Annotated in this window: 85 protein-coding genes and 4 pseudogenes (1 of these 89 cut by a window edge); 27 read left to right on the top strand and 62 right to left on the bottom strand. The window is 46.4% G+C overall.

Features of this window, described 5'->3' with window-relative positions:
* Nucleotides 1–107: 107 nt before the first annotated feature.
* Nucleotides 108–551, top strand: coding sequence for a YcxB family protein (locus tag AU387_RS01030; RefSeq protein ID WP_227534192.1), 444 nt, complete (start codon nucleotides 108–110; stop codon nucleotides 549–551).
* 88 nt (nucleotides 552–639) lie between these two features.
* On the opposite strand, the gene AU387_RS01025 is transcribed toward AU387_RS01030, so the two are convergent.
* From AU387_RS01025 to hxlR, 6 genes and pseudogenes are all read right to left on the bottom strand, one after another.
* Complete coding sequence (locus AU387_RS01025; protein ID WP_082687803.1) at nucleotides 640–1,884, bottom strand: MFS transporter; 1,245 nt, start codon at nucleotides 1,882–1,884, stop codon at nucleotides 640–642.
* A gap of 105 nt (nucleotides 1,885–1,989) precedes the next feature.
* On the bottom strand, nucleotides 1,990–2,718 hold the full coding sequence (srfAD, locus tag AU387_RS01020; RefSeq protein ID WP_059334477.1) for a surfactin biosynthesis thioesterase SrfAD: 729 nt from the start codon (nucleotides 2,716–2,718) through the stop codon (nucleotides 1,990–1,992).
* Nucleotides 2,719–2,745: 27 nt separating this feature from the next.
* Nucleotides 2,746–6,573 carry a surfactin non-ribosomal peptide synthetase SrfAC gene (gene srfAC / locus AU387_RS01015; RefSeq protein ID WP_059334476.1) on the bottom strand — a complete coding sequence of 1,276 codons (3,828 nt, stop codon included), beginning with the start codon at nucleotides 6,571–6,573 and terminating at the stop codon, nucleotides 2,746–2,748.
* A 36-nt stretch (nucleotides 6,574–6,609) separates the two neighbouring features.
* Nucleotides 6,610–17,364, bottom strand: coding sequence for a surfactin non-ribosomal peptide synthetase SrfAB (gene srfAB / locus AU387_RS21860; protein ID WP_059334475.1), 10,755 nt, complete (start codon nucleotides 17,362–17,364; stop codon nucleotides 6,610–6,612).
* Between the two features lie 12 nt (nucleotides 17,365–17,376).
* Nucleotides 17,377–28,097 (bottom strand): annotated as a pseudogene (gene srfAA / locus AU387_RS01005) (surfactin non-ribosomal peptide synthetase SrfAA).
* A 619-nt stretch (nucleotides 28,098–28,716) separates the two neighbouring features.
* The gene (gene hxlR / locus AU387_RS01000) at nucleotides 28,717–29,079 is read right to left on the bottom strand and encodes a transcriptional activator HxlR (protein ID WP_044161922.1); all 363 of its coding nucleotides are present in this window, start codon (nucleotides 29,077–29,079) and stop codon (nucleotides 28,717–28,719) included.
* Between the two features lie 231 nt (nucleotides 29,080–29,310).
* Between hxlR and hxlA the strand changes: the two genes are divergently transcribed.
* From hxlA to AU387_RS00975, 5 genes are all read left to right on the top strand, one after another.
* Entirely contained in the window at nucleotides 29,311–29,943 is a 633-nt protein-coding gene (hxlA, locus tag AU387_RS00995) for a 3-hexulose-6-phosphate synthase (protein ID WP_003224929.1), read from the top strand.
* A 5-nt stretch (nucleotides 29,944–29,948) separates the two neighbouring features.
* Nucleotides 29,949–30,506 carry a 6-phospho-3-hexuloisomerase gene (hxlB, locus tag AU387_RS00990; RefSeq protein ID WP_059334474.1) on the top strand — a complete coding sequence of 186 codons (558 nt, stop codon included), beginning with the start codon at nucleotides 29,949–29,951 and terminating at the stop codon, nucleotides 30,504–30,506.
* A gap of 108 nt (nucleotides 30,507–30,614) precedes the next feature.
* Nucleotides 30,615–32,339 carry a methyl-accepting chemotaxis protein TlpC gene (tlpC, locus tag AU387_RS00985; protein ID WP_059334473.1) on the top strand — a complete coding sequence of 575 codons (1,725 nt, stop codon included), beginning with the start codon at nucleotides 30,615–30,617 and terminating at the stop codon, nucleotides 32,337–32,339.
* 184 nt (nucleotides 32,340–32,523) lie between these two features.
* Nucleotides 32,524–32,961, top strand: a complete 438-nt coding sequence (gene nucA / locus AU387_RS00980; protein WP_024120178.1) for a DNA-entry nuclease — start codon at nucleotides 32,524–32,526, stop codon at nucleotides 32,959–32,961.
* Nucleotides 32,962–32,987: 26 nt separating this feature from the next.
* Entirely contained in the window at nucleotides 32,988–33,386 is a 399-nt protein-coding gene (locus AU387_RS00975; protein WP_024120177.1) for a competence protein ComJ, read from the top strand.
* A 35-nt stretch (nucleotides 33,387–33,421) separates the two neighbouring features.
* Here AU387_RS00975 and AU387_RS00970 read toward each other — a convergent pair whose 3' ends face one another.
* From AU387_RS00970 to AU387_RS00940, 7 genes are all read right to left on the bottom strand, one after another.
* Entirely contained in the window at nucleotides 33,422–34,855 is a 1,434-nt protein-coding gene (locus AU387_RS00970) for a glycoside hydrolase family 1 protein (RefSeq protein ID WP_044161931.1), read from the bottom strand.
* Between the two features lie 72 nt (nucleotides 34,856–34,927).
* On the bottom strand, nucleotides 34,928–35,656 hold the full coding sequence (locus tag AU387_RS00965; RefSeq protein WP_059334472.1) for an AAA family ATPase: 729 nt from the start codon (nucleotides 35,654–35,656) through the stop codon (nucleotides 34,928–34,930).
* 16 nt (nucleotides 35,657–35,672) lie between these two features.
* Nucleotides 35,673–36,011 (bottom strand): DUF3147 family protein, encoded by a 339-nt coding sequence (locus tag AU387_RS00960; protein ID WP_059334471.1) that lies wholly within the window; start codon nucleotides 36,009–36,011, stop codon nucleotides 35,673–35,675.
* A complete protein-coding gene (locus tag AU387_RS00955; RefSeq protein ID WP_059334470.1) occupies nucleotides 36,002–36,421 on the bottom strand; it encodes a MarR family winged helix-turn-helix transcriptional regulator in 420 nt (139 codons plus the stop codon). Before AU387_RS00955 ends, AU387_RS00960 begins: the two co-directional genes overlap by 10 nt.
* A gap of 139 nt (nucleotides 36,422–36,560) precedes the next feature.
* The gene (locus AU387_RS00950) at nucleotides 36,561–36,866 is read right to left on the bottom strand and encodes a YckD family protein (RefSeq protein ID WP_415868808.1); all 306 of its coding nucleotides are present in this window, start codon (nucleotides 36,864–36,866) and stop codon (nucleotides 36,561–36,563) included.
* Between the two features lie 112 nt (nucleotides 36,867–36,978).
* Entirely contained in the window at nucleotides 36,979–37,434 is a 456-nt protein-coding gene (locus tag AU387_RS00945; protein WP_059334468.1) for an RDD family protein, read from the bottom strand.
* A 12-nt stretch (nucleotides 37,435–37,446) separates the two neighbouring features.
* Entirely contained in the window at nucleotides 37,447–38,583 is a 1,137-nt protein-coding gene (locus AU387_RS00940; RefSeq protein ID WP_059334467.1) for a zinc-dependent alcohol dehydrogenase, read from the bottom strand.
* A 167-nt stretch (nucleotides 38,584–38,750) separates the two neighbouring features.
* On the opposite strand from AU387_RS00940, the gene AU387_RS00935 reads away from it, so the two are divergent.
* Nucleotides 38,751–39,614, top strand: a complete 864-nt coding sequence (locus AU387_RS00935) for a transporter substrate-binding domain-containing protein (RefSeq protein WP_082687802.1) — start codon at nucleotides 38,751–38,753, stop codon at nucleotides 39,612–39,614.
* A 9-nt stretch (nucleotides 39,615–39,623) separates the two neighbouring features.
* Entirely contained in the window at nucleotides 39,624–40,304 is a 681-nt protein-coding gene (locus AU387_RS00930) for an amino acid ABC transporter permease (protein WP_026014657.1), read from the top strand.
* Between the two features lie 47 nt (nucleotides 40,305–40,351).
* Here AU387_RS00930 and zinU read toward each other — a convergent pair whose 3' ends face one another.
* The 5 genes and pseudogenes from zinU to AU387_RS00905 form a co-directional block, all read right to left on the bottom strand.
* Nucleotides 40,352–41,545, bottom strand: coding sequence for a zinc metallochaperone ZinU (zinU, locus tag AU387_RS00925; RefSeq protein ID WP_059334466.1), 1,194 nt, complete (start codon nucleotides 41,543–41,545; stop codon nucleotides 40,352–40,354).
* A gap of 36 nt (nucleotides 41,546–41,581) precedes the next feature.
* Nucleotides 41,582–42,589 (bottom strand): SidA/IucD/PvdA family monooxygenase, encoded by a 1,008-nt coding sequence (locus tag AU387_RS00920; RefSeq protein WP_232460801.1) that lies wholly within the window; start codon nucleotides 42,587–42,589, stop codon nucleotides 41,582–41,584.
* Between the two features lie 208 nt (nucleotides 42,590–42,797).
* Nucleotides 42,798–43,372: pseudogene (locus AU387_RS00915) on the bottom strand (L,D-transpeptidase).
* A gap of 2 nt (nucleotides 43,373–43,374) precedes the next feature.
* Nucleotides 43,375–44,283, bottom strand: a complete 909-nt coding sequence (gene folE2, locus AU387_RS00910) for a GTP cyclohydrolase FolE2 (RefSeq protein ID WP_059334465.1) — start codon at nucleotides 44,281–44,283, stop codon at nucleotides 43,375–43,377.
* A 129-nt stretch (nucleotides 44,284–44,412) separates the two neighbouring features.
* Complete coding sequence (locus tag AU387_RS00905) at nucleotides 44,413–45,618, bottom strand: MFS transporter (protein WP_059334464.1); 1,206 nt, start codon at nucleotides 45,616–45,618, stop codon at nucleotides 44,413–44,415.
* A gap of 181 nt (nucleotides 45,619–45,799) precedes the next feature.
* Between AU387_RS00905 and nirB the strand changes: the two genes are divergently transcribed.
* From nirB to cobA, 5 genes are all read left to right on the top strand, one after another.
* On the top strand, nucleotides 45,800–48,118 hold the full coding sequence (nirB, locus tag AU387_RS00900; protein ID WP_059334463.1) for a nitrite reductase large subunit NirB: 2,319 nt from the start codon (nucleotides 45,800–45,802) through the stop codon (nucleotides 48,116–48,118).
* Nucleotides 48,119–48,124: 6 nt separating this feature from the next.
* Complete coding sequence (gene nasC / locus AU387_RS00895; RefSeq protein ID WP_059334462.1) at nucleotides 48,125–50,257, top strand: assimilatory nitrate reductase catalytic subunit NasC; 2,133 nt, start codon at nucleotides 48,125–48,127, stop codon at nucleotides 50,255–50,257.
* A 120-nt stretch (nucleotides 50,258–50,377) separates the two neighbouring features.
* Nucleotides 50,378–52,795, top strand: a complete 2,418-nt coding sequence (gene nasD, locus AU387_RS00890; protein ID WP_059334461.1) for an NADPH-nitrite reductase — start codon at nucleotides 50,378–50,380, stop codon at nucleotides 52,793–52,795.
* Nucleotides 52,796–52,826: 31 nt separating this feature from the next.
* Nucleotides 52,827–53,147 carry a nitrite reductase small subunit NirD gene (gene nirD, locus AU387_RS00885; protein WP_024120163.1) on the top strand — a complete coding sequence of 107 codons (321 nt, stop codon included), beginning with the start codon at nucleotides 52,827–52,829 and terminating at the stop codon, nucleotides 53,145–53,147.
* Between the two features lie 59 nt (nucleotides 53,148–53,206).
* Complete coding sequence (gene cobA, locus AU387_RS00880) at nucleotides 53,207–54,658, top strand: uroporphyrinogen-III C-methyltransferase (RefSeq protein ID WP_082687801.1); 1,452 nt, start codon at nucleotides 53,207–53,209, stop codon at nucleotides 54,656–54,658.
* Between the two features lie 28 nt (nucleotides 54,659–54,686).
* Here the strand turns inward: cobA and AU387_RS00875 are convergent, their stop codons facing one another.
* The gene (locus AU387_RS00875; protein ID WP_044161960.1) at nucleotides 54,687–55,697 is read right to left on the bottom strand and encodes an NAD(P)/FAD-dependent oxidoreductase; all 1,011 of its coding nucleotides are present in this window, start codon (nucleotides 55,695–55,697) and stop codon (nucleotides 54,687–54,689) included.
* Nucleotides 55,698–55,859: 162 nt separating this feature from the next.
* Between AU387_RS00875 and AU387_RS00870 the strand changes: the two genes are divergently transcribed.
* From AU387_RS00870 to AU387_RS00860, 3 genes are all read left to right on the top strand, one after another.
* Complete coding sequence (locus AU387_RS00870) at nucleotides 55,860–56,714, top strand: alpha/beta fold hydrolase (RefSeq protein ID WP_059334459.1); 855 nt, start codon at nucleotides 55,860–55,862, stop codon at nucleotides 56,712–56,714.
* 97 nt (nucleotides 56,715–56,811) lie between these two features.
* Nucleotides 56,812–57,696, top strand: coding sequence for a permease (locus tag AU387_RS00865; RefSeq protein ID WP_082687818.1), 885 nt, complete (start codon nucleotides 56,812–56,814; stop codon nucleotides 57,694–57,696).
* A gap of 4 nt (nucleotides 57,697–57,700) precedes the next feature.
* Nucleotides 57,701–58,558, top strand: coding sequence for a TIGR03943 family putative permease subunit (locus AU387_RS00860; protein WP_044161967.1), 858 nt, complete (start codon nucleotides 57,701–57,703; stop codon nucleotides 58,556–58,558).
* Between the two features lie 36 nt (nucleotides 58,559–58,594).
* Here AU387_RS00860 and putR read toward each other — a convergent pair whose 3' ends face one another.
* From putR to AU387_RS00820, 8 genes and pseudogenes are all read right to left on the bottom strand, one after another.
* Nucleotides 58,595–59,830, bottom strand: a complete 1,236-nt coding sequence (gene putR, locus AU387_RS00855) for a proline utilization transcriptional regulator PutR (protein WP_059334458.1) — start codon at nucleotides 59,828–59,830, stop codon at nucleotides 58,595–58,597.
* A 152-nt stretch (nucleotides 59,831–59,982) separates the two neighbouring features.
* Complete coding sequence (gene putP, locus AU387_RS00850; protein WP_082687800.1) at nucleotides 59,983–61,437, bottom strand: sodium/proline symporter PutP; 1,455 nt, start codon at nucleotides 61,435–61,437, stop codon at nucleotides 59,983–59,985.
* Nucleotides 61,438–61,528: 91 nt separating this feature from the next.
* On the bottom strand, nucleotides 61,529–63,076 hold the full coding sequence (gene pruA / locus AU387_RS00845) for an L-glutamate gamma-semialdehyde dehydrogenase (protein WP_044161972.1): 1,548 nt from the start codon (nucleotides 63,074–63,076) through the stop codon (nucleotides 61,529–61,531).
* A 16-nt stretch (nucleotides 63,077–63,092) separates the two neighbouring features.
* On the bottom strand, nucleotides 63,093–64,004 hold the full coding sequence (gene putB / locus AU387_RS00840; RefSeq protein WP_082687817.1) for a proline dehydrogenase PutB: 912 nt from the start codon (nucleotides 64,002–64,004) through the stop codon (nucleotides 63,093–63,095).
* A gap of 188 nt (nucleotides 64,005–64,192) precedes the next feature.
* Nucleotides 64,193–64,975 (bottom strand): nucleotidyltransferase domain-containing protein, encoded by a 783-nt coding sequence (locus tag AU387_RS00835; protein ID WP_024120156.1) that lies wholly within the window; start codon nucleotides 64,973–64,975, stop codon nucleotides 64,193–64,195.
* 81 nt (nucleotides 64,976–65,056) lie between these two features.
* Nucleotides 65,057–66,013, bottom strand: a complete 957-nt coding sequence (gene cah / locus AU387_RS00830; protein WP_059334455.1) for a cephalosporin C deacetylase — start codon at nucleotides 66,011–66,013, stop codon at nucleotides 65,057–65,059.
* Nucleotides 66,014–66,145: 132 nt separating this feature from the next.
* Nucleotides 66,146–66,418: pseudogene (locus AU387_RS00825) on the bottom strand (LysR family transcriptional regulator substrate-binding protein); the annotation flags it as partial.
* A gap of 109 nt (nucleotides 66,419–66,527) precedes the next feature.
* A complete protein-coding gene (locus AU387_RS00820; protein ID WP_024120152.1) occupies nucleotides 66,528–67,088 on the bottom strand; it encodes a shikimate kinase in 561 nt (186 codons plus the stop codon).
* Between the two features lie 415 nt (nucleotides 67,089–67,503).
* Between AU387_RS00820 and AU387_RS00815 the strand changes: the two genes are divergently transcribed.
* Nucleotides 67,504–68,292 (top strand): sugar phosphate isomerase/epimerase family protein, encoded by a 789-nt coding sequence (locus AU387_RS00815; protein ID WP_059334453.1) that lies wholly within the window; start codon nucleotides 67,504–67,506, stop codon nucleotides 68,290–68,292.
* Nucleotides 68,293–68,347: 55 nt separating this feature from the next.
* Nucleotides 68,348–68,941, top strand: a complete 594-nt coding sequence (gene tmrB, locus AU387_RS00810) for a tunicamycin resistance ATP-binding TmrB (RefSeq protein WP_059334452.1) — start codon at nucleotides 68,348–68,350, stop codon at nucleotides 68,939–68,941.
* Nucleotides 68,942–69,028: 87 nt separating this feature from the next.
* Here the strand turns inward: tmrB and nadE are convergent, their stop codons facing one another.
* On the bottom strand, nucleotides 69,029–69,847 hold the full coding sequence (gene nadE, locus AU387_RS00805) for an ammonia-dependent NAD(+) synthetase (protein WP_059292002.1): 819 nt from the start codon (nucleotides 69,845–69,847) through the stop codon (nucleotides 69,029–69,031).
* 133 nt (nucleotides 69,848–69,980) lie between these two features.
* Nucleotides 69,981–70,577: a DUF1989 domain-containing protein gene (locus tag AU387_RS00800; RefSeq protein WP_044161986.1), complete on the bottom strand. Its 597-nt coding sequence runs from the start codon at nucleotides 70,575–70,577 to the stop codon at nucleotides 69,981–69,983.
* Nucleotides 70,578–70,706: 129 nt separating this feature from the next.
* Here AU387_RS00800 and AU387_RS00795 point away from each other — a divergent pair, with 129 nt between their 5' ends.
* Nucleotides 70,707–72,047, top strand: a complete 1,341-nt coding sequence (locus tag AU387_RS00795) for an amino acid permease (RefSeq protein ID WP_044161989.1) — start codon at nucleotides 70,707–70,709, stop codon at nucleotides 72,045–72,047.
* 1 nt (nucleotide 72,048) lies between these two features.
* Here the strand turns inward: AU387_RS00795 and AU387_RS00790 are convergent, their stop codons facing one another.
* The 3 genes from AU387_RS00790 to AU387_RS00780 all read right to left on the bottom strand — a co-directional run bounded on the left by AU387_RS00790 (nucleotide 72,049) and on the right by AU387_RS00780 (nucleotide 74,048).
* Nucleotides 72,049–72,810, bottom strand: coding sequence for a YqcI/YcgG family protein (locus tag AU387_RS00790; protein ID WP_059334451.1), 762 nt, complete (start codon nucleotides 72,808–72,810; stop codon nucleotides 72,049–72,051).
* A gap of 69 nt (nucleotides 72,811–72,879) precedes the next feature.
* On the bottom strand, nucleotides 72,880–73,509 hold the full coding sequence (locus tag AU387_RS00785; RefSeq protein ID WP_059334450.1) for a LysE family translocator: 630 nt from the start codon (nucleotides 73,507–73,509) through the stop codon (nucleotides 72,880–72,882).
* A gap of 74 nt (nucleotides 73,510–73,583) precedes the next feature.
* Nucleotides 73,584–74,048 carry a MarR family transcriptional regulator gene (locus AU387_RS00780; RefSeq protein ID WP_059334449.1) on the bottom strand — a complete coding sequence of 155 codons (465 nt, stop codon included), beginning with the start codon at nucleotides 74,046–74,048 and terminating at the stop codon, nucleotides 73,584–73,586.
* A gap of 112 nt (nucleotides 74,049–74,160) precedes the next feature.
* Between AU387_RS00780 and bmr3 the strand changes: the two genes are divergently transcribed.
* Nucleotides 74,161–75,699 (top strand): multidrug efflux MFS transporter Bmr3, encoded by a 1,539-nt coding sequence (gene bmr3 / locus AU387_RS00775; protein ID WP_059334448.1) that lies wholly within the window; start codon nucleotides 74,161–74,163, stop codon nucleotides 75,697–75,699.
* A 40-nt stretch (nucleotides 75,700–75,739) separates the two neighbouring features.
* Here bmr3 and AU387_RS00770 read toward each other — a convergent pair whose 3' ends face one another.
* The 5 genes from AU387_RS00770 to AU387_RS00750 form a co-directional block, all read right to left on the bottom strand.
* Nucleotides 75,740–77,365, bottom strand: coding sequence for an L-lactate permease (locus AU387_RS00770; protein WP_059334447.1), 1,626 nt, complete (start codon nucleotides 77,363–77,365; stop codon nucleotides 75,740–75,742).
* Nucleotides 77,366–77,397: 32 nt separating this feature from the next.
* Nucleotides 77,398–78,363, bottom strand: a complete 966-nt coding sequence (locus AU387_RS00765; RefSeq protein WP_059334446.1) for an L-lactate dehydrogenase — start codon at nucleotides 78,361–78,363, stop codon at nucleotides 77,398–77,400.
* Nucleotides 78,364–78,539: 176 nt separating this feature from the next.
* Complete coding sequence (amyE, locus tag AU387_RS00760) at nucleotides 78,540–80,519, bottom strand: alpha-amylase (protein ID WP_044162004.1); 1,980 nt, start codon at nucleotides 80,517–80,519, stop codon at nucleotides 78,540–78,542.
* Between the two features lie 266 nt (nucleotides 80,520–80,785).
* Nucleotides 80,786–81,277 (bottom strand): DUF6773 family protein, encoded by a 492-nt coding sequence (locus tag AU387_RS00755; protein WP_044162006.1) that lies wholly within the window; start codon nucleotides 81,275–81,277, stop codon nucleotides 80,786–80,788.
* Between the two features lie 115 nt (nucleotides 81,278–81,392).
* Nucleotides 81,393–82,826 carry a YfcC family protein gene (locus tag AU387_RS00750; RefSeq protein WP_059334445.1) on the bottom strand — a complete coding sequence of 478 codons (1,434 nt, stop codon included), beginning with the start codon at nucleotides 82,824–82,826 and terminating at the stop codon, nucleotides 81,393–81,395.
* 128 nt (nucleotides 82,827–82,954) lie between these two features.
* Between AU387_RS00750 and AU387_RS00745 the strand changes: the two genes are divergently transcribed.
* Nucleotides 82,955–84,106, top strand: a complete 1,152-nt coding sequence (locus AU387_RS00745; protein WP_059334444.1) for a M20 peptidase aminoacylase family protein — start codon at nucleotides 82,955–82,957, stop codon at nucleotides 84,104–84,106.
* 37 nt (nucleotides 84,107–84,143) lie between these two features.
* On the opposite strand, the gene AU387_RS00740 is transcribed toward AU387_RS00745, so the two are convergent.
* The 3 genes from AU387_RS00740 to opuAA are packed head-to-tail and all read right to left on the bottom strand — an operon-like array spanning nucleotide 84,144 to nucleotide 87,131.
* Nucleotides 84,144–85,025, bottom strand: a complete 882-nt coding sequence (locus tag AU387_RS00740; RefSeq protein ID WP_059334443.1) for a glycine betaine ABC transporter substrate-binding protein — start codon at nucleotides 85,023–85,025, stop codon at nucleotides 84,144–84,146.
* Nucleotides 85,025–85,873, bottom strand: coding sequence for a glycine/proline betaine ABC transporter permease subunit OpuAB (gene opuAB, locus AU387_RS00735; RefSeq protein ID WP_024120135.1), 849 nt, complete (start codon nucleotides 85,871–85,873; stop codon nucleotides 85,025–85,027). The genes AU387_RS00740 and opuAB overlap by 1 nt, the downstream gene beginning before the upstream one ends.
* A 1-nt stretch (nucleotide 85,874) precedes the next feature.
* On the bottom strand, nucleotides 85,875–87,131 hold the full coding sequence (gene opuAA / locus AU387_RS00730; RefSeq protein WP_044162018.1) for a glycine/proline betaine ABC transporter ATP-binding protein OpuAA: 1,257 nt from the start codon (nucleotides 87,129–87,131) through the stop codon (nucleotides 85,875–85,877).
* 290 nt (nucleotides 87,132–87,421) lie between these two features.
* On the opposite strand from opuAA, the gene AU387_RS00725 reads away from it, so the two are divergent.
* Both AU387_RS00725 and AU387_RS00720 read left to right on the top strand, forming a co-directional pair.
* Nucleotides 87,422–87,724 carry an ArsR/SmtB family transcription factor gene (locus tag AU387_RS00725; RefSeq protein ID WP_081638228.1) on the top strand — a complete coding sequence of 101 codons (303 nt, stop codon included), beginning with the start codon at nucleotides 87,422–87,424 and terminating at the stop codon, nucleotides 87,722–87,724.
* 66 nt (nucleotides 87,725–87,790) lie between these two features.
* Nucleotides 87,791–88,972 carry an MFS transporter gene (locus AU387_RS00720; RefSeq protein ID WP_095532956.1) on the top strand — a complete coding sequence of 394 codons (1,182 nt, stop codon included), beginning with the start codon at nucleotides 87,791–87,793 and terminating at the stop codon, nucleotides 88,970–88,972.
* A 13-nt stretch (nucleotides 88,973–88,985) separates the two neighbouring features.
* Here AU387_RS00720 and niaP read toward each other — a convergent pair whose 3' ends face one another.
* The 11 genes from niaP to AU387_RS00665 form a co-directional block, all read right to left on the bottom strand.
* Entirely contained in the window at nucleotides 88,986–90,188 is a 1,203-nt protein-coding gene (gene niaP, locus AU387_RS00715; protein ID WP_059334442.1) for a niacin permease NiaP, read from the bottom strand.
* A 121-nt stretch (nucleotides 90,189–90,309) separates the two neighbouring features.
* A complete protein-coding gene (locus tag AU387_RS00710) occupies nucleotides 90,310–91,401 on the bottom strand; it encodes a toxic anion resistance protein (RefSeq protein WP_010332934.1) in 1,092 nt (363 codons plus the stop codon).
* Between the two features lie 15 nt (nucleotides 91,402–91,416).
* Nucleotides 91,417–93,030: a YceG family protein gene (locus tag AU387_RS00705; protein ID WP_059334441.1), complete on the bottom strand. Its 1,614-nt coding sequence runs from the start codon at nucleotides 93,028–93,030 to the stop codon at nucleotides 91,417–91,419.
* A 31-nt stretch (nucleotides 93,031–93,061) separates the two neighbouring features.
* The gene (locus tag AU387_RS00700; protein ID WP_059334440.1) at nucleotides 93,062–93,862 is read right to left on the bottom strand and encodes an HAD family hydrolase; all 801 of its coding nucleotides are present in this window, start codon (nucleotides 93,860–93,862) and stop codon (nucleotides 93,062–93,064) included.
* A complete protein-coding gene (locus AU387_RS00695) occupies nucleotides 93,859–94,968 on the bottom strand; it encodes a cysteine protease StiP family protein (protein ID WP_059334439.1) in 1,110 nt (369 codons plus the stop codon). Before AU387_RS00695 ends, AU387_RS00700 begins: the two co-directional genes overlap by 4 nt.
* Before the next feature lie 6 nt (nucleotides 94,969–94,974).
* Nucleotides 94,975–96,285, bottom strand: coding sequence for a phosphoribosyltransferase family protein (locus tag AU387_RS00690; protein WP_059334635.1), 1,311 nt, complete (start codon nucleotides 96,283–96,285; stop codon nucleotides 94,975–94,977).
* Nucleotides 96,275–97,435: an HpcH/HpaI aldolase/citrate lyase family protein gene (locus AU387_RS00685; RefSeq protein ID WP_059334438.1), complete on the bottom strand. Its 1,161-nt coding sequence runs from the start codon at nucleotides 97,433–97,435 to the stop codon at nucleotides 96,275–96,277. The genes AU387_RS00690 and AU387_RS00685 overlap by 11 nt, the downstream gene beginning before the upstream one ends.
* A gap of 62 nt (nucleotides 97,436–97,497) precedes the next feature.
* Nucleotides 97,498–98,271, bottom strand: coding sequence for a TerC family protein (locus AU387_RS00680; RefSeq protein ID WP_044162031.1), 774 nt, complete (start codon nucleotides 98,269–98,271; stop codon nucleotides 97,498–97,500).
* Nucleotides 98,272–98,322: 51 nt separating this feature from the next.
* Entirely contained in the window at nucleotides 98,323–98,901 is a 579-nt protein-coding gene (locus AU387_RS00675; RefSeq protein ID WP_010332927.1) for a TerD family protein, read from the bottom strand.
* Between the two features lie 35 nt (nucleotides 98,902–98,936).
* A complete protein-coding gene (locus tag AU387_RS00670) occupies nucleotides 98,937–99,518 on the bottom strand; it encodes a TerD family protein (RefSeq protein ID WP_044162033.1) in 582 nt (193 codons plus the stop codon).
* Between the two features lie 22 nt (nucleotides 99,519–99,540).
* Entirely contained in the window at nucleotides 99,541–100,140 is a 600-nt protein-coding gene (locus AU387_RS00665; protein ID WP_059334437.1) for a TerD family protein, read from the bottom strand.
* A gap of 287 nt (nucleotides 100,141–100,427) precedes the next feature.
* Between AU387_RS00665 and AU387_RS00660 the strand changes: the two genes are divergently transcribed.
* A complete protein-coding gene (locus AU387_RS00660; RefSeq protein WP_059334436.1) occupies nucleotides 100,428–101,423 on the top strand; it encodes an LLM class flavin-dependent oxidoreductase in 996 nt (331 codons plus the stop codon).
* Nucleotides 101,424–101,462: 39 nt separating this feature from the next.
* Here the strand turns inward: AU387_RS00660 and znuB are convergent, their stop codons facing one another.
* The 6 genes from znuB to AU387_RS00630 form a co-directional block, all read right to left on the bottom strand.
* Nucleotides 101,463–102,305 carry a zinc ABC transporter permease ZnuB gene (gene znuB, locus AU387_RS00655; protein WP_044162037.1) on the bottom strand — a complete coding sequence of 281 codons (843 nt, stop codon included), beginning with the start codon at nucleotides 102,303–102,305 and terminating at the stop codon, nucleotides 101,463–101,465.
* Nucleotides 102,263–102,958, bottom strand: coding sequence for a zinc ABC transporter ATP-binding protein ZnuC (gene znuC / locus AU387_RS00650; RefSeq protein WP_024120122.1), 696 nt, complete (start codon nucleotides 102,956–102,958; stop codon nucleotides 102,263–102,265). The genes znuB and znuC overlap by 43 nt, the downstream gene beginning before the upstream one ends.
* Nucleotides 102,959–103,015: 57 nt before the next feature.
* A complete protein-coding gene (locus AU387_RS00645; RefSeq protein WP_059334435.1) occupies nucleotides 103,016–103,978 on the bottom strand; it encodes a metal ABC transporter substrate-binding protein in 963 nt (320 codons plus the stop codon).
* A gap of 192 nt (nucleotides 103,979–104,170) precedes the next feature.
* Complete coding sequence (locus tag AU387_RS00640; protein ID WP_059334434.1) at nucleotides 104,171–105,859, bottom strand: glycoside hydrolase family 13 protein; 1,689 nt, start codon at nucleotides 105,857–105,859, stop codon at nucleotides 104,171–104,173.
* A 26-nt stretch (nucleotides 105,860–105,885) separates the two neighbouring features.
* Nucleotides 105,886–106,662: an SDR family oxidoreductase gene (locus AU387_RS00635; RefSeq protein ID WP_059292016.1), complete on the bottom strand. Its 777-nt coding sequence runs from the start codon at nucleotides 106,660–106,662 to the stop codon at nucleotides 105,886–105,888.
* A 110-nt stretch (nucleotides 106,663–106,772) separates the two neighbouring features.
* Nucleotides 106,773–107,894 (bottom strand): response regulator aspartate phosphatase, encoded by a 1,122-nt coding sequence (locus tag AU387_RS00630; RefSeq protein ID WP_059334433.1) that lies wholly within the window; start codon nucleotides 107,892–107,894, stop codon nucleotides 106,773–106,775.
* 120 nt (nucleotides 107,895–108,014) lie between these two features.
* Between AU387_RS00630 and cwlK the strand changes: the two genes are divergently transcribed.
* Nucleotides 108,015–108,518 carry a peptidoglycan L-alanyl-D-glutamate endopeptidase CwlK gene (gene cwlK / locus AU387_RS00625; RefSeq protein ID WP_044162047.1) on the top strand — a complete coding sequence of 168 codons (504 nt, stop codon included), beginning with the start codon at nucleotides 108,015–108,017 and terminating at the stop codon, nucleotides 108,516–108,518.
* Between the two features lie 5 nt (nucleotides 108,519–108,523).
* Here cwlK and AU387_RS00620 read toward each other — a convergent pair whose 3' ends face one another.
* Together AU387_RS00620 and AU387_RS00615 are read right to left on the bottom strand one after the other, a co-directional pair.
* Complete coding sequence (locus AU387_RS00620; RefSeq protein ID WP_059334432.1) at nucleotides 108,524–109,885, bottom strand: YcdB/YcdC domain-containing protein; 1,362 nt, start codon at nucleotides 109,883–109,885, stop codon at nucleotides 108,524–108,526.
* Between the two features lie 185 nt (nucleotides 109,886–110,070).
* Nucleotides 110,071–111,492: a YcdB/YcdC domain-containing protein gene (locus tag AU387_RS00615; RefSeq protein ID WP_059334633.1), complete on the bottom strand. Its 1,422-nt coding sequence runs from the start codon at nucleotides 111,490–111,492 to the stop codon at nucleotides 110,071–110,073.
* A gap of 164 nt (nucleotides 111,493–111,656) precedes the next feature.
* Between AU387_RS00615 and AU387_RS21535 the strand changes: the two are divergent.
* Both AU387_RS21535 and AU387_RS00610 read left to right on the top strand, forming a co-directional pair.
* Nucleotides 111,657–111,787 (top strand): annotated as a pseudogene (locus tag AU387_RS21535) (hypothetical protein).
* Nucleotides 111,788–111,810: 23 nt separating this feature from the next.
* Complete coding sequence (locus AU387_RS00610) at nucleotides 111,811–112,875, top strand: DUF4352 domain-containing protein (protein WP_059292019.1); 1,065 nt, start codon at nucleotides 111,811–111,813, stop codon at nucleotides 112,873–112,875.
* Nucleotides 112,876–112,912: 37 nt separating this feature from the next.
* Here AU387_RS00610 and AU387_RS00605 read toward each other — a convergent pair whose 3' ends face one another.
* From AU387_RS00605 to natA, 3 genes are all read right to left on the bottom strand, one after another.
* On the bottom strand, nucleotides 112,913–113,845 hold the full coding sequence (locus tag AU387_RS00605) for an aldo/keto reductase (RefSeq protein ID WP_059334431.1): 933 nt from the start codon (nucleotides 113,843–113,845) through the stop codon (nucleotides 112,913–112,915).
* Nucleotides 113,846–113,980: 135 nt separating this feature from the next.
* The gene (locus tag AU387_RS00600; RefSeq protein WP_059334430.1) at nucleotides 113,981–115,141 is read right to left on the bottom strand and encodes an ABC transporter permease; all 1,161 of its coding nucleotides are present in this window, start codon (nucleotides 115,139–115,141) and stop codon (nucleotides 113,981–113,983) included.
* Nucleotides 115,142–115,343, bottom strand: partial view of a sodium ABC transporter ATP-binding protein NatA gene (gene natA, locus AU387_RS00595; RefSeq protein WP_059334429.1) — the 3' end only. 539 nt of this gene lie beyond the right edge of the window; 202 of the gene's 741 nt are visible here — the last part of the coding sequence; the start codon falls outside the window, past its right edge; it ends in the stop codon at nucleotides 115,142–115,144.

Raw genomic sequence — 115,343 nt, 5'->3', positions numbered from 1 at the left:
GTTTGAGGTGCAGTGTAAGAATGATTCAACACAGTGTCTTCCTAGAGGGAGCCATTTCATTACAAGATATGAGATGTTATTTTTTATCCCGGCAAAGGATATCAGCATTGTTTAATTTTATTTATATTTTTCTTCTATCTTTATTGGTGTATTCTTTTTATGGATTTCCGATTACCGTTTATGACAGCGAAACACTTGAAGTGATATATAATGGTATTTTCATAGCGATTCTGTCCTTGATCTTTACATTGCTTTTGATTGCTTTTCATTATATACGGCTGCGTACCAGCTATAAGAACAATAAACGGCTAAAACGCAAAAGGACTTATACCATTAACCGGCAAGGCATTCGAATTCAATCCAAAAACTACGATACATTGTTTGAATGGGATGAAATAAGGGCAGTTGCAGACTATAAACACTTTTTCTCTATCAAAACTTCTAGTCACCAGGTCATCTTAGTTCCTAAACGTTTTTTTGTATTCGAAAATGAGCTCCACTCATTCAGACAGCTAGTAAAAGAACATGTACGTGCCAAAAAAGTAAAATGACAAACTTAAAAAGAGGGTTTTCCCTCTTTTTTTATGTTAATGAGATATGCCGCTCCATTGAGTAACATTCTCTTCAGCTAATGGAGATTTACCCCTCAACACTCTCTTCGTTATGAACATGATTGTGTTTTTTGATTGGCACCAGCTCCAATAATGCTGATAAACTTACAAGAACCAAACACACAACAGTAACCAGCAAATAATTATGATTCTTGTCAAAAAATAATCCGCCCACATACACACTGAGAGCGCCGGCGATTTGATGGATAAAGAAATTGATGCCTAGGAGCGAGCCGATAAGCCCGGTTTGAAAGCTTTCAGAAATGGACGCAGCAGTCAGCGGGATCACGCCTGTGTAGCTGAGCCCGAATAACAGCGTAAAGCACAAGTACCAGAGCTCACTGTTATGAATGCCGAGTGCGGGAATGAGCAGGCAGATCAAGCTGATGAGACGAATGAAAAACAAAATGGAGAGCATCACGCTTCTGCTGCCAAGCAAATCTGACAGCCAGCCTGCCAATAATCCCCCGATGATAATAAACGCCCCGAATGCAGCCATCATTCCGTTGATATGAGAGACATGCGCATCCTCCAGCATTGGAACGAGATGAGCATCAATGATTCCCATCGTAAATCCGCACGTAAATACGCCGAAGTACAGGATATGAATGAGGCGGGACTGCTTTAACACCTTCCAAAATCCCTGCCAGTCATAAGATTTTTTCACGGACTGCCCTTGGACATTGGGCGGGTGCTTCATTCCGAAGGCCAAAAGAGGCAGCAGGACAGCCGCTAAGAAAATGCCCAATATTGTATACGCAGTTTGCCAGCCTGCATAGTAAGGAGCCGCAGCCCAAATCGGTGACAGCAGCAGCAAACCGGCTGAATTTGCATTGGTCAAAATGGCGAGCGCCAAGCCTTTATGCGTGTCAAACCAGCGGCTGATAAAATACTGTGTCGTCACGCCAACCGCGCAGGAATAGCCGATTCCGCCGAGCACTCCGTAGATCACGGAAAATATATGGACATTCGGCGACTGCGGGAGCGCCAATAAGCTTGCGCTGATACAAATGGCGCCGATCCCCATAATCTTTCTGACGCTGAACCGGTCAATAAAAAAGCCGACAAAAAACTGAACGACACCTGTTGTGATCATAAAAATGCTGACGGAAGCCGAAATCAGCGACCGATCGGCGTGAAAGGTCTCTGCCATCGGGAGCATAAAAAATTGAAAGGAATTTCTGAATGAGTTCATTCCGATGGCGAAGACAAACGTGAACAGCAATACTAACCATTTCATCTTAGGAGACGCGCGAAGGATGTGCCGAGACATGTTTTCCTGACCTGCCTTTATTAGAGTATTTCGACTATTATATCATGATAAAATTTACATTCTATATCAAAAAAAGCGAACAGCACAGTGCTGTCCGCTTTTTCATTAGGAACTGGAAATCGGATGCTGATTCAAAATCGCAAAAATCCGTTCCGCCACTTCCTCCGTATTTGACAGCAGAAACATATGACCGCCGTCAAATTCATGGAACGTGATGTGTTTCGCCCACTTCTTCCAGCCTTCCGCATCCCGGATGCATTTTTCGTCATTCAGTCCGTTAAAGACGTGGACCGGCGATTGGATCGGTGTCATGTCATTAAGCTCGAATTGTTCAAGAGCCCGGTAATCCGATCTGAACGAAGGAAGAAAAAATGACATAACTTCTTTATTTTCAACGAGCTCTGCGGGCATTCCGCCTAATTTGATAATATGATCGAGAAATTGATCATCAGGCAAATGCGATACTTTTTTCCGCTGAATATGCGGCGGCTGAATCGCAGAAATAATCACAGCCTGCGGAAAAATGCCTTCACGCTCCAGTTTTTGCGCCAGCCTGAAGGTAATCATCCCGCCCATGCTGTGCCCGAACAGCACAAACGGCCGATCTGGATGCAAATGTAATTCTTGCTTGTACAAATCAGTCAGCTGCTCGAGATCCTCAATTGCTGACGTCTGATTCGTGCCGTGCCCGGGCGGTTCAGCTGCAAGCATTTCACACTCTCCCTGCAAGAAAGTATGGAGAGGGCGAAATGACGCCGAGTAGCCGCCGGCAAACGGAAAACAGATGAGCTGCGTTTTTTCCGATACATCAAATGATTTGAAAAGTTGGCTCATTGGCCGGCTCCCCCTTTCATCGCTTCCTTAAGAAAGCGTTATGGTTTGTTTATTAAGAAATTCGCGCAAAATCCCGGCATTCCTATCAAGACATTCGCCCTGCAGCATTTCGGCGTGTGTACCAAAGCCTTTTTTCACACGATAAGCGCCCGTTGTCGCCTCTTCCCATGATGAAAGCCATTCAGGCATTTCAAAGTCAATATCAGAGGTCAGCAAATCAATGTCCGCTTTCACTTGGCCCGAGCTGATCAGGTTGACGTAGTATGAGTAGAAGGCATGTGTTTTTTTCTTGAGCCCCTGCTTGACGGCTTCGCTATTGAGGGCTTCATTGTCTCGATTTACATTCATCAGCGCCTCGACATCGTTTTCGACCGTGCGTCCATCCAGATCACTGACGCCTTGTTTTTTATAGGAATCCACCATGATAATCCGCTGTACAGTGCGTCCCTGCTCTTCAAGTTTTTTAGCGGCTTCAAACGCCAGGCTGCATCCTGCTGAATAACCGAACAGTGTCACAGGACCTTCCGGCTGAAGCTCCTTGATCAGAGCGGCATAACGGTCAAGACGGTTTTCCTCCTCAATAAAGTCAAAGGCGCACAGCTTGTATGACGGCAATTGCTTGGCCAGATTCTGATACATTAAGCCATATCCCAATACCGGCGGGAATGCGAAAATGATGTCATCCTGATCCGGATTCATGATTGTAACGTCCTGAAGTCCTTCTGAGCCTCCGTTTTTCAGATATGCTGAAATGCCGGCAATCGTCGGCGCTTCAAACAAAAGCTTCACCGGAAGGTCAATTCCGAGCTCTTTTTTGATGCGAGAAGCGGCTGTCATCGCCTTTAAGGAATGGCCGCCAAGCTCGAAGAAATCGTCATGGATGCTGACTTGCTTTCTGCCGAGAATCTCGGACCAGATTTGCGCGATTGTTTCTTCCGTTTCATTTCGAGGCCCAATCCATTCTTGCGATATCTGATCTTGCTCCGGTTTTGGCAGCAGACGTTTATTGACTTTTCCGTTTGTTGTTAAAGGAAGCTCGTCCAAGAACGTAAATGTCTGCGGCACCATATAAGCAGGAAGCTGTTTTTTCAGGTGTGCCTTAACGTCTCCTGCTGAAAGCTGTGTCCGGTTCACGAGGTAGGCGTTAATTGATGCGTCCCCAGACTCGCGGCGGTCCACCACGACGACCGCGTCTTTTACTCCGGGATATTCCTGCAGCTGCTTTTCGATTTCTTCCAGCTCGATCCGGTGCCCCCGTATTTTCACTTGATCATCAATGCGGCCGGCGTATTCAATCGTACCGTCAGGCAGCCAGCGAGCGAGATCCCCGGTGCGGTAAAGTGTTTCTCCCGGTTTGAACGGGTTGGCGGTAAATTTCTGCTTTGTCAGCTCATCACGGTTTACATAGCCTTTTGATACGCCCATTCCGCTGATGCATAGTTCACCGACCGCTCCGAATGGCTGGAGCTGATTTGATTCATTAAGAATATAAATACTCGCATTGCTGATCGGCTTTCCGATCGGCAGTGAGGAGATAGACTCCGGAATCTCGTGCACGACGTGAGCCGTTGCAAACACCGTGCCCTCAGTCGGACCGTAGCAATTAATCAGCTTGCCCGGCCCCATGATCCGCAGCGCTTTCCTGACGTGAGGCACAGACGCGCGTTCCCCGCCGAATAACACACAGCGAAGCCCCTTCAGCCAATCCTCTCCCGCATCTGTGAGAAGATTAAATAAAGCTGTGGTCGCAAACATGACGCTGACATTCTCTTGGCGGATGAGACTCGTGAGACGGTCTGTATCAAGCAGTGTATTTTCATCTGCGATAATCAGCCTTGCTCCATTCAGAATGGAAGCGTAGAAATCAAAGGTAAATGCGTCAAAAGCGTAATTCGATACAGATAAGAACGTGTCTTTTTCAGAAAACGTCATGTAGTCAACGTGCTTCACTAATCCTTGAATATTGGCATGCGTCGTGATATTTCCCTTTGGCTTTCCGGTTGTGCCTGATGTATACATGATATACGCCGCATCATCGGGTGCAATCGCGGTTTCAGGATCGCTTGCCTCTTCTTCAAAACGGATGGGATCATCAATGATGAGTGTTTGGCCTGTAAACGGCAGCTGATTCGCTTGCTCTTTCATCTCTTGGTGTGTAAGCAGACATGCCGCCCCGCTGTCGGTCAGCATATATGAGATTCGGTCATCCGGCAGCTTAGGATCAACCGGCACATAAGCAGCTCCCGCTTTTAACACACCGAGAATCCCAATCACCAGTTCCAGCGAGCGCTTCGTGTACAATGCAACAACTGAGCCTTTGCCTGCCCCTTGCTTTTGCAAACGGCGTGCGAGGCGGTTCGTTTCCTCGTCTAATTCGTGATAGGACAGCGTTCGGCCTGCAAATGTGAGCGCCGGTGCACTTGGATTGATGTCCACCGCCTCCTTGAACCAATCCGTCAGCGGTTTTGGCTCACACGTTTGAGGTGCCGGATTTAAGCCGTTAAGCAAGTACTCTTTTTCTTTTTCGTCAATGAAATCAATGGTGCTGACAGGCTGATCCGGATGCTGAATAAGCTGCTGAATCGCTGTGAGAAGCTGGGATTTTAAGCGCAGCATAAACGCTTCATCAAACACATTCTCATTATAGGCAAGCTTGATCAGCATTTCGTCACCCGGGGAGGCCATCAAATTGAGATCGTAATTTGACTTCTCAAATACATGGACATCCTCCATATCGAACCCGTTTTGACCGCTTTCTTCATTGCTTGCATCCTGAAGCGGATAATTTTCAAACACGATGATGTGGTCAATCAATTTCAACTGGTTGGCTTGGCTTTGGATGTCATAAAGCGGCACATATTGATGCGGTTCTGACTCAAGTGACTGCTCCTGAAGCTGCTTGAGCAAACCGTTGAATGTCATGTTTTCAGCCAATTTCACTCTTCTTGGAACAACGTTGATAAACAGGCCGACCATATGTTCAACGCCTTTGATTTCCGCGGGACGTCCGGAAACGACTGTACCGAAAGCCAAATCGTCAGACCGCTGATAACGGCTGATCAGTACGCTCCAGACTGCCTGCAAAGCGGTACTCAAAGTGGTGTGCTGAGATTTCGCAAGCTCTGTAAAAGCTTTTGTTTCCGCTTCCGGCAGTGAGAAGAGAAGTTCTTTCGGTTCGTACCCTTCCTTTTGTTTCTTTCTTTGCTCCGCAAACGTCGTCTGTCCTTCAAAGTCTTCCAAGTACTCGTGCCAGTAGCGGAGCGATGCTTGTTTATCCTGCTTTTCAAGCCACTTGATGTATTCCTTATACGGTTTGACAGGCGGCAGACTGTACGGCTTTTGTTCGCGCAAAGCGTTGTATACCTTAAACAGATCCTGCACGACGATGCCGAAGCACCATCCGTCCAAAATCATGTGGTGGTAGCTCCACACCCATTCAAAGCTGTTGTCAGCTTTTTTGAAGATGGCTGCCCTCATCGGAATATCCCGCGTTAAATCAAAGCCTTTGATCTTATCCTGTGCTTTGTAGTCATTGATTTTGTCCGTTTGTTCACTTTCGGGTAAATGTGTCAGATCCATTTCTTCTATATGAAATTGACGTTTTTTTAATACGACTTGAACGGGCCTTTTTACTTTTTCGTGAATGAACACGGTACGAAATACATCGTACCGGTCCATGATGACATTCATGCTTTCTTCAAGGCATTTGATATTGAAGTCGCCCTTTACTTTCATCGTAATTTGTTCAAGGTAAAAGCTCTGGCCGGGATTAAGGATGGTATGAAACAGCATCCCCTCCTGCATCGGCGATAGGTAATACATATCTTGAACCTGATCTTTGCTAAATTGACTCATATGTTTCGCTCCCGCCTTCTGTAATTCCCTTGCATTTTATTTCAAATTTTCCTCAAGCATATCAAAGATATCGCCCATCTCATCCATTTCAAGGTCTCCCGCACTGAAGTCGCTCGGTGTGAATTCCTTGTCCTCTTTTTCCGTACAATGGCGGATGATCAGGAGGAGGTTTTCTTTAAACCGCTCCATTTGTGCTTCGACCGTTGCTCTTTCATATTCCTTCTCATTGTAGGAGCAAGAGAGGACAAAACGTCCGTTTCGGATCATGCCGCTGAAGCTTAAAGCGTACAGGGCTTCTGATTCTTCGCTCACTTGGCGTCCCATATCGAAAGCGGACGGTTCAAAGAAATCCGTTTTCACTTCACTGTCGAATTGGCCTAAATAGTTAAAGCTGATTTCCGGTGTGAAGCCTTGCGCTCCCGCTTGTTCCGTAAAGTAGCGGAGAATGCCGTATCCGACGCCTTTGTCCGGAACGCGGCGCAGGTTTTCTTTGACTGCTTTGATGACCGCTGAAACATCTGTTTCAGACATGTCGAGCACAACAGGATATTGTGCCGTAAACCAGCCAACCGTTCTGGAGATGTTCACATTCGGGATGATGTCTTCCCGTCCGTGCCCCTCAAGATTGATGCCGATTTTGACACCGTCTGTCCACTCTTTCATCGTTAAACCGAGCGCACTGAGGAGAATATCATTGATCTCGGTTCCATATGGCTGATGAACATCTGTTAAGAGGTGTTTAGTGTCTTCTTCATTTAATTCGCAGATGACGGATGATGTATGTTTGACAATCCGCTCCTCTGTTTCAGCATCCTTCGGTACAGCGGAAACCTCTTCAGCGTCAATTTGCGCCCAGTATTCAGCCTGCTGCAAAAGGTGTGCTGATTGGCTGAATGCCGCCAATTCTTCCGCCCAATCCTTGAAGGAGTTCGTTTTTTGCGGGAAGACGATTTTCTCTTCGTTCTCAGCCTGCACGTAGCCTGATGCAAAGTCCTCAAGTAAAATCCGCCATGATACGCCGTCGACCACGAGATGGTGTACAGCGATGAGCAGATGATCCCCTGCTTCCGTGCGGTATAGCTCCCCTTTCAGAAGCGGCCCGTTTTGCAAGTCAAGACTGCTTTGCAGACTGTCAGCGAGAACCTTAATCTGACTTTTCAGCATATCTTCATCTGAGCCGTACAGATCAACGATTTCGAAGCTGACCTCGCATTCGTCTATCCGTTTATACGATTGAATGATGTCGCCGTTTTCTTCACGGTAAACCATGCGCAGCGCGTCATGATGTTCAATCAGTGCCTGCAATGTCTTTTCAACCCGTTCAGGATTGAAGCCCTTCGCAGAATGAAGCATGACCGACTGGTTCCAATGGTGTTTGTTCGAAAAATTCTTTTCAAAGAACCAGCGCTGGATCGGCGTCAGGGTAACTTCGCCCTCCACAGGGCCTTGGTCTGCCTGTTTGCCTTCGGCACGCTCCACGTATTGTGTCAGTTCTTCAATCGTCGGGTGCTGGAAGAGATCCTTCATTTCCAGCTTCCAGCCGTGCTGGTTCAAGCGGCTCGCCATCTGGATGCCTTTAATGGAATCTCCGCCGAGCGAGAAGAAATTGTCGCTGACACCTACTTCAGAAATACCGAGAACGTCCTGCCAAATGCCGGCAAGCAGCTCTTCCATGTCAGTGGACGGCGCTTTGTATTCTCCGCTTCCTGCTTCGATGTCCGGCTCCGGAAGCGCTTTGCGGTCTACTTTGCCGTTTGCGGTAACCGGAAGCTCGTTTAATGTCACCCAGAACGCCGGGATCATGTAGTCTGGCAGGGTTTCCTTCAGTGCTGATTTCAGCGCTTCTATGTCAGCTGTTTCCGGTGTGACATACGCCGCGATCGCTGTATTGCCGCCTTTATCTTTTACAGCTGTCACTGCCGCATCCTGCACCTGAGAAAGCTGGGCCAGCTGCACTTCAATTTCTGACAGCTCGATTCGGTAACCGCGGACTTTGACCTGCTGGTCGATCCGGCCGATGTATTCGATGCCGCCGTTCGTCCATTTCACTAAATCGCCTGTTTTGTACATGCGTTCACCCGGCACGAACGGATCGGGGACAAACCGCTTCGCGGTTTCGTCTTCCCTGTTCAGATAGCCGCGCGCCAGTCCGCGCCCCGCCACACAAAGCTCTCCGGCCACGCCTTCCGGCTGAACCTGATGGCTTTCGCTGAGAATGTACACTCTCGTATTGGCGATCGCGCGACCGATGGAAAGCGAACCTTCCTCCGGATTGATTTCTGTGCTCGTCGCAACGACAGTGTTTTCGGTCGGCCCGTAGTTGTTGACAATCGTGTACGGCTGCTTAACCGCACGCTTCAGTTTGTCTCCGCCTGTCAGCAATACGCGGAGTGATGTGTTCTCTAGCTCCATGAACTGTTCCGCCAGCTGTGTCGGCAGGAAGGTGACTGTGACGTTGTGCGTTTCGAAATAGTCATTCAGGCGGGTGATATCAAGGCGGATCGCTTCATCAATGACATGAAGCTCGGCGCCGATCGTCCAGGTCGGGAACATCTCCCAAATGGAAGCGTCGAACCCGAAGCCCGCGTACTTCGCACTGCGATCCTCCGCCGTCATGCCAAATGCGTCGTGGTGCCAGAAGCACAGGTTCACAAGCGCATGGTGCTCGATCATCACACCCTTCGGCTGTCCGGTCGTTCCTGACGTGTAAATCATATAAGCAAGGTGATCCGAGGTTGTGTCGGTCTGCGGATTTTCCTCGTCGTTTTCATCAAGCGGCAGACTCAGGATTGTGCGGTTGCCGTCAAGAAGAATGACCTCGCCCGTGTAGCTGTCCGGCACTGAGATGCCTTCTTGTTTCAAGAGAAGTTTCGCGCCGCTGTCCTGTAGGATATATTCAATCCGCTGATCCGGATAGTCAGGATCAATCGGCACAAATGCCGCTCCTGCCTTCAGGACACCGAGCACCGCGGCGGACATTTCAAGCGACGGCTTCGTGAGAATGCCGACGCGCTCATCCGCGCCGATGCCGCAGTCAATCAGAATCCGCGCCAGACGATTCGCCTTCGCATTCAGCTCGCCGTACGTCCATGATTGCCCGTTATACGTGACAGCCGGGCGGTCTTTGTGGCGCTTAGCCGCTTCTTCAAACAGCTGATGAACCGTTTGGTCTGTCGGCACAGGCAGTGTTTTTCCTTTCCATGCCTCCAAAAGTGTTTGTTTTTCTGTTTCGTTGACGAGTGACAGGCTGGAAAGCGGCTGGTTTGGATTTTCTGCAACAGCCTGCAATAATCGCAGAACGTATTCGCTCCATTGCTCAGCAGTTTCTCTTGAGAATAGGTCAGTCGCATATTCCAGCTGCAGACCGATGCCGTTTTTGTCAGCGAAACCGCCTAATGTGAGGTCAAACTTGGATGTTCCTTGATGTGCCTCATAAGGTGAAATCGTGAGATCTTGCAGCTCAAGCTGTTCTTTATCAGGGTTTTCTGTCGTAACCATCACATTAAACAAAGGATTCCGGCTCATATCCCGAGGGAGGTCTAACTGATTGACCAGGTCTTCAAACGGATACTCCTGATGCTCAAGTGCTGACAGATTTGTCTCCTTCGCTTGCTCCAGAAGCTCTGCAAATGTCTGCTCTTCCCTTGCTTCCATTCTCAGTGCGAGCGTATTGACGAACATCCCCGGCATGTTTTGCACGTCGGCATTCGTGCGGCCTGCTGTAACCGAGCCGATCACGATATCCCGCTGTCCGGAGATTTTGCTTAAAAAGACATGGAAGACGGTGTGAAGCACCATATGCAAAGTCGTTCCCGTTTCTGCGAGCAGTTTTTCAATCGCCTTTGCCGTTCCGCTTTCCGCACGGAAACGGACGGTATCCCCTTCAAAGCTTTGAACAGGCGGTCGGGTGTAATCGAGCGGAAGGTCAAGCTCCGGCAGTTCGCCTGAGAGAACTGAAAGCCAGTATTGCTCATGCTCCTTCATCCGTTCTTTCTGACCGGCTTCATTTTGCCAAACAGCGAAATCTTTATAATGAAGCTTCGGCTCCGGAAGCTGTTCGCCTTTATAAAGCAGTGCCAATTCTTTAACGAAAATACCTCTTGATACACCATCCGCGATAATGTGATGCATATCCAATAGAAGCAGATGTTTTTGGTCTGCGATTCGGAGTAATGCCGCGCGAATGAGCGGAGCGCCGCTTAAGTCGAATGGCCGGATAAATTCTTTAATCTTCTGTTCCGCCTCGCCCTCTTCTGCATCAAACACGTGAAGATCAATTGATGCCTCCTCAACAATGCGCTGGACAGGCTCTCCGTCTGCTTCCGTAAATGACGTGCGCAATGATTCATGACGGTTTACGAGCTGGTTGAGTGATTCCCGCAGGCGCGAAATGTGAAGCTCGCCTTCCATAAGAAGAACCGATGGCATATTATAGCTGATCGTCTGCCGGTCAAGCTGATGGAGCACGTACATCCGTTTCTGCGCGGATGACAATGGATACACATCCTGTTTGTCAGCCGGCTTCAGCATGTGATAGCCGCCTGATGCTGCCGATTCCTCCATATAAGCCGCCAGCTGGCGTACAGTTGGCTGTTCGAACAGCGCTTTAAGCGGCACGGTTTTCTCCAACTCTGCCTGTATATTGGCGATGAGCATCATTCCTTTTAGTGAATGGCCGCCTAAATCGAAGAAGTTGTCATCGATTCCGATCGCTTCAATGCCGAGTGTTTTCTGCCAGATGCGGCAAAGGCTTTCTTCAAGCGCTGTTTCCGGAGCAGCTGACGCTTCATATCCGGATTGCGCTGCGTTCGGCTTCGGCAATGCGTTTCTGTCGGTTTTCCCGTTTGCCGTGAGCGGGATGGCGTCCACCTGCACAAAGAAGGCAGGGATCATATGAGACGGCAGTATTTGTGAAAGCTGTTTCCGGAGCTCTGCTTTTTCAATGGCTTGATCCGCCGTATAATACGCGCAAAGCTCCTGAAGCCCGCCCTCAGAAACCGCAAGCACAACCGCTTCTTGAACGTCGCTGAGGCTGAGCATGACCGTTTCAATTTCTTTCGGCTCAATGCGGTAGCCGCGGATTTTCACCTGATCATCAGCCCGGCCGATAAATTCAATCGTGCCGTCAGCCAGTCTCCGAACGACATCTCCGGTCTTGTACATCAGGCTGCCCGGCGCATACGGGTTTTCCACAAATTTCTCGGATGTGAGCTGAGGACGGCTGAGATATCCTCTGGCAAGCCCCTGTCCCGTGATATATAACTGGCCGCTCGCTCCCGAAGGCACAAGCTTCAATGACTCATTTAAGACAAGTGCGCCGGTATTGGCAATCGGCCGTCCGATTATCGGCCGTTTCGCGAATGTGTCAGGTTCAGTCAGGTCAACCCGTCCGGCAATGGCGCCGATCGTTGCTTCGGTCGGACCGTAGTGATTGATAAATTCGGTATGCCGATATACCTTGCTGAAAGCTAAAACATCAGCCGGAATGATCTTTTCTCCTCCCAACACAATCAAGCGCAGGGATTCAAAGTGCGGCTCCTTTGTAAAGCTGGCCGTGTTCACCATCGTATGGAACAGAGACGGTGTCAGCTTGATATACGTGATGCCGTGTTCCTTGATATAACGGCCAATCTGATCGGGCGCCGTATATGTTTCTTTCGGCACAATGTGAAGCTCACCGCCTGCTTGAAGCACAGGGAAAATGCTTGTATATCCCAAGTCGAATGCGTAAGACGAAAGCAAGACAGACTTATCCGTTTCAGCCAGCCCTGCCTCTTTGCTAAACCAAGAAACATAGTTTGTCAGATTGCGATGCTCAATCTGCACACCCTTCGGCTTCCCGGTCGTGCCGGATGTGTAAATGATATATGCAAGATTCTGAGGCCCAGAAATCGGTTCCGGACGCTCCTTGCTTTCGTTCCGCCAATCCGCTTGATCGATGTTGATGGCGGTTCCTTGATATTGCCCTATGGCAGTCATATTTCTTTCATTCACGACTGTAAATCTCGCACCGCTGTCTTCTAATGAATAGCGGATTCGTTCCTCAGGCGTATCCGGATCAATCGGAAGGAAAGCTGCTCCCGCCTTCAGGACACCAAGAACAGCTGTCATTAGGTCAGCTGAACGGTCCATGACAAGGGCTACGATGTCTTCACTTCCTGCCCCGTGCGCGCGCAAATGATGCGCCAGCTGGTTTGCCTGTTCATCGAGCTCACGATAGCTCAGCTGGTTTCCGCCACAAATCACAGCCGGATGATCAGGTGTTTGCTGCACCTGTTTTTCGAAAAGTGACGCAAACGTGTCATTGCCAGAATGAGTGGTTTGTTTTTTCTCTTCAAGCAAAGCTGCCGTTTCAACTGGTGAAAGAATCTCCAAATCAGACAGCCGTACGTTCGGATTAACCGCAGCTGCTTTGATCAAATTGACGAAGTGGCTGCTCCAGCGGCGGATCGTCTCGTCCTTAAACAAGGCAGTTGCGTAGTCAAAGCTTAAACCGATTTCTTCTTCCCGTTCGACAGCTTCCAAGGACAGATCAAATTTCGCCACGTGATGAAGCATGGAATAGGAAGAAATCTTCAAATCTCCTAATTTCAAAGAAGGAATCTCCATGTTCTGCATGTTGAACATGACGCTGAACAGCGGGCTTCGGCTTGTGTCCCTTGTGAGCGGCAGTTTTTCAATCAGTTCCTCAAGCGGATAGCTTTGGTGCTCGAATGCTTGCAGACTGACCGTTTTGACTTCGTCTAGGAATTGTGCAAAGGTTTTATCCCCCGCAGGCGCTGTCCGCAATGCCACCGTGTTGACAAACATACCCGGCACACCTTGCAGATCAGGATGCGTTCTGCCCGCAGTCGGTGAGCCGACGATGATGTCATCCTGTGACGCGTACTTAGAGAGCAGTACATGAAATGCGGCTAAAAGGAACATGTACATTGTTGTGTCTGTTTCTGACAGCAGCGATTTGATTTGAGCTGTGATTTGTTTATCCAGCCCGAACATGACGCGCTCCCCGGAAAAGCTCCGTTCTGCAGGACGCGGGAAATCCGCCGGAAGATCAAGAACCGGCAGCTCGCCTTTAAACGTATCCAGCCAGTATGCTTCATCCTTTTGATGATCCGCATGTTCTTTTTGCCAGACAGCGTAATCTTTATAGTGAATCTGCGGGAGCTCCAGATCTGCGCCTTGATAGATTTTGGCGAGATCGCCGATGAGAATGCCTGTCGAGCTGCCGTCCGTAATGATATGGTGCATATCAATGAGCAGCAGATGGCGTTCTTCTTCAAGCTGGACAAGCTTCGAACGGACGAGCGGCGCGCGGTTTAACTCAAACGGCTGAATAAACGATTTGATCAGCTCTTCCGCGTCTTCTTCCCGTCCCTTGGCAGCCTCCAGCTGGAACGATATGTTTTTATGAACGGTCTGTACGACTTCTCCGTCTATCATGTCAAACGACGTACGGAGAATTTCGTGCCGGTTGATTAATTGCTGAATCGCATGTTCAAGCCGGTCTTTGTTTACTTCTCCCTCCAGCAAAAGTACAGCAGGGACGTTGTAGCTTGTGCTTGCTTGTCCAAGCTGATTGAGGATGTACATTCTCCGCTGGGCCGGGGAAACAGGATAATGCTGCTGATAAGGTGCTTGCCTGATCGGTTCAAACGTCTGCTCCTCCTTGCTTTCGCTCTCTTCCAAATACAGTGCCAGTTCTTGAATGGTCGGCTTTTCAAAAAGCACTTTAATCGGCACTTCCTTGTGGAAATGCTCTTGAATTTTCGCCGTCATCATCATCGCTTTCAGAGAATGTCCGCCGATCATAAAGAAGTTATCGGTAACGCCTGCTTTGACGCCGAGTATCCCTTCCCAGATCTCCGCTAATTTCTTTTCACTCTCTGTTTTGGGTGCTGCATATTCAGACTGCACAGCGTCTGATTGAGGTGCAGGCAGTTCTTTTTTATTGATTTTTCCGTTTGGTGTAAGCGGCAGGCTGTCCATCTGGATCAAATGGGCAGGAACCATATAGTCAGGCAATGATTGAGACAGCGTTTTTCTCAGCCCGCTCACAGACACTTCGCGATCCGCTGTAAAGTACGCGCAGATTTCATTTTCATCCGCTTTGTTTTTGCGAATGATCACGGCAGCCTCTGTCACATGTTCGGCCATGTTCAATTTGGTTTCAATTTCGCCAAGCTCAATCCGGAACCCGCGCACCTTCACCTGGTTATCAATTCTTCCTAAAAACTCGATATTCCCGTCCGGAAGCCATCTCGCCAAGTCGCCAGTTCGATACATTTTTTCACCCGGTCTGAATGGATCTTCGAGAAATTGCTTCTTCGTCAGCTCTGGGAGGTTGACGTAGCCCCGTGCCACGCCGCTTCCGCCGACACACAGTTCACCGGGCGCGCCGATCGGCTGCAGGCGCTGCTGCTCATCCATGATGTATGCAGTGGAATTTCCGATTGGCTTCCCGATTGGAATTGAACCGCTGTACTCGCGATCAATCAGAAAGCTTGTAGAAAATGTCGTATTTTCTGTCGGTCCGTACCCGTTCCACAGAGAAAGCAACGGCGATGCCTGTTTCACTTTACTTACAATATGCGGCACGAGCGCGTCTCCGCCGATAATTAAATGGCGCAGTGTGCCGAACATGCCGGCATCCTTTGCAGCAAGCTGGTTGAATAATGGCGATGTCAGCCACATCGTCGTAATTCTCTGCTCACGGAGGAACGCTGAAAACCGTGTCGCGTCAAGCAGTGTCTCTTTTTTCACCGGATAAAGCGCAGCGCCGTTCAGCAGCGCGCCAAAGACCTCAAATGTACCTGCATCAAAGCTGACAGCTCCCGTTTGCGCCATTCGGTCTTCTTCATGAACAGGAACGTATCCTGCATTTTTAACGAGACGCAGAATGCTTTTATGTTCGATCATGACGCCTTTCGGTTTTCCGGTCGAACCTGACGTGTACATGATGTAAGCCAGGTCAGACGGATCGGCAGGCAGATTCAGATTGTCAGCCGTTTCATTCCCTTCAAAGACGCCTTCCAGCGGGAGAACCGGTACTTGCAGCTGATTTGCCTGTTTTGTATAGGCCTCTCCAGCTAAAGCGATCCGAATTGAGCTGTCCGCCGCCATGAAACGGAGCCGATCCTCCGGAAGTGCGGGATCAAGCGGCACATATGCGGCGCCTGCTTTTAAAACAGCCAGCATGGCGGCAACAGTGTCTGCCGAACGGTCATTCATAATGGCTGCTGTTTCACCCTTTTGAAGACCTTGCCCGATGAGCTTTCTCGCCAGGCGGTTCGCTGCTTCGTTCAGCTCGCGGTATGTCAGCTCGGCTCCTTCATATACGAGGGCAGTACTTGCCGGTGTCCGCTTTGCTTGTTCTTCAAATACTTGATGAACAGCCATTCCTTCAGGGAGTTCTGATGAAGTGCTGTTAAAGGTCTCCACAATTTGCCGCTGCTCTTCTTCTCCCACAAGCCCGTGCTCACGCACAAAAGCGTCCGGCCGCTCGACAGCGGCTGTCATCATGCGGGTGAGATGCCCCGCTGTCCGTTCAATAAAAGCAGAATCAAATGCAGCGCCGTTATATTTGATTTTAACGGTCCAGGTTTTACCCGGGTAAACAATGAGGTTGAAATCAAAGCTTGTTTGTTCAAATGCGCTCTCAACCTTAATAGAGAACCCGAGCCGGTCTTCCATGCTGCCGTTTTCAAGCTCTTGATCAAGCGGATAATTTTCAAAAGCGACGAGATGGTTCAAAAGACTGCTGTCCAAGGCTGAACGTTTTTGAATCTCGTAAAGCGGCACGTAATCGTAACGCTCCGCCTCCACCGCATGCTGCTGAACGTCTGTGAAAATATCTGCGAATGTAGACTGCTGATCAACCTTTACACGCACCGGAATGGTATTGATAAAGAGCCCCGCCATTGTTTCAATTCCGTTGATTTCAGACGGCCGTCCCGATACGACCGTGCCAAAGACAACATCATTTGTAAAGTTATATTTGCTGAGGACGATTCCCCAGATCGCCTGAAACAGGTTAGGCCCCGTCACTTGATGGCGATTCGCCGTTTGCTGAATGCGTGCAACCAGTTCCTCATCCCATGTAAATGAATATTCTCTGTTCACATACTCGTCTTTTTTCTCCGGCAAGCGGCCCGGGAGCACGCTTGGCTGTTCAAAATCCGCCAAGCGTTCGCTCCAGTAGCCTTCCGCTTCTTCATTGTCCTGTTTTCCAAGCCACTTAATGTAGTCGGAATATGGCTTGCCCTGCCCGTTTGCAGGTGTGCGGCCTGCTCTGAGCGCTTCGTAGTTTTGGAACAGGCTTTTCATCAGCACGCCCATGCTCCAGCCGTCCATCATAATATGGTGATTGCTCCAGACAAGATACAGCTGATCTGCATCAAGGCGGAAAACTGCCACCTTGAACAAAATGTCTTTGGCCAGGTTAAAGCCTTGGCGCTGAACGTCTAGTTTGTAACGCTCGATGTGGTCTTTCTGGCGATCCTCGTCTGCATGACTGATATCTTCATAGTGCACCTTTGTCTTGCGTTCCGCTAACACAACCTGACGCGGCTTTTGCAGCTGCTGGTGCACAAATACCGTACGGAGAATATCGTATGACCGGATCAGTTCATTGACGCTTTTCTCAAAGATTTCTAGATCAAAAACACCTTGAATGCCAAGCTCTAATTGTGTGAAGTAAGAGGAAGAATGCGGATCAAGCATCGCATGATACAGCATTCCTTCCTGCATCGGTGTAAGTGCATACACCTTTTGAATCGATTTTTTGCTCATATGCCACCTCTATTAAAAAATTTCCATTAATTTATCAAGCTCATCCAGCGTCAAATCGTCGTCGCCAAGGTCACTCGGCGTCAGTTCCGTGCCATCTTGAGATAGGCAATGTTCAATGATTCTATGAAGATGGGCCTTAAAGCTGTCACTGAATGTCTGTATCGTTTTTTCATGAAATTCGAGAGAGTGATAGGCCAGTGACATCGTCAGTTTTCCGTTTTCAATATATCCGACTACATCAAGCGCGTTCGGTTTTTCCGTTTCCGGGCTTAATGACTGTCCTGACGGCAGCTCTGATCTCGTGAATAAACCTGCATCCGACATTTCATCGAACTGTCCTAAATAGTTAAAGCTGATATCCGGCTGAATGGAGAACGCCACATCTTCTTTATGCTCCGGCGCCGCCAAATAGCGCAAAATGCCGTAGCCCACTCCCTTATTCGGGATATGTCTGATGTCTTCTTTCATTTGCTTCAGCTGATAAGCCAGATCATCCGCGTGCTTCATATCCAGCACCATCGGGAACATACTCGTAAACCAGCCGACTGTCCGGGAAATGGTCAGGTCTTCTACGATATCTTCACGTCCATGCCCCTCTAAATGAACACTCACTTGCTCCTGACCTGTCCACTCCTTCATCGCCAATCCGAATGCCGTCAGCAAAATATCATTCATTTCTGTATGATAAGCCTCATGCACCTTGGTGGTAAGCTGTTCTGTCTCTTCAGCAGTCAGCGAAAATTCGATTGTCTTTGTATGTTTCATTCGCTGATCACTAGATTCGCGGTCCTTCGGAAGCTTCATCGGGACAGTCTGTTCTTCAAGCTGTTTCCAATACTCTTTTTCTTTCAAAAAGGCCTTAGAATTTGCGAAGTCTTGTAATCTCTCCGCATACTCCGCAAACGAATGGGTTTTCTGCGGAAGAACCGGCTCGTTCCCTTGCTCCAGCTGTGTATAAACCGCGGCGAAATCCTCCAGTAAAATCCGCCACGATATACCGTCAACCACTAAGTGGTGAATCACAAGCAGCAAGTGATCTCCGTCTTCTGCCTGGAACAAGCCTGCTTTTAACAAGCCGCCTTCATTCAAATCGATGCTGCTTTGCAGACGCTCCGCTTCTCTCTCTATGCGGTCTTCATGATCTATAGCCTGCCCCTCAAGCTTGGCGATCTCCAAGTGGACAGACACAGCATCAAGCCCTTTATTAAACTGAACGATCTCCCCTTGTTCCTCGCGGTAGACCATGCGAAGTGCGTCATGATGTTCAATCAGTGCCTGCAATGTCTTTTCAACCCGTTCCGGATCGAAGCCCTTCGCAGAATGAAGCATGACCGACTGGTTCCAATGGTGTTTGTTTGTGAAATTCTTTTCAAAGAACCAGCGCTGGATCGGCGTCAGGATAACTTCGCCCTCCACAGGGCCTTGGTCTGCCTGTTTGCCTTCGGCACGCTCCACATATTGTGTCAGTTCTTCAATCGTCGGGTGCTGGAAGAGATCCTTCATTTCCAGCTTCCAGCCGTGCTGGTTCAAGCGGCTCGCCATCTGGATGCCTTTAATGGAATCTCCGCCGAGCGAGAAGAAATTGTCGCTGACACCTACTTCAGAAATACCGAGAACGTCCTGCCAAATGCCGGCAAGCAGCTCTTCCATGTCAGTGGACGGCGCTTTGTATTCTCCGCCCCCTGCTTCGATATCCGGCTCCGGCAGTGCTTTGCGGTCTACTTTGCCGTTTGCGGTAACCGGAAGCTCGTTTAATGTCACCCAGAAAGCCGGGATCATGTAGTCTGGCAGGGTTTCCTTCAGTGCTGATTTCAGCGCTTCTATGTCAGCTGTTTCCGGTGTGACATACGCCGCGATCGCTGTATTGCCGCCTTTATCTTTTACAGCTGTCACTGCCGCATCCTGCACCTGAGAAAGCTGGGCCAGCTGCACTTCAATTTCTGACAGCTCGATTCGGTAGCCGCGGACTTTGACCTGCTGGTCGATCCGGCCGATGTATTCAATGCCGCCGTTCGTCCATTTCACCAAATCGCCTGTTTTGTACATGCGTTCACCCGGCACGAACGGATCGGGGACAAACCGCTTCGCGGTTTCGTCTTCCCTGTTCAGATAGCCGCGCGCCAGTCCGCGCCCCGCCACACAAAGCTCTCCGGCTACGCCTTCCGGCTGAACCTGATGGCTTTCGCTGAGAATGTACACTCTCGTATTGGCGATCGCGCGACCGATGGAAAGCGAGCCTTCCTCCGGATTGATTTCTGCGCTCGTCGCAACGACAGTGTTTTCGGTCGGCCCATAGTTGTTAACAATCGTGTACGGCTGCTTAACCGCACGCTTCAGTTTGTCTCCGCCTGTCAGCAATACGCGGAGTGATGTGTTCTCTAGCTCCATGAACTGTTCCGCCAGCTGTGTCGGCAGGAAGGTGATTGTGACGTTGTGCGTTTCGAAATAGTCATTCAGGCGGGTGATATCAAGGCGGATCGCTTCATCAATGACATGAAGCTCGGCGCCGATCGTCCAGGTCGGGAACATCTCCCAAATGGAAGCGTCGAACCCGAAGCCCGCGTACTTCGCACTGCGATCCTCCGCCGTCATGCCAAATGCGTCGTGGTGCCAGAAGCACAGGTTCACAAGCGCATGGTGCTCGATCATTACACCCTTCGGCTGTCCGGTCGTTCCTGACGTGTAAATCATATAAGCAAGGTGATCCGCGGTTGTGTCGGTCTGCGGATTTTCCTCGTCGTTTTCATCAAGCGGCAGACTCAGTATTGTGCGGTTGCCGTCAAGAAGAATGACCTCGCCCGTGTAGCTGTCCGGCACTGAGATGCCTTCTTGTTTCAAGAGAAGTTTCGCGCCGCTGTCCTGTAGGATATATTCAATCCGCTGATCCGGATAGTCAGGATCAATCGGCACAAATGCCGCTCCTGCCTTCAGGACACCGAGCACCGCAGCAGACATTTCAAGCGACGGCTTCGTGAGAATGCCGACACGCTCATCCGCGCCGATGCCGCAGTCAATCAGAATCCGCGCCAGACGGTTTGCCTTCGCATTCAGCTCACCGTACGTCCATGACTGCCCGTTATACGTGACAGCCGGGAGGTCTTTGTGGCGCTGAGCCGTTTCTTCAAACAGCTGATGAACCGTTTTGTCTGTCGGCACAGGCAGTGTTTTTCCTTTCCATGCCTCCAAGAGCGTTTGTTTTTCTGTCTCGTTGACGAGTGACAGGCCGGAAAGCGGCTGGTTTGGATGTTCTGTTACTGCTCCTAAAAGCTGAATCCAGTATTGCTTCCATCGTTCAATCGTTTCCCTTGTAAACAGCGCCGTATTGTATTCAAGAACAAATGTGAGCCCTTCGCCGGTTTCGTCAGCTGTCAGCGTGATATCAAACTTGGCCGTTTTCCGCTCAAACGGATGCGGTTCAAGCTCGACCCCTTTCATCGTTAAATCTTTAATGTTCGCATTTTGCATAGAAAATACTGCGTCAAATAAAGGGTTTCTGCTTGTGTCACGGTGAACCTGAACTTTTCCGATCAGGTCTTCAAGCGGGTAATCCTGCGCTTCAAATGCGCTAAGTGCTGTTTCTTTCACTTCGCCAAGATAATCCGCAAACGTCTTATCGCCCTTCGGATACGTGCGCAGCGCCAGCGTATTGACAAACATGCCGATGACGCGGCTGATGTCTGCTTGAGAGCGCCCGGCTACCGGCGAGCCAACAATGATATCGTTTTGCCCGCTCAATTTTGATAAAAACGCGCTGTAAGACGCCAGAAGAACCATATACAAGGTGGAATCCGTTTCCTTCGCGAGCCTGCGAAGAGCATCTGCTTTTCTTGCATCTAATGAAAATGCAATCCGGTCTCCCTCAAACGTTTGAACCGCAGGACGGCTGTAATCAGTTGGAAGAGTCAGCACCGGCAGCTCTCCTTCAAGCTCCTTCAGCCAATGCTCCTCTTGCTTCCGGTAAAGCTCGGACTGAATAAACTGCTGCTGCCACACGGCATAATCCTTATATTGAATATGAAGCGGCTCAAGGCTTTCTCCATCGTACAGCTTCGAGAGTTCATCAATCAGCACGCCGACAGACGCTCCGTCAGAAATAATATGGTGCATATCAAACAGCAGCAGATGCTCAGTTTCTGAAAGCTTGATCAGTCCCATTCTGAACAGCGGCAGCCGGTCAAGTGTGAACGGACGGATAAACTCAGAAACGATCCGCTCGGTCTCTTCTTCTGGAGCTTCAAAATATGCCATATCAAACGCTGCTTCATCCCAGATTCGCTGCACCGTTTCTCCGTCTTTTATTTCAAAGGTTGTTCTGAAGGCTTCATGGCGCTCCATTAACTGATTCATTACGCATTTGAGCCTTTCAACATCCAAATGACCCTTCAGGCGCAGAACCGATGGCATGTTGTAGCTTGTGTCCGCTCCTTCAAGCTGCTGAAGCACGTACATCCGTTTTTGCGGAGAAGAAACAGGATAAGTCTCTTGTTTCTTTGCCGGTCTGATGCTGATCGCTGTTCCTTTTTCAGCGGCGGCAATAGCCTGCGCTAAGCTTTCAACGGTCGGTGATTGGAAAAGATCCTTCAGAGAAAGTTCGGCGCCCAGTTCCTGATGAATCAAGGCAAGCATCTTCATCCCCGCTAACGAGTGTCCGCCGATATCAAAGAATTGGTCATAGATGCCGATCTGTTCAACCTGAAGCACCTGTGCCCAAATGTCTGCGACTTTTTGTTCTATTTCATTGCGCGGCGCAACATATGAAACACCATTTGAGATGTTGGCGTCAGGAAGCGGAAGCGCCCGACGGTCGATTTTTCCGTTTCCGGTCAGAGGCAGCTCGTCCATTTGGATAAATACCGCAGGAATCATGTAAGCCGGCAGATCCTTTGCCGTATGCTCTCTCAGCTCTTGCGCTGTAATTTCACCCTGTCCGACAAAGTACGCGCAAAGCAGTTTGTCTCCCGCACCTTGATCGACGGCAAGCACAACGCTCTCCTGCACACGATCGTGGCTTTGCAGCTGGTGCTCAATTTCTCCGAGCTCAATGCGCTGTCCTCGGATTTTCACCTGGTGGTCGATCCGTCCGATAAATTCGATATCGCCATTCGGCAGCCATCTTGCCAAGTCACCTGTTTTATACATGCGTTCGCCTTTTTTAAACGGATGCGGCACAAATTTCTCCTCAGTCAGTTCAGGTCGGTTGTAATAGCCTTTCACGAGGCCTTCTCCGCTGACACACAGTTCTCCGGCGATGCCGGCAGGCTGAACATGTCCCGCGCGGTCAAGAATGTATACTTCCGTATTGCTGACCGGTTTTCCAATCGGAACGGACATCGTGTGCTCATCTAATTCATCAACCGGATGATACGTCGCGAAAACCGTGCTTTCAGATGGGCCGTACATGTGAAGCAGCTTGCCTTTTCCAACGGTCTGCAGCGCTTTTTTCACATGATCTACAGAAGCCCGTTCTCCTCCGAACATAATCTTGCGCAAAGTCGACAAGCATGTCGGATTCAAGTCCACAAGAAGGTGGAACAGAGCTGTCGTGATCATGAGAATGCTGATGTTCTCCCGATCAATGACGCGAGAAAGACGAGCCATGTCCAGAACTGTTTCTTTCGGAACGATGACAAGCTTCGCGCCGTTTAAAAGAGAACCGAACACATCAAACATAAATGCGTCAAATACATAGTTTGAGAGTCCGAGTATCGTATCCTGTTCCGTAATGCTGAGATAATTCGTCTGCTTAACCGTGCGCAGAATATTGGCATGTGTCACGATATTCCCCTTTGGCGTTCCTGTCGTTCCGGATGTATACGTTAGGTTGGCCATAGCCGCCGAATCAAACGGCAGAGCGAGGTTTTGCGCATCGTCGTGATAGCTATCGTCCTCATCAGCGAGCACGATGACGCCTTCGAATTCCGCTTTTTCCGCTAACGCCTTTAATTTCTTCTGGGTGAGAAGCACTTTCGCTCCGCTGTCTTGGAAGAAATGCTGCATCCGCTGAATCGGGTGTTCCGGATCAATCGGTACATAAGCCGAACCGGATTTTAATACCGCCAGGATTGACACAATCATGTCCATTGACCGTTCACATAGGACGGCCGCTGTCCTGCTTTCGCCTGCTCCCATTGAAAGAATGCCGCGCGCTAAACGGTTGGCCCGTTCATTCAGCTCACGATATGTGAGCGATTGCCCTTCATATTGAAGTGCCGGACGATCCGGCGTTTTGGCAGCCTGCTCCTCAAACAGCTGAACAATCGTTTTGTCTTTCGGATAAGGCGTTCTTTCCGGGTTAAACTGCTGAATTTGTGAAACGGCTTCCTGTTCAGAAAGAAGATTGTATTCAGAAATTGGTTTCTCAGGCTCAGCCGCTACATCTTCAAGCAACCGCGCAAAATGCGTGAGCAGCCTGTCTGCCGTGCTTCGTTTAAACAGTTTTGTGCTGTAGTCTAAATCAAGATCAATGCCTTGGTCCGTTTCTCTTGCCTGAACCGTTACATCAAATTTGGCAATGTTGAAATTGGTCTCATGAATCGACAATGTCAAATCACCGACAGCCGGAATGCCCGCCGTTGCGTTTTGGAGACTGAACATCGTGTCAAACAATGGATGCCTGCTGATATCACGCGGTATGTTCAGGTCTTCAACGAGCCATTCAAATGGATAATCCTGATGAGAAAAAGCATCCAGAACCTGCTGGCGCACACGTGTGAGCAGGCTGTTAAAGGTCTCATCCTGCTTCACTTCGCTGCGAATCGCGAGCGTATTGACGAACATGCCGACAATGCCCTCTGTGTCAGAATGATGTCTGCCCGCTGACGGGGTGCCGACAATGATGTCATCCTGCCCCGTATATTTAGACAGGAGCGTATAGTAGGCTGACAGCATAACCATATAAAGTGTGGCGCCATTTTTTTCAGCTAAACGATACAGGCGATTCTTTAACTCCGCATCCAGCTTGATGGAAACCCGGTCTCCTTCAAAGCTTTGGACAGGCGGTCTCGGATAATCGGATAGAAGCTGAAGCACTGGAAGCTCGCCCGCAAAGGCTTCCTTCCAATACGCCTGATCCTCCTGGTATCCTTCAGCAGCCTGCGCGCTTTGCCAGACGGCGTAATCTTTATACTGAAGACGGAGCTCAGGAAGCTGTTCACCGCGGTAAATCTGTGCCAGTTCCTCCAAAATAATGCCGATGGAAACACCGTCAGAAATCAAATGGTGCATATCAAACAGAAGCATATGACGGTTTTCTTCAAGCTCCATCAATCCGATTCTCAACAGCGGCGCTTTCGATAAGTCAAACCGGCGGACAAAAGAAGTCATAACCTCCTCATTTGAGCGGCCGCTTCTTTCAATCATCTCGACGTTGAACTGAACACTGTCATGAATTTTCTGTCTCGGCGTACTGCCTTCAAGCACAAATGACGTCCTCAGTGACTCGTGGCGGCTGATTAACCCGTCAAATGCGCGTTCCAGTTTTTGAATGTCTAAAGGCCCCTCTAAAATAGCTGCCGCCGGCATGTTATATCCGACTCCCGCATCTTCGAATTGGCTGACAATATACGTCCGCTGCTGCGCCAAAGAAAGCGGGTAATGTTCCTGTTTTTCAGCTGGCTCAATTGCCGCAAACGTCCTGCCTTCTTCACGCTCGGCCGCCTCAGCAAGAGCGGCGATGGTCGGATGCTCAAACACATATTGCAGCGGGATGTCAGCGCCCGTCTCCTTATGAATCTTTGTTAAAAGCGTCATGGCCTTCAATGAATGACCGCCCGTTTCAAAGAAATTGTCAAAGACCCCGGCTTTCTCAACGTTCAGCACATCCTGCCAAATCTCAGCGATTGCTTTTTCCATTTCGTTTCGAGGTGCGGTATAAGCTGTTCCGCTTACCGCTTTTACCTCAAGCGCAAACAGCTTGCGGCGGTCAACTTTACCGCTTGGTGTGAGCGGGATTTCTGTGATTTCTGTGATGTAAGCCGGCACCATATAGTCAGGAAGCTGTTTTGCCGCGTGTTCCCGCAAACGTGCTGGAGCAAATTCGCTTCCCTCCTTTTGCACAACATACGCACAAACCTCAAGATTCCCTTGGTCGTCAGGCCTCGCCAAGACGACAGCTTTGGCAACATCAGGCGCCTGCTGAAGCACGGCTTCAATTTCTCCAAGCTCAATGCGGTATCCGCGAACTTTGACCTGATCATCTTCTCTTCCTAAGTATTCGATCGTTCCATCTGGAAGCCAGCGCACCACATCTCCGGTACGATACATGCTGTCACCGGGCACAAACGGGTCTTGTGAAAATTTCTCAGCTGTCAATTCCGGAAGGTTTAAGTAACCTCGTCCTACACCGTCACCCGCGATATACAGCTCGCCCGCCACGCCTTCCGGCTGCAGACGACCTTTTGTATCCAAAATATACAAGCGGTTATTCCCAAGTGCTTTACCGATTGGCACATACGCTGATTGAACTGAACTGTCCGGGTGGACCGGATGAACGGAAGCATCCACACACGTTTCAGTCGGCCCGTACACATTGGTCAAACGAGGAACGGCACCCGCTTCTTTAAACAATGTCAGAAGCTTGTCCGCCACAACGGAAGAAAGACCTTCCCCGCCAATCAGCAGGTGTTTGAGCTTAAGACCAGTCAAATCTCCCGCAGCAATCAGCATTTGCAGATGGGCCGGTGTTCCGTCCGTCGCCTCAATCCCGTGTCTGCGGTAATACTCAGCAAGAGCAGCGCCATTCGTCACCGTGTTCTTCGGTACAATATAAAGGGTCTGTCCCAAAAGAAGCGACGCGAAAATCTGTTTCACTGACGCATCAAAGTGGAACGGCGCAAGCAATGCCATCCGCAGGGTTTGGCTCTCACTCTGATAAACGGTCTGCTGCAGAGATTCAACCAAATGATGAACCTGGCGATGCTCGATCATCACTCCTTTTGGACGTCCGGTTGTCCCCGACGTATAAATAATGTAAGCAAGATGATCGGCATTCACATTGACATCCGAAATAGCATCTGTACCGCCTGCAATCGCCTGATCAAAGTCAATAAGCTCAGCAGATGCACCTGGAGACGCAACCTTCGATTCAGTCAAGACGAAATCCGCACCGCAGTCCTCCAAAATAAATTGGATGCGCTCTGCCGGAAACTCGGGGTCAATCGGCACATAGGCTCCGCCGGCTTTTAAAATCCCCATAATGGCCGTGATCATTCGTTCAGAACGTTCGAGCAAAACGGCAACCGGGCTGTCTGCACGGACACCCTTCTCTTTCAGCACACTGGCAATGCGTGATGATTGTTCATGTAACGTTTGATAGGACAATGCTCGATTTTCAAACACAACCGCAGGCTGATCAGCAAGCGATTCAGCCTTTTCTTGAAACAGCGCCGGAATCGTCATGTTCTTGCGGTAATTGACCGGTTCACCCCCGGCCCGCAATAGCAGCCGCTCTTTTTCCGCCTCAGAAATCAGTGTCAATTCATCAATCGTATGATTCGGGTGCGTAAGTGCGTTCTCAAGCAATGTCATCATGCGTTCACAAACAATTTCGATTTCTTCACGCGTCATTAAATCAGTACGGTAGTCAAAGTCAATTGTAAGTTTCCCAGTATCCCAGCGATCCTTCACATGAATCGAAACATCATTTAATCCGCTTCCGCTGAAAATGGGCTCAGTCAAAAAGGAAAGATTTTCTTCTTTCTGCCACTGCATCACCTGATATTCAAGAGAAACGGTAAACAGCTTTGTCACAGAGCTTTTTGTTTCACGAAGATCATTGATGAGAAGATTATACGGGTACTTTTGATGGCGAAGAGTTTTCATTAAATCCTTCATCCGGTCTTTAACAAAATCAAAAAACGCCTGTCCGCCGTCAATGTTTGCCCGAAGCGGAACCGTAGAAACAAACATGCCGAGCATCTGCTTTTCTTTCGCATTTGTCCGGTTGCCCATAAATGTACCAGTTACCACATCATTCTGCCCGCTGACTCTGTACAAGTAGGCGGCAAGCACCGATTGAAACACCGATAAAACGCTGACCTTATGCTCCTCACAAAAGGATAAAATTTGCTGATGCAGCGCCTCAGGCACATCTTGAGAGAATCTCTCAGCATCTAAACTTCCGCCTGCAGGAGCATTCCGTTTCAGGGAAACGAGTTCAGGCACCGTTTCAAATTGCTTGTTCCAGAACGCTTTATCTTTTTCAAACCGCTTCGATTGAGCATAGTCCTGTTCAGACAAAACATGATCGATAAATGAATGCGAGATTCCTTTTTTGTTTCTGAGCCGCCTGCTAATTCCAAGTAAATGTGCATAATGGCGTTTCCGAGGATGTTCATGGAGATCCCGTCAGAAATCACATGATGAACATTTACGTAAAACCATACTTCATTTTCTTTGATGGTAAACAGGGAAAATCGGAATAAATCACAATCGTACAGAGGCAGAGGTTTTTTCGTTTCCTCCCGGCCCCATTGTGAAACAGATTCTATCGCATTCGGATCTCCGGTGGTGTCAGTATGTTTTATATCAACAGGCCGATACTCGCTTATATATTGAACGGGCTCTCCATTTTCATCGAGACGCAAACGAAGACGCATTGCGTCATTTCTGCGGACAAACTCTTGAATCGCTTGCTCCACAAGCTTCCAGTCAATTTCTTCAGTTGAAACCAGCTTACCAATCCCCGCAAGATTTGAAATACTCGTTTGAGGATAAAATTTTTCTGTATACCAAATTCGTTTTTGAGCATCCGTTAAAGGTTAAAAAGTTATTTCCATATTATCTTACCTCCCCTAATCTTCAATAATCTGTAACATGTGCAGGATTATTTCTCTTTCGTATCCTTTGACAGCTTTTGAATCCAATGAACTAACCGCCCAAAAAGCCGAAAGTACTACTTCTCAAAAGCGTTGCATCCAAACAAAAAACACAAAGCGACCTAAAAAACGCCAGCCGTATGCATTGATTGCGGTGTCAGGCACAGGCAGATAAAGACCGCAAGCCCTCTTGCCCTAAAGTGAAACATTTTTGCCTATTTCTTCATTGTTTTCAATATTTTTAACCTTTCTAACGTTCACTTTAAATGAAAAAAATGTTTTTATCACCGAAAAATGGGTGAAAAGTTTCATGCGGGATACCGAAAAGATTCCAGTTTATTCACTGGGATATTTTTGCGGGATACCGCAATAATTTCCACTAAACATTATTTACAGAAAAATAAAAATGTTTAAAATACACTCTCACCCTATTTCCCATTTATTGTTGAAAGCCATTTACAATCTTTACATCCCTTATGTTTACCGCGCAAAAACCGAAAAACAGGCAAAAAAAAAGACACCCTTAGCCAAGAGCGCCTTACAACGATTCCTTCATGACATTTTTGTCGATATCAATCAATTCCATATAGCCTTTCCCCCACTCATGCATGGCATCAAGAATAGGCATCAGGCTTTCTCCTTGCGGGGTCAAGGAATATTCAACCTTCGGCGGGACAACCGGATACACTTCCCGGTGAACAATCATATCCTGCTCAAGCTCTCTCAGCTGATTCACGAGGATCTTCTGCGTAATATCAGGAATCAAAGCTTTCAATTCATTAAAACGTTTTGTGCCTTCTTTTCCTAAATGCCACAAAATGAGCATTTTCCATTTGCCGCCGATCACCGCAAGCGTTAATTCCTTCTCACAATTAAACCGTTTGTCGTCCATCCGGCTCAAAAGAAATCCCCCCTTAGTATACTTTTTGTATGTTAGATACGTATCATCACTTACTTACTTTTTGGCAGACTCTTTTTCATTATACTCACTCATAAAACCAAGCGAAAGAAATCTGATTGCCTCTTCTCACAGTATCCTCCAAGTAACTAGTTGACTTCAAAGTGCCTACTTCTCAGCTAAAGAGGGAACCTATAGAATGAAAAATAATTCGAATAAGGGAGTGGATCAACAATGGAATTACAGCTGGCATTAGACCTGGTAAATATCCCGGAAGCCATCGAGCTTGTCAAAGAAGTGGAACAATACATCGACGTGGTTGAGATCGGAACACCGGTTGTCATTAATGAAGGCCTTAGAGCCGTTAAAGAAATAAAAGAAACATTTCCGCAATTGAAGGTCCTGGCAGACCTGAAAATCATGGATGCCGGCGGATACGAAATTATGAAAGCGTCGGAAGCTGGAGCTGACATCATCACCGTTTTAGGGGCTACAGACGATGCAACAATTAAAGGCGCAGTAGAAGAAGCCAAAAAACAGAAGAAGAAAATCTTAGTGGACATGATTAACGTGAAAGATATTGAATCCCGTGCGAAGGAAATTGACGCACTCGGTGTTGACTACATCTGCGTCCACACTGGTTATGATCTTCAAGCAGAGGGCAAAAACTCTTTCGAAGAATTAACGACCATCAAAAATACCGTAAAAAACGCAAAAACCGCAATTGCAGGAGGCATCAAACTTGATACACTGCCAGAAGTGATCAAACAAAACCCTGACCTTGTCATTGTTGGGGGCGGAATTACAAGCGCAGCCGATAAAGCAGAAACAGCTTCAAAAATGAAACAGCTTATTGCCCAAGGATAAATAAAATGAAAACAACTGAATACGTAACGGAAATTCTCAATGAATTACACCGTTCAGCGGCTTATATTTCTAATGAAGAAGCTGATCAGCTTGCCGATCACATTCTTTCGTCCAATCAAATTTTCACAGCGGGCGCGGGGCGGTCTGGCCTGATGGCAAAATCCTTCGCGATGAGATTGATGCACATGGGCTTTAACGCTCATATTGTCGGTGAGATTCTCACTCCGCCGCTCCGCGAAGGAGATCTCGTCATTATCGGCTCAGGATCAGGCGAGACAAAGAGCTTGATCCATACAGCAGCAAAAGCAAAAAGCTTACACGGGATCGTTGCCGCTTTAACCATCAATCCGGATTCGAGCATCGGAAAACAATCGGATCTCATCGTCAAAATGCCTGGCTCTCCTAAAGACCAGTCAAACGGAAGCTATAAAACGATGCAACCAATGGGTTCATTGTTTGAGCAAACATTGCTGCTTTTCTATGATGCAATAATTTTAAAACTCATGGAGAAAAAAGGACTCGATTCTGAAACCATGTTCACTTACCACGCAAACCTTGAATAGCGTCACACAGCCGGCCTGGAGATCAGGCCGGTTTTAATATCCCCTAAAATAAAACTTCAAACCCAAAAATCCGATAAGTAATATGACCTACAAACAAAGGGAGGAATTATGTTGAAAAAACAAATCAAGTTAAAGCTTGGAACTAAAATTCTCGGCTTGGTCTTCGCGGTTATTCTATTGTTTTCTCTATCAGTCGGCGCCGTGATGCTTAAGGACATTACAAGCAGCATGAAAAAAATGGCCACTGAAAAGGCGAAAGGAGATCTTGCTTTAAGCAGCACGTATATTGACGACGTGATTTTAGGGAACTGGGAGTTAAAAAACGATAAGCTGTATAAAGGCGAGACACAAATAAACGGAAATGAAGAAATTGTTGATCTGCTTGGCAAAAAAACAGGTGACACCGTCACGATTTTCCAAGGAGATACACGTGTCGCAACCAACGTAATGAAAGACGGCGAAAGAGCTGTCGGCACTCAAGCTTCTGCTGAGGTCACTGACGCTGTTTTAAAAAACGGGAAGCAATTCTACGGACAAGCAGATGTGGCAGGCTCCTCTTATCAAACAGCATATATGCCCTTAAAAAATAAGGAAGGCAACATTATCGGTATGCTGTATACAGGAGCCAATCAAAGCATTTTAGCATCGCTTACCCAATCGCTGTTCACTCAATTCGCTATCGTTCTTGCTGTAGTTATTATGATATCTGTCATCCTTGTTTTGCTTTTCACCAAAAGAGTCAACCGGAGGCTGAACGTATTAAAATACGCCTTTGAAAGCGCCGGAAACGGAGATATGACAATAGAAGTTTCAGACAAGTCCGCTGATGAGTTAGCAGAACTGAGTGTCTACTATAATAAGATGAGAATGAAGCTGAATCAGACAATCCAAACGGTACAGCAATCCGCCCTTCAGCTTGCATCAGCCTCTCAGCAGCTTTCAGCCGGAGCAGAAGAAACCAATCAAGCCTCCGAAAAGATCACAGAAGCTGTTCAGCAAATTGCAAACGGTGCCAAGCATCAAATCACACGAATCGAAAACAGTGAAAAATCACTGGAGCAAACAACAGCTGACATATGGCATATTTCTTCAAATACTGCTGCCATTGCTGAGAAAGGGCAGCTTGCGCAATCAAAAGCAGACATTGGCCAAAATGAAATTTCAAATGTTCAGGCACAAATGGATACCATTCACCATTCGATTGAAAAAAGCGGAGAGATCATTCAGCAGCTGGACGGCCGTTCTAAACAAATTGAACAAATTTTATCCGTTATCACTCAAATTGCCGATCAGACAAACCTGCTTGCTCTTAATGCAGCAATTGAAGCTGCCCGAGCCGGAGAACACGGTAAAGGCTTTGCCGTTGTTGCTGATGAAGTTCGCAAATTAGCAGAGGAATCTCAACGGTCTGTCGGACAGATTTCCACATTAATCGCTGAGATAAAAAATGATATGACTGAATCTGCGCAGTCTGTTGAACATGTGAAAACAGAAGCTGCTGAAGGTGTAAACATGATTCACCGCACCAGAGACGCATTTAAAGAAATTGCAGCCGCAACAGATGAAATCACTGCGGAAATCAGCGATTTATCAGCATCTGTTACCAACATTTCAGCAAGTACGCAAAAAATAAACGAATCCTTTGCCGCCAATACAACAGACATTAAAGAATCAACAGAGAGTACCCGGCAGGCGGCCGCTTTAACAGAAGAGCAATTTGCTGCAATGGAAGAGATTACTGCAGCCTCAGAAACGTTATCTCAATTGGCTGAAGAGCTTACGAGTATCATAATCCAATTTAAAATGATTGATCAACCTGAAAACAGCCTATAATCTAGTATCAATATTTCAATTTGATAACGTTATTTTTTAAAAATGAATATTTCGATCTGCTAAAATTATGATTTCTGCAGTAAACCTAAGACAAAACAAAAAATTTTAATCTTTACACCCAGCCCTTTCTGCATTACTCTTGGAGCAGTTTTAAAGTTGCTGACGCGGGAGGTGATCATCACGAATGGACATTATAAAAACTTTACTTCTCGTAATAGTCGTCATAGCAGCTGCAGCTGTTGGCCTGATTAAGGGAGACTTTTTCTCAGACGATCAAAAAACGTCTCAAACAGAAGAATATGACGAAACACTGGCCTTCCCTTCTGAGCGTTATCCTGAGACAGCAAATCATATCAAGGACGCAATAAGTGAGGGGCATTCAGATGTGTGCACCATAGACAGAGACGGAGCTGAGGAACGCCGCGAACAATCATTAAAAGACGTACCTTCCAAAACAGGGTATGACCGAGATGAATGGCCAATGGCCATGTGCAAAGAAGGCGGTGAAGGGGCTTCTGTAGAATATATTTCTCCCGCTGACAATCGCGGCGCAGGCTCCTGGGTCGGGCATCAGCTGACCGATTACCCTGACGGCACAAAGGTTTTATTTACGATTCAGTAAACAGTTAAAAGAGGAGGAACAGCACATTGATCAAATCATGGAAGCCGCAAGAACTGACGATTTCATATCATCAATTTACTGTATTTCAAAAGGGTTCCGCACCGCCAGTCATCGATTGGACAGATGAAGCAATTGAAAAAGGTTATGCGGAAGCGGACGAAGCCATTTCGTTTGAGGCACAGCGGAATTCAAAGGTATATATTCTTTTGCGCCTTAACAGTTCAGAAACAGTCGCATCCTATGAAAAAAAAGTGACTGTTCCTTTTCACGTCACAACAGACGGAATTGAAATTGAAAGCATCATGTCCAAGAGGCTGTCCTTTGACCTTCCTAAAGGAGACTATCAATTCACATGCTACACTGTACCGGCTGAGCTGTCAGATCTGCACGCTGACACTTATATCATTGATGCTGTTTCCGTCTAATGAAAAGCCCTGAGAGGAATACTCTCAGGGACTCTTTATACATTTTCTCCATTTGTCTTAATGACATCCTGATACCAATAAAAGCTTTTTTTCTTCAATCGTTTTAAGTCATGTTCATTCTCTTCGTCACGATTCACATAAACAAAGCCGTATCTTTTTTGATAACCGTTCAGCCAGCTTAACAGATCAGTAAAGGACCAGCTGCAATATCCAATCAAATCGACTCCATCACTAATGGCCTGTCTGCATTGCTCAAGATGCGATTGCAAATAATCAATTCTATAATCATCATGTATAGTGCCGTCTTCAACTTTATCGAATTCTCCTAAACCGTTTTCTGTAATAAACACAGGAAGCTGATAACGTGTCGTAATACGGCGAAGCCCGATACGCAATCCTACCGGATCAATCGTCCAATCCCAATTGCTCGTTGTTAGGTTCGGGTTTTTCTTAGTTTTAAATAGTCCCGGCATCCCTGTTTCCTGATTGGTCCCTTTTTGTCCCGTCGTATTCATTTTCCCTTCTGAAACACCGTCGAGCGGATTTCGTTCGTAAGTAATCGTTTGATAATAGTTGACACCTACAAAATCCGGCTTCCCTTTGGCAAGCAGCTCCATATCACCCGGTTCGACTGTCGGCGCCCATCCCTGTTTTTCTAAATAGCGGAAAGGAATTTGCGGGTAGGTTCCCCAGCAGTACATATCCAGCCACCAATTATTCATAAATTCTTCAGCATTTTCAAATGCCGTAATGTCCTCTGGATGACTGGTTAAAGGGTATGCGGGAGAATAAGCAAAGCTTGGTCCTATTTTGCCTTCGGGCACATATTTTCTGAAGGACTCAATGGCTTTCGCATTTGCCAGAAACGCAATATGATTTGCTTCGTAAAATCGTTTTCTATCCTTCACGCCAGGCGGATGCATAGCTGTTAGAAAACCGTGATTAAAATTGTAGTTTTGTTCATTTAACGTTACCCAATATTTCACTTTCTGCCCAAAGCGTTTATAAAGAGTAATGCAGTAATGATTAAAATCCTCTATGATGTTTCTCGACTCAAATCCGCCATACTCGTCCATAAGCGCCTGAGGCAAATCCCAGTGATATAAAGTCAAAACCGGTTCTATGTTATGAGAAAGCAATTCATCAATCAGGTTATCGTAAAATGCCAGACCGGCTTTATTGATTTCTCCTTTTCCTTTTGGAAAAATACGCGGCCAGCTGACAGAGAATCGATATGCCTTCAGCCCCATCTCAGCCATCAGAGCGACATCTTCCTTATAACGGTGATAATGGTCAACTGCAACATCACCATTGGTGCCCTTAAACGTTTTGCCCGGGATTTTCGTAAACACGTCCCATACAGAAGGGCCTTTGCCATCTTCGTTCCAAGCTCCTTCAACCTGGTAAGCTGCTGAAGCCGAGCCCCATAAAAAATGTTTCGGAAAAGATTCTGGATGTTGATGGATCATTGTGTTAATCACTCCTGAAATATTTGATAAGCCTATCATAGGCTATGAAACGCGTTTCATAGCAACACGATGTTAATCCCGGAACAGCTCAGCTAATATTTTCTCTCTTTGTTCAAGAAAATATCTGGTTAACTGGACGTGTTCAGTGCTTTCGTATTCTGTATGATGAATACTGCCCCCGTCAAAGCTGAAAATGTCAGCATTCGGATACCCCAGCAAAATTGGAGAGTGAGTGGCAATGATGAACTGTACATTTCCGCCTTTCACTAAATCGTGTATGACTCTCAAAAAAGCTAACTGCCGTGAGGGAGAAAGAGCAGCTTCAGGCTCATCTAAAAGATAAATGGCTTTTCCTTTAAAACGATGTTGAAACAGCGACATAAAAGACTCACCATGCGATTGCTTGTGCAGCGGCCTTCCGCCATAGGAGAGATATGGCTGCGGAGCATCTCGTTCCACTTCATCAAGATGAAGAGAAAGCTGATAAAACGATTCTGCTCTTAAGAAAAAACCATTTGTGATCTTAGGAAGCCATGATAAACGTATGTAATCTCCCAAATGAGAGTCTGACTCCTGCAATTCATAGATATTATTACGGCTGCCGCCCGCTGTATTAAATTCACACTTATCAGCAATTGCTTCAAGCAACGTTGATTTCCCCGAGCCATTTTCACCGACAAAAAAAGTCACTTCTCTGGTAAATAAAATGTCGTGTAATTGACTTACAGCAGGGATAGTGAATGGGTATCTGTTAAAGGACGGGATCTTATCTCTAAGGAGTGTTACTCTTTTTAAAAACATAGCTTCTCCTCTCGTGTTAAATGAATATATTAAAAAAAATCTTTTGCAGTAGCAAAAAAGCCATCCATCCTAAGATTCCAAAGCATAGCGCTAACCAGAATGGTACATTAGCTTTCAATAAAATCATCATTATCGCGAGCAAACAAACCGTAGCAGGTAGTCCCTTGAGCACACCAGACGCAAATTGACTCAATTGTGCTGTATTTTCGCCCTGCATTTTCATCCAGAAAAGGCTTAACAAGCTGACCAAGGGCAAAGCTGCAATAATCCCTCCATAGGTTGGATGTCTTTTTGATATTTCAGTAACGAATCCAATAATCAGTGCTGAGATGATTACTTTACTGATTACCGCCATTGTTTAGCTTCCTTGCTTAAAATTTCTAATGCTTGTTGAATCAATTCCTTTTCCGATGCGCTTATTCGTTCAATTATTTCTTTTAATTTCTCTTTGTCCAGCTGTGTATGCTGTTCAAGAACAGAGCGCCCTTCCTTTGTTAAAACTACCAGTACCTTTCGTTCATCTTGCTGACTTCGACGTTTAGCTGCCAATCCCTTTTGAATCAACCGTTTTGTATGTTCAGATGCTGTATTATGAGAGACAGACAAATACTCTGCTAAAGCTCCTATTGTTGCCTCACCTTGCTTTTCAATATGCTGCATGAGTCGTATCGCCTGATGAGAAATGTTATCTTTTTGCTTGTAGTGTAATGAATAGTAGATATCGGTCCACTGCTGATTTAGTTTATTTATGAAATCCAGTTCCATTTTTCACACCTCTCTTTACATCTTATAATACGATATATTCTTTTTTAACGATACAAATTTATAAAAAACTTCAATTAATATCATATTGGATAATAACTTTAATCAAAAAAGCACCCAACCTCAATTGGATGCTTACAGCCTAATGTCTCTTTTCAAATTTATGCGGATGAGGATGAGGCTTCGGAACAAAGCCATTTTGTTTCATCATTTCAAAGTGTTTGACCATGTGATTTTTGATGTGATCTCCTCTTTCTTTAGGCAGAATTCCGTATTCTACATACTTTAAGATGACATCCTTGCGTTTTTTTAATATGTCTGCTTCCAGCTGTTCAATTTCTTTCTTTTGCTGTTCAGTCAGTGTAACGTTTGCAGGCGGCTGCTGATTCTGTTTTTCCGCTGCTTCAGCTGTGCCAGTTAAAGAAATAACAGCCGCGGCAATGAGCATTCCGATGATATTGACTTTCAGTTTTTTCACCCAGTTTATTCCTCCTATCTTTTTTTCATATATTTTGCTTCATTCTGTTTTTTTATGCATACAAAATAGAAAGAGCGAACCATTATTCGCCCTTTCTGATCTGTTCGTCCGTATATAGTTCTTCTTCTCCCGGTGATGCGTAAGTAACGTATGTTCCTGCGATAAAATCATGCAGCGTCCGTTTGTCTTCTCTCAGCCCGATCATAAACAGGCTGACAATTAAGCCAAGCCCGAAGGTTATGCCGTAAACCAGTCCGGCAATGATGACTCGCATAATCATGGTTACCAGGCCGACCTGTGACCCGTCTTTTTTTACGATTCTGATTCCGCAAATCCTTTTTCCGATGAGATAGCCTTGCCAAAATACCGGCAGCAAAATAGAGTACAGGAAAACGATCAGGCTGATGATCATGCTTTCGTTCGGGTCTTTTCCTGTGATCAGCCAATAGATCAGCAAAAGGGGCACCGAGACAATAATGTAATCCAGTAATGAAGCTCCTAGTCTGATCCAAAATCCGGCTGGTTTGTAGATGTTCATGTAACTCCCCCATTATGGTTTCAATATGACTTTGATGTTGCCGTCTTCTTTCTTATCGAATATATCATAAGCTCTAGGGGCATCAGCAAGACTTAATTTGTGCGTAATGATATCAGTAGGATCAATTTCTTGCTGCTCAACCATTTGATACAGCATCGGCATCAGATGAATGACGGGTGCCTGTCCCATTTTGACAGAGACATTGCGGGTGAAGAAATCGCCGAGCGGAAAACCGTCCGCTTGAGAAATATATGCCCCTGTCAGCTGAACTGTGCCGAACTTTCTGACTGCTTCAGACGCGGTGAGAATCGGGCTGATGGTTCCGAATTGGTTCGGCTTTTCAGACGCTTTTTCTTTCGACAGCGGGGTCCCGTCCATTCCGACACAATCAATAACGACATCCGCTCCGCCGTCCGTTTCATCATAAAGAAGCTTCCCGATCTCATCATGTTCTGTAAAGTTGAACGTTTCCACGCTGTTTGTCCGTTTTGCATGCTCCAGGCGGTGAGGAACTTGATCAACGGAGATGACGCGTTTCGCTCCCTTTATCCAAGCGAATTTTTGCGCCATTAATCCAATCGGCCCCGCTCCCAGAATCAAGACGGTATCGCCTTTTTTCACTCCGCTGTGCTCCACGCTCCAATATGCTGTCGGCATCACGTCGGATAGAAACAAGACCTGTTCATCCTTAAGCTCACTGTCGGCAGGAACTTTGAAGGATGAAAAATCAGCAAACGGCACCCGCAAGTATTCAGCCTGTCCTCCGGGAAAATTGCCGTTATCTTTAGAGAAACCAAATAAACCGCCGGCATCGGTATGCGGGTTTGGATTTGATTCGTCGCACTGGCTCTCCATTTGATGCTTGCAATAAAAGCATTCGCCGCACCCAATGTTAAACGGAATCACGACACGATCGCCTTTTTTTAGTGCTTGAACCTCGCTTCCGGTCTCTTCAACTATTCCCATCGGTTCATGTCCGATAATATAATCCGGCGCAGCCGGAATCCCGTTTTTATACAAATGAAGATCAGAGCCGCAAATACCTGTTGCCGTAATGCGGATAATAGCATCTCTCGCATCCTGAATCCGGGGAGCTTCAACCTCTTTCACTTCCACATGCTCTTTCCCTTGGTATGTCAGTGCTTTCATCCTTGGCCAACTCCTTTTTTATGACTCCTTCCCTTCCCGGCTGCTTTTAAACTCGCAGCTTCATTTGTATACACAATTCGAACTTTTTGAAAACGCCATCAACATATTGCAACCCCTTATGTTCAATGCTATCTTTTTAGTTGATTAACAGATTGGGGGAAACATAGGTGAAATCATTCAAGCAATCCAAAGCCGTTATATTCAGTTTCACAATGGCTTTCTTTCTTATATTGGCAGCCTGTTCCGGCAAAAATGAAGCAGATTCCAAGGATACAGGCTGGGAGCAGATCAAAGAAAAAGGAAAAATCGTCGTTGCTACGTCCGGCACACTTTATCCTACGTCCTATCATGATACCGATTCAGGCAAGGATCAACTGACAGGCTATGAGGTTGAAGTTGTTCGAGAAGCGGCTAAACGTCTCGGACTCAAAGTCGAGTTCAAGGAAATGGGCATCGACGGGATGCTGACAGCGGTGAACAGCGGCCAGGTTGACGCTGCCGCCAATGATATAGATGTGACAAAGGACCGCGAGAAAAAGTTCGCGTTTTCTTCTCCTTATAAATATTCATATGGCACAGCAATTGTCCGAAAAGATGATTTATCAGGGATTAAAACACTGAAAGATTTAAAAGGGAAAAAAGCGGCTGGCGCAGCGACAACTGTCTATATGGACGTTGCCAGAAAATACGGCGCACAAGAAGTCATTTATGATAACGCGACAAACGAGCAGTATTTAAAAGATGTTGCCAACGGCCGCACTGATGTCATCTTAAACGACTATTACCTGCAGACACTGGCACTCGCGGCATTCCCGGATCTTAACATAACGATCCATCCTGACATCAAGTACATGCCGAATGAACAGGCGCTTGTCATGAAAAAAAGCAATACTGAGCTTCAGAAACAAATGAACGAGACGCTGAAAAAGATGAGCAAGGACGGCACTTTGACAAAGCTGTCGAAACAATTCTTTAATAAAGCGGATGTATCAAAGAAACTGGATGTCGACGTTCAAGACGTTGACCTGTAATCAGACGCCATGATGTACAGCATTCAGTGGGAATATATTTTCAACACACAGCTGGCGATTGAATCGTTTCCTTATGTCATAAAGGGTATAGGGTACACGTTGCTTATTTCTTTTGTCAGCATGTTTGCGGGAACGGTAATCGGGCTGTTTATATCGCTCGCCAGAATGTCTAAGATTGCCCTGCTGAGATGGCCGGCGCGTCTCTACATTTCTTTTATGCGCGGCGTTCCGATTTTGGTGATCCTGTTTATCCTTTATTTTGGATTCCCTTATATCGGCATTGAATTTTCTGCCGTTACGGCCGCCTTGATCGGCTTTAGCCTCAACAGCGCCGCTTATATTGCGGAAATTAACCGTTCAGCCATTTCATCCGTTGAAAAAGGACAGTGGGAAGCTGCATCCTCGCTCGGTCTTTCCTATTGGCAGACGATGAGGGGTATCATTTTGCCGCAATCGATCCGCATTGCGCTGCCTCCGCTCGCCAATGTATTGCTCGATTTGATCAAGGCATCCTCGCTCGCCGCGATGATTACAGTGCCGGAATTGCTCCAGCATGCGAAAATTATCGGGGGCCGAGAGTTTGATTACATGACCATGTATATTCTGACCGCACTCATTTATTGGGCCATCTGCTCCGTTGCGGCGGCTTTTCAGAATATCCTTGAGAAGAAATACGCGCATTATCTTTAAACAAACGTTTCATTAAAAAAAGCCGCTCCGCAGGAGACGGCTTTTTCCTATTGATTCAGCTTCCATTTAAATGGATCTTCAAACAGCGACCAATCGGAATCAAACTCATATTCAGTCAGCAAACATTGATCCAGCTCCTTCGTAATAGCGTCTTCATCCAAGTCTGTTCCGATAAACACCAGCTGCGTCAGACGATCGCCGAATTCCGGGTCCCAATCCTCTAATATTTCCGGCTCCTGCTGTTTGATTTGCTCCTGCTCAAGCTTCGGCATCGCCGCCACCCAATAGGATACCGGCTCAATGGTTACGGACGGGCCGGCTTGGGACATCAGAAGAGCGAGGCTGTTATGCGATGCGCACCAGACGATACCTTTGGCGCGGACAACATTTTTAGGCATTTGATCCATCCATTGATAAAAGCGCGTTGAGTGAAACGGCAGCCGTCTTTTATAAACAAATGAAGAAATGCCGTATTCCTCGGTTTCCGGGGTATGGGCTGCATGGCCTGCCGTCAGCTCTCTTATCCAGCCGGCAGATCCGCTCGCTTCCTCGGAGTTAAATAGCCCCGTATGTAAAATCTCCTGCGGCTTGACGTTCCCTTTGACAGCGCGAATGAATGTAGCCCTTGGCTGCAGGGTGCGAAGGACTTTCTCAAGCTGTTCAAGCTCTTGCTCGCTGACTAAATCACATTTATTTAAGATCAGAACATCGCAAAACTCAATTTGATCGATTAACAGGTCGGCAATTTCTCTTTCGTCTTCTTCCCCAAGTGCTTCTTTGCGGTCCAGAAGGCTGTCACCCGACTGATAGTCATGCCAAAAACGGTTCGCATCGACCACTGTCACCATCGTATCTAACTCACAAAACTTAGTGAGATCGATTCCCAGCTCTTCGTCAATATAAGAAAATGTCTGGGCCACAGGGATCGGTTCGCTGATTCCCGTCGATTCGATGACGATATAATCAAACCGTCCGTCTTTTGCCAGCTTCTCCACTTCGACTAACAAATCCTCGCGAAGTGTGCAGCAAATGCAGCCGTTTGACATTTCCACTAGCTTTTCATCTGTTCTGGAAAGCCCGCCTTCCTGCTTGACCAGCCCTGCGTCAATGTTTACCTCGCTCATGTCATTTACAATCACGGCTATTTTTAAGCCATCGCGATTTTGCAAAATGCTGTTGAGCAGTGTTGTTTTTCCCGCGCCAAGATAGCCGCTTAGTACAGTAACCGGAATTTTTTTCATTGTGATCATATCCTCTCAAAATAGAATCATTACGATTTAAATGACGTATGTGTAATAGTGATTGCCGCTTTTCGCGCCCCGGAAATATTTCTCGCTGTCGGCCCCGATTTCAAGTTCCGCAAAGGCACCCATCACGTATAACCCGTTCCCCCATTGCAAATCCTTGCCGACAATCGGAAAGCCGCAGCCGGCAAAAGGCAATTGCTCTGCTTGCGCTGCTTTTTGAACCCACTCGAATCGGCTGATGTCAGAGGCAAAGCCTGTTGCCAGCGCGATATGTTCGAATGTGTATGACGATTCATTTTTCTTCAGCTGTATGTGCAGCCGGCCGTCAGCTGTTTTTTGACATGACATCACTTCATGCTGAATGACCTTTATCCTGCCCTCTTCTCTATAAACAGCAAGCTTTCTTGAGATGTCCTTCGGGAAGGAGCCGCGATGTCTGGCGTTTGTGATCCATTGCCTTCTCTTTTGGCAGTCTGGCGTTTTGCTGAATCTTTTCATATACTTCGGGCCAAGCCAGCCTGGATCACTGTCAAAATCATAGGTGCGGAATGGATGCCTCGCGAACATCGTCACGTCGTGCCCGTCATCTGAGAGCTTGATGGCGTAATGAGCCGCCGTGATCCCTCCGCCCACAACTGCCGCTTTAACGTCTTCCTGTCTTAACCCTTGCACATCCCTGTCAAACACATGATAAATGCCATCATTCTGAAATGGCTGTGCCCACTCCGGCCAGCAAGGCTGTTGTGAAAAACTCATGGCTCGTACAACTCTTTCGCCTATGATTGTTTCGGAGGCATCTGTCCTCACTTCCCACAATCCGTTTTTTCTTCTCAAGTCTGTCACCATGCCTGTCTTCCACGCCTGATCAATATGTATCTCATCCAATACAGTTTCACAATGCTGATTAAAAAGCGATAAATAGGGGCGCTTATACCTCCCGAAGAATATCTCCGGCCACTGGCTTTTATCCGCATACGTTTGCAGGCTGAACGGCTCGGTATCCATGTGATGGACCGATGGAGAGCGTAAATCATTCATATGCGGGCCGTATTTCGCTTCCAGCACTCAAGGGGCTATGAGGATCAATGACCGCAAGATCCTGGATAGGCACCTTTCCGCTCTTCACCAGATGCACAGCCAAGGTCGACCCTTGAATTCCGCCGCCGATGATAAGCCATTTAACAAAACGTAATTATTACGATTTAAATCGTATGTTCTTTTTTCCTTTTTGTCAACTGCTTTCTATTCAGCTGATCACAACTTTTGTGTGTTCAGGTATGTTTTCGTATACTATTTCGCATCTGGAATGGATAGTCTGATACAGCCATGGGATGCTTTTGCCCCTAATTTTTTTGCTTCCTTTTCAATGACTTTTTTCTCCTTTGTCATGGGTACGCTGTGAAAAAGAAATTCTCCATGGTTTTTCCATGAGACCCAGTATTCCGCCCCTTCCTGATATCCTTCAGAGAAAAACCATTCTCCCCGTTCAGGCTCGATATGAAATGTGCCTTTCGGTGTGGAATCATCATGGGTTTGATCGAGTCCTGATGAAACGATCATGGTATAGATGGTTTTGCTTCCGGCTTTGATGTAAGCCTTCTGCTGTTTCACGTCTACATCAATCCAGACATTTTTCAGCTGCTTGATATCGGGGTATTCTCCGCCGGAAGGCTTTGTCCAATCAATGCTTGTATTCTCCGCCTTTATGTGTTTGTCTGTTTTCTTCATTTGAGATCCAGCTTTCTCGTCCGCATGATAAGAACAGGCTGACAGCAGAATTGCCGGCGCAAAAACAGCAATTAATAAGAATGACAGTTTCATAGTCATTCCCCCTGTTTCGAAAACCTAAGCTTCGCATAGGCATCGTGCAGATGAATCGATTCTTCATTTCTGCATTCAATATCAAAGGCCGACACCCATTCAAGCTCATATAAATCTGCGGCAATGAGACGGGCCAGATCCTCAACAAATCTGGGATTTTCATATGCGTTTTCCGTTACGGCTTTTTCATCCGGCCGCTTTAGCACCGGGTGCAGTCTCGCGCTGGCATTTGATTCTACAACGTGAAGCAAATCGGCTTTGACATCGACTGGGAGCAGTGCCGTTGGATGAATATCGGCCAAAATGCTGACCGTTCCTCTCTGATTGTGGGCGCTGTATTCACTGATTTCCTTAGAGCAAGGGCAAAGAGTCGTTACTTTCGCTGAGATACCGGCCCGATGTTTAAACGGCTGATCTTCGTGATAGGTGACAGACATCAACATCTCAGCATGCATCAGCCCCGCTTTCTCAAGCCTTGGACTCTTTCTTTCGAAATACCACGGAAACCGCACTTCGACGGAAGCCGAGATTTGATCCATGTTTTCTGCAAGCTCTTTCGTAAATTGCTGAAGAGAAGAAAATGAGAGAATCCAGCCGTTTTGATGATAGCGTTGAAGCTGCTCTGTTAACCGGCTCATATTGATGCCCTTCTGATTCCGCTGCAGGCTGGCGGTCATGGTAAAATTCGCTGCTGTCGTTTGCTGAAAAGGCTTCATCGCTGAGGCAACAGTGACCGGGTGAGACACATTGGTGACACCTACTTGCTGAATACCAAAAAAATAGTCTTTTCTGGTATTCTGAAGATCCTTCATGTTCTCCTTTTCCACAGGCTTTTGTCCTTTCACAGGACTGACCGATCCAAAATATTGAAGACGCTCCGTTTTTTCCGGGAGCAGAATGTGTTGTGCCATTCAGAAAACTCCTTCCGTTTCAAATCGTAATAATTACTATTTATTCTGATCGGTTCACGAGTTAAAATCAAGAGAAAGTTGAAAAACAGCAAAAAAGACACGCGCACTCGCGTGTCTCCCATCCAAACATCAAACATCCGCCGGGCTGCTTTCCGCGCTCCAGCTTTTTCTCCAGTAATATCCTGCGGCAATCACAAGCACAAACGCCAGCAATGCGATACAGGAAAACGTGATAAATCCGATGGCATATGTGCCTGTCATCTGTTTTAATGACCCTAAAATGTTTGGCAGAAAGAACCCTCCGATGCCTCCTGCTGCGCCGACGATCCCCGTCACCATTCCAATTTCTTTCCGGAAGCGTTGCGGGACGAGCTGAAACACTGCTCCGTTGCCCATTCCGAGTCCCATCATTCCGACAAATAAAAGGATGATAACCATTGAAAGAGACGGCAGACTGCTGACTCCGGCCATGCAAAGAGCCACGATGACAAACAGAACAGAAAGAACCTTCGTGCCCCCGACTCGATCGGAAATCCAGCCCCCTACAGGCCGGAAAAAACTGCCCGCTGCTACACATAATGTGACGAAATCTCCCGCGTGAATTTTTGACAGCTGGTATTGATCAACGAAGAATATCGCCAAAAAGCTGGACAGCCCGACAAATCCTCCAAAAGTGACGCTGTACAGCAGACAGAAAAACCACGTTTCCTTCTGTCCGAACACCTGCAAGTAGTTTTTGAGCGGCTGCGGCGCCGGTTGTTCAGGAGAATTCTTCGCCATGAAAACAAACAGAATAAAGACGATGATCAGAGGAAGAAGCGCAATTCCCATCACGCTGTGCCAGCCGAACTGCTCTGCAAGACGGGGGCCAAACAGTGTCGCAAACAAGGTGCCGCTGTTACCCGCACCCGCTATCCCCATCGCCAGTCCCTGCAAATGAGGCGGATACCACCGGCTTGCCATAGGAAGCGCAACAGCAAAGCTCGCGCCGGCTACGCCAAGCAGGATGCCGATCCCGTAAAGCTCAGTCAGCGTACGGCCGCCAAAAGTTCCCCAGAGCAGCGGGATCATCGTCACCAGCATTCCGGTCACAGCTGTTTTTTTCGGCCCGATTCTGTCCGTTAACACGCCTAATATGATCCGAAACAAAGATCCCGATAAAATCGGCACAGCCACGATAAGTCCTTTTTCAAAGGGAGACAGGCCAAAATCCTGAGAAATATAAACACCAAGCGCCCCAAGCATAACCCATATCATAAAACTTACATCAAAGTATAAAAACGAGCAGAGCAAAGTGGACGGGTGACCGCTTGTTTTCAGTTCCGACAGCTTCATAACATTCCCCTTTCTTGACCCTATAAAAATTTCAATTTTCTGAATCAAGAATATATGACCTTATTTTTTCGGAAAAGACATGTGTAAGCTAATGTGACACGTTTAATGCGTTAACTGAGCATTGTGCCATAATTTTTGATAGGAGAAAAACTTACAAGCTGAGGCAAAGGAGGTCTGGCAAATGAAGAAACAAAGATTAATTGTAGCAGGGAACGGAATGGCCGGAATTCGCTGTATTGAAGAAATATTAAAGCTTCATCGTGACATGTTTCAGATTGTCATTTTCGGCAGCGAACCGCATCCCAACTATAATCGCATTCTCTTATCCTCCGTTTTACAGGGGGAGGCATCGCTCAATGACATTGTGCTGAACAGCAGTGAATGGTACGCCAAGCAAGACATAACACTTTACACAGGAGAAACAGTCGTTCAAATCAACACAGACTTGCAGCAAGTCATCACAGATCAAAAACGCAGCCTGTCCTACGACAAATTGATTCTGGCAACAGGCTCCTCCCCTCATATTCTCCCCATACCCGGGACAGACAAAGAAGGTGTTTACGGCTTTCGGACAATAGAAGACTGCCAAGCTTTTATCAGCATGACGGAACGTTATCAAAAAGCAGCGGTCATCGGCGCCGGCTTATTAGGCCTTGAGGCGGCTGTCGGCCTGCGGCATCTGGGCATGGATGTCAGCGTCATTCACCACTCTCCCAGCATTATGCAAAAACAGCTCGATCAAACAGCCTCTCGTCTGCTTCAGTCTGAGCTGGAACGAAAAGGCTTAACCTTTCTTTTAGAGAAAGACACAGCATCCATTACAGGAGGCTCACGGGCAGATGGTATCCGGTTTAGCGACGGCTCTTCGATAAAAGCAGACTTGATTGTGATGGCGGCTGGTGTAAGACCCAATATCCAATTGGCTGCATCAGCAGGAATCGCCGCAAACCGCGGCTTCATCGTCAATCAATTCATGCAGACGAGCAAACCGAATGTGTATGCCGTCGGGGAATGCGCCGAGCACAACGGAATGGTATACGGATTGGTCGCGCCTCTTTATGAACAAGGAAAAGTCCTCGCACAACACATCTGCGGCGTTCCCTGTGAAGGGTATCATGGCTCTGCCCAATCTGCAGCCTTAAAAATAGCGGGAATTGATGTGTGGTCGGCAGGAAAGATGCACGAAGACGCAGGCACGACGAGCATTAAGCTTCATGATGAACATGCCGGCTGCTACAAAAAAGTCCTCTTTGAGAAAGACAAACTGGCTGGTGTGATTTTATTCGGAGACACACGTGATAAACAGAGGCTTCTCGACAGCCTGCTCAAACAAAGAGACATTTCCATTGTCAAAAAGCAGCTGATCGAACCGGATCAAAGCGGCATATCATTTGCATCCATGCCTCCCGCTGAACCCATTTGCCAATGCAACTCGGTGACAAAAGGTTTGATTGAAGAAGCGGTGCACACGAAAGGCTTAACAACGGTCGAAGAAGTGAAGCAGTGCACAAAAGCATCCGGCTCTTGCGGAGGCTGCAAGCCGCTCGTTGAAGACCTTCTGAAATACATGGCCAGCAGCGAATATACAGAACCAGCCGGCCAGCCTTCGTTTTGCGGCTGCACTGATTTGACGGAAGATGAAGTCATCGCCGAACTGCACCGATGTCATTTCCCTGATCCTGCTGAGGCAATGAATCAGCTTGGCTGGAAAACGAAAAACGGCTGCCGCGTTTGTGTTCCGGCGCTTCACTATTACATGGAATTGCTGCAGCCTGGCTATATCCAGTCTCTTGAAACATCGCCCGAGGATACATGCACCCTCATTCCGCAAATGTACGGCGGGCTGACAAATGCGAAGGAACTCAGAAACATCGCAAACATCATCGAGACATTCGGCATCCCCAATGTTTCAATAACTCACGGCCAGAGGCTGAAGCTTTCCGGAATCCGTCCGAATGACCTTGCAAACATCAGAAAAGAACTGCACATGCCAGTTTTCACTCATCAGCACCGCCGCACGCTGCAAAGTGTCATAGCATGTACGTGCGGGGAAGATCGCTCTATTCAAAAGCTGGCAAGCCATATCGAAAGACATACTGACATGCTTTCCATGCCCGATCACATATCCATCAGCTTGTCGTGTGAAAAAGACTGCACCGCCGCAGCTATACAGGATATCGGCGCCATTCGAACACAAGAGGGCTGGGACATTTACACTGGCGGCATCCGGGGTGGGCATGCCCGTGCCGGAATGCTGTTTTGTGTGACGGATAGCGAAGAAAATACTGCCATTATGATGAAAGGCCTTCTTCAATATTATCGCGAAACGGCTCACTACGCAGAAGCGGTTCATCAGTGGATTGACCGCCTGGGCATCATTCATATCAGAGAGGTATTATTTGAACAGGATTTGCGGACGCAGCTGCTGGAAAACCTTCAAACAGACCTGTCATTGATACAAGATCAGCCTATACAGGCTGGCGCACTTAAGAAAGGATGAGGCATTTTGACTGAACGACTGCTTAGATATTTCCGCGAAAAACAGCAAGACGTCCAATCAGAAAAAACATACGACACCCAATGTCCGTTTTGCAGCATGCAATGCAAAATGCAGCTTGTGGAACAAACCATCGTCACACGGAAAAAGTATACAGCCATCGGCATCGACAATCCCACGACACAAGGCCGTTTATGCATGAAAGGGATGAACGCCCACCAGCATGCCCTGCACTCCTCCCGCATCACCCGGCCGCTGCTCAAAAAAAACGATGAGTTTGTGCCTGTTACCTGGGCTGAAGCGCTGAACTATATAAAAGAGCAAGTCACCCTGATCCAAGACAAACACGGTCATGATGCGATGGCTGTCTACGGAAGCGCCTCGATTACGAATGAAGAGGCATATCTATTAGGAAAGTTCGCACGAGTCGGCTTACAGACAAAATACATCGATTACAACGGCCGGCTATGTATGTCCGCCGCAGCAACCGGAGCCAACCAAACATTCGGAGCAGACAGAGGCTTGACGAATCCCTTAGCGGAAATCCCCCACACCCGAGTGATCATTTTGGCCGGCACCAATATCGCGGAATGCCAGCCGACCATCATGCCGTATTTTGAACAAGCGAAAGAAAACGGGGCTTATCTCATTGCCATTGACCCCCGGGAAACAGCGACGACAAAAATAGCCGACCTTCATCTGAAAATCAAACCCGGAACAGACGCAGCCCTTGCCAACGGTTTAGTCAAAATCATCATAGACGAACAGCTGATAAACGAAGACTTCATTCGCACGCGCACAAACGGATTTGATGAGCTCAAACAGCATACCGGCGCTTTAAATCTGGAAGACATCGCCGAGCAGACAAGTGTTCCTTTAGAGCAAATGCGAAAGGCCGCTATGAAGTTTGCCAAGGAAACGTCCGGCATGCTGTTTACAGCCCGCGGCATTGAACAGCAAACCGACGGAACCGCAGCTGTGAAAGGCTTCTTAAATGTGGTGCTGATCACAGGAAAAATCGGCAAGCCTTACTCGGGCTACGGAGCGATCACCGGACAGGGCAATGGGCAAGGCGCCCGAGAGCATGGCCAAAAAGCAGATCAGCTTCCCGGCTACCGTTCTATCGAAAACGAAGAACATCGGGCTTATATTGCAAAAGTGTGGGGAGTCAATCCGGATGAGCTCCCGCGAAAAGGCGTCTCAGCCTATGAAATGATGGAAAAAATCAACGATGGAGACATTAAAGGACTGTTTCTAATGTGTTCCAATCCAGCAGTCTCCAGCCCAAATGCCAACCTTGTCAAACAGGCGCTGTCGAAACTGACATTCTTTGTTGCGATCGACTTGTTTCTATCTGAAACTGCGAAATTCGCCGATGTCATTTTGCCCGCATCCTCTTACTTAGAAGACGAAGGCACGATGACTAATCTCGAAGGCCGCGTGACATTGAGGGAAGCGAGCCGCCCCTGCCCGGGAGAAGCAAAGCATGATTGGCAGATCATTTGCGAAATCGCGTCCGTTCTCGGAAAAGGCCGTTATTTTCCCTACACGTCTGCGAAGGATATCTTTAACGAATTAAGAGAAGCAAGCCGCGGCGGAATCGCCGATTATTCCGGCATCACATACGACAGGCTCAGACAAGAAGGCGGGATTCACTGGCCGTGTCCGGAGCCTGATCATCCCGGAACCGGGCGCTTATTTGAGGACTCATTTGCACATCCGGATCAAAAAGCGGCATTAAGTGTGATCTCAAACGAACCCGTTGTTCCAAAAGATAAGCCGACTGCAGAATATCCGTTGTTTTTAACGACCGGAAGGGTCATGTCTCATTATTTAACAGGTGTCCAAACAAGAAAAAGCGCCTCTTTGGCCGCAAGACATTTTGAATCATTTATGGAAATCCATCCGAAAACAGCAGCGGCCTACAATATCGAAGACCGCGTTCTCGTGAACATCGAATCTCCTCGCGGAAGCATCACCGTCCGCAGCAAATGGTCAGAACACATCAGAAAAGACACAGTATTTGTTCCCATCCACTGGACGGATGCCCAAAACGTAAATGATTTGATTGGCGACAGCCTAGATCCAGCGTGTAAAATGCCCGGTTTTAAGGTATGCGCCGTCCGAGTCAGACCTATTTAAAATTTTCATAAAATTTTTAGAAATTTTCGTATTTTTTGTTACATTTTATAACATGCATCTTAAATATTTCTTTTTGCTGTGCTACGCTGGAAAAAACATTGATAAGGAGCGGATCATCTGATGGGAAAAAAACAGCTAGTTCTTGTTGGTAATGGAATGGCCGGGGTAAGGGCCATTGAAGAGATACTGAATGTTTCAAAAGACGAATTTCAAATCACAATTTTTGGTTCCGAACCGCATCCCAACTACAACCGAATCCTTTTGTCAAAAGTGCTGCAAGGCGATACAGATATCAAAGATATTACGTTAAACGATTGGAACTGGTACGAAGAAAACAATATACAATTGTATACCAATGAAACAGTTATTAAAGTGGACACCGAAAACAAAACGGTCATCACCGATGCAGACAGAATACAGCCTTATGATGAACTGATCCTGGCTACGGGTTCTGTCCCTTTTATTCTGCCGATTCCGGGCGCAGACAAAAAAGGCGTCACAGCTTTCCGGGACATAAAAGATACAGACACGATGCTCGCTGCGTCAAAACAATATAAAAAAGCAGCCGTCATTGGCGGGGGCTTGCTTGGCTTAGAAGCTGCGCGCGGCCTGCTGAATCTCGGTATGGAAGTTTCCGTTATCCATCTCGCTCCCTTCCTGATGGAACGCCAGCTTGACGCAACGGCCGGACGCCTGCTGCAAAACGAATTAGAAAAACAAGGAATGACCTTTCTGCTTGAAAAGCAAACAGAAGAAATTCTCGGAGATGACCGGGTCGAGGGCGTCAGGTTCAAAGACGGCACAAGCGTTGAAGCCGATTTAGTCGTCATGGCCGTCGGCATCCGCCCAAATACAGCGCTTGGGGCCGAAAGCGGAATTCCAGTCAACCGCGGCATCATTGTCAACGATTATATGCAAACTGAAATTCCGCACGTTTATGCGGTCGGTGAATGCGCCGAGCACCGAGGAATCGCATACGGACTCGTGGCGCCGCTCTATGAACAGGCGAAAGTTCTCGCTAAACATATCTGCGGTGTTGAAACGAAACCTTATGAAGGCTCCGTTCTCTCCACTCAACTCAAAGTATCAGGAGTCGAGGTCTTTTCTGCCGGTGACTTTAACGAATCAGACGAGAAAAAAGCGATTAAGGTCTTTGATGAACAGGATGGCATTTATAAGAAAGTCGTGCTGCGAGGCAATCAGATTGTCGGAGCCGTTTTATTCGGCGACAGCAGTGAGGGCAACCGCCTGTTTTCGATGATTCAAAAAGAAGCAGATATCTCTGAAACCTCTAAAATCTCAATTTTACAGCCTCTCAACCAAGAAGCCGGCACAAGTCTGACCGCTGCCATGAGCAATGATGAAATCATCTGCGGCTGTAACGGCGTGTCAAAAGGAGCAATTATTCAAGCCATCCAGGAACAGGGCTGTTCATCAACAGATGAAATCAAAGCTTGCACCGGCGCGTCCCGCTCATGCGGAGGCTGTAAGCCGCTCGTAGAAGACATCCTTCAATATACGCTGGGATCAGACTTTGACGCATCAGTCCAAAAAGAAGCGATTTGCGGCTGCACCTCATTGTCGAGAGACGAGGTTGTCGAAGAAATCAAAGCCAAAGGGCTGTCACATACAAGAGAAGTCATGAACGTGCTCGGCTGGAAAACGCCAGAAGGCTGTTCCAAATGCCGTCCGGCTCTGAACTACTATTTAGGCATGATCAATCCGTCCAAATATGAGGATGAGAGAACATCCCGCTTTGTTAATGAACGGATGCACGCCAATATTCAAAAAGACGGCACCTACTCTGTCGTACCGCGGATGTACGGCGGTGTAACCAACTCTCAAGATCTTCGCAAAATCGCTGATGTCGTCGACAAATACGAGATCCCGCTCGTCAAAATGACAGGCGGCCAGCGAATTGACTTGATCGGCGTGAAAAAAGAAGACCTGCCAAAGGTATGGGCCGATCTTGATATGCCGTCAGGCTACGCGTACGGAAAAACACTCCGCACGGTAAAAACATGTGTAGGCGAACAATTCTGCCGCTTCGGCACACAAGACTCCATGGCCTTAGGCATCGACCTTGAGAAAAAATTTGAAGGACTCAACACGCCTCATAAAGTGAAAATGGCCGTATCTGCCTGTCCGCGAAACTGTGCAGAGTCCGGCATTAAAGATCTTGGCGTTGTCGGCATCGACGGAGGCTGGGAGCTTTACGTCGGCGGAAACGGCGGAACCCATTTGCGTGCCGGCGACTTGCTGATGAAGGTGAAAACAAATGAAGAAGTCTTGGAATACGCAGGCGCTTATCTTCAATACTACCGGGAAACGGCAAACTACTTAGAACGCACGTCCGCATGGCTGGAGCGCGTCGGTTTATCCCATGTCCAAGATATTTTAAACGATCCGGAAAAACGGCAGGAGCTGAACGATCGAATGAATGAAACGCTCTCTGTCCACAAAGATCCGTGGAAGGACTTCCTGGAAGATAAACAAACCTCTAAAGAATTATTTGAAAATGTCGTGACCACATCATAATGACAGAAACAAACATTGAGGAGGAATGGACATGGTGAACAAAGACGTCACAAAAGTATGTATCGGAAAAATCGAAGAATTGCCTGAACAATTAGGAAAAACAGTGTATATTGAAGATAAGGAGCTTGCGGTCTTTAAGCTTTCAAACGGGAGCATCCGCGCCATTGAAAACCGCTGTCCCCATAAGGGCGGCGTCCTTGCAGAAGGTATCGTCAGCGGCGAATATGTCTTCTGTCCGATGCACGACTGGAAAATCTCCTTGGAAGACGGAATCGTTCAAGAGCCGGATCACGGCTGTGTTAAAACATACGAAACGCTGATCGAAGGAGAATACGTTTATCTCGTATATTGATCAAAGACCGGATCACTTTCAAAGTGATCCTTCATTTTTTACAGTGACGGAAGGATGACATGATCATGAAAAACGGAATCGTATATTTTGTGGGCGCCGGACCTGGAGATCCAGGGCTCATCACCATAAAAGGAAAACAGGCGCTGGAGGAAGCGGATGTCATTTTGTATGACCGGCTCGCAAACCCAAAGCTGCTCGAATACGCATCACCAGACTGCCAGTTCATTTATTGCGGAAAACTGCCGGACCGCCATTTTATGAAACAAGCAGAAATCAATGCCCTGCTGATTGAAAAAGCGTCGGAGGGATTAACTGTTGTACGTTTGAAGGGCGGAGATCCCAGCGTGTTTGGCAGAGTCGGCGAGGAAGCAGACGCTCTCCACCAGCATGGCATCCGCTATGAAATGGTGCCGGGCATCACCTCGGGAATCGCAGCGCCGCTGTATGCGGGAATCCCCGTCACGCATCGGGATTTCGCTTCGTCTTTCGCCATGATTACCGCACATGATAAATCCTTAAAAGGAACCCCGAACCTTGACTGGGAAGGGCTTGCCCGAAGCGTTCAAACGCTTGTGTTTTACATGGGTGTCAAAAACCTTCCATTTATTTGCCAGCAGCTCATCGCGTACGGAAAATCTCCTTCTGTCCCTGTCATCGTGATTCAATGGGGAACGTGGGGCCGCCAGCGGAGCGTAAAAGGAACGCTGCAGGATATCCATCAAAAAATACAGGAACAGCAAATCACAAATCCCGCCATTATCGTCATTGGTGATATTGTAAACGTTCAAACACACAGCTGGTTTGAAAGCAAACCATTCATCGGGCAGCATATGATGATAGTCACTCATGGCGAAGATGAGCATACGCTGGCAGACAAGCTGCGCGATTATGGTGCCGATGTCATCGAATGGCCGAAATGGCGGACTGAAAAAATACCTGCCCACGAGGATATTCTAGGACAGATCAGCACCTTTGAGGATATTTTCTTCACATCACGCCGTGCGGTTTGCGAATTTTTTGAAGCGCTCGCGTCTAAACGAATCGACATTCGCCAGCTGACCGCACGCCTGAGTGCAGCGTCAGAAGCAGGAAAGGCAGAGCTTATAAAACGCGGCTTCATCATATCCGAGCACCATCACAATTCACCTGAAAAGCTGATTGTCGGCAGCCGTCATTCAGTAGAAGAAATGCAGAAATCAGAGGCCTGTTTGTGCTATATCACTCATGAAAACGTCATAGATGAGCGATTCACCAGAATGACCGAACGGACGATCAGTGAGTCTCCTCTGCACATGATCATTTGCCCCGGCAAGCAGTCCGCTCAGCAATTGATCAGCGCAGGAGAAGAAATCGGCATTTCACCTGAACCGTCAGCAAGCCGCCCCCCTGTCATCTGTATAGGCGATGGCGCGCCCGCCGCTGCATATGGGTTTACTGCCGTACAAGACCAAGAGCAATTATTTGCGTTTATACAAAATGAGCAAGTGGAGAAAAAACTCCTCCACAGCTGATGATACAGCCCTTTTCCAAAGGGCTTTCTTATTTATGAACCAATTTTTTGTGGTGAGTGGAATACATCGCCATATTTTCCGCCTGAGGGTCCAGATAAGATTTCGCACTGTTGACGGCAGTCGGGCCTTCCGTAAAGCCGCCGGCAATCAATCTGAGCTTGCTTTCATAATAAGCCGCGTCCCCCGCAACAAACACGCCCGGAAGATTCGTCCGCATATGTCTGTCAGCTTTAATCCGGCCTTCTTCAATCTCGAGGCCCCAATCCTTCATCGGGCCGAGATCAATTTTAAACCCGTGATTAATAATGAGCTCATCAAGCTCGATTTCCTCGGTATGTCCAGACTCAGCATGACAAACGGTGACGCTTTCGATGCGTTCTTCAGTGCCGCTGAGATGTTCCAGCCGATAAGGGGTAAGCACCCGCACAGATGACTGCTTCATTTTCGTCACGCTGCTTTCCAGTCCGCCGAATTCCTCCCTGCGGTGCACGACAGTAACAGATGCCGCAATCGGTTCCAGCTCATTAGCCCAATCGACCGCAGTATCTCCCCCGCCAGAAATCACGACCCGTTTGCCTCTAAACGCATCAAGCTTTTCCACTTTATAATGAAGATTTTTTCCTGCATATCGGCTCGCATCCTGGCTGTCAAACTCATTGACCTCCAGCGTGCCCATTCCGACAGCCAAAATAACGGTTCTTGTATAGTGCTTCTCCCCCTCAGAGCTAGTCAGCACCATGGTTCCGTCATCCAGACGCTCAAATCCAGTCACTCGCTGATTCAGCACAATATCAGGGTCAAACGTCGCCGCCTGCTCCTTCAGCTGTTCGATCAGCTGCTCCCCGGCAATCCCCGGTATCCCGCCAATATCGCGAATGATCTTCTCAGGGAAAAATAAAGACACCTTTCCCCCGAGCCGCGGCAAAAACTCAATCACTTTCGTTTTCAGCTCCCGCATGCCGCAGTAAAAAGCCGTAAACAGCCCGATCGGTCCTCCGCCTATAATCGTGACGTCATACACCTCTTGATTTTCAGCCATCCGTCCTGCCTCCCGTACACATCTATATCAAATCATTTTAATTGAGAATGAATATCAATAAAAAGTATATCACATTTTCCGTGCCTTTGTTTATTCATTTCTTCTCCTTGTGGTAAATTGTTGAAAACCCTATAATAGGCAGAAAACAAATGGGAGAAACAGATGAAAAGACGAGTCGAAACGATCACTTTCGAAGGACATACGCTAGAATTTTCTGTGACTGGCAAGGGAGCCCCCATTCTTGTCATGCATGGCGGGCATTCAAATTGTTACGAGGAATTCGGCTACACGTCGCTGGTCAAGCACGGGTACTCCATTATCACGCCTTCAAGGCCCGGCTACGGACGAACGTCAAAAGAGATTGGAAAAAGTCTTGCCGACGCCTGCCGTTTCTATGTGAAGCTATTAGATCATTTACAAATCGACAGCGTCCATGTGATTGCCATCTCAGCAGGCGGCCCAAGCGGCATATGCTTTGCCTCACATTATCCAGAAAGGACAAACACTCTGACCCTGCAATCCGCGGTCACCAAAGGATGGCTCACCCCTCAAGACACGGAATACAAAGTTGGGAGAATTCTCTTCCGCCCGCCGGTGGAAAAGTGGATATGGAAGCTGATTTCTTCTTTGAATAACGCTTTCCCGCGTTTGATGTTTCGAGCTATGAGCCCCCAATTCAGCACGGTTCCGTTTCAGCGAATCAAGTCCTTGATGAATGAAAAAGACATAGAAGCATTACGGAAAATGAACAGCCGGCAGCGCTCGGGTGAAGGATTTCTGCTTGACTTGTCACAAACCGCCGCTGTCTCTTTAAAAGACCTGCAAGCCATCATATGTCCCGTGCTGATTATGCAAAGTGTTTATGATGGATTGGTGGACTTGTCACATGCACATCATGCAAAAGAACACATTCCTGACGCCGCTCTCTGTTTGATTCACTCATGGGGGCACCTGATTTGGCTTGGGAAAGAAGCTGCTGAAACAGATAGAATCATACTCGAATTTTTAGAATCCTAACCAAGGTGAAACGATCCTTCCTCCTCTTCCGTCAAACAATCAGTGCCTTTTTTCGTGATATAATCAGAGGCAGCTTACCATGAGCGGAGGTTTTATTGTGACAGCACAATCGTCTTTTCTTCAGCTGAATTCTATTTTTATCAGTATTTTAATAGAAGCCATTCCGTTTATTCTGATTGGCGTCATTCTGTCCGGAATCATTCAAATGTTTGTTTCTGAAGAAATGATTGCAAGGATCATGCCGAAAAACCGGTTTCTCGCAGTCTTATTTGGTGCGCTTGCCGGCATCTTATTTCCCGCCTGCGAATGCGGCATTATCCCGATTACGAGGCGGCTTCTGCTAAAAGGGGTTCCTCTGCATGCAGGCGTTGCTTTTATGCTGACTGCTCCTATCATCAATCCCATTGTTTTGTTTTCTACGTATATTGCGTTCGGGAATAGATGGAGCGTTGTCTTTTACCGGGGCGGGCTGGCGCTGGCCGTTTCGGTGATCATCGGCATCATCTTATCCTATCAATTTAAGGATAACCAGCTGTTAAAGCCTGATGAACCCGGACATCGCCACCATCATCACCACACCCTGCTTCAAAAGCTGGGAGGGACCTTGCGTCACGCCATTGATGAATTTTTCTCCGTGGGGAAATATTTAATCATCGGCGCCTTTATCGCAGCTGCGATGCAGACGTACGTCAAAACATCCACTCTGCTTGCGATCGGACAGAATGATGTATCTTCTTCCCTCGTGATGATGGGCCTGGCGTTTGTCTTGTCGCTTTGTTCAGAAGTGGATGCATTTATTGCGTCTTCCTTCAGCAGCACATTTTCTTTAGGCTCGCTCATCGCCTTTCTCGTCTTCGGTGCGATGGTTGATATTAAGAATCTCTTGATGATGCTCGCGGCCTTCAAAAAACGATTTGTTTTCCTGCTGATTACGTATATTGTCGTGATCGTCTTAGCGGGATCACTACTTGTAAAGGGGTGATTGGATGTTTCGTCTATTGGTGCTAATGGGATTTACGTTTTTCTTTTATCATCTGCATACCTCAGGAAATCTAACAAAATATATCAATATGAAATATTCCTATCTTTCCTTTATTGCGATTTTCCTGCTGGCCATTTTGACAGCGGTTCAAGCGTATTTGTTTATCAAATCGCCTGAAAAAGGCGGGCATCTTCATGATGATGATTGCGGCTGCGGCCATGATCATGAGCATGACCATGAACAAAACAAACCATTTTATCAGCGGTATTTGATTTATCTTGTTTTTCTTTTCCCTTTGGTGTCAGGCATCTTTTTTCCGATTGCGACGCTTGACTCATCCATCGTCAAAACGAAAGGATTCTCGTTTAAGGCCATGGAAAGCGGAGACCACTACTCCCAAACCCAGTATCTGCGGCCTGATGCCAGCCTTTATTATGCTCAAGACAGCTATGACAAGCAGATGAAACAGCTGTATAAAAAGTATTCTGGTAAAAAAGAGATTTCTCTGACCGATGATGATTTCTTAAAAGGAATGGAAACCATTTATAACTATCCGGGTGAATTTCTCGGACGGACGATTGAGTTTCATGGATTTGCGTATAAAGGAAACGCGATTAACAAAAACCAGCTCTTCGTATTGCGGTTTGGCATTATTCACTGTATCGCTGATTCCGGCGTTTACGGGATGCTTGTGGAATTTCCGAAGGACATGGATATTAAGGATGATGAATGGATTCATATCAAAGGCACTTTATCCTCAGAATATTATCAGCCATTCAAATCCACCCTCCCTGTCGTGAAAGTGACGGACTGGAACACCATTAAAAAACCTGATGATCCGTATGTTTACAGAGGATTTTAATTGAAGACGAAACCAGTACAAGTACTGGTTTCTTTTTTATTTCTTTTTCATTAGCATCAAATCAAGATAGAGCTGGCATCGCGTTCTGAAATCGCTTAAATCGATAGATGTCATCTCAAGTATCTGCTTGATGCGGTAATTTAATGTGTTTTGGTGAATAAACAGCTGTTCTGCGGCTGGTTTTGTTTTGCAATTGTTGAGGAGATAGATTTCCAGCGTCTTCAGCAGCTCGGTGCTGCTTTCTTGGTCTTTCGCTTTTAGTAAAGCCAAATCCTTATTCTCGTATTCCAAAAAGTCATTTTTCTGTTCAATGCTTTCTAAATAACGATAAATACCGAGCTTCTCATATTCATATGGAATGTTTTCCTGGTTGCCGGTTATTTCTGCGGCTTTAATGACTTCCAATGCTTCTGTATAGCTTTTGCCAAGTTTTAAGATGTGGTCATATTCGTTTCCGATACCGATATAGATAGGGGTAGGAATTTTTTGAAAGTGAAAATGTGTTAACAGCTTGTTAATGAATTCAGCAGCTGCTGAGGAGGCGGAGCTTTTTTGGGAAAAACTCGCTACGACGATGACAATATTTGATTCTATCGTTAAGACATGACTGACTTTATCCCGCAAATTCAGGTAAGACCTGATATTTTCTTTTAAATCTTCCACCGCTTCCCCATCCCCATTCGCGGCGTGCAGGATGACAACTGAAAACACAGAAGGCAGCACGGTGTTGATTCTCTCAGCTTCGCGCCTGAGCTCCTTTTCAGAAATAAATTGCTGATAGATCGCCCGTTTGATGAGGTCCTCAGCTCTTTCTTCCTTTTCCTGTTTCAGCTTGTTCGCTTTATAAATAATTTTTCCGACATGGAAGGAGGTCTTGTACAAAAAGTCGAGCTCTTCGTCTGTCAGATCACGATCCAGTTCCTGAATCCAGATGTAGCCCATGACTTCCCCTTTATGCTTCGCACTCACGACTACTCTCTGATTTAACCCAATGCTCTCAATTTTATTGACGCGAAAAGGCTCAGGTTCTGTTTTCAGCTTTTCAATGATTCCGTCCTTCAAAAACCTCTCAAAAATCTGAACCGGACATTTTTTTGAAAAAATAGTCTGCTGGTTCGCAGAATCAAAATGGTTAATATAGTAAGAATTGTAGGCTAACAAAAAGAAATCCGCGCTTTCCAGTATCACTGGTTTTTGCAGTTCATAGCTGATAAAGTCAATCAGCTTATCAACATCTGAAAATGAAAAAACTCTCTCTAAAAGCTCTTCCATACCTTTTTCTCCTATACTTTTTTTACTTTAATCATATCCATACGGGGTCTTTTTGTATAGAAAAAAATACGTTTGTTTCCAAAAGAAAACACAGCGGTCTTAAAAGGAGAAAAGAGGAAAAAGGGATATCCCCTTCCTCCTCCTCTCGATCTTTATTGTGACATCGTATCTTCGTAGTCTTTAAACTGGTCTGTAACGTCTTGTGACGGAGCCTGCGTCAATACGCTGACGAAAAAGACCGACAACAGACTCGCAGCAAAACCAGGTATCATTTCATACAGAAAGCCCGAAAGACCGGCATTCGCCCAAATGATTACAGTCGCTGCCCCTACAATCATGCCGGCGAGTGCCCCCCATTTGGTCATTCGTTTCCAAAATAAACTGAGCAGTACAACCGGTCCAAAAGATGCACCGAAGCCCGCCCACGCGTAGCTGACCAATCCAAGGATGGTATTGTTTTTCTCCCAAGCCAGAACTAACGCGACAATTGAAACAGCCAGCACAGCCAGACGCCCTAAAAACACCAGCTCTTTATCAGAAGCTGAGCGCCGGAACATCGACTTATACAAATCTTCTACCAAAGAGCTTGATGTGACAAGCAGCTGGGAAGAAATCGTACTCATGATGGCCGCTAAAATTGCAGAAATCAGAAATCCTGTGATAATTGGGTGGAACAAAATGTTTCCTAATTGAATAAAAATCGTCTCCGGGTCCTTCAATGTCATGCCCCGCTGATGGTAATAAGCGATTCCGCCCAAACCTGTTAGCACTGCGCCGACCGCCGAAAGAATCATCCATCCCATTCCGATTCTGCGCGCTCTTTTTATCTCTTTGACAGACGTAATCGCCATAAAGCGCACAATGATATGCGGCTGGCCGAAGTAGCCCAAGCCCCAGGCAAACAATGAAATGATGCCAAGAACACTGGTTCCTTTAAAAATATTAAACATATCAGGGTCCACAGAGCGGATCTCAGCAGTTGTATCACCTATTCCCCCGGTGTGGAAAAACGTAACGATAGGAACGAGAATAAGTGCTGCAAACATAATGATCCCCTGAACAAAATCTGTCCAGCTGACAGCCAGAAAGCCCCCAAACAGGGTGTACGCGACAACAACACCAGTCACAACCCACAAGCCGGTGTGATAATTCATCCCCAGGATGCTGTTGAATAAGACGCCGCCGGACACCATTCCGGAAGATACATAAAATGTGAAAAAGACTAAAATGACAATTCCTGAAAACAGTCTGAGGAGCTTTGTTTGATCTCCGAAACGATTTTCAAGGAATCCGGGAATCGTAATCGAATTCCCCGCTTTTTCTGTATATGTTCTCAGCCGCGGCGCGACGTAGAGCCAGTTTGCCCATGCTCCAAGGCAAAGCCCGAACACAATCCAAACGCCGCTCAGTCCAGTTGAAAACATGGCGCCCGGAAGCCCCATCAGCAGCCAGCCGCTCATATCGGCAGCTCCCGCACTGAGAGCGGTTACAGCCGGACCTAAGGAACGTCCTCCCAGCATGTAATCCGTCAGGTTTGACGTACGTTTGTAGGCAAAGTAGCCGATCAGCAGCATCCCCGCCATATAAATACAAATTGAAATAATCAGCTGTGTGTTTTCTATGGCACTTCCTCCTCTTTTTTATAGTATATGGATGAAATGGACACCCCCGCAGGGAGGATGCCCATTTAGTCCCGCTTTAGAACATTTCACTGATTGTTTTTGCCTGCATGTGCAGTGCCAGGTAATCCGGACCGCCGGCTTTTGAATCTGTGCCGGACATTTTGAAGCCGCCGAACGGATGGTAACCGACGATGGCTCCTGTACAGTTGCGGTTAAAGTACAGATTTCCAACATGGAATTCTTGTTTTGCACGCTCAATGTGCTTGCGGTTGTTTGTGATCACCGCTCCCGTTAAACCGTACTCAGTATTGTTCGCCACTTCTAATGCTTCATCAAAGCTTGATACTTTAGAGAAAGCGACAACAGGCCCGAAAATTTCTTCCTGCATGAGTCTTGCTTTCGGTTCAAGGTCAGCGAAGATCGTCGGTTTGATGAAGAATCCTTTTGAATCATCACCAGTGCCGCCGCTTACTAATCGGCCTTCCTCTTTTCCGATCTCAATATAACTCATAATTTTATCATAAGAACCCTGGTCAATGACAGGTCCCATGTAAACATCTGCGCTGTCAGGGCTTGCCGTTACTTTAGACTCTGTGATTTCAATAACGCGCTCTAATACTTGATCATACACTTTTTCATGGACAACAGCACGTGAACCCGCAGAACATTTTTGGCCCGCAAAGCCGAATGCAGATGTAAAGATGGATTGAGCCGCCAATTCAATGTCCGCATCCTCATCGACTACAACTGTATCCTTACCGCCCATTTCAGCGATTACACGCTTTAAGTGCTGCTGGCCTGGCTGAACTTTTGCCGCACGTTCGAAGATTCTCGTACCGACTTCTCTTGATCCCGTAAACGTGATAAGGCTCGTTTTTGGATGGTCAACAAGGTAGTCACCGACTTCCGCTCCGCTTCCAGGAACAAAGTTGACAACGCCTTTTGGCAGACCGGATTCTTCAAGAACCTCAACGAATTTAGCAGCAATGACAGGCGTTGCGCTCGCAGGTTTAAGAACAACTGTGTTACCGGTAACGATCGGTGCTACTGTTGTTCCCGCCATAATCGCGAACAAGAAATTCCAAGGCGGAATAACGACTGTTACGCCAGTCGGCGTGTATACATATTGATTTTTCTCGCCTTCACGGCTGTTGACCGGTTTTCCTTTTGCCAGTTCAATCATTTGGCGTGCATAATATTCCATGAAGTCAATCGCTTCAGCCGTATCAGCATCCGCCTCGTTCCAAGGCTTCCCTGCTTCTTTTACAAGCAAAGCGGAGAATTCATGCTTTCTGTTGCGGACTTTGGCAGCCGCGCGGAACAGGACAGCCGCTCTTTCTTCCGGAGACGTGTATCTCCACTCTTCAAAGGCTTTAGCCGCAGCTTCAATTGCTTGCTCAGCGTGTTCTTGAGAAGCTTTTGAGACTCTGCCGACTACCTCTTCTTTATTAGCCGGGTTAATGGAAACGATCTTCGCTTCTGTTTCCACTCTTTCACCGTTGATGACAAGCGGATAGTCTTTTCCTAAATATTCGTTTACTGTCGCAAGCGCTTTTTTAAACGCTTCTACGTTGTTTTGGTCTTGAAAATTTGTGAATGGTTCATGTTTGTAAGGTGTTGTCATTGTAATCTCTCCTTTTTTACTTCTTCGTCATTCCTTTGAAAGCAAATGCAATGTTTGACGGACGTTCTGCCAGGCGTCTCATAAAGTAGCCGTACCAATCCTCTCCGTAAGGCAGGTAGACTCTCATGTTATAACCTTCTTTTACGAGGCTGAGCTGGGTTTGCGACCGCATGCCGTACAGCATCTGGAATTCAAACATGTCATTGGAAATGCCGTTTTCCCTGGCAAGCTGCTTTGTAAAATCGATCATTTTATCGTCATGTGTCGCAATCGCTGTGTAGTGACCATTTAAGAGCTGCTTTCGGATGATTTTTTTGTAGTTCTCATCGACATCGCTTTTTTCCGGAAAAGCCACTTTTTCTGATTCCTTATATGCTCCTTTTACAAGACGAAGGAACGGTTTCAAAGAATCCAATTCGTCAATATCGTTTTCCGTCCGGTACAGATAGGCCTGTAACACCGTGCTTACATACTCGTATTTCCTTCTGAAATCCTTAAAAATATCAAGCGTTTTCTGGCATCTGACCTCGTCTTCCATGTCTATGGTGACCATGACTTTATGCTTCTCGGCCGTCTGGACGATTCTCGTCATATTTTCATACACCAGATCCATATCTATATCGAGACCTAAAGACGTCATCTTTAAAGAAACGTGTGAGTTCAGCTGCTGATCCGCAATGGTCTCAATGGTTTGGATGCATTCTTCCGTCCGTTCCCTTGCGACCTCGGCGCTGTTCACAAACTCGCCTAAATGATCGACAGTAACTGACAAGCCTTGGCTGTTAAGCTGTCGAATTGTCGGGATTGAACTGTTAAAATCATTCCCGCCGATAATTTTACCCGCTGCCACCCGGCTTCCCCAGTTTCTCGCCATCTTATTGAGAAAGCCGCTTTTGGATAAAAATAAGAAAAAATCTCTTGTGATCACTTCCAACCTCAACACCCCGCAATCTAAGAAGTATTTGTATGAGTTTATTGTAAATGGACAAAACCGCTGTTCACAATATTCTCAAAATACAAAGATTCTGATTATTTTTGTGGGTTTCTCACAATCAGATAGTTAGAAAGTCGGGGGACTTCCTGTCGAAAAATGGAGAGAGGAAGCGACAGTAAACATCAGCTTCCTCCATCATTCCACACTTCTTCAACAGTATTCAAAAGCAGACGATTCAACTCAGGCGTGATATCTTTTTTGATGATTTTCAGCGTTTTCGCCGCTTCCATAATCCTTTCAATCTCCGTTTCAATGAATTGGTGAATCACATGAATTCTTGCTTCAAGATCCAGTTCTTCACCTTTTCTTTTGCGCTCAAGCAAGGTTTCCATCTCTGCTCTCAGTTCGGGTTCCGTAATCAGTTCATTCATCAAGACAGTAAAATCCATCGGCGGAATGGTTCCGTGCTTTTCAATCCACTTGCACGCCAGTATCGGCCGCAGCACGTAAAAATACTTTTTGATTTTCACCTCTTGCCCTTGCAGGTAATCCTTGACGTTTCTTTTTGCCATATTGATATAGTGATACACACTGGCTTCAGGCTTAAACGCAGTGCTTCGCAGCTTTCTCAGCTGCTCTGCGGTCGTAAAAGCTTCGTAATACACAATGTCTGAGGACAGCCACTCAAGCAGCGGAGGGTTTGATTTTTTGAAAAGACGCAGCGTTTTTCTCAGTTCCCAGCCGCTGATATCCAGCAAATCGTGGATCGGCTCTTCAATGACATCCCGCTCCTGCTCAATTGAAAAATACCACTCCTTTTTCGGCACATAAATAAAGCGGACATCATAATCGCTGTCTTGCGACGGGAATCCCCAAGCACGGCTCCCTGATTCAACGGCATACACGATTTTAACGCTGTATTCCTGCTCAATTCGTTTTAGTTCATCAATGATTCTTTGTTTCATATATATTCGTCTCCCGTCTTTTCTCATTCCGGCTGATTGCAGAAAAAAACCGCCAGATGATGCGGCGGCTCTTCACGTCTGTCAGCCTTTAAGATGCTGCTTAAAGAAGGCAAGCTTTTCCGTTTGAAAGGCAGGGATATACTCATGCCCAAAGTAGCGGTACACCTTCAGCTCTTTTTCTGTCTCCAGATGGTTATAGGCCGCAAACACAGTAGAAGGCGGCGTAACCTTGTCAATCAGCCCGATCGACATCAGTACAGGCACCTTCACCCTGTCAGCCAGATTCATAATATCGAAATACGTTAGTGTATTCATGGCCCGCTCTTCTGTTTCCGGGCTGCCATTTCTTCTGAAGAAGGAATTGATTTCGAGATACGGCTGTTCAAGCGCCACATCGATGGCCCGATCGAAATTGCTTAAGTAAGGATAATCAGCAACAGCGGCTTTCGGAATATCTGACAGAGCCGCGGCCGCAATGGTTAAGCCTCCGCCCTGGCTTCCGCCCGTCACGCCGATTCTCGTTTCGTCGACTTCATCAAAGCTGCTGATGACTTCAAGCGCGCGGATGGCGTCCAAATAAACTCCCCGGTAGTAGTATGTATCTTTATCAAGAATTCCTTTCGTCATCCAGCCCAATGCGTGTCCGTGCGGAGAAATACTGGTGTCCTCGCTGCCCTGCTGGCCGCGGACAAGCATGCCGAACGCAGCGTATCCATGCAGCGCCCAATTGACCATTTCATGAATGTCTCCGTCATAGCTTGCATTGTAGCCGTGATATTTCACGATCGCCGGATGCGGGCCTTCTTTGTCAGGCACCGCATACCATCCGGCAATGCTGGCATTTCCAAAACTTTTATATGTGAGGCGGTATACCTTCACCCCGTCAGCAGGATAATCAACCGGCTGTAAGTCAGGAACTGCTGGAACTTTGGCAAGCTCGTTCAAAGAGGACTTCCAAAACTCAGAATAATCTTTTTGGGCAGTTTTGTCAGGCTTATACGTTTGCAATTGGTCGAGCGGCATATCGAATAGTTGCATTTCCGATTATTCTCCTTTGTTTAATAAGATTTAATTTATTCTATACTATCACGTTTTGAATCTATTTTCTAAATTTTTTAACATCCGCTTTCTGATTCAATCCCTCGACGTGAATTCGTTCTAACACCATATTCACTCTTCTTGATCAAACGTTTGTTTAACCGATTCCCGGCTCAGTTCCATAAAGGCCTGAGCGGTCAGACTGACATAGCGGTTCTTTAAAAATACAAAAACCAGAGTGCGTGAAGGCGCGGATTGAAGAGATAAATAGATGACACCCGGGTCTTTGTCTCTTTTGACCATATTTGGCGCAAGTGTTACCCCCAAACCGTTTGCCACAAGGGATTGCGCGGTTTCGATGTGGCTCGTTTTAAACGCCGCGTGCGGCTTAAAGCCGCTTTCCGCTACAAAAAACACCTCCAAGCCTTATTTCGGATAACAACGATCCGTTTTCAAACATGAAGGTGTTTTTTATTTGTTTCATCTTATGGGATCAGTCCCTCCCGCACGGCTTTTACATTGGCTGATAAAGATCCCAACCGATTTTTAACGTCTCCACAATGTAATCTGCAATTTCTTCAGGAGCAAGGTTGTCTGTTTCCACTTTTGAATTGTGCTTGTCATAAATGACTTTTCTCTCGTTAAACAGCTGCTCCATTTCATCCATTGACCGGTTATGCAGCACCGGACGGCTTTCGATCAGCAAATCCGCGCGCTGCTTCCAGTTCTCCCAGGACAGATCGAGGTGAAGCACCAGACAATGTTCGAGACAGCACTTTCTGATTTCCTCTTGTTTAAAAGAGCCTCCGCCAAGTGAGACAATTTTAAATCTTGTATGGTGACATAGATTCAGGATATATTCTTTTTCTGTTTTCCGGAAAAAGTCCTCACCTTTTTTTTCAAACATCTCAGGGATCGACATGTTGAAATCCTTTTCGATTTCTTGGTCAATATCGATAAAATCTCTATATAATTTCTTAGCGACCAATTGGCCGATTGTCGTTTTTCCTACACCCATGAACCCAATCAGGACGATATTTCTTTCTCTTACTGGGATGGCTCGTTTAGCGTTCATCTCTGGCGAAATCCTCCTAAGGAATGAAAGTTTATCTTCATTATATGCTGATTTTGCGAATATTTATATAGGTACCGGCTCGGGCGTCCTCTATTTCATTGCCAGCCGTTCAAGCTTTCCTACAATAAGCTAACAGAACCGCTCCGTTATACGAGTTTGCCGCTCCGCAGTCAAGATGTTATTAGCCGTGTTGCAGCATAAAAGATGTAACATGACGAAACGTCATATTTGAGCAGTCGGCTCCGTTTCTTTTTTGCGTTCAATCACCTTCTTGGCCGGATGACATTCATTGTACAACATTTTCAGAAATAATTTAACACTTCGACGCAAAAAAGCATTAAATGATTAAACCTCCTTTCTCTCTCTGCGTTTATCCGTTTTTCATCAGGGAAAAAGATGACGGGAGGGATGTGAGATGAAAATAAGCTTTTGTACAACCGGATATAAAAAGCAAAATGTTATGGACGTCATTTCCTTTGCGAAGGAGCAGTCCTTTGACGGGATTGATTTGTGGTATGGCCACATCGAACAGTATGAACAGGACTTCGGGCCGCTGGACAGCCTTTATACCCTGCTGCAGCAGCATAAACTGAAGGTGCCCGCGGTCAGCTTATACACCGATTTTGTGACACAAGGAGAAGAAAAAACAAAAGAAGCAGTGAAAAAAGGGCTTCGGGCGGCGAGACAGCTTCACAGCCCGCTTATTCGCGTATTTGCCGGCAATCAGGCGTCAAACAGAACGTCACCGGAAAAATGGCTGCGTGCGGTTGAACAATTCCAGCAGGCTGCGCAAATGGCAGACGGCTATGAGGTGAATATCGGTCTGGAAATTCACTACGATACGTATGCCGATACACCTGAAGCTGCTTTAACATTTTTGAAGGATGTCGGCCATCCGAGACTCCGAACGATTTTTGACGGGTCAAATCTGCACGTGAACCGAATTGACCAGCTGCCCGCTTTAGAAAAAACCTTTCATACGATAAGCCATATCCATTTGAAAAACTACCGCTGGAACTTTGATAACTGGTATCTGAGCGAGCCAACTCCGATTTTTCAAGGAGATCTCGATCAAAAAGCATTTTTAAAAGAGCTGATGAACAGACAATATGATGGTTTTGTTTCTCTTGAGTATTTTGGAGAACATGCCTTTACGCATATAAAGGAATCGCTCCGCCAATATACGTCTGTTTTTTCCCGCTGACTCTTCGATCGAAGGGTCTTTTTTTTGTATCATAAACAAAAAGGGGGATATCATGATGATCATTTGGATAAATGGGGCTTTCGGTTCCAGAAAGACACAAACAGCGTTTGAACTGCACAGAAGGCTGAAACCGTCTTACGTATATGATCCTGAAAAGATGGGGTTTGCGATGCGTTCGATGATACCGCCGGATATCGCTGAAGATGACTTTCAAAGCTACCCTCTGTGGCGGGAATTCAATTACAGCATGCTTTCCTATTTGTCAGATACATATCAGGGCATCATCATTGTGCCCATGACCATTACGAACGATCAATATTTCCATGACATTATCAGCAGGCTGAGACAGGGCGGCCGGACCATTCACCACTTTACCCTGCTGGCTTCAAAGGAAACATTGCTGAAACGCCTGCGCACCAGAGCGGAAGGAAAAAACTCCTGGGCCGCAAAACAAATTGACCGCTGCATCAACAGCCTGTCTGATAGCCTCTTCACAGAACATCTCCATACAGACCAAATGTCTAGCCAGCAGGTCGCAGAAACGATCGCTGCCCAAGCAAATCTGCCGCTTGAGCCTGATTCGAGAGGCAGCCTGCGAAGATTCACCGACAGATTGATGGTGAAGCTGAATCATATCCGTATCAAATAAAAGACGTTTTGAAACCATGTCCCTGATACATGCAAATGAATGGATCAATAAATAAAAAGCCCACTCCAAGAGTGGGCTTTAATCATATTATTTCCACCAGTCATCAAACATAGAAGCTGGGACCTGGCGCTTATGCTCCGTCACGCTGAAGCGTTTCTCCAGCGCTTCTGACGCCTTCGCCGATACTTCTTTTCCTTCGAGATAATCATCAATCTCATCGTAGGAAATGCCAAGCTCAGTTTCATCGGACTGCTGCGGCTTTTCATCCAGCAGATCGGCAGTCGGTTCTTTTAAGTATAAGCGTTCTGGGGCACCCAGCTCTTTCAGCAGGCTTCTTCCCTGGCGCTTTGTTAAACCTGTCAGCGGCAGGAGATCTGCGCCTCCGTCACCGTATTTCGTAAAGAAACCTGTCACGGCTTCGGCCGCATGGTCTGTTCCAATCACAAGAAGGCCTTCTTGGCCGCCGATCGCGTATTGAGCAATCATTCTCGTTCTCGCTTTTACGTTTCCTTTATTAAAGTCTGTCAGCTTATCGCCTGTCTCTTGCTGATATTGATCCGCAAAAGCGCTGACTGTTGATTGAATGTCAAATTTCCAGGATTTATCCGGCTTGATGAATTTCAGAGCGAGCTGAGCATCATCTTCATCCTGCTGTGTGCCGTGCGGAAGACGGACCGCGATAAATTGAGCATCTCCGCCCTCCTTGCGAATGCTTTCCACCGCAAGCTGAGCAAGTCTTCCCGCAAGTGTTGAATCCTGTCCGCCGCTGATGCCAAGCACAAGTCCTTTAGCGCCGGTTTTCTTTACATATTGTTTTAAAAAATTGACTCTGTCCTCAATTTCTTGCTTTGGATCAATTGAGGGCTTCACATGTAATTCACGCATAATCTTTTCCTGCATGCTCATCCCAATCATTCCTCCTGTACATTTTCGCTTGTTTCTTACTGTTCATTTCCCCGAATCAATGAAAATGAATCATGACTGTTATGTATCCATATTAACTATAGCACAGGTCTTATTTCATAGTGAATAAGAGAGATCAGCTGACTTCAACCCGTATGGACGTCACACTGTCGCCATTGCACTTTCCTTTTTCAATCGGGCAGGAAGAAAACGCGACAACCAAATCCATCTCCGCTCTGAGTCTGACGTAATCCCCGGCATTTGACAGCGGCGTTTCCACAGATAGGTTCCCCTTCTCATCCAGAACGGTATTCATAAAAATCGCAAACGGATAATGCATATGCGGCTTCGGCACGCCGAACTGCTCAAGCGCCCTGTTCATATTGTCATAACACGTATCCTGGAACTCGTCCTTTTGTTTTCCGTATAACAGCCTGTTCATATCAGGACGGCAGGCTGGCAGAAGCAGGTCATGCTTGCCGACTGTATCCTCAATGAGCGTCAGCATCGGTTTATACAAATTAGAGTAAATATGATCGTTGACCTTCACATGAATGGAATGATTGGCATCAATGGTCGCTCCCTGATCAAGATGCTCATAAAAATCCTTTGCGTGGTACGCCACAAAATCAGCAACCTGCTGCCCCTCTACATCAACCACCTTCAAAATCTGGCCCTTTTTCAGCTTCAGGCCGAGCCCTTTCTTCGGCTGAACGATATATTGCTGTGTCATCCGCTTCGCTCCTTTTTCTATTAGTATGAACGTTTACCATCGCCTCCATGTAAAAAGAGGCAAAAATCCGATGCATATAAGCCTTGCGCGGGTTGCAATCTAACCTTAGATAAAAGGGGTTGAATGTAAATGAGTCAAACAAAAAAAGACCAAGAAAAAGGAAATCTGGCTTGGTGGCAGCTTTCATTAATCGGGATAGGATGCACAATCGGAACAGGATTTTTTCTCGGTTCCAGCATCGCAATTGTGAAAAGCGGATTTTCCGTTCTGCTTTCATTTCTAATTGGAGCAATCGGCACATATTTTGTATTCGAGCAGCTTGCCAAGCTGTCGGCAAAGCAGCCTGAAAAAGGCTCGTTTTGTGCGTATGCGCGAAAAGCGTTTGGCAGATGGGCCGGCTTCAGCAACGGCTGGGTGTACTGGTCATCTGAAATGCTGATTACCGGAAGCCAGCTGACAGCCATTTCGTTATTTACGAAGCATTGGTTTCCTCAAGTGCCGCTGTGGGTATTTGCTTCCATCTATGCTGTACTGGGGCTTCTCATTATTTTTACCGGACTTTCTGTTTTTGAAAAAACAGAAAACGTGCTGGCAGTTATCAAAACAGCCGCTATCTTCATGTTTATCGTGATTGCCATTCTGGCTTTGTGCGGCATATTATCAGGCGGAAAGCCGGAGGTGCAGATTCCGAATGAGACGAAAGAATTTTTCCCATTCGGAGCTATGGGACTGTGGACAGGCCTGATTTATGCATTTTACGCGTTTGGCGGCATTGAAGTCATGGGGCTCATGACGGTTCATTTAAAGAAGCCGGAGGAAGCCTCAAAATCAGGAAAGCTGATGCTGGCAACGCTGGCGATTATTTATATCATTTCAATCGGGCTCGCTTTGCTACTAGTTCCTTTACACAAGTTTACAGAACAGGACAGCCCGTTTATTACGTCTTTAAAAGGATTTCATCTCGAAGTGATCCTTGATATTTTCAACGGCATTTTTATTATCGCGGGGTTCTCGACCCTTGTCGCTTCACTCTTTGCCGTGACAACATTGCTTTGTACGATGGCCGATGACGGCGACGCGCCGAAATGCTTTACTCTAAAAGAAGGCAAAAAAATATGCTGGCCCGCGCTCGGATTAACATTTGCGGGGCTTATCGTGTCTATCGTCCTGTCTTTAGTGCTGCCTAAAAATATATATGAGCACATGACAACAGCGGCCGGGCTTATGCTTTTATACACTTGGCTGTTTATCCTGTTCTCCAGCAAAAAGCTGACCGATCCGGCAGCCATGGCGAAAACGCAAATTTATTTGGCGACAATTCTGATCGCGGCGGCTGTGTCCGGCACGCTGTTTGAAAAATCAAGCCGACCCGGATTTTTTGTCAGCTTGGGATTTCTAGCTGTCATTGCCGTCGTCACCTTGATCTATCAAAAAAAGCAGGGACACAAAGACCGCCCTGCCAGTTCGTGAACTATTTCATTTTGTTAAACATGTTTTTTAAATATGAAAACGGGCATTTTGATATCTGTTTTTCATCTTCCCGGAGAAAATACTGTTTCCATTCCCGGTTATCCTTTCCTCCGTACCAGCCTAAATGCGGATGAATCGGGGCTTGATCATAAGCCTGTAAACGGGATCGGATCAGCCTGCTCATGTTTCGGCCAGATGCGGTTGAACCATTTAGATCTTCAAACACCCATCTTGGCTGGAACGTGATCATAAAATAAGGAAAGCTTCGGCTTCTCCTCGCATCATGAGCCGGCGTTGCACACAGAATAAAATACGGCTCACCGTCAAAACAAAACTCCCATTTAAAATGCTCTGGATCGGCCGGAATATCTGCCGGCCACTCTTTTTTATCTTGTTCGCTCAGTCTATTTAAAAAGCGCCAAAACAGCTCTTCATACGCTTCAATGGAATAATGCTCAGCCAAATCCTCCGGTGTATCAAATAACACAACCAATGACGTATACTTCCCGGTGTCTCGCGAGATATTCCCATACTCCGCAAGCAGCGGCGCCAGTTCCTCCACCGTACCGTTTTCTCTGGGATCTCCTGCAAAAGCAATGCGAAGCTGATCAGTCAGAAATGCCTGACGGCCGGGAATACACGGGAACGTATCCGCGTCATCCGCCAAAGTTTCTGCTAATAGCTCAAAAGCGATTCTTTGCCATTCCGGGAACTCAGCTTGATTCCGTTCCAGAAAACTTTTGGTGTAAATCCCTTTCACCATTGATCCACCTCCAGTATCATCTGGATACTATATTAAAACTGGAGGCGGCAGGTGACTGTCCTTCATGAATCAGCCCAGTAACTGTTTGATGCCCTGATAACCGAAGTAAAAGCCAAATACAAGGAGGGATACACCAGCGATTCCGGTCAATCCCCTCAATAGCTTTTCATGAAGCAGATTTCTGAACATGCTGGCTGTGATAGCCATGCAAAAATCCCAGATTAAAATGCCGATCATGATGCCGGAGCTATAGATAAGAAGCTGATTCATATTGTAGGCCTCTGCTGTTTTCGCAAGAATGCTCCCGTAAATCCCAAGCCAAAAAAGGATGCTCAATGGATTTGACAGTGAAATGAGAAAACCCGAAGCGAACGTTTTCCTGTATGACGCTTTTCCCCGTGTGCTTCGCACATCCATCGGTTCTCTGACATTTTTCAGTGTTTCAATTCCCGTATAAGTCAGTACAAAAAAGCCAAAGAGCCACAAAAACGTTTTCACAAACGGAGCGGTCAAAAACTGTGACAGACCGAAATAGATGAAAAGCATGTACAGTCCGTCAGCTGTCATGGCGCCTAAACCAAAAATCCACGCATGCCAAAACCCGTTTTTAATGCCTTTATCAATTTGCGCCGCATTGACAGGTCCCACAGGCGCAGACAAGGACAGCCCCAGCACAATATAACTCAAAAAAATGTTCACCGGCCCGTACTCCCCTCTCTTACTCAACTTGTACAATTTATTCGGGAACGGGCCAAGCTATGCACAAAAATCACCTATTGTTTCAAGCGGTCAAGCTCTTCCTCCATAATATCGGAGGCTTTGCCGATAAAACCGAAAATCAGTTCCAATTCCTCCTCCGTATACTCGCGGCATAGATCCATCGTGGATTCTGACAGTGAACGGAACAAATCTTTCACGTGCTGTTTAGAAGCGGTAAGAGGCACGATAATCACTCTTCTGCGGTCGTTCGGGTCCTTTTCGCGGGCCACATACCCCGCTTTTTCCAGCCGGTCAACAAGCGCCGTAACGGAACCCGTGCTGAGTCCCGTCTTTTTCCCCAGTTCGCCGGCCGTCATTGGTCCTGCTTCATTTAAGATGTCAGCTGATTTCAAATCGGTGGGAAACAGACCGAGAGCTTGAGCTGCCGCCTGATGAAACAGAATGGTTCTAGTGCCCAATTTCCGAAATAGCTGAACGGCGGTCTTTTCCAACTCACTTCTGGAATTTCTTGTTGACAACTGACAGTCCTCCCTATAGAATCGAATTTATCTTGATAATCGAGATATTTAACGATCAAACTATTATCATGATATCAGAACTTACATAGAAAAGTAAGAGGAGGTAGAACAAATGGACACAACATCAGCAAAACAGGCTTCCACCAAATTTGTGGTTCTCGGTCTTTTGCTGGGCATCTTAATGTCCGCGATGGACAATACGATTGTTGCCACAGCGATGGGCAGCATCGTGGCTGATCTTGGAAGCTTTGATAAATTTGCATGGGTAACTGCATCCTACATGGTAGCGGTGATGGCTGGAATGCCGATTTACGGCAAGCTTTCCGACATGTACGGCCGAAAACGTTTTTTCCTGTTTGGACTTATCTTTTTCTTAATCGGGTCGGCATTATGCGGAATCGCACAAACAATGAACCAGCTGATCATCTACCGGGCCATTCAGGGGATTGGGGGCGGAGCGCTCCTGCCGATTGCCTTCACGATTATCTTTGATTTGTTTCCGCCGGAAAAACGCGGAAAAATGTCGGGCATGTTCGGCGCTGTATTTGGATTATCAAGTGTTCTCGGCCCGCTGTTAGGCGCTATTATCACAGACTCTATCAGCTGGCACTGGGTGTTTTACATCAACGTCCCTATCGGTGCACTGTCATTGTTTTTCATCATTCGCTATTACAAAGAATCGCTGGAGCATAAAAAACAGAAAATTGATTGGGGCGGCGCGATTACTTTAGTCGTATCCATTGTGTGCCTGATGTTTGCGCTTGAGCTCGGCGGCAAAACATACGACTGGAATTCGACTCAAATCATTGGCCTGTTTATCATTTTCGCTGTTTTCTTTATTGCCTTTTTTATTGTGGAGCGAAAAGCGGAAGAACCGATTATCTCCTTCTGGATGTTTAAGAACCGCTTGTTTGCCACAGCGCAGATTCTCGCTTTTCTTTATGGCGGAACATTCATTATTTTAGCAGTGTTTATTCCGATTTTCGTACAGGCGGTATACGGCAGCTCAGCGACAAGCGCAGGCTTCATCCTGACACCGATGATGATCGGATCAGTGATCGGAAGTATGATCGGCGGAATCTTCCAAACGAAGGCAAGCTTCCGCAATCTGATGCTGATTTCCGTCATATCTTTCTTTATCGGCATGCTGCTGCTTTCCAATATGACGCCGGACACAGCGCGCGTATGGCTGACTGTCTTTATGATGATTTCAGGCTTCGGCGTAGGCTTTAACTTCTCGCTGCTCCCGGCAGCATCCATGAATGATCTTGAACCTCGTTTTCGGGGAACGGCCAACTCCACGAATTCATTTTTACGATCATTCGGCATGACGCTCGGCGTCACGATTTTTGGCACGGTTCAGACGAACGTATTCACAAACCAGCTCAGCGACGCCTTCAGCGGGATAAAAGGCTCCGCCGGCTCAGGCGCTCCGCAGAATATCGGTGATCCACAGGCCATTTTCCAATCCGGCACACGATCACAGATCCCTGATGCGATTCTGAACCGGATCATCGACGCCATGTCATCAAGCATCACATATGTCTTTTTACTTGCTTTGATTCCAATTGTCCTCGCGGCGATCACCGTTTTGTTCATGGGAAAAACAAGAGTCAAAACAACTGAGGAAATGACGAAGAAAGCAGATTAATACAAAAAGCAGTACACCTGGAGTGTACTGCTTTTTTCTATTAAACACCTAATCTTGCAAGAATAAACGTCCATATGCAGATGATCAATAGCAGAATCAGACTGTACATCACTGTCCGTTTAAACAGCTTTGATTCCTTCCCTGTCTGGCCGACCGCGGCAGCGGCAATGGCGATAGATTGCGGAGAAACGAGCTTCGCCATCACCCCGCCCGCCGTATTTGCGGCTAACAGCAAATCAGAACCGGCACCGATCTGTGCTCCGGTGACAACCTGCAAATGCCCGAACAAAGCGTTATTGCTGACAACTGAGCCAGTAATGAACACGCCGATCCAGCCGAGCACAGGACTGACAAACGGGAACAAATCGCCTGTTTTCGCCAGTGCCAGCCCGATGGAAGAGCTGAGCCCCGCGAAGTTCGCCAGATTGGCAAACGCCATCACAAAGCAGATCGTGACAATCGGCATCCACAGTTCCTTCCCTGTCTCCTTCAAGCAACTGAAGCCATCCCGATAAGAGAAGTTTTTGCTGAACAGCCCTGTCACGATGACCGCGGCTAAAATCGCTGTACCGGTCGCTGACAGCAGATCGACTTTAAAGACTGCATCTAACGGCATGGCAGACGGGGCAATCGGCGGCATTTTCATAATTTGCTGATGCAGAAAAGGCATCTTGAACAAAAGCGTTGTCTGATAGAAGAGCCCGCCTTCTTGGAAAAGCGCTTTGAATGCAGGAAGGCTCCAGATGGTGATCGCCGCAGTTAACATGTAGAAAGGAGACCACGCCTTGGCAATGTCTGCGGCGCTGTATCTCTTTTTCTCACCGGTTTCTTCGGCTCCCTGCTCACGATAAATCTGTTTCGGCTGCCACTTGCGCAGGAAAAGCGCAAGCCCGCCCATACTGAACAGCGCCGCCAAAATGTTAGCTAATTCCGGTCCGAGCACAGCCATTGTCAGCGTCTGAACCGCTGTATACATACCGCTGACAACCAACAAAGCAGGCCAGGTTTGTTTGATTCCCTTCATTCGGTCTAATAAGAACACGAGTAAAAACGGAATTAGAAAAGTAATCATCGGCAGTGTCCAGATCAATGCCCGAGACAGCTCAAGAGAAGACAAGTCTCCAATTTGCGCGCCTGTAATCACCGGTATCCCAATTGCGCCAAAGGCTCCAGAGGCAGCATTCGCAATCAAGCAGAGCGCCGCCGCCTTTAACGGTTTAAAGCCAAGTTCGACGAGCAGCGCCGCACTAATTGCAATCGGAACACCAAAGCCGGCCGCGCCTTCCAAAAATGCGTTAAAACAAAAACCGATTAATAATAGCTGTAATCTTTGGTCAGGCGAAATGCCGGCAATGCTGGAACGAATAATGGTAAACTTCCCGGTTTTCACAGCGATTTTATAGAGCCACACTGCCATCAAGACAATGTAGCCGATCGGCCACAAACCGCTTCCGATGCCTAATAAAACAGAAGAAACGGCTTTTTCAACCGGCATGTGAAATGCCAATACGGCAACCAAAAAGCTGGCGGCTAGGGTCAGAAATGCCGCGAGAATGCCTTTCATCTTAAAAACGGTTAAAGCTAAGAGAAAAAAGAGAATCGGTGTGAGCGCAACCAGTGCGCTCACATACTCGTTTCCAAACGGATCATACAACTGCTCCCACATTGACAATCAGCCCTTTACTCTGTAGTTGCGTTCTAGTTGACGTTTTGTGCTGCAAAATGCGGTTTTAAGATGTTTTTGAGCACGTTGGCACTGTGGTTAAACTGCTCTTTTTCTTTCTCATTTAAGTTCAGCTCAGTGATACCGGCGATACCGCCGCGGTTGACGACAGCCGGCACTCCGATGTACACGTCATCTGCTCCGTATTGTCCGTCCAAATATGTGCTGACTGTTAAAATGCTGTTTTCATTATGAAGAATCGCTTTTGTAATTCGCGCAAGGCTCATGGCTACCCCGTAATATGTCGCGCCTTTTTTCTCAATGATATGATAAGCGGCGTTTTTCACGTCATCCACGATCTGGTCAAGCTCTTCTTGTTTGTATGCTTCGTTTTTCTCAACCAGTTCACTGACCGGCACTCCGCCGATATTCGCGTGGCTCCAGACAGGAAGCTCAGTATCGCCGTGTTCGCCGATAATATGAGCGTGCACATTGTGTGCCGCTGCACCGAAGTATTCGCTCAGCATGTAACGGAATCTCGCAGAATCAAGTGTTGTGCCGCTTCCGATCACTCGCTCTTTTGGCAGGCCGCTGAATTTCCATGTTGCATACGTCAGAATATCAACCGGATTTGTCGCGATTAAGAAAATGCCGTCAAATCCGCTCGCCATGACTTCACTGACGATTCCTTTGAAGATCTTTAAGTTCTTTTCTACTAATTCAAGGCGTGTCTCACCAGGCTTTTGGTTTGCTCCGGCGCAGATGCAGACAATATCAGCATCCTTGCAGTCTTCATATGTTCCGAAAGATGTTTTGACCGGATGCGGCGCAAACGCCTTTCCGTGGTTTAAATCCATTACATCGCCCATTGCTTTTTCTTTATTTACATCAATGACCACAAATTCATCTGTGATCCCTTGGTTAATTAACGCAAATGCATAACTGCTTCCAACAAAACCCGCTCCGATTAAAGCTACTTTATTTACTCGTTCATTCATCATTTATCCTCATCCTCCAGTGTTTGTTTATCTTTGGTGTTTGTTTGTGAAGTATTTCACATTTATATTGTGCAACATTTCACAAACTTTTGCAAGAGAAAAGATTTGTCTGATTTATGAACAAAAAAGAAACCATCTATGATGGTTTCTTTTGGGATTTTTCCGCTGATTGCTTGCCCTCACTGAGGAAGAGAACCGCTTAATCCAGAGTTGTTATATAAACCATTTTGCACATAATCAAAGCCAGGCTGATTCTGGCCGGGCACTTGGGCACTGCCATTATTAAAAATCACTTTGGCGTTGGTTGTATCCGTATCCGCCGGCAGCGTCAGTGTGTAAATTCCATCTGCATTCTTAGTCATTGCTTTACCTGGCCAAGACCCGGTCAATTCGATTGCCCGGCCTCCATCATGTTTATAGATATAAGCATTTACATGTCCCCAATGATTCGGATTTTGATAGCCAATTGTTTTGGCCGCAGACGGGTCTCTTTTTACAAAGCTGTACTCTTGGGCCCTCGTTACACCATCACTGTTCGTTCCTGTTAACGTGATGTCGTATGTTGTGCCAAATGGGTCTCCTTTTCCGATTGTTAATTGGTCTCCATCCTTAAACGCTGTCTCTTGCCCATTATTGATTTGATACACGGCTTTTGCTGTATTCACATCTGCACGCAGGGTGATCGTCAGTTGATCATTGAAAGAATGGGTTACCCCTGTTTTGACATCCTCAAGGAAGACATGAGGCGCATTTGCAATATCATCAGGATAAAGAACAGCCACTGATCTGGCATTGATTGTGCCTGTCAGTTTACCGTCCCTGACTTGAAATGAACCGGTCCCGGCTTTATTATCATAGCTGCCATCAGGTAATTTCGTTGAAGCATTGATGCTGACAGAAGAGGAACCTGCATTTGCCAACACAACACCTTTTGAGCCGCGCTGATTCATAAATATTTGATTGTTTCCATTCGGATTCGATAGCTCCTCAGGCTGTCCAGCCATTACATTGTGAAACGTATTGACCGCAACGATAGCCTGATCCTCAAATAAAGCACTCCCGCGATCGCCTATTTGGGTTTTCCCCGGGAATCTCACACCATTTCCGCCGCCCTCAGGCCTTGAAAAAAAGAGAGGCGTACTGCCTGAGCGAGAAGCAATCACTGCCCAGCCTAAGCGGATATCGTCATCGCTCATCCATGTAGACTCCTCATCATCATTTGCATACGTATCATGCGATTCCACCCACGTGACTAACTTGTCGGCTGACACATCAGATGCATAATGGGAAATATTCGACACGCTCAGATTACGATTCTTTAAAGCGGACCTTATGGAATGTCCATAGTTAGATGCTGTCACATTCATATAATTCGCATATGCTGCATCTCTGGAGGCACTGTCTTGCAGGATTTCTCCGTATTGGAACTCGGCAGATGTATTCGTGATATTCGGCCAAAATTGGCTGCCGTAATTCCCATCATCGGGAAGCTCTATATGCTTGGCGGCATCATAGCGAAATCCGTCTGCCCCATCATTCAATGCTCTTTCTAAGAAACGTTTCAGATAGGACTGTACTTGTGTATTTTGTGTATTCCAATCATACAGCCCGAGCAATGAATTCTGCGTGACATCCCATCGATCGGACCAGTTTTTAATTTGTGTGTTTCCATGCGTCCAATTTGATATACTTTTAATTTCATTTGAAATCGCAGCATAGTCACTGGTTGTGTGATTGATGACGGCATCGACAATAACCTTCACACCATATTCTTCAGCCGCGGCACACATTTCTTTAAACTCTTCCTCGGAACCCAGGTACCTGTTGCCAATCTGGTAAGAGGTCGGCTGGTAAAGCCAGTACCAGTTCCCCATGCTTTTATCTCCATTATTTCCTTCCTTTACTTGATTAATAGGAGACGTCTGAATGGCAGTATATCCTGCATCATGGATATCCTTCATATTATTTTTTAAGGTGTTGAACGACCAATTCCAAGCATGAAGAATCGTCCCGCTCTTTATTGATGGCGCTGTATATTCATTTGATTGGTTCGCAGTCTCTGCATTTACAGCCACCGGCCCTGCCAGAATCAAATGAAACAGCAATAATAATCCAGCGAATAACGGCAGAAAAGAGGTATTTAATCGTTTTTTAGACATTCTGTACACTCCTTATTTCAATTTTCATTTCTGAAGACTTACCGCGGAGTCAGAAATCCCTCTTACTCAATCCTTCCACTTCCTCCTTTCAGACGAATATGAAGACTGGAGAATTTTGTTAACGCTTACATTTTAAATTATCATACTCTTTCTATCAAAACAACTTGATAGAGTCATTTCCCAAACAGACATCACGAGCCGTTTTACATTCTTACACAGCAAGTGGAGCTATTTGTCTGATTTATGAACAAAAAAAGAAACCATCTCTATGATGATTTCTTCTTAAACTCCTTTTTTACCGTTCTTCTGTAAGACAGCTTCACGATTCCGAATCGAAGCAGAAACAGAACGCCGCCGCAGACGATAAATAGGAGAATCATTTTCAGCCAAGCGAAGAATGTGTGGGGAACTCCCCTGTCATACATCGTAAGCACCACTACCGCAAAGGCGACAGCTATTGATTCTATGAACTGCTGCTTCACCCGTTTATGCAGTTCTTCCTCGGTGTCTATTCTCGGCATCAGCATTCCAGAAGCTGATGCCCTGATGCAGTAATATAAGATGATAATGAACAAAAACACAAGGCTCGAGACCCATTCTTTAAACGGAAATTCAAACATAATGCCGCGGATGATCACATCCAGCAGCGCAAACGCCCCGGCTAACTTGCCGATATCCGACCATATCTTTTGTTCCTTTTCTTTTACTCTCTTATTTTTCCCATTCACGCCTGAAAGTCTGTTATGCAGATTATTCATGACCTTCCTCCCGCACTTTTACGAATGGCTTATGGCTTACATGTTACAATAACAGCCTGCGCTTCTGCAACGAATAAATGAAAAGCCCGCCGTACAAGCCGGCGGGCATCAATGTTTAAAACGGCCCCCAATTGATCAGGACACCGATACAAATAAACACAAGCCCGATTAAGAACCAAATCAGAGCGAGCGGCAGCATAAACCGAAGCCACTTGACGTACGGAATTCCGCTGGCGGCAAGCACTGCCATCAAAACGCCGGACGTCGGGTTCACACAGTTGACGACCCCTTCTCCAAGCATAACCGCTTCCACCGCGACCTGTCTCGTGATGCCCATCAAATCAGCGAGCGGCGCCAGAATCGGAATGAACACAACCGCTTCGCCCGATCCTGAAGAGATGAGAAAATGAAGCAGGGCGCTGGCGATATACATGCCAATTGCGCCGGCCATCGGACTGAACCCGTCCAAAACCGAAGCCAAAGCATTGACGACTGTATCCAGCAGCTTCCCATTTTCAAGAATGACAGAAATGCTCCGCGCCATCCCGACAATCAGCGCACCGTATACAAGGCTCTGGCAGCCGGTAATAAAAGTTTTAGCAATATCGTTTGCCGAAAGTCCTCCAATGAATCCGGCAAGGACAGAAATAAAAATAAACGTCGCAGCCATTTGGGAATCTGACCAGCCGAGCTTCAATGCGCCGTACAAAAATCCGATCAGCGACAAACCCGCCACTCCCAAAATCAGCTTATGGCGAACGGTAAACGGCACAGACTTATCTTCTTCTTGATTCGCATCGCCCAATCCTGCCGCCGGGAACCAGTTTGTGCCTAACACACTGGCATCCTTTGATTTCTTTAATTTTCTTGTATACCAATAGATATAAATAATAGAAGACACCAAAAAGCATAAGTATATGACTACACGAAGGCCGATCCCCGAAAACAGAGGCAGCTCCGCAATCGATTGAGATAAGCCAAGCGGAGACGGTGATAAAATGGTAGAGTTAAACCCGGCATAGCAGCCAATATAAATAACAGCCGCACCCGCGACCGCATCCCATTTTAAGGAGCGTGCGACAATAAGGCCGATGGGGATGAATCCGATCACTGAATTCACAACAATTCCGGTCGTTCCAAGAATAGAAAACAACGCACCGACAATACAAATAAATAATAATTGCTTTGTGCGGAACTTGCTGATGACATTGTAAATCAGTCCGTTGATGGCACCTGTTTTTTCTAAAATAGCGATCGTGCCGCCTGTGAATAAAATCAGAAAAATAATAGGCGCTGATCCGACCATTCCATCCTGAAGAGAAGTGAAAAAGCTGATCAGGCTGACCGGAGACTGTTCGATTGAATGGTAGCTTCCCGGCACCGCAGTGGTAACCTCCCCCTTCGTCACACGGTCAAATTCTCCCGCCGGCACAATATACGAAGCAACGGCGCAAATGAAAGCGATGATAAATAAGAGGACATAGGCGTCAGGCATGTTAAAGGCGGTGCGTTTTTTCTTTGGCTGTGTTTCGGCTGCTGGCATACTCATATTTCGATCCATCCCCCTCTTTTTAGAAAATATCTATTATTCTGAAAAATATAAATATGTGCTATATTATAAACAGCCTATCTACCTGTTTCAATATAAAAAAAGGAATGAAGGAGGTTTTTCTTCCCATGCAAAAACTCTCAGAAGAAATGAAACAAACCGTAATGGACATCTTTGAACATCTTCACGCCAATCCTGAAGTCAGCTGGAAAGAATATGAGACAACTGAATTTCTTAAACAAAAACTCGAAGATGCAGGGTGCCGCACGCGCACGTTTTCAGATTGTACAGGAGTTGTCGGCGAAATAGGTTCGGGTTCGCCTGTTGTAGCTGTCCGCGCTGACATTGATGCATTATGGCAGGAGGTCAACGGCACATTTCGCGCCAATCATTCCTGCGGGCATGATTCGCATATGACAATGGCTTTAGGTACGTTAATGCTGCTGAAAAAACAGCCGCAGCTTCCGAGCGGAACGATACGTTTTATCTTTCAGCCAGCAGAAGAAAAAGGCGGAGGCGCTCTGAAAATGATAGAGGAAGGCGTGCTTGATGACGTCGACTATTTGTATGGCGTCCACGTCCGTCCAATTCAGGAAACCCAAAACGGACGCTGCGCCCCATCCATTCTGCACGGGTCAAGCCAGCACATCGAAGGCACAATCATCGGAGAGGAAGCTCATGGCGCACGTCCGCATCTTGGCAAAAACAGCATCGAAATCGCGGCATTTCTCGTCCAAAAGCTGGGGCTGATTCACATCGATCCGAAAATCCCGCACACTGTCAAAATGACAAAGCTTCAAGCCGGCGGCGACAGCTCCAACATCATTCCCGGAAAAGCGACCTTCAGCCTTGACCTGCGGGCGCAAACAAATGAAGCCATGGAGACCCTGATCGCTGAAACAGAAAGAGCCTGCGAAGCGGCTGCCGCGGCATTCGATGCGAAAATTGAACTTCACAAGGAACACAGCCTCCCAGCGGCAACACAAAATATAGAAGCTGAAGGCATTATGGCTGAAGCGATCACAGACGTGATCGGAGCTGATCAGCTCGATGAACCTCTTGTTACAACCGGCGGCGAAGACTTTCATTTTTATGCCGTGAAAGTGCCGAACCTTAAAACGACCATGCTTGGCCTCGGCTGCGGACTTCAGCCAGGACTCCATCACCCGCATATGACCTTTGACAGAAACGCGATGTTTACCGGAATTCACATTTTAGCAAACGCCGTGTTAAAAACGTTCCAAAAAGCGGATACACTCGCAACAGCCAATGCCTCTTAAATCAAAAAAGCAGCCTGCGAACAGGCTGCTTTCTTCATTATTTCTTCAGATCTTCAATTGAGTTGACGTTTTTCATATATTCAGGCACAACAAGACCCATCTTCACGCCAGTGATACTGGCGCCTACATCATCATATTTGCCTTTATATTTGGCAGCGTATGGTTTATGGGTATTCGGCAGCCATGCGGAAAGGGATGCGTCCGCGCTTCCCGTCGCAATCGCCGTCCACATCGGACCAGCTTCTACCTGAGTGAGTTTCACGTCATAGCCCAAGTCTTCTAACACTTTGCCCACAACGTTTGTACTTGCAATCTCACTGTCCCACGCCACATAGGCAAGGTTGATTTTGTCTCCCTTGACCTTTTGCACGCCTTTGGTCCACTCCGCGATTTGATCCTTGTGCTTCTTCACATACTCAGCAGCGGCTTTGGAAGGTTTCTCGCCTTCTTCCACCTTGATCATCACTTCACCCATGTCGTCTTGCGTCCATTTAAACTGGCTCAGAAGCTTAACGGCATTCGGCTGTTCTTTACTGAAGCCTTTTCTGGTGATCGTATGAATCTCCTCAGCACTGCCGTAAGTTTTTTTCGGATCATCGAGATATTTTAATTTATATCTGGAGAACATCCAGTGCGGTGTCCATCCTGTGATAATAATTGGTTTCTTACGGTCGTATGACTTTTTGAGCGTAGCAGTCATTGCAGCGCTTGACGATGAAATCAATGTCCAGTCGTTCAATTTGTAATCCTTCAACGCTTGGTCAGTCAGGCTCATAATACCTGAACCGGGGTCAATCCCGATGATCGTCTTATTCACCTGTTCAGCCGCGGATGCATTTTCGTCGTTTTCTTGTCCGCAAGCCGCAAGCGAGAGTGCCAGCATGGCGGAAACACCGATACCGATGATTTTTTTAAACATCAGGCATTCCCCCTGCTTTTCTTCTTCACTTTAATATTTTGTGTAATACGGTCGAGCGTAATCGCAACGATAACGATGGCGATACCAGCTTCTACACCGACCCCTGTTTTCAGCTGTGTAACGGCGCTGTATACTTCTGAACCTAATCCCGGCGCACCGACCATTGCTGCGATAACAACCATTGATAATGCAAGCATGATACTTTGGTTGATCCCGGCAAGAATAGTTTTTGTTGCAAGCGGAAGCTGAACTTTAAACAAACGCTGAGCTGTTGTAGAACCAAACGCTTCAGTTGCTTCAATCAGATCAGCAGGCACTTGTTTAATACCGAGAACCGTCATACGGATTGTCGGCGGCATTGCGAAGATAACAGACGCAACGACACCCGGCACAACACCGATATTAAAGAAGAAAATTGCCGGCAAAAGATATACGAAAGCAGGCATTGTCTGCATTAAATCAAGGATAGGCGTTACGATACGGCGAACCGTTTCTTTCTGCGAAGCCCAAATTCCGATCGGCACACCGACCACAATCGAAATAATGACGGATGTGACAACCAGCGCTAACGTTTGCAGCATTGGGTCCCAATATCCTAAATAATCAATTACGAGAAACCCAATTAAAGTGAACAACGCAATTCCTCTCGTACTGATCCACCATGCAAGAGCTGCGAAAATAATCGTTAACAAAATAGAAGGTATAAATCCAAGCCCGCTTACAATCCCGTTTACAAAAACGGCCAAGCCATTTGCGATTCCGTCGAGGAACCCGCCGAACGTTATCGTAATCCAGTCAACAAAACGGTCAATGATATCTGCTAAAGGTATTCTAGGCAGTCTATCCAATTTACTTCACCTCCTGTGCAGAAGGGTCTTGTGGTTGTTCTTCAGTGCCTTCAACATTGATATAATCGTTATTGCCCGCAAGTGCGCCAATCAGCGCGCCTTTTACGACAATCCCTTTCATTCTTTGCTTTTCATCTACAACCGCAATTGGAATATTCGCGTCAGACACAACGTCAAAAATCTCAGTCAGATACGTATTCTCTGGTACAGTCGTAAATTCCGTATTCAAGATATCCTGAAGGGATAAATCAGACTCGGCTGCTTTTTTCGCATCAGCTGCGTAAATGACACCTAACAATTGTTTCTGTTTATCGACTGCATAAATAGATGAAATCCCTAGGTTTTTCATCAGTGTTAACGCAACGCGAGGCCCTTTATCAATCCGCACCGTTTCAGCGCGTTTCATAATGTGGCCGGCAGTTAATACTTTAGACAAATCAACGTCCTCAACGAATTTCTCAACATATTCGTTGGATGGATTCATGAGGATTTCTTCCGGCGTGCCGATCTGAACGATATTTCCGTCCTTCATCAGAGCGATTCTGTCGCCGATGCGAAGCGCTTCGTCCAGATCGTGCGTAATAAAAATAATCGTTTTTCCGACATTATCATGCAGATCCAGAAGCTCATCCTGCATGTCTTTACGGATTAATGGATCAAGCGCACTGAATGCTTCGTCCATCAGAAGGATGTCCGGATTATTCGTCAGAGCGCGGGCAAGGCCGACACGCTGCTGCATTCCGCCCGAAAGCTGATCAGGGTATTGGTGTTCAAATCCTTCAAGTCCGACAAGTTTAAGCGACTCCAGCGCTTTTTGCTGGCGCTCCTGTTTGTCTACACCTTGAAGCTCCAGTCCGTATTCTGTGTTTTCAAGTATCGTTCTGTGCGGGAACAGAGCGAACTTTTGGAAGACCATACTGATTTTTTTCCGGCGGACTTCCCGGAGCTGGTCTTTAGACATATTTGTTATCATGTCACCATCAATGTAAATTTTTCCGGCAGTCGGTTCAATAAGCCGGTTTAACAGCCGTACTAAAGTTGATTTACCGCTCCCTGATAGACCCATGATGACAAATATCTCACCATCATATACATCAAAATCTGCTTGGTTAACCCCAACGGTTGATCCGGTTGCTTTCAGGATCTCTTTTTTATTTTTTCCGTCGGCAAGCATTTGAACTGCTTTCTTTGTTTGTTTCCCAAAAATCTTAGAGACTTTCTCGACTTTTATTTTAATCGGTTTCTCATCTACACTCATATTTTCCCTCCATATTAAGCAATCTTTATTACCGTACCATTTATGTAACAACACACACAAACCGCATATTCTCTTTTATTCTGTACCATTTCATGATAAACATCCCTGTGACCCCAAGACCTTATTTATGCTTCTAAATACTCTGTAATCCTCCTTTATTATTGTATTTTACGGGTAAAATTAAGCCTTTTTTAAATTGAAAACGCTTTTATTGAACCGAAAATCCTTCCTCCTCTTATGACTTCAAGCTCCTTTACTGGAAAAATAAGTTGCTTTTTCATCTCTATGTAATGTATTATAGTTTCATGACTATGAAACAATCAGAAGACCATATCAGAGCTCACATATTCAAAGCATTGTCTGACGAATCCAGGCTTGCAATTATTCGTACGCTTTATTACAGCGGAAAAGAACTCAGCTGCGGTGAAGTAGGTGAAAAATGCAATATCGTCAAAACCACAGCATCTTATCATTTCAAAACGCTGCGTGAAGCGGGATTGACTGCAACGCGAAAAGATTCACGGACAAAATATGTCAGGCTGCGTGAAGACACATTTCAAACATACCTGCCTGGCTTTCTGGAGACCCTCTAAGAAGGGTTTTCTATATACATATCTGTTTCATAGTTTCATAATTATAAAACTATAGGAGTGTTAAACGTGAAACTTATTTGGCTTTTTTTCAGTGTAATGTTTGTCATCGGCACAGATACCTTTTTGCTCTCACCGCTTCTCCCGCTTTTGCAGGACCAATTCCATGTCTCCACTGATTTGTCAGGCTGGATGGTCAGTGCTTATGCGCTCGGTTATGCGCTGTTTGCTTTGGCAGCCGGTCCGATCTCTGACCGTTTTAATCGGAAAACAGTGATGCTATCGGGGCTTGCGGGCTTTATCCTTTCCACGTTTTTATGCGGCATCGCTCCCTCCTTTGCCGCCATGTGTGCATTCCGTTTTGCCGCCGGTGTCAGCGCCGCGTTTGTGACGCCTCAAATTTGGGCATCCATCCCTGTCATCGTCCATCCCTCAAAAGTGTTAAAAAGCATGGGGATTGCAACAGCAGGATTAGCTGCTTCACAAATGCTCGGGCTTCCGATCGGCGGATTTTTGGCTTCCTTCACTTGGCACACGCCCTTTTTCGTTCTATCAGCAGGCTCGCTTGTTCTCCTGTTCATTTTGGCGGCGGCCATGCCAGATATTCGTCCTGCAGAAGCGGCAGCACACCGTTCATCTTTAGTCAGCCCTTATCGTGAGCTGTTTTCACTGCCAAAAACATCGATGGTCCTGCTTGCTTATTTTCTCTTTCAAACAGGGAATTTCGCCACGTTCAGCTTTCTCGGCACCTGGCTTTTTGCAGATTATCATTTAACCGTATCCCAAATCGGCGCCGCGATGCTTGTACTGGGGCTGGGAAATATGCTTGGAAGCCTTATAGGAAGCAAAATTGCATCAAAGCTCGGAACGTATAAGACATTAATCAGCGGCATGCTGCTGATGGGAGCGCTCTATTTTTCCCTTCCTTTCTTCCCTAACTTACTTATTGTAGAAGCCAGCTTTTTTCTGACTTTCTTTATAGCGGGGATCATTTTTCCGTTATTGATGGGGATATTCCAATCCATTTCACCGAACGCTCGCGGAACGATTGCATCTCTTTCCAATGCGGCTATGTATGCAGGAACCACTGTTGGCACATGCCTTGCCGGACTTTTATATCAAAACACGCATCATTTTGGAGCTGTCACGGCGTTTACGGCGATTTTATTTGTCCTGTCTATGGCCCTTTATCAAACAAGCAGAAAAAACAAACCGCAAGCTGCCGGTTTCCATGTAAAAAGCACCTCATGATGAGGTGCTTTTGTTATTCAAGCTCAGTTTGTTTCGTTTCTTTCCCCATAATCAAAATACACACGACCGCCAGTAAAATGGCAATGCAAAAGATTGAAAAAATCACTGAAAACGAAATATGGCGGGCGGCGAGTGTTCCGACGAGCAGCGGGCCGAAAATGCCGCCGATTCTTCCAAACGCCGCTGTGGTTCCTGAACCTGTCGCGCGAATCGATGTTGGGTATTGCTCCGGTGTATAGGCATACAGCACGCCCCACGCACCAAGATTAAAGAAGGACAGCAGCATTCCAGCCGTCAGCAGCAGCCCTAAGGAATCTGCCGTTCCGAAGAAATACGCGCTTCCCGCTGTTCCGATCAAATAAATGACCAGTATCCATTTCCGGCCCGCCTTTTCGATCAGCCACGCAGCCGAAAAATAGCCCGGAAGCTGAGCAAGCGTCATCAGCAGAACATATTCAAAGCTTTGAATCATGCTGAACCCTTTTAACAGCATCACACTCGGCAGCCACAAAAACATCCCATAATAAGAAAAGACAACGCAGAACCAGACGATCGACAGCATTACCGTCGGCCGTATATACTGTTTCGCCCAAACGCTTTTCACGTTCTCCCACACCGATTTCTTTTTCATAGAAAGCGATTCGTACTTTGGCGAATCAGGCAATCCTGTCCGCAAGTACAACGCATAAAACGCCGACAGTGCGGTTAAAAGCAAAGCCGCCTGCCAGCCGAAGCTTGGAATGACAAAATAAGAAATAAGCGCCGCTGCCAGCCAGCCCACAGCCCAAAAGCTTTCGAGAAGCACAATGACCCGTCCCCGTTTTTCAGGCACAACCGCTTCCGAAACAAGCGTTGAAGCGACAGGCAGTTCGCCGCCAAGTCCCATCCCAATTACAAAACGCAGAATGAGAAATGCCGATAAGCTTGTGACAAAAGCTGATATACCGCTTCCGATTGAAAAGCATAAAAGGGTAATGATAAATACTTTTTTGCGGCCGATTCGATCAGCCAGCAATCCAAACAAAAACGCACCCACAGCCATGCCGATGGAATTTACGCTTCCGATCCATTTCATTTCTTCAGGCGAAAGATTCCACTCCACGTGGAGCGCGGCGATAATAAACGATAATATTCCGACATCCATTGCATCAAACAGCCACCCTAAACCGGCGACACCCAGGAGCTTACGCTGGGATATAGGCTGTTGTTTTCCCATAGCCAACACCTCTGATATGCAAAATAATTACCGTTTAAGTTTACACCTGTCTTTACACATTGTCATTACCTAATTGATGTCAATCAAAAACCCCGCTTATGATTCACAAGCGGGGGTCTTTTTATTGCTGTAATGCTGCTTTTTTAATATTATCCTGCAGCTGGGCAATTCGTCTTGCGCCCTCTTCCCGAAGGCGTTTGTTTTCTTCTTCGATTTGTTTTGTTTCCTGCATGCCGCTGACAATCGTGTTCCAGGAGGATTCGATTGTTTCTATATCAATGCTTGGTCTGCCGGCCATTCTGGCAATTTCAACACTCTGGTTCGAGATGTTCTCCGCATTGCGTTTCAGCATCTCATTTGTCCGGCGGTCAAGCTCGCTCATAGAGTCAGCCACAAGCTTTTGGCGTTTCACTGTAACGGCCTGAATAATGCCGTTTTTGAAAATCGGAATCGTAATGATAAAAGCGGAGTTAATTTTCCCGATCAGCTTAGCGTTACCGCGCTGGAGCAGTCGGATCTGCGGTGCGGTTTGAAGCGCCACCATTCGCGCCATATCAAGATCATACACGCGTTCCTCAAGTGCCTGAATGCCGTTGCGCAGCGTATCGAGCTGCATTTGCGCAAGCTGGTTTCCGCTTGCCGCTTTTTCTTCATATGAAGGAAGGATTGACTGCATCTCTTCCAGCTTCATTTGACCGGCAACAACGTATTTTTCAAGCTCCATGTAGTAGTTGATATTGTTTTCATACATTTCATCGAGCGTGTAGTTTGTTTTTGTCATCTCATCTTTATATTTGGAAATCTCAACGTTGATTTTTTCAATTTCTCCGCCGAGTGTCTGGTACTTTTTAAAGATTTTCTCAATCATGCTGCCGCCGCGTTTGAAGATTTTGGCCATCAGTCCCTTGGGCTCGTCAAAATCATTTTTGTCAAAGCGGTCCATGATTTTTCCAAGCTGCGTCAGCATTGTGCCTGAGTCTGTCACGCTTGTTGTTTTCATCATTCCCAAGATGCGGTCAGAGAACTTGGAAATTTCAACAGCCGGCTCCTTTCCATACTCCAGCAGCTCCATTTGGTTTTTCACGTCAATTTGCTGGGCGAGGCGCTGCACCTCTGGTTCCTGGCGGAGCTGCAGGCGGATATCGTCTGCCTTTTGCTGAGAAATTTCTTCGTTTTTATCGAGAACAAGCGGATTTTGATTTTCTGTTGTCATGCTTTTCTTCTCTCCTTACTTTTGGGTAATCGTTCTGAACAGCCTTTTCACGAGCGAAGGCTCTTTATAGTCCTGCTGAAACACCATGTCGTCCAGCCAGTGGATATCATACTGATCCTCTTCAATATAATGCTCAATGTCTTGATGTCCGGGAGGATTATAAATGACGATATCAATGCCGATTTCATTCAAAAACAGCAGGGCTGCGGCGTCTGATCGTGTGAGCTCACCGTTCATTTCCGTATGATACAGCACCAGTTTCGGAACAGTCTGCGCATAGTCGAACATTTGAATCAATTTCAGCAGGTTAGCGGGAAGGTTTGTTGTTTGTTTAAACAAGTAGATCTGAACATCCTTGACCTGTTCCTGATGCAATGCCTTCAGCCGCGGGTGTCGGCACATTCTCGAGATCGTTTTGGCGATCGCGGTCTGAATGCCTGCCGGAAGCTGTTTGTACTGCCACACATTGCTTGCGATCAGCTTTTCCGGATCGATGTTTCCTTCATGATCAAGCGCGTGGCTGTAATGAAATTGATAGTTTGATTTGATTTCTTCTGTTAACGGAAAGCTTCGAACCATTTCCGTTTCTGGATAATCCGCCATTGTATGAAGTCTGTTCCAATATTCTTTATTGTCCTTCGACACACCCATAATTTTGGCAAACACATTCGGAATATCGATCGAATGTTTATCGGCTTTGAAATTCGGGCGAATAAACGCACGTTCTTTCGCAATTAAAAACAGTTCATCATAGGTCGTTTTCAGCGTCACGGAAACCGGTGTGTGGTCTCTGAACTGCCAAGGCTTGTACAGCATGGATTCCTCGTGATTCAGCACATGCTCAAATTCCTTTGTCGATCGATACGCCACCGTTGATTTACGGTCAGGTTTTTCTTTCGGGAATGGCTGAAGATCTGAGACATCCGGAAGCTTTTCCGTGAAGCTTAGCTCCTGCTTAGGGTCAACGAGCGTCAGCTGATCGGTTCCCGCCGGATGGAACAATAGAACATCACAGCCGACAAGCATCAAATAATATAAGAAATACAGCTGGCTTTTCGTCGCGTCTCCATACCAGACCACCTTCGGCATCTCCCGCTCTATATCGGCTTTTTCCAGCCAAGGATTCAGGTGGTTCAAGGAAAACTTTGAAACATCAAGAAGCACTCTGCGAAAATCAGGATGATTCAGCCCCTGCTCATGATTTTCGGCAAAGGTATGTAAAAGCGTCATCAGTGCTTTTCTTAAATGGCGGTGCAGCAAAGGATTGGAATGCTTCGCAATCAGCTGTTCCCCGTCCAGAAAGGCGACAAAGCGGCTGACCGAAAGGCCTTTTTCCTTCTGGTTGATGGAATGAATATGCTGAAGCGCCTGAAATGTTTCGGGTGCAATTGTTTTATCAAGTGTTTCGCTCAGGACATAAATATGATCGTTTACAGAAAGTTCATACAGCTCGTTAAAGTAGTCGGTCTCATCAATGGGCGTGCCCAGTATTTGCCCGGCAAGCCGCGAAAAAGAAAGACCTTGTTCATTCTCATAGTGATCCCGCTCCGGCAATGGCTGAAACAGCATGCTTTTCCAATCCCCATCGGCCGGAACAGCTTTATGAATGATTAGCTCTTCTTGTCTCATCATATCCTCCTTTCTGGTTTGTTTGTGTATATTACACGTGTTTTAATTTGGATATTTGCGATAAAACTGACGCTGTGATTTCTTCACCCGCCAGCATGCCGCTTGCAATCGTTTTGCGTAATTCCGGATCGTGACTCAATACCTCTCCGTGCGCGGGTGCGATGCCAAAATCGGCTTCCCGGATCAGTTCAAGATCAAGCAGCGAGTCTCCAGCCGTATAGATTTCATCAAGAGAGAGCCTGGATTTCAGGTATTCAACTGCTTTCCACTTATTAAGCGGATTAGGAATAAAGTAAAGCTTCCGCCCCTGCAGAGATACTTGCCAGCCCTTATCGGCGCCCCACTCTTTCACAGCGGATATATCGATACACGGTATTTTTTCCTCATGTAAAATGAGATACACGAAATAGTGATGGGCGATTCGGGTTCTTTTTACCGCCTCTGATAAAGAGAGACCTGCGATTTCCCTCAGCATGGCCTCGATCGGCAGACACGACGCCAGCTCCTCTTTCATCAGCTCGTCCCACTCTTTCAGAGGCTCGCCGTCTTTTAAGATGCACCCGCCATTTGTTGTCACCGCGTATTCCGGCACAATGTCCTGCTGGAAACATACGATTCTCTTATACTGTTCGTTTGTACGCGTGGTGACGGGGATAAAATAGTGATCCTTCTGAATCTGATTTAAGTGATCTTTTACGGCTGAGGAAATATAAGAAAGCTCCCGCCCATTTAATGTTTCAATCAGCTCAATCCCGGCTTCCTTATCGGGCGTGCCGATCATGCGCCTTGAATAAATTAATGTTCTGTCTAAATCGCTGGCAAACGCGTTCATAGGCTTTTCTCCGCCGGACGAATCAGCCCGCAGCAGCTGTAAGACATGTTCTCGTATTCTTCTACAGGCACTCCCCGATCCTTTGCCAGTAAAAGAATGTGTTTCAGCGTTTCTTCAGCGCCAGGCTGAATCAGTATTTTCCAAGGCACTCTGCGAAGAAGCACACGAGTCGTTTCTCCGACACCAGGTTTAATCAGGTTCGTATTGCTGATGCCAAATTGCTTTCGAATCGTCTCAATGGAAGCCAAGCCGTCCCAAGCCGGTTTCATACGTGCGCGCTGCAAACCAATCGCCAGACGTTCTGCTTCTTTACAAATAGACGGAAATTGCTCGGCTATCGTTTCAATATAGAATACAGAAACATCCTCTTCACTCAGCTCACGGTAATATTTCGCCCCGTGAAAATCATCCGGCCCGATCCATTTTTCGTTTAAGACGGTGCGGCTGACAAGACCCGAGACCGTAGAGTTCAAGCAGGCACTCGGAATCAGAAAATCCTCCTTCGTTCCGTAGATGTCCGCGCAATCACCCGGATCGGCAAGCACCGCAATTTCTGAGGAAAGTCTCGTATTCCAGCGCTGGTTAAACTGTTCGATGGATCGATTCAGTTCTTTAGTAATAGCGCCTTTGCCTGTCCAGCCGTCGATAAAGGCGATTTTCCCGTCTGGATGATGCTTCAGCATATACTGCAAGGCGTTTTCATCAATTCCCCTGTCCCGAATAATCGATATGCTGTAGTGCGGAACTGAGACGTGATACTTCAGCTTGATGTACCGTTTAATCAATACACCGATCGGCGTGCCCGCCCTTGCCAGACTGCACAAAACCGTATGCTCACCGTGTTTGGCGAAAAGCTGCTCCGCTACAGCTCCGGCCGCTAACGCAACCTTCTGTTTACTGTCTTCAAGCGAGGCATAAAACAGTTTCATATATTCATCTGTCGGCTTATATTCGATCGGCAGCATCTCTGAGTAATGGGTGCCGCTTTGGATCGAGCGTTCCCGTTCTTCCGTGCTTTTTTCAATCGAAACGGCGGACAAATCTTTTAATAGAAAGGTGACATCCTCCTTCGGATAGCTCCCAATCTGGTCAATTATCTCGGTCAATTCAGATCACGCCTTTCCTGAAAAGGTAACAATGTGGATATGCGGCACTTCTTTTTCTTTGAATATATGAAAAATCGGCTGTAACGCCTCATCCGAAACGGTCTTTTCAAGACAGAAAAAGACCTCGTCATACGCTCCGGCGGGGAGGTTATAGATAAAATGGCGAACCGCCTCATCTTCGGGATTCATAAATGAATAACCGTTTTGCACAGCATAGCCCGCTTTGACAACAGGGTGAATCGGGCTGCGGGTAGTAGAGTGATAGGAAATGGCGCCCTGAAGATGCGCTGCGATTTTCATAGGAATGTACATCAGCTCTCCCGTTCCGAGCACAAGCGTTCTTCTCCCCTTCCGATACTGCTCCACATGCTGCACAGCTAGGCGGCAGGCCTCGTGAACCGCCTGCCTGTCACTCGCCTTTAAGCCAAACCGCCCTGTTTCCTTCACATAAAAATGCTCGTCTGCGAATATGGCCGGCTGATAAGGTAAGGATGCAAAGAAGCCGGACAAGTCGATGTCTGTTCTGTGTATTGCTGATTCCTGCGGCTTTGGTCTGTAATCGTAGGAGGACTCTGACAAAAGCTCTCCCTTAAAGGAAATGCGCCCAGACAGTAAAGCTGTTGTTGATATGGTAACCCCTAATTCCCGTTCCGCTTCAGCATAAGCTTGTTTGTGCTCCTCAGTGCGCCAATCCAATAAAGACAAAACAGCGTATTCTTTGCGGGGGAACTTCGATTGTATATCCCGAATGATATGCAGTGCGGTTTTTCCTGTCGTGATTTCATCATCCACGAGAATCACCGGGCAATCGTTGTTGATCATATGAGGTTCCGCATAGCACAGCTGGTCGGTCGCATGGGAGTGCTCCTCGACAAAGGTAATGGAAGGCTCGTTGTTTCGTATCAGTTCACGTGTTGTATGGACATACGACGCATTCTCAATGCAGTCATAAACCGCGTGTCCAAGGGCTGTCGCTGTTTCCGCAAACCCGATCACAAGCGGCGCCTCCTCTAGTGCAATGCGCTGGTTTTGCAATATTCGATAAGCAGCCCGAAGCCCGCTGTCCGTTCCTGAAAGAAACCCGTTCAAAATGTCGGCCTTCTCCTTCAGCTCACGGCCCGTTTTTCGTTCAGCGTACTCCAAAGCAAGCAGCCCTGACGCCAAAAGCGGCTTCAGCGGATGAACTGGAATATGCTTTCCCAGCACTTTGCTGACAAATAAAAAACCCCTTTTTTTGTTCACCCGCGCCGCCATTTCAAATAAGACTTGCTCCGGAATAGAAAGCGGATTGTCAGTGACCGACAGATCAACCGCCATATTGTCCAATATTTGAAGTGTTTTGCTGTTCGTTGAGCAAATCGGAGAAAGATCGGTTTTCATGATACACCCCATAGATTTCTGATTTTATTATGATGTTCTCAGCCCATTTCATATGGGGCTTCATCTCATTCATTTTGTTGGAAAAATGGCTTTTCATCACACCGATTGAACCGTTTCCGTGATGAATAATGCTTAACGCATCCATAAAGTCTTCCTTTGATACAACATACAGGCTGTTTACCGCTTTAAGCTGAGACGGGTGAATGACTGTTTTTCCGTGAATCCCGTTAACGATATCAAGCTCTGTTTCCTTCACCAAACCTTTGACATGCTCATTCAGCTCAGAAGGCTGGTGTGCTGACAGAAGGTGAGGCTTTTGCGCTGTCTGGAAATATTCCCAGACCGGTCCAGAAACGACAAACGTCCGGCCGAAATAATTGATGACATCCGCCATAAAATCGGAAATCAGGCGAATATCATAGATGGTTTGCCCCGGCTTTCTCCGGATGCCGTATAACCCGCACAAATCAGTCGCACCGATTCGCACATTTAAGATCAAGTCCTGATATTGATGGAGAACCGCACTCAGCTCTCCGAAAGCCTCCGGCCGTGTCTCTTTAGAAAGCAAATCGGGCGTTTCTAAAATCGGCATTCCATAAATCGGCGCTCTCATACCGCGAGAAATGTTGTCCAGCGTTTCCGCATAGTCACGGGCGTTCACTCCTGAACATTTCGGAAACACAAAACCGGTTAACAAATGAAGAAAGCGCTTCAAGCGGCCCGCCAGCTCCTGCAGCTGCTGCGGAGAACGCACCCTTACAAACATGAGCGGAAGATTATCCGGTTCCATTTTGTTTTGCTGAATCGCCTGTTCTATGCGCTCAAGCTGAATGTTGAGATTATGTTCAGCCTGCTCGACTTCATGATCCCCAATCGCATCCTCTAAGCAGAAAACAACGGATGTTAGATCCTCGTACTTCTGTTCAGTAATCATAGCGGCTATGTCGTGGCGGGTTGCAGGCATATATAATAGGGCTCCCAGCGCTTGTTCAAGCCATTTTTTAGGCGCCTCTTTCGTGACCTGTTTCGGCACTTGATAAAATACATGCTCTTCTTGACGCGCTGATAAATAGTGGAAATACCGCAAACCAGTCACCCTCTTTTCTGTAACAAAAAAGGAAGGACATGAAACTCCCTCCTTGTTTTGTTTTATTCTTCTTTTGACGCAGCTGTTTGTTCGCGCACCTGCTTTTGTTTGTTGATATAGTGAATGATAAATGTTACCGCAAATGCAGCGATAATGATAATGAAGAATACAGAATGCGGCATTTCATAATGGAAAGCGCTCCCTGCCATTTTCAGCGCGATAATTCCGATTAACACGAATGCTGTGTTTTCAAGCTCAGGGATTTTATCGATCAGCACAAGGAATACTTTTGCGACTGTTCGCATCATTAAAATACCCAGCATACCGCCGATCAAAAGAACCCATACTTTTTCAGATACCGCAAACGCGGCCAAGATGCTGTCCACAGAAAAGGCAAGGTCCATCAGCTCAACTGAAATAACAGTTGCCCAGAAGATACCGAATGTACGGACCATCCAAGAGTTTTTCTTAATACCGTCTGCTTCCTCTTCTTTTTCGCCGATCCAGAAGTGCTTAATGACGAGCCAAGCCAGGTAAAGCGCGCCAAGCACCTTGATCCACCAGAATTTAATGAGAAGCATACCGAGTCCGATGAATATAAATCGGAAAATATACGCTCCGAATAAACCATACGTTAACGCTTTTTTACGCTGTTTTTCCGGAAGATGTTTCACCATAACCGCAAGAACTAACGCGTTATCGGCCGATAAAAGGCCTTCCAGCACAACAAGGGAACCGATCAGACCCCAGGAAACAGGATCAGACAATACCTCTCCCCACATTTTCCAATCGAAAAATGAAGCATACGTAGACATGATGTGATGTAAAAATTCCAAGTTTTTTCCTCCTATTAATTGAAAACGGTGACTGCTTTATTTGTCACTCGCTTACACTTGCAAACCGTAGTTCCGGCACAATGAAGCAAGGCCGCCGGAAAAACCGCTGCCGATCGCATTGAACTTCCACTCGTTTCCGTGTCTGTACAGCTCACATACGACAACGGCTGTTTCAATGGAGAAATCTTCTCCCAAATCGAAGCGAAGAAGCTCATTTTGAGTCTCTTCATCCGCAACGCGTACAAACGCGTTTGATACTTGTCCAAAGTTTTGGCTGCGTGCTTCCGCGTCATGAATTGTAACTGTGATGCCGATTTTCTCAATGTGAGCAGGGATTTTTGAAAAATCAACGATGATCTGCTCATCATCTCCGTCGCCTTCACCGGTGCGGTTGTCACCCGTATGGATGACACCGCCGCTCGGATGCTCAAGGTTATTATAGAAGACGAAATCGAGATCATTCACACAGTTATCATGCGCATCCACTAAAAAGGCTGAAGCATCCAGGTCAAAATCGTGTCCGCCTGAGTACTTATTTGTATCCCAGCCTAAACCGATCACCGCTTTTGTGAGTCCCGGGTTTGTTTTCGTTAAGTCAACACGCTGTCCTTTTGCTAATTGAATGGCCATACTGCCTCTCTCCTTTCTGCTCTTCGTAATATGTCTTAACCGACTTGCAAGCCGTAGTCTGTTGCGATGCGGGCAAGACCGCCTTGGTAGCCTGAGCCGATAGCAGAGAATTTCCATTCTCCGTTGTGTCTGTAAAGCTCGCCAGCGATAATTGCCGTTTCAATAGAGAAATCTTCCGCAAGATCGTAACGAATAAGCTCTTCATTTGTTTCTTCATTGACAATGCGTACAAACGCGTTTGACACTTGTCCAAAGTTTTGGCTGCGCGCTTCCGCTTCATGAATCGTGATAACAAATGAGATTTTGTCGATATTCGCAGGTACGGCGCTGAGATTGACTTTTACATTCTCGTCATCACCCTCGCCAAGACCTGTCAGGTTATCGCCTGAATGAACGACTGAACCGTTTCCTCCTTCAAGCTGGTTATAGAAAATAAAATCACTTTGAGATGCGCATTTTCCAGACGCGTCTAAAAGAAATACACTTGAATCAAGGTCAAAGTCATGACCGCCGTCATACTTATTCGTATCCCAGCCTAAACCGACAACAACCTTTGAAAGACCCGGATTTGTTTTTGTTAAATCTACTTTTTGTCCTTTTGCCAATGAAATTGCCATGTTTCATCCACTCCTTTTTCTTTTATACGTACCGGTTGACAATATCTTCTAATCTCGTATCATTTGTGCCTTCGCCGACCGCCGCGAATTTCCACTCGCCGTCCTGGCGGTAGATTTCAGCTGTAATCAGGCTTGTCCTGCCGGCATAATTGTCTTTCAAATTGTATTTGAGCATTTCTTCATGATTCGATTGATCAACAACACGGATAAAAGCATTTTGAATCATGCCGAAATCCTGTTTTCTTCTTACGCAATCATAAATATTCACAACAAATACAAGCTTATTAATGTTGGCAGGCACTTTCGCCAAATCAATTAAAATCTGCTCATCATCGCCCGCTCCGTCGCCTGTCAGGTTGTCACCTGTGTGCTTGACACTGCCGCAGCGGCTTTTCAGGTTTCCAAAATAAATGACATTTTTCTTATCAGTGAACTTGCCGTTTTCCAGCATCAGCACTGATGCGTCACAGTCAATATTTGGTCCGCCTCCGCCGAGCAGCTTTCCAAAAAAGCCGCCGCCTGATGAAACTGGGTCCCAGCCGAGACCGACTATCAATTTTGACAGACCCGCTTTTCCTTTTGTTAAATCAATTCGCTGACCTTTTTCTAAAGAAATTGCCACACGATTCACTCCTAATCATCGAAATGTGAATATAGTCACATTTATTTTTACGTACAAACGTAACTTGAGTATGCCGTAAATTATTAATATATACGTTTTTTATTATATCAAAGTTTCGTAAAAGTTAAGAATAATTGACGAAAATCCTCGAAAAAAATCTCCCATATTTGATATATGTTTTGCAAATCATATGAATGGCGGATCTTAAACAAACCATTTGACGTGAGCGAGTCATTTTGCCTATTCTTGTATCACATTCTAAAAAGCAACGGAAAGGAAGCGGCCTTTTGATTCATTTAAGCATACTTGATCAGGCACCTGTTTCTAAAGGAGAAAGCCCCGTGACAACCCTTCAGCATTCGGTCGAGCTGGCCGGACGAAGTGAAGAATGGGGCTATAAGCGTTATTGGTTTGCCGAACACCACAGCACGAAAGGACTGGCAAGCACGGCACCGGAAATTATGATCGCCCGCATCGCGGCTTACACAAACAAGATTCGTGTCGGGTCTGGCGGCGTGCTTCTGCCTCAGTACAGCCCTTTTAAGGTGGCCGAAACCTTTCGCCAGCTTGAAGCCTTGTATCCGAACCGGATTGACCTCGGCCTCGGGCGTTCGCCGGGCGGAACGACGAAAACCCGGCTCGCATTAACCGACGGCATCAAAAAAAGCTTAACCGATTTTAACAGACAGCTTCAGGATGTCTCTTATTTTCTGACCGATTCGCTTCCCGCCGGGCATCCGTATGCCGGGATCAAAGCGGCTCCTCTTATTGACACAGTACCGGAGCTTTGGGTGCTTGGATTAGGGGAGAACAGCGCAAGGCGAGCGGCCCATCAGGGAATCGGATATGTGTTTGGACATTTTATCAACCCTGAACGAGGGGAAAGCGCGTTTCGCGTCTATCGTGAAAACTTTCATCCATCAGCTCATTTCACATCTCCGGCCGCACTGTTTACGATCTTTGTCATTTGCGCAAAAACAGATGAAGAGGCAGAGGAGCTCGCGTTAAGCCAGGATTTGTGGCTTCTTCGCGTCGGGAAAGGCTTGGACAGCAGGGTGCCAAGCATTGAGGAAGCGAAAGCATACCACTATAGTGAATCAGATAAAAACCAAATACGACAAAACAGAAAGCGCATGGTCATCGGTTCGCCAAGCACTGTAAAACAGCAGCTTCTGGAGCTGGCGGACCGCTATGAAACAAATGAAATCATGGTTCTTTGCAATGTGTTTGATTTTGAGGCGAAAAAAGAATCATATGAACGTCTTGCCGGGTTATTTCTATAAAAAAAGCAGTTTTTCCCAAGGAAAAACTGCTTTTTATTTTTATCTGCGCCCTTTTTTACGCTGGGTTTCTTTCTTGATAAACGTCCATATCCCCTGAACTGCAAAACCGATCAGGAGCAGAACAATTAACAGCAGGGTAATGGAAGGCCCTGGCGGTGTGCCGAGCTGATAAGATGATGTCAGTCCCATAAATACACTGAATAAGGAAATGAGTATAGCTGACATAAATACCATGTTAAAGCCTTTTGCGATTCTAATGGCGAAAGCTGCCGGCAATACGAGCAGTGCCGATACGAGCAGTACGCCGATAATCGGAATAATAACTGAGATCGCAAGACCAGTGACAATGCTGAATGACATCGACAAAATGTTTGTATTGATTCCGGACGTTTTGGCTGTCGCTTCATCAAATGTCAGCAGGTAGAGCGGCCTTTTCAGCACGATAAAATAAAGCAGAATCAACAATGTAATGATGCCGATAATATAGACCTGCTGCTGGTTAACCGTCACGAGCGACCCGAATAAGTACTGATCAATGCTCATATTGGCGGCGCCTTTCGAAAGGCTGATTAAAAACATCGCGAAGGACAAACCCGCCGCCATTAAGATGGCAATGGATACTTCCGAATATGTCCGATATGCCCGCCGCATGTATTCAATTCCGACCGCGCCGACGGTCACAACGACTATGCTCGCCGCGGTAATATTGGTGCTGAGGAAAAAGCCGATGGCAACACCCGACAGTGAAATATGCGAGAGTGTGTCAGCCATTAAGGCCTGCCTTCTAAGCACAAGATATACCCCTAAAATCGGGGCCATGATGGCGATCATGCCGCCTGCTAGAAAAGCTCGTCGCATGAATTCCAAGTCAAACATTTCCATCCGCCTTTTTCTCCTCTCTCTAATCGAATTACTTTATCTAAAAATTGCTGTACTTCATTTTGTTCATGAGTGACCATCACAACTGTGCGGTTATGATTTTTCACCAAGTGGTGCATGAATTCGTAAAACCCTTTTCTGCTGTCATAATCAACCGCTGTCGTCGGTTCGTCCAGCATTAAGAGATCGGGATTGCTGGCAAGCATTCTGGCAATACAGATTTTCTGTTTCTGGCCGCCCGACAAGTCACCGATTTTCCGGTGGCGAAGCTCCCACATTTCCACCATTTTCAGGGCTTTTTCTACTTCGATATGATCCTCTTCATTCAAACGTTTAAACCATTTCCCTTTTGTGTACCGGCCGGATTGGACAAGCTCAAGCACCGTGCTCGGAAAACCTGCATTAAATGAAGAGATTTGCTGCGGGACATACCCTATAGTCAGACGTTTTCCTTCTGCATTCTTTTTACTGATTGTTACCTTGCCTTCCCACGGTTTCAGCATGCCGAGCATCACTTTGATCAGCGTTGATTTAGAAGCGCCGTTGGGACCTGTGATGCCGACAAACTCGCCGCTTTCAATATCAAGAGATACTTTATCCAACACAGGCGTGTGGGAATAGCCAAAAACGATATCTTTCAATGAGACGAGATTCATGTCAATCTTCCTTTCTCACAAAGAAATAGTGTGCACCCTCCGGCGCACACTATCTTTTTATTTATCCAATAGTGAATCTTTCAAGGCATCGAGGTTTTGCTTCATGATGTCGATGTACCCTATACCTTTATCCTGTTCTTCTTTGCTTAAGCCTTCCAGCGTATTCAGCACTTCTGTTTTCGCGCCGATTTCACTGGCCAGTGTATCTGCAACCTTGGAGGATGCAATTTCTTCAAAATATATAATGTTCACGTCATGCTCTTTGGCATACGTTTTCAGTTTTGCTAAGTCAGCTGCACTCGGTTCTTGTTCAGGAGAAAGCCCTGCAATCGGAACCTGAGTCAGGCCGTATTCTTTTGCCAAATAGCCAAAAGCTGTGTGCTGTGTGATAAACTCTTTCTTCGCCGCTTTTTTTACGGTTGTACGATATAGTTTATCAAGATCCTGCAGTTTTGCAATATATTCTTTACTATTTTTCTCATAGTATTCTTTGTTATCCGGGTCTTGCTTCACGATTTGCGCAGTAATATTTTCAACTTCCTTTTGCGCTAAAACAGGGCTGAGCCATACATGAGGGTCCATTTCATGGCTGTGTTCATGCTCTTCGTGATCTCCGTGTTCATGTTCGTGTTCTTCTTCAGAGCCCTCCATTAAATCGATGCCCTTGCTCGCATTTACGAAAACTGCATGATCTTGGCCCATGCTTTTTTCAGTTGAAGGAACCCAAGTTTCCATGTATTCGCTATTATAAACGAACAAATCTGCGTCCTGAATGCTTGCAATATCCTTCGGCGTCGGCTCCCAGTCGTGCGGTTCGACAGAAGACGGAATTAAAAGATCCACATCGCCCTTATCTTTCACAATTTGTTTCGTAAATTCATACATCGGGTAGAACGTCGTGACAATGTGCAGTTTATCACTCTTTGAATCCGTTGACCCTTTTGTTGATGAGTTGCCGCATGCCGCGACCAATAAGAAGCACGCTGCAATCACAAACAAACCGCTCCATTTTTTAAACATAACGAATATCCCCTCTTTTTCACAATGACTTTAAATCAAAATGATAACGATTTTGTAATCCTTAATAATAATAAACCGAAGTCATTACGTTTTGCAAGATTAATTTTATGTTGACGCTATGTTTTTATTCTTCCCGCGTGCAGCGCGGATATATGTACTGAAAAACCCGGCAAACTGCGCCGGGCTGACTTCTTATTCACATGTGTTCAAAAGATACACTCTGCTCTCGTAAGGCTGAAACACCATTTCATCAGCCATATCACCGTTGTTTTTATAATTGCTGAGTAAAAGGGACGCCTGATCCTTGCAGCAGCGCTCCGGCCATTGGAATACAGCCTTCTCTTTTGAAAAATTATTCACCGCCAAAAGCTTCTGCCGGCCGTTCTCTCTGACATATACAAACAGCTGCGGATCATCTGGGAGCAAGAGATCGTAGCTTCCTTTTATAAGATCTGCATACTGCTTTCTCAAACTGATCACCTTTTTGTAATAGGCTAAAATGGAATCGGGGTCTGCCTCCGCTTCCTCGGCATTGATGGATGTATAGTTCGGATTGACCTTCAGCCATGGCGTTCCGTCCGTGAATCCGGCATTCTTCCCGCTGCTCCATTGCATCGGCGTCCGGGCGTGATCCCGGCTTTTGGCCAAGATAGAAGTCATCACTCCTTCAGGATCATAGCCGTTTTCAAACACCCGTTTATGATACATATTGATCGTTTGGATATCTTTGTAGTCCTCAATTCTCGTAAACGGCGCGTTTGTCATGCCGATTTCTTCTCCTTGATAAATATACGGCGTTCCTTTCATAAAATAAAGGACAGTGGCAAGCATTTTCGCAGATTCTTTGCGATATCTCCCTTCATCTCCGAAACGGGAAACGATCCGCGGCTGGTCGTGGTTGCACCAGAACAGAGTATTCCAGCCTTTATGTTCAAGCGTCTTCTGCCACTTTGTTAATACAGATTTTAAATCAGAAAGCTCCAGGGGCTTCAGATCCCAATGTTCTTTTCCCGGCTGCTGGTCAAGCTCCATATGCTGAAAGTGAAAAATCATATTCAGTTCATGCTTATCAGTTCCCGTATATGTCAAGCCTTCCTCCGGTGTGACAGAGCCAACCTCGCCGACCGACATGACATCGTATTGTGAAAATACTTCGTCTGTCATCTCTTTTAAATAGTCATGGATGCGTTCGCCGTTCGGCTGGAAGGGTTTCGGTTCTGCACACTGATTGACGTAGTCCTCATATGAAGGAAGGAACTCTTTCTTTGAGATCAGATGAAGCTGGTCTATCCGCAAGCCGTCGACCCCTTTATCGAGCCAAAACTTCATCATGTCATATACCGCTTGGCGAACGTCAGGGTTTTCCCAGTTTAAATCAGCTTGTTTGACGGCATTCATGTGCAGATAATATTCGCCAGTGTGCTCCTCATATTGCCAAACCGGACGTCCGTAGTCTGACACCCAGTCTGTCGGCGGGCCATCTTCGGTTCCGGGGCGCCAAAAGTAATAACTGCGGTGCTTGCTGTTTTTGTCCAGCTCCGCTTCTTTAAACCACGGATGCTCGACTGAGGTGTGATTGAGGACAAAATCCATGACAAGCTTTAAGCCGCGCTGATGCACCTCGTCAAGCAGATCATGAAAATCCTCCATCGTGCCGTAAGACTCCATAATCGTCTTATGGTCAGTCACATCATAACCGTAATCAACATTTGGAGAAGGGTAGATGGGACATATCCAAATCACATCTGCCCCAAGCTCCTTTATGTAGTCCAGCCGGGAAATAATCCCCCGCAAATCCCCGATCCCATCTCCATTACTGTCCTGAAAACTTCTTGAATATATTTGATAAACGACTGCATCCTTCCACCAGTCTTTTTTCATCCCGCACTCCCCCTGTTTTTTTCTTTCTACTCGAGCTGAGACGGATAAAGTGTCATTCCTCCGTCTACAAACAGTGTTGTGCCGGTGACGTAACTCGCTTCTCCGGATACGAGCCAAGCCGCTGCAGCAGCCACTTCTTCCGGTTTGCCGAAGGCTTTCATCGGAATTTTTTTCAATTGCTTTTGTCTGTTTTCTTCTTTTTTCGTGTCGACGTTGGACTCTGTGGCGATGGTGCCCGGTGCTATCGCGTTGACGCGAATTCCCTTGTCTGCATAGTTAAGCGCCAGCGTTTCCGTCATCATCTTGATACCGCCTTTAGAAGTTGAGTATTGAACATTAACTGGGCGCGGAATCTGCTGATGAACACTTGAGATATTGAGCACATTGCCTTTGATATTGTTCTTCATCATGTGATTGAGCGCGGCTTTTGCCCCCATAAAGGTTCCCGTTACGTTTACATCAATGACCCTTTGCCAATCTTCAAGGTTCATCTCATGCGGCATGGCTTCTGTACCGTTAAAGCCTGAATTGTTCACCATTACATCAAGCGTGCCAAAGTGTTCTAAAGCGGCATCCATCAGCGCCTGAATCCCTTCTTCCTTTGACACGTCCGCTTCGACTGTGACGGCTTTCCCTCCATTTTGCTTAATGATGTCCACTGTTTCATCGGCTCCTGACGGGTCATTGTGATAATTCACCACCACATTCATTTTCTCGTGCCCAAAGCGTTCCGCGATGGCTTTCCCGATTCCCTTTGAAGAGCCTGTTACGATGGCTGTTTTGCCGATTAAATCTTTATACATAAATGATGTCCTCCTCTGATTTTCCATTGTGTATCTGGAAAATACCCCATTTTTCCGGGTTGAAAACAGCATAAAAAAAGCAGAGAACCTTTTCGGTTCTCTGCCATCTCTTATTGGAAGCGCTGCTCGGCAAGTGTCTTTTTTATGTCCATCAGCCTGCGGTAAAAGAAAGCGGCGGACTCGTAATTTCGCTGCTGATTGAAGCGTTCTGCCGCGTCCATCAGCAGCTCCTCTGCATCAGCGAGAAGCTGGCGGGATTCGAGAAGGTCAAAGCATTCTTCGAGTACCTTCCTGTCGCCGCTGCCTAGATAAAGCTCGTGAATAAGGCGGAATTTTGTTAAGTACATGTCATCCACCCATTCTGCCGCGCTTTTTACCCCGTGTTGATACGTCTCTATTGCTTTGTCGTATTTTCCTTCTTTACAGTAGATATGTGTCAGTGAAAATACAGCTTGAACGGTCTGCTGAAATTTGTGCTCTTCGAAAATGGCGGCGGCCTTCTTGAAATAGCCCTCCGCTTCGCTAAGATCTCCCAAGCTGTACTTACAGTGGCCTACGTTATAATGAGCGGCGGCAATCATATATGCTTCCTCAAGCTGCCTTGCATGATCCAAAGCGCTGCACAAGTGCTTGAGCGCCTTTTCATGATGGTAGACATCCGTCAAATTTCCGGCAATGATAAATTCACACTGCACACGGCGGCGGCCGTACAGTTCGTATTTCGTATAGATATCAAGCGCCTGGCTTGCATAATTCATCGAAAAATACGTTTGTTTGATGTGATAATACACTTCTGCGACCTTAAAAAGAAATTCAGCTTTTTCAATCTCATCTTCCACATACTCCAGCTTTTCCTCGGCGTGCTTATAATGATCGATGGCTAAAATGAAATTTTTCTGCTTAAATTCGTACATCCCTCTGAAATAGTAAAAATAATATTCTAATAAGCCCGTCAGTTTTTGCTGATTGCTTTCAATTTCGTTCAGCATGTCAGAGAACGGAGGCTCGGTGTCGCTGTCTTTCACCGGCATCAGCTTGTCCAGCATGATCCGATGCCGAAATTCCATCAAAGAAAAATATAATAGCAAATCCTGATTTTCTTCCATGTCTTCTAATTCGTACTCGATCTCCTGCTTTAACGCTTCTGCTTTAACTGCTTCAAACGCACGAATGTGTTTGTACCATTCGTTTAATTTTACCGCCACTTCTTCAGATGGAATCTTTGCTCTCATTGTTCTGCCTCCTTCCTCCTGCTACTATTTATGTTATATTTTATCATAGCTATTCTCTTTTAGAGAGAGTCAATGGCTTAAAACATAACATTCAGCACCTCATGAGAAAGTGAGACCGATATGAAGTTAATAGCAAAAACATCCTTTATCTTATGCCTCCTGTTTGTGGCGGACCTTTGTTTTTCATATGTGCGGCACGCATGGCACGCTCAAACTGCCCTGCAGGACAGGCCTGTTCCGTCTGCTCTTGATCCGATTGTGAAGCAGAATGCCGATACCCTCAAGGCGGCCGCTGCGAATAAAGGCATCTCAATCGTGATTACCGAAGGATTCAGATCCTTCAAGGAACAAGACGAATTATATAAGCAAGGACGTACAAAAAAAGGGAATATTGTCACCTATGCAAAAGGAGGGGAATCGTATCATAACTATGGTTTGGCGATTGATTTCGCTCTTCAGAAAAAGGATGGAAGCATCTTATGGGATATGGATTACGACGGCAATCAAAACGGGAAATCAGATTGGCTGGAGGTCGTCACCATCGCTAAAAAACTCGGATTTGAGTGGGGCGGGGATTGGGAACGGTTCAAGGATTACCCTCACTTGCAGATGATTCCCGACTAGACACCTCACAGCCTCTTCTTTTTTCTTTTATGCGCGTCAATATATGAAGGATAAATCGGCTTATACACAAGCTTATAATGCTGATGGCTGCCTGCTGAAAAATCAGGCTGCCATTCCAGCTTCACATCAAACGCAGATAAAAATGCTTCTCTCGCTTCGTCAGCTGAAACATCCGGTTTGTGGTTGATTGTTTCTAATTGCTCTGGGTCTATATCCGGAGCCATAAAAGCGTCAATTTTTCCGGTTTCCGGGTTGACGATGATGCGGGCAGCGCCGAACCGCAGCGGTATTCCTTTATACCAGACAGAAAAATGATTACGGACCCTGCCTCTTTCATCGATTCGGATTGGATTAACTCTGAAAAACTCATCAGCTCTCGGATAGAGTGCGTACAAAAACTGAAGCGCTGTCTCTTGGCATTCTTCCATTGAGTAATGTGCAGAAGTCTGCTGTTCCATAAAAGAAATAGCCGCTTTTAATTTTCCTGTTTTTTTATCAGTCTTCATCTTGATTGTATTTTTATTTCTCGCTGCAAAATAGCTTCCTATGCTTAAATCCTTTCGCTCCGGTGCACTGCCTTTGCGCCAAGTGCTTCCAAGTTCCTCTCCGAAGTCCTTTTCACCGACTTTTTTCATATCAGGGGTAAATCCCAGCATTCCATATATATCGGTTTCTTCTTTTTTTTCAAGCGGCGGGAGAGGCACCCCGTTTTCCGTTCTTTCATCCGATATATGCTGGTCAGGCACGATTTCATCTACATCCGCTGGATAGCTGTAACCCGGCAAAATCGGTTCATAGACGAGCCTGGGCGACTGTTCATCATCAATGACGTCATACATGAGACGTAAAGACATGGTATTGACGTAATGAGAAATAACCTTCTCTTTCTCTACGAATTCCTTTGGGATGTCGGCTTTGTTCCCTTCTCCGTAATATAAAAAATGGACAATCTGTCCGCTGCGGGTAATATCTATTAAAAATCCTGAATTAGGAAGCGAGAGGCCCAGCTGTTTTTTTGTATAAACAAACCGGATGTGATGCCCTCGTTCTTCCTTGGCTTGAAAATGAAATTTCATAAATGTGGCCGGATGGTGGGCTGCGGCAAACTGAAGAGCTGTCAGCTTCAGCTCGGCATCTGGGAGCTTTTTGTCCTGCTCGAGGCCGGCGGCTGTTGAAAATGTGAGCAAAGCGCCGTCATTCGAGAGTTCTACGATAATTTGCTTTTCCGGATTTTCGGGGTCCTTCCAAATGAAGTATGCATGCCCCTTCTTCTTTTGTTTTTGAGCATAATCTTCGATCTCAAGCTCATAATGCGGCGGTACATTTCCGATCTCTTGCGCCTTCTTTTTCAGCTGTTTGTTTACCAATGAAGTCATCCTTTCAAAGAGTCTACGACAAAGAGAACCTTGTTTATTATATAAAAAGACCCTTCTTCTTTGAAAGTGAAGAAAGGTCCTTTTCTATTAAGGAAACTGGGTTCCCATATTCTTTCTATTACTTTTTTCATACCTCAGCCAGTACACACGCCGGAAATGTGTGACTTTTGACTGTTTTAGAATACACTCATGACAGCCTCACCAGTATGGGCATCAATCAATCTCGGATATACCGGCTTGTAGACGAGCCGGTAGCTGTATTCTTCATCTTCTTTGTATTCTCTCTCCCAGCCAAGCTCCACTTTAAAATGGCGCCAAAAGATAGACTTGGCTTGTTCCGGTGAAATGGATGGAACAGGGTCAATAGCTTGGAGCACTTCAGGGTCAATGTCCGGTCCCATGTAAACGGTAATAAGTCCGGTCTGGCGGCTGACGCAGATTTTGACCTGCCCAAACCGAAGCGGAACTCCGTTACAGTGCACGTCAAACGTAAAGACGGCTGACGAGCTTTCTTCATCCTGTTCATCGTATTTGATCTTAAAATATTGATCAGCATTCGGAAACAACGCAAACAGAAAACGAATGGCGATTTTTTCGCACTCTTCCTCGCTTACGGTATACGGCCCTTTTTCGTCTATAAACGACATAACACCTTCAAGTTTTCCGGTTTCTTTGTTATGGATGGTTTTCAGCACTTGGTGAATCCGTCCTCTTAACCAGCTGTCCATGCTTTTATCCGCCCGTTGATACACAGGATTATCCGGATTCCGCCAGACGACCCCGATTCTCCCATCCCCTAGATCCGTTTCCCGCTCTTTGACAAAGCCTTTTTCGATCCCGATCATGCTGCCAGGATCAGCCTTTTCGTGAATGCCCTCGAATAAAGGGAGAGGAAAGCTTTCCCGCTCCCTGTAATCGTCATCATCAAATTCTTTGTCTTCTCGAACCAAATCAGCAGGCACGGTAATGGCCCTACATTCAGGCTCATACACCAAATGCGGCTGATCGTTCCCGTTTTTGTAAACAGAACGATGAATAACCTCGAACAAAAGGTCGAACTTTACGTCCTTCTTGATGAAGGCAAGTGCCTCTTCATAATCCGCGACCCGCTTTGGCTTGATGATTCTGCCCGCTTTGCCATAATAGGAGAAGAAAATCATCTCACCTGATAAGGAAACTTCAGCAATAAACCCACTCATGGGAAGAGGAAGCCCGGCCTCTATTTGAACATATGAAAATCTCACTTTATCGTCGTATGTACGGTCATTTTCTACACGGGCAAAGGCAGAGAGCGCCCTAGGATAATAGCTCTCGACAAATTGGCACATGATATCCTCTAATTGCTCCTCAGACAGCCTTTCTCCGCTTTCAGACTCAATATCACGAGAAAGGTATTTCAGCTCCCCCTCCGGTCCAAGTTCTACGGTAATGCCGATGTTTTCATCCTGAGGATCCAACCAACAAAAATGTGCTCTTTTCTCATTATCACAATAATCTTCAATTTCCAGCTTTAAGTGTGTCGGCACACGGCCGATTTCCAGTGCTTTTTGTTTCAATTCCTCTTTTTTCACCAAGGCGGCCCCCTTCTTCGTTCGAATGTCACCCTTCGAATGATCACAAAGTAATAGTCTAATATACACAAATTTCTGTGTTTTCCAGTTTTACCAGAACATTTTTCACCAAAAATAGTATGATGAACCTATTCAATATAAAAGCTAATAATCTTAAAATTAATTCCGTTGCAACTTTTTATAGGTCATCAATCGCAAAGAAGGACGGAGTTTCCAGAAATCTGGGTAAAACCATGAGAAAAGAACCGATTTTTTTGGCTGCATGATGTCAATCCATTCAAAAAGATCCAATTCTCAAAGACAAAAGACTCCCCTTTCCTAAAACCATTTGAGGAGGAAAAATGAATGTTTCAGAAAAAAACGTACGCTGTTTTCCTTGTTCTCCTGCTGATGCTGTTTACAGCTGCTTGTTCCGGAAGTAAAACAAGCGCGGAGAAGAAAAATTCAGAAACAGAAAAAAGCGCAGATATAGCTCAAGTTAAGATCAAAGATGTCTCTTATACACTTCCGTCTCAATATGATAAGTCAACTTCAGATGATCAGCTCGTGTTAAAGGTAAATGTCGCTGTGAAAAACACAGGGAAAGAACCGCTTAATGTAGACAATATGGATTTCACTTTGTACCAGGGTGATACCAAAATGTCTGACACAGATCCTGAAGACTATAACGAAAAGCTGCAGGGCAGCACGATCAACACTGACAAATCCGTTGAAGGAAATCTTTTCTTCGTTGTAGATAAAGGCGAAAAATACGAGCTGAATTATACGCCGGAATCTTACGGTGATAAGAAGCCAAAATCAGTCACATTCAAAATTGATGGAAAAGACAAAAAAATTCTTGCGACAGCAGATCAGCTCCAAGACTCTGCGAAAGCTTTATCGGCATATATAGATGTCCTTCTTTTCGGTAAAGATAACAAAGATTTCGAAAAAATCACCGGCGCTAACAAAAATGAGATTGTGAACGACTTTAACGAGTCAGCAAAAGACGGCTACCTCTCAGCTTCAGGCCTTTCAAGCACATATGCGGACAGCAAAGCGCTTGATAATATCGTGAACGGCATTAAAGCGGGATTAAGCAAAAACTCATCGATTCAAGCGAAAACAACTTCGATCTCCAAAGACGAAGCGATTGTTGAAGCCACAATTAAACCAGTAGATGCATCTTCACTCTCAGATCGCATCGAAGACAGAGTGAAAGACTACTACAGCAAAAATGCTGGCGCAAGCTATGAAGAAGCTGTGAAATACGCGCTTCAAGTATATCCTGAGGAATTCAAAAAGCTCGGACCGGCTTCATCTGAAAAAACAGTTGAAGTGAAAATGAAGAAAAATGACATCGACCAGTGGCAGCTTGATATGGACGATTACAGAGCAGCAGAATTAGTTGAAGCATTCATTAAAGAATAAACATCAAAAGGAAATAGCCCTTTGGCTATTTCCTTTTTTATTTAAAAATCTCGCTGATGAAATCTGCTTCATCATCCGTCAGTTCAACATCTAACGTTTTCAGGTTAGCCTTCAGCTGTTCCGGGCGCTTAGCACCTGGAATAATGGCGTCTACAGCCGGTCTCGTTAACAGCCAAGCCAAGGCGACATGAGCCGTTTCCGCATTCTTTTCCTCAGCTGCCGCTTTGAGCTTGTCCACTTTTTTCAAGTTTTGAATAAAGGTGTCTCCCTGGAATTGCGGCTTGTCCTTACGAATGTCGTCAAAGGCATCATCTTTTGTAAACTTTCCGGTCAGCAGCCCGGATGCGAGCGGGAAGTACGGAATAAAGGAAATCCCGTGTTTTTCACAGTATGGGAGCAGCTCCTTCTCAGCATCACGCTGAATTAAAGAGTATTCTGATTGAAAGACCTCCAAGTACCCGTCCGCATTAAACTCCTGCAATTGCTGATAATTGAGATTCGAAGCCCCGATCGCTTTAATTTTCCCTTCATCCTTCAGTTCCTTCAGCGTGCCTGCGACTTCCACAAGAGGTGTCTTGCCATCCGGAAAATGAACATAATACAGATCGATGTAATCTGTCTTCAGCCGCTTCAGGCTCTTTTCCACCTCGCCGCGAAGAAATTCCCGGCTGTTGTCTAATTCAATGCTGCCGTTTACTTCTTTATGGGCTCCTTTAGAGGCGATAATGAGCTGATCCCGGACACCGCGTTCCTGAACAACCTCACCGATTAATTCTTCGGATCGCCCCAATCCATATATAAAGGCAGTATCGATAAAGTTCACGCCGCCGTCCAATGCCGTGCGAACCAAGTCCTTGCCAGTTTCATCATTCAGATTCGGAAACAGATTATGCCCGCCGACCGCATTTGCGCCGAATCCGATCCGTTTCACCTGTAAATTCGTTTGCCCAAGTGCACGTGTTTGATCCATTGTCCCTTCTCCTTCCGAAATGATTTGATGAAAAATAGCGCAGGTTCCACTTTCTGTATTAGATATCCTTTTTCTATTTTCCTTCTTTTTTCAGCATACACAAAAAGGAGAAAGTGTATTTCTCCTTTTGCAAGTTTATTTTGGAAGAACCCATTTGTCTTTTAAGAAGCAGGCTCTGGCCAGTAAAAAGAAAAAGGCGATGAGCACGACGATGGTTCCGCACGTGTATAGAATGACAGCCGGATTTATCATCCCGAATAACAGCTGTTTAAATAAGGCGTGCAGGTTTAGGAATGGGATGAAAAAGTAGGATAGATCGATTTGATTCGGCGCCTTATTGAAGATGAAAAACATCGGGAATATAGGCAGAAAGACGACAAGAGACATATAGCTCTGCGCTTCTTTTACCGTGCCGGAAATGATGCTGATCATAAGCTCCATTGCGGCGATCAGCATTGCAGAAAGCACGATGATCAAGGCTGAAGCTCCGATAATGACCCATAAGTGATCTCCCAGCTGAAAGGCTGTTCTTAACTTTTCCGTAAATAAGACGGTGCACAGAATCAGAAAGATCAGTGACAATACGCCAGAAGCTATCCCGAAGGTAGAAACCGCAAGCCACTTGCCGACTAACACTTTGTTTCTGCTGACCGGGGTTAACAGCAGCGCTTCTATGGATTTCCGGTCCTTTTCTCCGGCAATAATATCAAGAGCGATCGGCATGGCACCGGAAACGATTGATGTTAAAAGCAGCATCGGAAGAATGGCGGAAAGCATGATCGCGGAAACGCCTTGCTCTTCATCTGCTTCTTTTTGCTGAACCGAAAACGGCTGGATCACCGAGTGGTCAATATGTTTACTCGTTAAACGTTCTTGCACAATTTCATTTTTGTACTGCTCTAAGGCAGATTGCACAAGCTGCATAGCATTTGATGAACCTTGATCGACCGAGCTGCCGTAAACGTCAACCTCAAAAGATGTCATACTGGTGATATAAGAATCAAACTCTTTCGGGACGTTCAGATACACATCCGCTTTGCCATCATCGACCGCCTGTTCAGGTTTTGCGAATGTCTTTACATTGATTTCGTCAATCGCATTCAGCTTATGTTCCAGCTCAGACGGCAGGGACTGGCCGACAGCGATCGTGTACTGCTCCCCTTTGTCCGACAGCATGCTTTCGTAGAAAAACACAAGGCCCAGCATCGTAATCATCGGAACCAAGATCGTCAGTAAAATTGTTTTTCTGTCCCGTAATGCGTCGATCATCTCTTTTTTATAAATCTGTCCTACCATTTATGAAATCCCCCTGACCAGCTTAGACATAAAGATGTAGTTCAAATCGTCGCTGCGTTCGCTCTCGTATAGTGTTTCAAGTGCTCCTCTGTAAATGACCTCTCCGCTGTGCATCATAATGACACTGTCACAGAGCGCCTGTACCTCCTCCATAATGTGGCTGGAGAACAGGATGGTTTTGTGTTCTCTTTTCAGCTGCTGA

The organism is Bacillus halotolerans, from assembly GCF_001517105.1.
GTDB classification, from domain to species: domain Bacteria; phylum Bacillota; class Bacilli; order Bacillales; family Bacillaceae; genus Bacillus; species Bacillus halotolerans.
This window is presented reverse-complemented; position numbering and strand designations above follow the sequence as displayed.

What these genes read in the sequence shown, in the direction of transcription:
- znuC (WP_024120122.1), bottom strand. Translation starts at nt 102,958, where the DNA reads ATGAATCTCGTCTCATTGAAAGATATCGTTTTTGGCTATTCCCACACG.
- AU387_RS00770 (WP_059334447.1), bottom strand. Translation starts at nt 77,365, where the DNA reads ATGTGGGAGCAGTTGTATGATCCGTTTGGAAACGAGTATGTGAGCGCA.
- AU387_RS00635 (WP_059292016.1), bottom strand. Translation starts at nt 106,662, where the DNA reads ATGTATAAAGATTTAATCGGCAAAACAGCCATCGTAACAGGCTCTTCA.
- folE2 (WP_059334465.1), bottom strand. Translation starts at nt 44,283, where the DNA reads ATGGCACAACACATTCTGCTCCCGGAAAAAACGGAGCGTCTTCAATAT.
- AU387_RS00815 (WP_059334453.1), top strand. Translation starts at nt 67,504, where the DNA reads ATGAAAATAAGCTTTTGTACAACCGGATATAAAAAGCAAAATGTTATG.
- AU387_RS00700 (WP_059334440.1), bottom strand. Translation starts at nt 93,862, where the DNA reads ATGAACGCGTTTGCCAGCGATTTAGACAGAACATTAATTTATTCAAGG.
- AU387_RS00710 (WP_010332934.1), bottom strand. Translation starts at nt 91,401, where the DNA reads ATGACAACAGAAAATCAAAATCCGCTTGTTCTCGATAAAAACGAAGAA.
- znuB (WP_044162037.1), bottom strand. Translation starts at nt 102,305, where the DNA reads ATGGAAATGTTTGACTTGGAATTCATGCGACGAGCTTTTCTAGCAGGC.
- AU387_RS00960 (WP_059334471.1), bottom strand. Translation starts at nt 36,011, where the DNA reads ATGGCGGTAATCAGTAAAGTAATCATCTCAGCACTGATTATTGGATTC.
- tmrB (WP_059334452.1), top strand. Translation starts at nt 68,348, where the DNA reads ATGATCATTTGGATAAATGGGGCTTTCGGTTCCAGAAAGACACAAACA.
- AU387_RS00690 (WP_059334635.1), bottom strand. Translation starts at nt 96,285, where the DNA reads ATGGCGGTTGATCTGTCGGTCACTGACAATCCGCTTTCTATTCCGGAG.
- opuAA (WP_044162018.1), bottom strand. Translation starts at nt 87,131, where the DNA reads ATGAGTGTAGATGAGAAACCGATTAAAATAAAAGTCGAGAAAGTCTCT.
- AU387_RS00860 (WP_044161967.1), top strand. Translation starts at nt 57,701, where the DNA reads ATGTTTCGTCTATTGGTGCTAATGGGATTTACGTTTTTCTTTTATCAT.
- tlpC (WP_059334473.1), top strand. Translation starts at nt 30,615, where the DNA reads ATGTTGAAAAAACAAATCAAGTTAAAGCTTGGAACTAAAATTCTCGGC.
- zinU (WP_059334466.1), bottom strand. Translation starts at nt 41,545, where the DNA reads ATGAAAAAAATTCCGGTTACTGTACTAAGCGGCTATCTTGGCGCGGGA.
- srfAB (WP_059334475.1), bottom strand. Translation starts at nt 17,364, where the DNA reads ATGAGCAAAAAATCGATTCAAAAGGTGTATGCACTTACACCGATGCAG.
- AU387_RS00875 (WP_044161960.1), bottom strand. Translation starts at nt 55,697, where the DNA reads ATGGCTGAAAATCAAGAGGTGTATGACGTCACGATTATAGGCGGAGGA.
- AU387_RS00750 (WP_059334445.1), bottom strand. Translation starts at nt 82,826, where the DNA reads ATGAGTATGCCAGCAGCCGAAACACAGCCAAAGAAAAAACGCACCGCC.
- AU387_RS00945 (WP_059334468.1), bottom strand. Translation starts at nt 37,434, where the DNA reads ATGAACATCTACAAACCAGCCGGATTTTGGATCAGACTAGGAGCTTCA.
- AU387_RS00640 (WP_059334434.1), bottom strand. Translation starts at nt 105,859, where the DNA reads ATGAAAAAAGACTGGTGGAAGGATGCAGTCGTTTATCAAATATATTCA.
- AU387_RS00940 (WP_059334467.1), bottom strand. Translation starts at nt 38,583, where the DNA reads ATGAAAGCACTGACATACCAAGGGAAAGAGCATGTGGAAGTGAAAGAG.
- AU387_RS00870 (WP_059334459.1), top strand. Translation starts at nt 55,860, where the DNA reads ATGAAAAGACGAGTCGAAACGATCACTTTCGAAGGACATACGCTAGAA.
- AU387_RS00740 (WP_059334443.1), bottom strand. Translation starts at nt 85,025, where the DNA reads ATGTTTAAAAAAATCATCGGTATCGGTGTTTCCGCCATGCTGGCACTC.
- AU387_RS00630 (WP_059334433.1), bottom strand. Translation starts at nt 107,894, where the DNA reads ATGAGAGCAAAGATTCCATCTGAAGAAGTGGCGGTAAAATTAAACGAA.
- AU387_RS00600 (WP_059334430.1), bottom strand. Translation starts at nt 115,141, where the DNA reads ATGGTAGGACAGATTTATAAAAAAGAGATGATCGACGCATTACGGGAC.
- AU387_RS00950 (WP_415868808.1), bottom strand. Translation starts at nt 36,866, where the DNA reads ATGCTCATTGCCGCGGCTGTTATTTCTTTAACTGGCACAGCTGAAGCA.
- AU387_RS00930 (WP_026014657.1), top strand. Translation starts at nt 39,624, where the DNA reads ATGATGTACAGCATTCAGTGGGAATATATTTTCAACACACAGCTGGCG.
- AU387_RS01025 (WP_082687803.1), bottom strand. Translation starts at nt 1,884, where the DNA reads ATGTCTCGGCACATCCTTCGCGCGTCTCCTAAGATGAAATGGTTAGTA.
- cah (WP_059334455.1), bottom strand. Translation starts at nt 66,013, where the DNA reads ATGCAACTATTCGATATGCCGCTCGACCAATTGCAAACGTATAAGCCT.
- AU387_RS00835 (WP_024120156.1), bottom strand. Translation starts at nt 64,975, where the DNA reads ATGAAACAAAGAATCATTGATGAACTAAAACGAATTGAGCAGGAATAC.
- AU387_RS00790 (WP_059334451.1), bottom strand. Translation starts at nt 72,810, where the DNA reads ATGGTGAAAGGGATTTACACCAAAAGTTTTCTGGAACGGAATCAAGCT.
- nasD (WP_059334461.1), top strand. Translation starts at nt 50,378, where the DNA reads ATGGGAAAAAAACAGCTAGTTCTTGTTGGTAATGGAATGGCCGGGGTA.
- bmr3 (WP_059334448.1), top strand. Translation starts at nt 74,161, where the DNA reads ATGGACACAACATCAGCAAAACAGGCTTCCACCAAATTTGTGGTTCTC.
- AU387_RS00755 (WP_044162006.1), bottom strand. Translation starts at nt 81,277, where the DNA reads ATGAATAATCTGCATAACAGACTTTCAGGCGTGAATGGGAAAAATAAG.
- cobA (WP_082687801.1), top strand. Translation starts at nt 53,207, where the DNA reads ATGATCATGAAAAACGGAATCGTATATTTTGTGGGCGCCGGACCTGGA.
- srfAD (WP_059334477.1), bottom strand. Translation starts at nt 2,718, where the DNA reads ATGAGCCAACTTTTCAAATCATTTGATGTATCGGAAAAAACGCAGCTC.
- pruA (WP_044161972.1), bottom strand. Translation starts at nt 63,076, where the DNA reads ATGACAACACCTTACAAACATGAACCATTCACAAATTTTCAAGACCAA.
- nirB (WP_059334463.1), top strand. Translation starts at nt 45,800, where the DNA reads ATGAAGAAACAAAGATTAATTGTAGCAGGGAACGGAATGGCCGGAATT.
- nadE (WP_059292002.1), bottom strand. Translation starts at nt 69,847, where the DNA reads ATGAGCATGCAGGAAAAGATTATGCGTGAATTACATGTGAAGCCCTCA.
- amyE (WP_044162004.1), bottom strand. Translation starts at nt 80,519, where the DNA reads ATGTCTAAAAAACGATTAAATACCTCTTTTCTGCCGTTATTCGCTGGA.
- srfAC (WP_059334476.1), bottom strand. Translation starts at nt 6,573, where the DNA reads ATGAGTCAATTTAGCAAAGATCAGGTTCAAGATATGTATTACCTATCG.
- AU387_RS00645 (WP_059334435.1), bottom strand. Translation starts at nt 103,978, where the DNA reads ATGTTTAAAAAATGGAGCGGTTTGTTTGTGATTGCAGCGTGCTTCTTA.
- AU387_RS00795 (WP_044161989.1), top strand. Translation starts at nt 70,707, where the DNA reads ATGAGTCAAACAAAAAAAGACCAAGAAAAAGGAAATCTGGCTTGGTGG.
- AU387_RS00610 (WP_059292019.1), top strand. Translation starts at nt 111,811, where the DNA reads ATGTTTCAGAAAAAAACGTACGCTGTTTTCCTTGTTCTCCTGCTGATG.
- AU387_RS00675 (WP_010332927.1), bottom strand. Translation starts at nt 98,901, where the DNA reads ATGGCCATTCAATTAGCAAAAGGACAGCGTGTTGACTTAACGAAAACA.
- AU387_RS00705 (WP_059334441.1), bottom strand. Translation starts at nt 93,030, where the DNA reads ATGAGACAAGAAGAGCTAATCATTCATAAAGCTGTTCCGGCCGATGGG.
- AU387_RS00670 (WP_044162033.1), bottom strand. Translation starts at nt 99,518, where the DNA reads ATGGCAATTTCATTGGCAAAAGGACAAAAAGTAGATTTAACAAAAACA.
- AU387_RS00955 (WP_059334470.1), bottom strand. Translation starts at nt 36,421, where the DNA reads ATGGAACTGGATTTCATAAATAAACTAAATCAGCAGTGGACCGATATC.
- AU387_RS00820 (WP_024120152.1), bottom strand. Translation starts at nt 67,088, where the DNA reads ATGAACGCTAAACGAGCCATCCCAGTAAGAGAAAGAAATATCGTCCTG.
- putR (WP_059334458.1), bottom strand. Translation starts at nt 59,830, where the DNA reads ATGGAAGAGCTTTTAGAGAGAGTTTTTTCATTTTCAGATGTTGATAAG.
- AU387_RS00605 (WP_059334431.1), bottom strand. Translation starts at nt 113,845, where the DNA reads ATGGATCAAACACGTGCACTTGGGCAAACGAATTTACAGGTGAAACGG.
- AU387_RS00800 (WP_044161986.1), bottom strand. Translation starts at nt 70,577, where the DNA reads ATGACACAGCAATATATCGTTCAGCCGAAGAAAGGGCTCGGCCTGAAG.
- hxlB (WP_059334474.1), top strand. Translation starts at nt 29,949, where the DNA reads ATGAAAACAACTGAATACGTAACGGAAATTCTCAATGAATTACACCGT.
- nucA (WP_024120178.1), top strand. Translation starts at nt 32,524, where the DNA reads ATGGACATTATAAAAACTTTACTTCTCGTAATAGTCGTCATAGCAGCT.
- AU387_RS00970 (WP_044161931.1), bottom strand. Translation starts at nt 34,855, where the DNA reads ATGATCCATCAACATCCAGAATCTTTTCCGAAACATTTTTTATGGGGC.
- AU387_RS00965 (WP_059334472.1), bottom strand. Translation starts at nt 35,656, where the DNA reads ATGTTTTTAAAAAGAGTAACACTCCTTAGAGATAAGATCCCGTCCTTT.
- AU387_RS00745 (WP_059334444.1), top strand. Translation starts at nt 82,955, where the DNA reads ATGCAAAAACTCTCAGAAGAAATGAAACAAACCGTAATGGACATCTTT.
- AU387_RS00725 (WP_081638228.1), top strand. Translation starts at nt 87,422, where the DNA reads ATGTATTATAGTTTCATGACTATGAAACAATCAGAAGACCATATCAGA.
- nirD (WP_024120163.1), top strand. Translation starts at nt 52,827, where the DNA reads ATGGTGAACAAAGACGTCACAAAAGTATGTATCGGAAAAATCGAAGAA.
- cwlK (WP_044162047.1), top strand. Translation starts at nt 108,015, where the DNA reads ATGAAGTTAATAGCAAAAACATCCTTTATCTTATGCCTCCTGTTTGTG.
- AU387_RS00920 (WP_232460801.1), bottom strand. Translation starts at nt 42,589, where the DNA reads ATGAATGATTTACGCTCTCCATCGGTCCATCACATGGATACCGAGCCG.
- hxlA (WP_003224929.1), top strand. Translation starts at nt 29,311, where the DNA reads ATGGAATTACAGCTGGCATTAGACCTGGTAAATATCCCGGAAGCCATC.
- AU387_RS00905 (WP_059334464.1), bottom strand. Translation starts at nt 45,618, where the DNA reads ATGAAGCTGTCGGAACTGAAAACAAGCGGTCACCCGTCCACTTTGCTC.
- niaP (WP_059334442.1), bottom strand. Translation starts at nt 90,188, where the DNA reads ATGGGAAAACAACAGCCTATATCCCAGCGTAAGCTCCTGGGTGTCGCC.
- AU387_RS00765 (WP_059334446.1), bottom strand. Translation starts at nt 78,363, where the DNA reads ATGATGAATGAACGAGTAAATAAAGTAGCTTTAATCGGAGCGGGTTTT.